Genomic DNA, 113,664 nt, shown 5'->3' on the forward strand with positions numbered 1-113,664 from the left:
AGAAGCGCGGCCGGCTCGCCATGCAGGCCTCGAAACCGCCGCGCCTCGACCCCGAGGAGCTCTACGGCATCGTCGGTACCGACCTGAAGAAGCCCTTCGACGCCCGCGAGGTGATCGCCCGGCTGGTCGACGACTCGGCCTTCGACGAGTTCAAGCGCGACTACGGCGACACCCTGGTCACCGGCTTCGCGCACCTGCACGGCCATCCGGTGGGCATCGTCGCCAACAACGGCGTGCTGTTCTCGGAGAGCGCGCTCAAGGGCGCGCACTTCATCGAGCTCTGCGCCCAGCGCAAGATCCCGCTGATCTTCCTGCAGAACATCACCGGTTTCATGGTCGGCTCGAAGTACGAACACGAGGGCATCGCCAAGCACGGCGCCAAGCTGGTCACCGCCGTGGCCTGCGCCAGGGTGCCCAAGTTCACCGTGCTGATCGGCGGCAGCTTCGGCGCCGGCAACTACGGCATGTGCGGCCGCGCCTACGACCCCAACCTGCTGTTCATGTGGCCCAACGCGCGCATCTCGGTGATGGGCGGCGAGCAGGCCGCCGGGGTGCTGGCCCAGGTCAAGCGCGAGCAGTTCGAGCGCGACGGCAGCGAGTGGAGCGCCGACGACGAGGACGCCTTCAAGCAGCCGATCCGCGACCAGTACGAGCACCAGGGCCACCCCACCTACGCCAGCGCCCGGCTGTGGGACGACGGCGTGATCGACCCGGCCCAGACCCGCGACGTGCTGGGCCTGTCGCTGGCCGCCGCCATGAACGCGGACGTCGAAGACACGCGCTTCGGCGTGTTCCGGATGTGAGGGAGATCGCCATGCACACCGACACCGAATCCCGCCCCCCGATGTGCCACCTCGAGATCGACGACCGCGGCGTGGCCCGGCTGACCCTCGACCGCCCCGAGGTCCACAACGCCTTCGACGACCACCTGATCGGCGAGCTCAACGACCACCTGCGCCGCGCCGGCGAGCTCGCCCACCGCGGCGAGGTGCGCCTGCTGGTGCTGGCCTCGAAAGGCAGGAACTTCTCCGCCGGCGCTGATCTGCACTGGATGAAGCGCATGGCCGACTACGACTTCGAGGACAACCTGGCCGACGCCCGCGAGCTCTCGGCGCTGATGCACGGCCTCGACACCCTGCCCTGCCCGACCGTGTGCCGCGTGCAGGGCGCGGCCTTCGGCGGCGCCGTCGGCCTGGCCGCCTGCTGCGACATCGTCGTCGCCTCCGAGAAGGCCCGCTTCTGCCTCTCCGAGGTCCGGATCGGCCTGTCGCCGGCGGTGATCAGCCCCTACGTGCAGCGTGCCATCGGCGAGCGGCAGCTGCGCCGCTACGCCCTGACCGCCGAGGTCATCGACGCCGCCACCGCCCAGAAGCTGGACCTCGCCCACTGCGTGGTCGAGCCCGACGCCCTGGACGCCACCGTAGACGCCATGATCGACACCCTGCTGGCCACCTCGCCCCAGGCCAGCCGCGCCACCAAGGCGCTGCTGGCCGAGGTCGCCCGCGAGCCCGACAGCAACGCCACCCGCGACCACACCTGCCGCATCATCAGCGAGCTGCGGGTGAGCCACGAGGGCCAGGAAGGCCTGGCCAGCTTCTTCGAAAAACGCCGCCCCGCCTGGGCCCCGGATTCCGACACGGAGCGCCATTCATGAGTCCCACGCCCCCTTCCGCCCCGCGCTTCGACACCCTGCTGGTCGCCAACCGCGGCGAGATCGCCTGCCGCGTGATGCGCACCGCGCGGCGCATGGGCCTGCGCACGGTGGCGGTCTACTCCGACGCCGATGCGGGCGCCCGCCACGTGCGCGAGGCCGACGAGGCCGTGCGCCTGGGCCCGGCCGCCGCCCGCGAGAGCTACCTGAACGTGGAGGCGGTGATCGAGGCCGCGCGGCGCACCGGCGCCGGCGCCATCCACCCCGGCTACGGTTTCCTGTCCGAGAACGGCGCCTTCGTCGAGGCGCTGGAGGCCGCCGGCATCGTCTTCGTCGGCCCGCCCGCCCCGGCCATCGCCGCCATGGGCGACAAGTCCGCCGCCAAGGCGCGCATGCAGGACGCCGGCGTGCCGCTGGTGCCCGGCTACCACGGCGAGAACCAGGACGACGCCCTGCTGTTTGATGAGGCCGGGCGCATCGGCTATCCGGTGCTGCTCAAGGCCAGCGCCGGCGGCGGCGGCAAGGGCATGCGCGTGGTCGAGAACGACGGCGAGTTCCAGGCCGCGCTGGACGGCTGCCGCCGCGAGTCGAAGGCCGCCTTCAATGATGACCGCATGCTGATCGAGAAGTACCTGGTGCAGCCGCGCCACGTGGAGGTCCAGGTGTTCTGCGACCGCCACGGCAACGGGGTCTACCTGTTCGAGCGCGACTGCAGCGTGCAGCGCCGCCACCAGAAGGTGCTCGAGGAGGCGCCCGCGCCGGGCATGACCGAGGCGCTGCGCCGCGAGATGGGCGAGGCCGCGGTGCGCGCCGCCCGCGAGATCGGCTACGTGGGGGCCGGCACCGTCGAATTCCTGCTGGATGCGGATCGCTCGTTCTACTTCATGGAGATGAACACCCGCCTGCAGGTGGAGCACCCGGTCACCGAGATGATCACCGGCCAGGACCTGGTCGAGTGGCAGCTGCGCGTGGCCATGGGCGAGCGGCTGCCGCTGGCCCAGGACGAGCTGACGATCGGCGGCCACAGCTTCGAGGCGCGGCTCTACGCCGAGGATCCGGCGCAGGACTTCCTGCCCGCCACCGGCACCCTGAGCCGCTTCGCCCTGGACCTCGCCGGTGCCGGGCTGGAGGCCGACAAGGTCAGGCTCGACAGCGGCGTGGAGAGCGGCGATGCCGTGTCGATGCACTACGATCCGATGCTCGCCAAGCTGATCGTGCACGGCGACGACCGCGCCCAGGCCCTGGCCACCCTCAACCGCGCCCTGGCGGCGCTGGACGTGCGCGGCGTGGTCACCAACCGCGCCTTCCTCCAGCGACTGGCCGGCCATCCGGCCTTCCGCGCCGCCGAGCTCGACACACGCTTCATCGAGCGCCACGAGGCCACCCTGTTCGCCGCGCGCGAGACCGCGCCGGAGGAATACGCCGCCGCGGCGCTGATCGGCCTGCATCAGCTGGCCCGGGAGTGCGAGAGCGACTCGCCCTGGGACCGCCACGACGGCTTCCGCCTGAACGCGCCCCACACCATCCGCATCGCCCTGTGCGCGCCCGAGCATGCCACGGACGAGGACGACGCCGAGCGCGTGACGGTGGTCGAGGGCCGGCGCGAGCGCGAATCCGCCCCCTGGCAGCTGAGCCTGAACGGCCAGACGTTCGAGGCTACCCTCGAGCCGCTCGAGGGCGACGCCGTGGCGGTGACCATCGACGGCCACCGCCGCCGACTTCAGGCACGGCTCGTGGGCGAAGGTGGGGAGCGCAACGTGGTGGTGATGGTCGACCCGATGCGCGAGACCCGCCTTTATTGGCGGCGCATCGACGCCATCGACCAAGGCCAGCGCGAGGCCGAGTCCACCCTCACCGCGCCCATGCACGGCACCGTGGTGGCATTGCTGGCCGAGGCCGGCAGCCGAGTCGAGAAAGGCATGCCGCTGATGGTGATGGAGGCCATGAAGATGGAGCACACCCTGGCCGCCCCCGCCGACGGCCACGTGGCATGCTTCCACTTCGCCGCCGGCGACACCGTCGGCCAGGGCGACGTGCTGCTGGAATTCGCGCCGGAGGAGTAAGCCATGACATTCCCCACTCACGTTCGCCTGGTCGAGGTCGGCCCCCGCGACGGGCTGCAGAACGAGCCCGAGGCGATCGACACCGGCACCAAGCTGGCCCTGATCGACCGCCTGGGCGCGGCGGGCATCACCCACATCGAGGCGGCGAGTTTCGTCTCCCCCAAATGGGTGCCGCAGATGGCCGACCACCGCGAGGTGATGCACGGCCTGCGCCGCCACCAGGGCGTGACCTACTCCGCCCTCACGCCCAACCTCAAGGGCCTGGAAACCGCACTGGAGTGTGGCGTCGACGAGGTCGCGGTGTTCGGCGCCGCCTCCGAGGCGTTCTCGCGGAAGAACATCAACTGCTCGGTGGCCGAGTCGCTCGAGCGCTTCGCCCCGGTGCTGGAGCGCGCCCGCGAAGCCAACGTCCGCGTGCGCGGCTACGTCTCCTGCGTGCTCGGCTGCCCCTACGAGGGCGAGATCGCCCCCGCCAGGGTGGCCGAGGTATCGAAGGCCCTGTTCGACATGGGCTGCTACGAGGTCTCGCTGGGCGACACCATCGGCACCGGCACCCCGCTCAAGGCCAAGCGCATGCTGGAAGCCGTGGCCCGCGAGGTACCGATCGAGCGGCTCGGCGCCCATTTCCACGACACCTACGGCCAGGCGCTGGCCAACCTCTACGCCGTGCTCGAGGAGGGCATCGCGGTGATCGACAGCTCCGTGGCCGGGCTCGGCGGCTGCCCGTATGCGAAGGGTGCCTCCGGCAACGTGGCAAGCGAGGACGTGGTCTACCTGCTCAACGGCCTCGGCATCGAACACGGCGTCGACCTCGAGAAGCTCGCCGCCACCGGCAGCTGGATCACCCGCGCCATCGACCGGCCCAACCGCTCCAAGGCAGGCGTGGCGCTAGCCGCGAAGTAAGCGCCCCAACCGCCGCGCCCAAAACGACACGCCCCCGAACCGGATAAACGGCTCGGAGCTTTGCTTGTCAGGCGGAAGAGGCCCCGCTGTGCGCAAGCGCCGACGGCGTCCGGCACCCCACGATGGCCGGGGCCTCCTGGATCAGCGCTTCATCTTCGAGCGCCGCCACCATGAAGCGGGCGAAATCCACCCGGCGGGTGAGGTTGCTGGCGAGGATGGGATCGCCGACATGCCGGGACCACACCGGCAGGCCCTGGCTCTCGCCCTCCTCAAGATCGATGCCCCGCACGACGGTCCAGCGGGTATCGTTTTCGAACACGCGCCGGCAGGTCTCGACCTGATCATCCAGGTCCGCGAAGCGGGTCAGGCGCGCGAGCCAGCCGAAGACCGCCACGACGGCCTTGAACCTCCAGGGGTAGACGTCCTGGCCATCGCGGGAGATATGCCAGCCACAGGAAAAGACGAGGCGCGCCCCCGGCCGGGCGTGGTCGAGCACCGCCTGAGCGGTTCCTGTCGCGTACTGCTGAACGCCCCAGGGCACCAGCACCGTCAGCACACCGTCGCAGCCGGCGACCGCCTGCTTGATCACCGCCGGATCGTTCGTCGCGCCGGGCACGATCGTCATGCGTCCCTCGAAGGCGGCGAGCTTCCCCACGCTCTTCTCGCGACACACCCCGACCACCTCGTAGCCCCGGTCAAGCGCCTGCTGCACCATGTACCGCCCCAGCTTGCCCGACGCCCCGACAATGCAGACCTTCATGACCTCATGCCTCCCCTCACCCTGCCTGGCCCATGATGCCGGATGACCTGGACCGGGTGCCCCCACAAGGCGGTCCGCCAGTACGTCACCCGCCGGGACGCCGGTCACCAAGACGGTCGTCCCTCAGGCCTGCAAATAGTCATCACAGACGTCCAAGGTGTGGATCGTCCTTGATTGAACCAGGCACTCGCGCATTTTCTGACGAGACAACAGATACCGCTCGTCTGTTACATCCTTGTCCTTCTCCCACTGCTCACGGCTTGGCCATTGGGCGTAGCCAACCAGAACACTCGGGTTATCGGTTCTATGCAGCCTGGAGCCCAGGCTGCCACAGTGATGGTAAATCGCTTTGGTCACTTCCAGCCACGCTTCGCGAAATTCCGCTTCTTTGCCATCCTTGATCTCGAACTCATACATGGCCACGAACATGATCTTTCCTCCCATCGTGGTCGTTTTTCCATGCTTCCAGGACGGTCAAGGCGGCTTTCTCGCCGTGGACGCCGGTGCCGTCGGCCAGATCGCTGGAGGCCCATCATACCGCGTCCATCACCGCGGCCATGATGCGGCCCGAGGAGGTGCGCCGGGCACCGTGGCGGGTCTCGGGACACGGCGCGCCGCCCACTGCCCGAGCCATACCGAAGCGAGCACGATCACCGCACCGACGGCCTGCAGCGGGCTCAGCCTCTGGTCCAGCAGCATCCACCCGAGTGCCACCGCGGTCAACGGGCTCATCATCCCGAGCATCGAGACCGCCGCCGTCTCGATGCGGGCGACACCGCGAAACCACAGGAAATAGGTCAGGGCGGCACCGATCAACCCGAGGTAGCCAAGGCCCACGAGATGGGTCGTTGTCAGCGGGGGCAGCGCGGGTTCGCCGAGCCAGGCCAGCGGCGCCAGCAGCAGGCCGCCCGCCGTCAGCTGCCAGGCGGTGAAGGTCAGCGGCGAGACCGGTGGCTGCCACTTGCGGCTGAGCACCGTGCCGGCCGCCATCGATAGGGCACCGCCGAGACCTGCCGCCACGCCGAGCGTGTCCAGCTCGGCGGCCGGGCTGAGCACCAGCAGGGCGACCCCGCCGACACCGGCCATCGCCGCCATGACCGACAGCGTCATGATCGGCGTGCCCAGCAGACCGCGCGCCAGGATCAACACGCACAGTGCCTGCAGCGAGCCCAGGGTGGCCGCGACGCCACCCGGTAGCCGATAGGCCGCCAGGAACAGCAGGGTCCAGAAGATCGCGAAGTTGAAGGCGCCGAGCAGCAGCACCCTCCCCCACCACTCCCTCCCTGGCAGCCGGCGGACCAGCAACAGCAGCAGCAGGCCGGCAGGCAGGGCGCGAAGCACGGCCAGGGTGATCGGATAGCCCTGGGGCAAGAGCTCGCTGGTGACGATATAGGTGCTGCCCCAGACGGCGGGCGCCAGGGCAGTGAGCAAAAGGTCGGTCAAGCGGTTCATGGCGATGCCTCGCATCGGCTAGGGCGCCGGGCTCCAGGGGAAGGTCAGCCCGGTGCAGGAGATCAGGAGGTGAGCCCGGAGGAAACGAGCCGCAGGTTGTCGAGTAGCTGCGCGCGCAGGCTCTCCAGCGAGCCATTGACCAGCCGTTGTCCCGTCTCGCGCACGATCACCGTGGGCACCACGCTGACCCGCAGTTGCCGGGCCAGGCGCTGATCGGCCTGGACGGCCTCGAGCGTTGCCGGGTCTTCCATCAGCCGCGTGAAGGCATGGGTACCGAACCCCGCTTCCCGGGCGATGGACCTGAGCACCCTGGGGTCCGCGACGTTTCGGGCCTCGCTGAGGTGGGCGACCTGGATGGCATCGAACATCTGCCAGTGGCCCGCCTGGCCGGCCAGGTACTGCGCGGCCTGGCAGGCCAGCGCCCCGGGCAAGCCATGGGGATAGTCAAAGGGAGCCCGACGCATGCCCTCGATGTTGAAGCGCTCTGGTGCCTCACTGGCTTCCCGGCAGGCCGCCCAGTGGTCGAGGATCGTCGCCTTGGCCTGGCCCATGGAGCCGAACACCTCCACCATGCGCGCCGGGCTGTCCTGCAGGACGAAGGTACGGTGGCGGATATTAAGCTCGAACTCCTCGGCCAGCCGATGCAGCCGCGGCGACAGGTTGAAGCACCAGCCGCAGACGACATCGTGGAAGAAGTCGAGGGTGAGTGAGGGAGTGGGCGAGAGGGTCATCAGGCGTTTACCTCCTCGGTGGACTGAGAGGTGAAGGTCGAGATGTCCCGGCTGGCGACCAGGCGTGCGGCGATCTCGGCCACGTGGCGTCCCTGGAAGCGGGCCCCGGCCAGCTCCGTCTCGCTGGGCTGGCGCGAGCCGTCCCCGCCGGCCACGGTACCGGCGCCATAGGGCGAGCCGCCGACGATCTCGTCGTGCCGCGTCTGGCCCGCGAAGGTGTAGGGCAGCCCGGCGATCAGCATGCCGAAATGCAGCAGGGGCACCTGGGTGGAGAGCACCGCCGCCTCATGGCCGCCGTGCTGCGAGCCGGTGGAGGTGAAGACGGCGCCCACCTTGCCGACCAGGGCATTGCGGGCCCAGAGCCCGCCGGCCTGATCGATGAACTGCTTCATCTGCGCGGCCATGTTGCCGAAGCGCGTCGGCGTGCCAAGGATGATGGCGTCGTAATCGGGCAGGTCTTCGACCCGGGCCTCCGGGGTGTCGTCGACGATCTGGCCTGCCGCCTGGCGCACCGCCGCCGATACCGTCTCGGGGACACGGCGGAGGTCGGCCTGTACCCCGGGAAGGCTGCGCGCGCCTTCGGCTTCTGCCTCGGCGAGGGAGCGGATATGGCCGTAGCTGGAGTAGTAGAGAACGAGAACGCGGGTCATGGTGAGCCTCTCTATTTCGCATGGGTAACGAAACAGAGCATGAGGCAGCATGAGAAGGAGAATAAGCGGCAAAAAGGAACGACATTCTTTACTCAAAATAAAGAATATCAGGGAGTCAGGGGCGGCGTAAGAGATCAGCTCCCTAGCCGTTCCTTGAGATGGTCGAGGAAGGCCAGGGTCTTGGCGTCGGTGCCCAGACGCGAGGCGGTGACGGCATAGACCTGTCGGGTCGGGAGCTCGAAGGCGGGCAGCACGCGCACCAGCTGGCCGGCCGCCTCGGCCGGATCGGAGATGAAGTCCGGCAGGGCGCCGATGCCCTGGCCGGCGATCAGCATATCCCGCAGCATCAGGCTGCTCCCGACCTCCAGGCGCGCGGAGCAAGGCACCCTTACCGCGCCCTCGGGCCCTCGCAGCGGCCAGTGGTGGGCATCGTCCGCCAACAGGTAGCTCACCGCCTCGTGGTCGGCGAGCTCCTCCGGTATCTGCGGAGTCCCGTGGGCCGCCAGGTAGGCCGGGCTGGCGAACAGCCGCTGGTGCACCGGCGCGATGCGGCGTGCGATCAGGCTCGAGTCCGGCAGGATGGCGCGTACCCGGATCGACAGATCGAAGCCGCCCTCGACCATGTCGATCACGCGATCCTCGAGGGCCAGCGACACCTCGACCTCCGGGTAGCGCTCCATGAAGCCGGGCAGCAGCGGCGACAGCACCATCAGGCCGAAGGACTGAGGCGCATTGATGCGCAGCCGTCCCCGCACGCGATCGGTATGCTCTCGCACCCTTTCCTCGACCTGTTCGACCTCCTCCAGCAGGCGACGACTCTCCTCGTAGTAGAGGCGACCCTGCTCGGTCAGGGACATTCGGCGGGTGGTGCGGGTGAGCAGCGTGCAGCCCAGGTGCCGTTCCAGGCGCTTGGTGTCGCGGCTCAAGAGCCCGGGAGAAATGCCGAGATCCTCCGCCGCCCTGGCGAAGCTGCCACGTTCCACGATGCGGCAAAAGGCCCTCATGACCGCCAATCTGTCCAAGGTGTGACTCCGTAAATGCTGCGGGAAAATAGGCACGATCTGCCTCTGCGGACAGAGACGGCCAGCGGGGAGATCCTGTGGTCACCGGATCATGCCTCATGCCCGCCGCTGTTCACAGGGAGCAGGCGGTTACTACTTGAGCTTGAGGGTCGGATGCCGCCGCTGCGCGGCGCCGGGCTACGCGCCATCGACCGGCCCAACCGCTCCAAGGCGGGCGTGGCGCTGGCCTCTCGGTAGGCTCGCGACGAGGCCGCGCCAGAACGCAGAAGCCCCGAGCCGGTTGACCGGCTCGGGGCTTTAGTGGCGCTTCGGCGCGCGAGCCCGCCGGGCTCTGTGCGGAAACCGTCTGCGCTCGCCGACCTTTCGCAACAGCCTAGGGCCGGCGCCACTCCCCCTGTCGGTATGCCAGGATCTCGCCGCTCTCGTCATCGAGGGCGAAGAGGTGCAGCCAGCCGTTGCCCACCAGCGACTGCAGGCTCTCGTGGCGCGCGATGATGGCCTCGATTGCCTCGGTGGGCGCCGCGAGATAGGCGCTCAGGCGCAGGGGCTCGTGACGCCAGCGCTCGCCGTCGTGCACCGACTGCAGCGGCAGGCCGATGCGCAGGTCGCCGCCGTTGCCCTCGAAGACACCGATGTGCCCACCGACCACGTTGTGCAGTACCTTGTTGCCACTGCCGAACTTGCTATTGTCGGTGACGGAGGCGTTGTACTGCATGTTGATCCAGTGGGCGACCACCATGGGCGCGGTCATGATCAGTTCCAACCGCGAGGAGTCGGTGTCCGATCGCCAGTCGTAGTCGTGCAGGAAGCTGCGCCCGTCGAGGTCGAGCGGCGCGATAAGCCGCCGCGGCGCGGCGATGAAGCTGGCGTTGTTGGCCAGGCCCCACTCCGGACGCGTCTGCGACCAGTCGGCGCCGCGGCGATCGAGGGTCTTCTCCAGCTCCGGTGCGTCGGCCGACAGGCCGAGACTGGCGGCACGCTCGCGCCGGGCCTGGGCGCCGGCCCGCTCGAGCCAGGCACGCTCCTCCTCGCTCAGCGCGAAGGCATCCGTCTCCCCCTCCGGCAGCTCGATGCGATCGGTGATGGTGTGGTGCAGCGCCGGCACGAAGCGGGTCGTTTCCGGGATCACGAGGCCGCTCTCGGCCAGCGCCTCGCGCAGCGCGGGATCGTTGAGCAGCCTCGCCAGGGCCCTCACCGAGACCTCCCCGGACTGCCCGCCGCAGGCCCCGCACTCGAGCCCCGCGGCATGCGGATTGTTGCTGCTGTGACTGCCGTGCCCCACCAGCAGCACCCGGGGTGCGAGGTGCTCGGCGAGCCCCATGGCCCCCAGCACGGTCCTTGCGAGCGTCGCCTTGTCGGCCAGGGTCAACGCCTCGCCGCTGTCGCGCCAGTGCCAGCCGAGCTCGTCCATGGCGAGCGGCGCGCGCTTGGCCTTGGCCTCGAGCGAGCGGCGCAGCAGCTTGCCGGCATAGAGCAGGCCGCCCGTTTCCACCGCGGTGAAGCTGGCACTCGCCGTGCGGCTCCACTCCTGCAGGCGCGCCTTCCAGTTGAGCTGCTTCGCCGAACGAGCCTCACCCTCGCAGGAACCGCTCCTGAGGGTCACCCGCGGCGCCAGCAGGCCCGGCAGATGGGGCTGGGCCAGCGCGGTGCCATCCTGCTGGTGTTCCAGGGGCAGGCCGAAGAAGCCGGCGAAGCCCAGGGTCTGGATAGACGGGCTCTGGCTTTCCAGCGCACGGCGCAGCGGCTCGGAGCGCACGTCGATGCAGAACACCGCCTGCAGGCGAGGTTCCTCGGGCGACGAGGCCGAGGCACGCACCGCCTCGCCCAGGGCACGGTGCAGCGGCTGCTGGTAGGCCAGCTCGCCGGCGAGCTGCCACACCCACAGGGGCCGCTGGGCGCGCCGATGGCGTTCGACCCGCTGCGGCATCTCCTCCAGCTCGGCGTGCCACTGGCGAGTCAGATGGTCGCCCTGGTCGGGATACTCCGCCCGGATGTAACGCCACAGCGCCAGCTCCCACGCCAGACGCATCGCCAGCAGGCTGCGCATGTCCGACGCGGGCCCCACGCGCTCGCTCTCTTCCTGCGGCGTGGCCAGCGCCTGCTGCCAGTCCTGGTAGGCCACCCAGGCGGCCCAGCCGTTGATGTCGAGCAGCAGGGCCTGGGCATAGCTCTCGAGACGCTCTGTATCCACCTCCAGCTCGGCGACGGCGGCCTGGAAGAGCCCGTCCTCGGTGTCCGGCAGGGTCTTGAAGTAGCGCAGTAGCGTCGGCTCGCCCATCAGGATGGCGATGCCGCGATCCTTCAGGGTCATCTCCCGCCAGTGCTGATAGAGCCGCATGCCGCGGGGCGCCTGCAGTCGCTCGGCGTTGAGCGGCCCATCCTCCTGGAAGTAGGCGGCGCAGAACTGGCTGATCTGCTGGGTGATCTCGTCGCGCCAGGCCATCTTGTGCTGGCGGTCGCGGCGGGCATCGATCAGGTCGCTGATGTTGTGCCAGTGGGGCAGCCGGCCGAGTTCCTCGACGACATCCAGCAGGTCGCGGTAGCCGCCCTGGTAATCGAGCCGCTCGGCCGCTTCTTCCAGGTGTTCCGACGTGATCTCGCCGCGTTGCCAGGCGTCCAGGTAATGGCTCGGCGGCATCAGGCACTGGACGTTGCCCAGCGCCGAGAGCCGCGCCGACACGGTCGTGGCATCCTCGCCGCGCTGGGTCCAGTAGGGGCTCACCGCAATCAGACGATCCAGCGGCCAGTTCGGGGCGATGCGTGCGCAGGCGCGGTCCAGCGCCGCGTCCTGGTCAGCGGTCAGCGGCGCGACGTCGTTCGCGCCGGCCGGGCGCACGGCACTAGCATGTTCGAGACTCGTCATTGGGAACTCCCGCGAAAGACGGTGTGCAGCTGCTTGGCCCTGATCCGGCCGGGCAGGTCGTGGGGCCAGAGCCTGAGGGTATTCCGGGTGACCCACTCGTCCAGGTAAAAGCCGGCATAGCAGTAGCGGTTGAGGGTCTGAGATGCCGGATAGTGAAGCCCATGGCGCTGCAGCCAGTAGCCCGCGAAGAGCAGCACGAACAACGCACTCACCCACAGGTCGCCCCAGAGCGAGACGCGGTGACCGGTGTCGGGCAGAAAGGCGGCGAACAGCGTCTTGAGTCCGACGTAGGCGAGCACCACCAGCGCGGCCAGGCCGACAAAGCCGACGACGGAGCCCGCGGCGCGCTCGCTGTTGCGCTCGGCCAGCAGCACGGTCAGGGCGAGGGCAAGCAGCACCCAGGGGCTGTTGGCGTCGAAGGCCGCCGCCTCGGTCAGGCTGCGTGCCAGCGCCACCACCGCGGCCACCAGCGACACGCTGACCAGGCCAGCCAAGAGCCACTGGCGCGGCGTGGGACTGCGTCCGGGGGCCCGGCGGCGCAGCAGATCCTGCTCGACCGCCTCGCCCGAACTCAGGAAGGCGTAGGCCTTGTAACAGGAGTGCGCCAGCAGGTGCAGCATCGCCAGCTCCGTCAGCCCCAGGGCGATCTCGACCAGCATCAGGCCCATCTGGGCGCTGGTGGACCAGGCCAGGCGCACCTTGATGCTGACGCGGGTCATCATGACCAGCGCCGCCAGCACGCTGCCGATGCCCGCCACCGCCAGGACCAGCGCCTGGGCCGGAGCCGAGCGCATCAGCAGCGGCGAAAACAGCAGCAGCAGGTAACCGCCGAGGTTGATCACGCCGCCGTGCAGGGTGGCCGACACCGGCGTGGGCGCCTCGACCACCTGGATCAACCAACCGTGCAGCGGGAGCTGGGCGCACTTGATCAGCGCCGCCATCGCGAGCAGACAGGCCGCCGCCTGTTCCGTCAGGGTCAGGACGCCGTCGGCGGAGGCATAGTCGCTCACGATGACGCTGATCCGGGCGCTGTCGTGGTGCAGGTAGAGCAGCAGGAAGGCCACCATGGCACAGAGCTCGGCGGCGCGAGCGAAGAGAAACTTCTTGTGGACCGCCAGCGCCGCACGGGGGCGATCGGGATAGAACATCAGCAGCTGATGCATCGCCAGGCTGATGCCCAGCCAGGCCAACAGGAACGCGAGGAGATGATCGCCGAGCACCGCCACGCTCACCGCGGCAAACACCGCCTGAACGAGGGCGACGAAGCGCCGCTGGCGCGGCTCGCCCTGCAGGTAGGTGGCGCTGTAACGCACCACCACGAAGGCGATGAAGTTGGCCAGCAGCAGCATGACCAGCTGCAGCACGCCGCTATGCCACCAGCCGACCACCGCCGGAAGGCCCGATACCAGCCCCAGCACCAGCGCCGAGGCCGACAGCAGCAGGCCGCTGGTGGTCGTGATCCGGCCGGTGCGCCAGGCACGCTCGCGGGGGGCGCGTGCGCTCGTCACTGCCCCCAGCGCCAGAATGACCGGCACCAGAGTAAGCAGGAAGGTGAAGAACAGCGCATGTCCGTGCATGGAAGGCCTCCGGTGGTCCATGGAGCGTGCAGTATCCGGCGAGCCGCTTTTTAATTAAAATAGATATTTATTGACCTATTGTTCTATAAAAAAGAACCCAATGAGCCGACTCAACTACCATCACCTCTACTACTTCTGGCGCGTGGCCCGCGAGGGCAAGCTCACGCGGGTGGCGGAAACGCTGCACCTGTCGCAGAGCGCCCTCTCGGCACAGATCCGCAAGCTGGAAGACAGAATGGGCAAGCCGCTCTTCGAGCGACGCCATCGCGCCCTGGTGCTGACCGAGGCAGGACGACGGGTGTTCAACTATGCCGAGGTGATCTTCACCAAGGGCGAGGAGCTGGAGTCGCTGATCGGCCGCGGCATCGAGCCCGAGTATCAGCGCCTGCGCATCGGCACGCTCTCCACCATGTCGCGCAACTTCATCGAGAGCTTCATCGCCCCCCTGATCCACCAGAGCGGCCAGCGCGTCCACTTCAGCCTGCACGCCCGCGACATGGCCAACCTGCTCGATGGCCTGGCCCGCCACGAACTCGACGTGGTGCTGACCAATACCCAGATGCCGCCATCCGATTCCCCGCAGGCCTCTTGGCAGAGTCAGCTGCTGGCCCGGCAGCCGCTGTCGATCATCGGCCCGCCCGACTCGCTCCCCGGCCGCCCCTTCCCCGAGGGCTTCGACGACATGCGCTGGGTGCTCCCCGGCGAGCATCACGAGATTCGCCGCGCCTTCGATGGCCACTGCAGCCTGTACCAGTATCGGCCGAAGATCCTCGCCGAGGCCGACGACATGGCCATGTTGCGCCTGCTGGCCCGTGACAGCGGGGCCCTGAGCGTGATGCCCGAGGTAGTGGTCAAGGACGAGCTGCAGCAGGGGCGTCTGACCCGCGTGGAGCAGCTGCCCAACGTCTACGAGAACTTCTATGCCATCACCCTGCCCCGGGAGTTCATGCCGGGCATCGTCTCGGAGCTGCTGGCCCGGCCTCCGAAGGACATGGCCTAGGTCGGCGACCCCTTGCCCCCAACGAAAAGCCCCGAACCGGTCTCCCGGTTCGGGGCTTTGCCTTGTCAGGCGGTTTTACCGGCTAGCGCAACGCGCGGCTCAGGCGCTGGCCTTCTCGGCGGCCAGGGCGGCGCGATGCGCGTGCAGCTTCTTGTAGCTCTCGATCAGGCGCTGGTGACGCTCCAGGCCCTCGAGCTGCATGCCGACCGGCTCCAGGCCCGGGAAGCGGATCGTGCCGTTCACCGCGCCGACCACGGTCTCCATGGTCGCTTCGCCGAACATGCGCTTGAAGTTGTAGAGGAAGTCCTCGAGCTCCAGCTCGTCGTCCAGGGCGATCTCCAGCACCGCGTTCACGGCCTGGTAGAACAGCCCGCGCTCGACGGTGTTGTCGTTGAACTGCAGGAACATCTGCACCCGATCCAGCGCGTCCTCGAACTGGCCCAGCGCCAGGTTGGCCATCAGCTTGAGCTCGAGGATGGTCAGCTGGCCCCAGACGGTGTTCTCGTCGAACTCGATGCCGATCAGGGTGGTGATGGTCTCGTGGTCGTCGATCTGGGTCTCTTCCAGGCGCTCCAGCAGGTCGCTCAGCTGCTCGTCGTCGAGGTCGTGCAGGTGCAGGATGTCCTCGCGGAACAGCAGCGCCTTGTTGGTGTTGTCCCACACCAGGTCCTCGACCGGATAGACCTCGGAGTAGCCCGGCACCAGGATGCGGCACACCGGCGCGCCCAGGTCCTCGTGCACGGCCTGGTAGGCCTCCAGCTCGAGCTCCTCGAGGATGCCGAACAGGCCCGCGGCCTCCTCTTCCGTACTGTTGGAGCCGCTGCCGGAGAAGTCCCACTCGACGAACTCGACGTCGGCCTTGGAGCTGAAGAAGCGCCAGGACACCACGCCCGAGGAATCGATGAAGTGCTCGACGAAGTTGTTGGGCTCGGAGACCGCCAGCGAGTTGAAGGTGGGCGGCATGAAGTCGTTCAGGCCCTCGAAGCTGCGGCCCTGCATCAGCTCGGTCAGGCTGCGCTCCAGCGCCACCTCGAAGCTCGGGTGCGCGCCGAAGGAGGCGAACACGCCGCCGGTCTTGGGGTTCATCAGGGTGACGCACATCACCGGGAACTGGCCGCCGAGGGAGGCGTCCTTGACCAGCACCGGGAAGCCCTGGGCCTCCAGCGCCTCGACGCCCTCGAGGATGTGCGGGTACTTCTGCATCACCTCCAGCGGCACGTCGGGCAGCGTGATCTCCTCCTCGATGATCTGGCGCTTCACCGCCCGCTCGAAGATCTCCGACAGGCACTGCACCTGAGCCTCCGGCAGGGTGTTGCCGGCGCTCATGCCGTTGCTGAGGAACAGGTTCTCGACCAGGTTCGACGGGAAGTAGACCGTCTCGCCGTCCGACTGGCGCACGTAGGGCAGCGAGACGATGCCGCGCTCGGCGTTGCCGGAGTTGGTGTCGATCAGGTTGGAGCCGGCCAGCTCGCCCTCCGGGTCATAGATCGCCCGGCAGTGGTCGTCGAGGATGCCCTCCGGCAGCGAGTCGTTCGGCCCCGGCTGGAACCACTTCTCGTTCGGATAGTGGACGAAGTCGTGATTGGCGAGGTCCAGGCCGAAGAACTGGTCGTTGTAGAAGAAGTTGCAGCTCAAACGCTCGATGAACTCGCCCAGCGCCGAGGCCAGCGCGCTCTCCTTGGTGGAACCCTTGCCGTTGGTGAAGCACATGTTGGAGTGGGCATCGCGGATGTGCAGCGACCACACGTGGGGCACGATGTTGCGCCAGGAGGCGATCTCGACCTTCATGCCGAGACGCTCGAAGATCGCCGTCATGTTGGCGATGGTCTGCTCCAGCGGCAGGTCCTTGCCCTCGATCCAGGTGCTCTCGCCCTCCTCCGGCTTGGCCATCAGCAGCGCCTGGGCGTCCTCGTCGAGGTTCTCGACCGTCTCGATCTGGAACTCGGGCACGTTCTGTACCACCCGCTTGACCGAGCAGCGCTCGATGGAGCGCAGGATGCCCTGGCGGTCCTTATCGGAGAGGTCCTCCGGCAGCTCGACCTGGATCTTGAAGATCTGCTTGTAGCGGTTCTCCGGGTCGACGATGTTGTTCTGCGACAGGCGGATATTCTCGGTGGGAATATCACGCGCGTTGCAGTAGACCTTGACGAAATAGGCCGCGCACATGGCCGACGACGCCAGGAAGTAGTCGAAGGGACCGGGGGCCGAGCCGTCGCCCTTGTAGCGGATCGGCTGGTCGGAGATGACGGTGAAATCGTCGAACTTGGCCTCCAGCCGGAGGTTGTCGAGATAGTTGACCTTGATTTCCATTGACAAAGCACCGGATTCGTGTGTGGGGCGGCCGTAGCGCGTAGCCGGCCATTATCCAGCTTTTGGCGGGCTTCGTCTTGGGCGGGTGGTCAAAAAAGCCCCGGCGAACGGGGCCAGGGCGACTCGGGGCCCTGAGCGTGCGGTGCATCACCGGCCTCAGCAGAATCTGCTTTTCGCATGAAACCCGAGAAGATAGAGTCTTGGGCAAAATATCGGCAGATCATGATCGACCACCCGCCTCAGCACGTGAACGAGTCACTATGAACCAGCCAAACAAGGCCATCCCGACCAACATCATCACCGGGTTTCTGGGTGTCGGGAAGACCACCACCATCAATGCGCTGCTGGCGAACAAGCCCGAGGGCGAATCCTGGGCCGTGCTGGTCAATGAGTTCGGTCAGATCGGCATCGATCAGGAAATGATGCCCGAGCAGGATGGCCTGCATGTGAAGGAGCTCGCCGGTGGCTGCATCTGTTGCTCGCTCGGCGCCTCGCTGAGCCAGACCCTGCAGGAACTGCTCAAGCGCTCGACGCCCGATCGCCTGATCATCGAACCCACCGGCATCGGCCACCCCGAGGGCATCATCGATACCCTCATGGGCCCGGCCTTCGCGCACCAACTCGACGTGCGGGCGACGGTGTGCCTGCTGGACCCTCGCTGGCTCGAGGAAGAAGGCGTGATCGACAATGACATCTTCCACGACCAGCTCAACCTCTCCGACGTGGTGCTGATCAACAAGTGCGACCTGGCCGAGCCCGCGCAGATCGAGGTCGCCGAAGCCAGCCTGGGCAACATGTTCCCGCCCAAGCAGTACATCGGCCGTGTCACGCGTGGCGAGATCGCCCCCGCCCTGCTGGACCTGGTGCGCAATGGCCAGCTCAAGGCGCAGTTCCCGAACGCTCACGATCACGATCACGATCACGATCACGATCACGATCACGATCACGATCACGATCACGATCATCACCATGATCGTGGTCACGACCACGAGCACCACGACACCTTGCCCGAGCCTGGGCATCCGGTGCGCAAGACCGGCCACGGCAGCGGACTCTATAGCTGCGGCTGGATCTTCCACCGCGACGACTGCTTCGATTACTGGGAGCTGGAGAAGATCCTGAACGGCCTGGTCGGCGTCAATCGCATCAAGGGCGTGATTCGCATCGGCAGCGCCTGGGTGTTCTACAACCGCGTTCAGGACGAGCACGACTTCGACAAGGTCGCATACCGACGCGACAGCCGCATCGAAATCATCAGCCCGACGGAGCTCGACTGGGAACAGATCGAAAAGGACATGCTGGCCTGCCAGATCGAAGCCTGATCGCTGGAGGCATCATATTGGCCTCGCCTTGTGGCGGGGCTGTTACTAAAAGCTTGGCGCGTAGAAATCCAAAATCGGGGGCAGCCCCCATTTTCCTTCTAACTCTTTCACGGCATCGAGATCAGATAACGCCCAGCACACGTGCCGGTTTGTAGCCGCGGAAAATTGGGGACAGACCCCATTTCCTCTGCGCGGCTACGGAATGGAGGCGAAGCCGCAATGGAGTAGAGGTCGCGGTGCCCGGCCTTGTTAAGTGAAACCTATGAGCACGGAAACTTATTTTTAAAAGCATGGACCGCGATTAACTCGATGGGTGCGTCATTTCCCCAGCTATCTCGATTTGCTGGACTTCTAACCTCCTGATCTATCACGGATAGAATAATCCCTTGATCCAAGGAGAGCCCGCTTGGCATGCAGAATATTTTGTCGCGCCCTTCCACTTCTAGAACTGTATTTGACCAAAATACCCCTCGGCCAAGGCCAGTCAGATAATCATCAAATTGAGGCGCATTGCCTTTGAACTGATGATAGTCCTCCACGGCGAACTCAGCAGAGACTGATGTCGCTTTGAGAAAAAAAAGAGCGAAAAAAATTACCAGCTTATATTTCGCCACCATTCACATCCTTATTACCACTTAACGCCAGAGCGCACCGGCGCACCCTAGTGCGTCCGAGTGACGCGAATTGTTATACTTCTCTCTGGTCTTCCTCAATCGCTTCATCAATTCTGTCTATTGGCAGATTTCTATACTCACTGAAATCGAAGCCCTCTCCGAGTCGGGCTTTAGCGGCTTGCAGAATTCGCACAGAATCACTGCCCGAACGAGAGCGATTTCGCCAGTAACACTGATTGTTGCGATTCGCGCCGCTCAACAGTTTTTTAAGTTCATCTTTGGTGTAATTTTCCAGGTTTTCCTCGATATATTTATCGAAATAGATATCAGCTCTCTCAAAGTCAGCACTCGAGATAAAGCAAGAAATTCCAAATTGGCGAAATTCAGAATCTAAGCCAAACTCTTCACATACCTGCCTGAATTTTCGGTGATGTTCTTTTTTTAAGAAATTACCATTATCTCCATACTCTTTATAGTATTTGTCTTCGATCCACCTAGAGAAGCTAACAACATGATCTTTAGGGGATTCCGAAACAAAAAAAGCAATCCCAAAGTAAGACAAATTGTCCTTTAATATTGGCTTTATAAGCTCTTTTGCAGAGTCCTCGAGGGAATCGTAAATTTCTTTTTCCAATGATAAAAATTCAATGAGAAATTTTATGGCTTCATCATTGTTTGCTATTTTTGAATAAAAATTCGCCTCCTGAGATATAGCTTCAATGATATTCTGCCTTTCTTTCTCAAAAATTATTTTCAAAGCGCGAAAATTTATCTCTCGATTCGCTTCAGCCCTCTCATCATCTGAGCGAAAAACTATCTTCCAGAGGCCTCGAAACAATTTTATAGTGGTTTCTCTATTCAGTGATCGGAGATATTTAGACTGGAGATACTTCCTTAAAGACGAATCATCCGGCAGGGAGTCCTTTATCTCTTCCAAATCCTCTAATATCGTGTTCAGGATTTTTTGAGTGAGAAATGGGGGTTTACTAAGGACAGCTTCGATACTATTCCGTATATCGCTTCTAACCATTTCTTCCGTAGGCTCAAAGAGCGTATCCTCGTCACTTATGATCGGGTGGGCCGACAAGTGTCGATGATCCTGTATGGTTATGATTTTGTGATTCGACGCTGTATCCAAAAGCTGAGTTCTCTCAAAAATCATCTTCACCAGCTCCCTCTCCCATTTCGGCGAATAGGGATCTGCTTTCTGCAGCTTTTCGACTTCCTCCAAAATTTTCTGCGCCCCAATGTCCGAGTACAAATCTCTTAGCTCTTGCAGCTTAAATATGAGGTCGCAAACTATTACGGACCATAGCATAACTGTGGCCGACCGATAACAGCGGTTTGCGTAGCTCCTATAAACTTCATCGAAGTATTTCTTTGTTCTACGGTCGTAGATACTGCTTTTATGGGTTTCTAAAGAGAAAATCTTAGTATCCATCTTGCATTCCAATTTGTATAACGCTTGGCACAACGGCGAGCAAAGCGAGTCCGGCAGCCATAGGCTGCGTATTGCTGCCACTTGTTACATTTCATGACCATGGATAAAGTAGGCTTAATTCGCTTGAACATGCCGAACTTAGCCTGCTTTCATCCACTCCCAAGCTTAAAAGTTTTTTATAGGATTCTGAAATTCCGTCCCCATAGTTCCAGTTTTCCCATATGGCGCTAGGATAGGAATCAAGCACAAGTTTAAAGTATGGAATATCAATTTCATTTATGGAGTGGCCAATGACAATAATTTTTGAAACATCACCGTAACTTTTCAGCGTCGATCTATTATTATCTAGTATTTCACTTACCGGCTTGTAAAGCTTATCCGTTACCGAAGCCAATGAATGATGAGCATCATCGAACCAAGGTTCATCTTCATCAAATGGCAAAGAATGCTCTTTATTGCCATCTCCTGAACCGTGACCAAAGATAATATGGCCACCTACTTTCCCATGAATATGCAGAACATTTTCATCAGGAATTCGATATACACGTTGAAGTGTGGGCGTATAGTTAAAGCTAATAAACGTACAATCTTCTGGAAACCGCATAAACCTTGAAGCGTTGTTGACATCTATTGACTTAACCCATGCGTAAAATGATGTATGGATACTATCAACTAAGTCACCAACTTTTTGATCAACTTCATCGTTGAACCCGTATGCATACTTGGGTGACTCAACCATTTCATCCATGCTCGGCTCCCACGCAGAGCTTTCTCTGAAATTATCTTCATCAAAAACAGCTAGATTTTCTTCAAAGTAAGACCACTCTTGATCGTTATAGAAATTAGGGAAATACTCCAAACTACTATCTAGCTCGTTGCTGTACAGATCATGAAAATCTCGGTAACTAGTTGGCAATCCATTTTGGATATCAAAGCCATTTCCGATAATTACTAAAGTTGTCACTTCCTATTCCTTGAAAACTCGAATCTATTTGACGTTTATAAAATGTAACGCCGCCAACACGCGCAGCTTTGCAGTGGAGGCGAAGCCGAAACGGAAAAGCTGTCGCCGTGATTGGCATTGTTAAATTTTGACTTGTTCATTTTTTGAGTATCGGTATATAAACTCGTCTCCATAGATAGACTCAATCTTTAGGATGTAGTCCAGTCTGTCTTTTTGGTATTCCATTAGTCGGAGTCGATCTGCTGGACAGGTTCTTGGAGTGAGCGATGTTTCTTCGGAGGCCTCTATTAGGAATTGCTCTTCGCCCACCTGAAAGGAATCGTTCTCTCTCGGCCCTCCGGCAGTAAAGCATAGTACGTTTAATTCTAACACTCGAAGTGCAGAAACAAACTTCCCCCATTCATGATCAGGAACTTCAACCCCATCGACTAACACTGTAAGCTCGGAGACAAAGGCAGTTCCCATGCCATTATTTATGAGGTAAATACCCCATTTATCTTCTTTCCCATTATTGGAAAAGTATGAATTAATTCTCGGCTCGACAGTTATATGATTGTGCTCAATCTGAGTCCGACCCTGCCAAATAGAGAAACCGAGAGCTATTACTGCAACTAAAAGCGCCGAGATATCGATAGCATATTTGTGCACGCTCACTCCCTTGAACTCGTGAATTTAACGCCAGGGCTAAGCCGCCGGTTGGAGCGCCAGCGCAAACCGGTCGGCTTGAGCCCCTTGTTCTGCTTTATTCATAGGTCTCAATGGGCAATTCAATGTCAGCGTCAAGCTCGGCTACTGCTGAGATGAGTTCTGACGTCTTTATGCCCGCATGGAATGGCATACCCGACTGAGTTGTGTTTTCTTCGAGAGACTCAGTCACAATTCCGACTACATGACCAGACTCTGAAATGATCGGCCCACCACTATTGCCGGGCCGTGCCACCGCAGAATAGAGGAAAACCTTATCTCCTGAAAACATTGTGACTTTTGGACTTGTTACCTCTCCCCGCTGCATGACCAAGGACGGCTCTGTGGACAAAGGAATACGAGGATAACCAAGGGTAAACAACCCCTCTGATATTAACGGATCTCTAAACCCAATACCCGGCAACGTTGGCAATTTATTGTCAGACTGAATTATTGCAACATCCTTCGATTCATGGCTAAGGACGTCAGCAACATTGTATGTTGTGTTGCCGACACTCTGACAACGATCTATTTTCATTCCTTTGGCAACATGTGCACAAGTCAGAATGTGGTTTGGCGATATGATTATGCCGGTACCAGCGTGCACATCACCTTCCGGAGTAACCCCTGTAATTTGAACTGTAATATCCGAATAGGCAAACAATACAAGCTCTGGACCAAGTGCGGGCGCAAGCCACAAAAAGCCTTTCTTTTCAATACTGGTAAATTCGTGCATGGAGTAATACGCGGGGCCGCTAATTGGGTTTTTCCCTAAACCTTGGAAAGTTAAAAGTTGTGCTCTCTCAAGGTCTGATAAAAGCCTTCGAATAAGGTAAATGTAACGATCTGCACCCGGTAATTTTTCAGTTATCTCAAGATACCGAATAAAATCGTAACCATCGAAAGGAACAATTCGCCCTTCTTCCGGGTTAATTCCAATAACTTTGCAGTTTTCCCTATAAGAAAGTGGCTGGAAAAATTTGATCGCCGACAGAGCCAACTCCAGACTTTCCTTGAGGTTAAGGGGTGCAAGCTTGGCATATCTTGATTTTCGATCGCTCATTTCCGAATTTTGACCTTATATGCAGAACAGTGATTAGGTGGATTTCTCGATAACAATGTTGAACGTGCCGGCACGTTCAACATTGTTATCAAGCCTGCCATTTCACACCTAGCTCATTGATAACACATAAAGCTAAGAAAAGCTCGGCTTCCTATGCAGGATTCGCGTGCTTGCGCGTTTTGCCGGCACCAATATACTGTATATACATCCATGGAAGAGAGAACTACCATGGATACGCACAGCAAGCCGCCGAAGCTGATGGATCGCGTAAAGGCCACCCTGCGGGTGAAACGTTACAGCCTGCGGACCGAGAAAACCTACTGCTACTGGATCCGTTTCTTCATCCGCTTTCATGGAATACGGCACCCGGCCAGCATGGGAGCCTCCGAGGTGCACGCCTTCCTGGAACATCTGGCCGTGGAGCGCCATGTGGCAGCGGCCACACAGAACCAGGCCCTGAATGCTCTGGTATTTCTTTATCGCCATGTCCTCGAACAACCCTTGGGCGATATCGGCGAATTCTCTCGCGCCAAGCGTCCTCGCCGACTTCCGGTAGTGCTGTCACACGAAGAAGTGATGCGAGTATTGTGTCAGCTGTCGAGCCCAATGCACCTGATGGCCGCGCTGATGTACGGGGCAGGCCTGCGCGTGACGAAAGCCTGTCGGTTGCGCGTGCGAGATATCGACTTCAATCGACAAGTGCTGACGGTGAGATCCGGCAAGGGCGACAAGGATCGAACCACTTTGCTGCCTCCCAGTTGCATCGTGCCGATACAACAGCGAATAACAGAGGCCCAGAACTTGCTGAACCGTCGCCTCGAATATGGTCGGGTTCCTGTCACCCTGCCCCATGCCCTGGATCGTAAGTATCCCAATGCCGGCCTGTCGCTGGCGTGGCAATGGCTATTTCCCTCCAGCAAACCCTGCTTCGACCCTTTCGGGAAAGTGGTACTGCACCATATCCATACCTCCTCGGTGCAGAAATCGGTCAGACAGGCGATGCGTGCCGCGAATCTCCCGCGCCCGGGTTCATGCCATACCCTGCGACACAGCTTCGCTACCCAGTTACTGAGCCGAGGCACGGACATACGCACGGTTCAGGAGCTACTGGGCCACAAAAGCGTCGAAACCACCCAGATCTACACTCATGTGCTGGGAAGCGGCTTCGCGGGTGTAAGGAGCCCTCTGGACTAGCGGTGCCGTCGTGAATGCTCGGCCACGCTACCGCCAGCCAACCTGCATGGTGCGACGGCACTCCAGCCGTCTGATGCGGTAGCCCCTGCGTCCCTTGTGTGACCATCTTCTGCGACCTTAATTAGCTGATCCTATTCGAAGGGGATATCGGCTGCAAAAGGCGTGGCTTGAACTGTGCCGAATGGCGCAGAAATGGGCGGGTTTGCAGGGCTTCGAGGCACGGGTAGGCTGGGAGCCACATCGCATGGTGGGAGCCACGGCATGTCAGGATCGAACGATCATCGGGAATCCGGCCAAGACAGGCCCGCGCGCGACGAGGCGCCAGGCCGGCGGATGCGCCTGGTCTACGACGGCGACTGCCCGATCTGTCGGCGCTATGCGCTCTGGTATCGCATCCGCCGCGACGTCGGCGAACTGGAGCTGATCGACGGGCGCGAGGATAGCGAGGCCCGCCGCGAGCTCAGCGCCCAGGGCATCGACCTGGACCAAGGCTTCGCGCTGCAGGTCGGCGAGCGCTGGTATCACGGCAGCGAGACCCTGCATCGTCTCACCCTGCTCGGCACGCGCAGCGGCGTGTTCAACCGGCTGATGTATCGCCTGTTTTCGAGCCGCGGGCGAGCCGCCCGCCTCTATCCCTGGCTCAAGGCCTGTCGCAACGCCCTGCTGCGGCTGTGCCGCATCCCGCCCATTAACAATCTGCGCCGCTGAGCGGAACCGGGCCCACCCGATGGGCGGAGCCACACTGAGACGATGAACGTCCGTGGTTCAGTCGAAGCGTGACGCCAGGAAGTCGGTGATCACCTCGTTCACCCGCTCCGGCTGCTCCAGCGCCGAGAGATGACCGGCGCCGGGGATGATCGCGAGGCGCGAGTCCGGCAGCCGTTCGTGAAGGCGGCGCGAGAACGGCACCGGCAGCGAGCGGTCCTCCTCCCCCACCGCCACGAGCGCCGGCACGTCGATCTCGGCCAGGCGCTCGAGCAGCGAGTCGCGCTTGATCAGGGCGTCCAGGCCCAGCAGCGCCGAGGGCACGTCCACGGAGGCGAAGCGCGCCTTCCACTCGGCCACCAGGGCCGGCTGCTCGCGGCGCGTGGTGGCCGAGAACATCAGCCGCGCCACCGAGGGCAGCAGCGGCCCCAGCCCGAAGCGCCTGGCGACGGCGCCCATGGCGCGATACTCGAGCATGTGGACCAGGGTCTCCGGGCCGGCGTCGGTATCCATCAGGATCAGGCCGGCCACGCGCTCCGGATGCTCGAGCGTGGCGCGCAGCGCCACCATGCCGCCGATCGAGAGCCCGCACCACACGGCACGCTCGATGCCGAGCTCGTCGAGCACCGCGATCACGTCCGAGACGGCGTCGTAGAGCGTGAACGGCTCGCTGAGGTGGCTCGAGCCGCCGTGGCCGCGGAAGTCGATGTTGATGATCCTGCGCTCGCCCTCCAGCGCGGGCAGCTGCTCGCGCCACATCTCGCCGGAGCAGAGGAAGCTGTGGCCCAGCACGATGGGCAGGCGCGGGGTCGCCTCGCTGCCATGGTCCTCGAAGGCAATACTGACGCCGCGGTTCTCGACCAGGATCATGATGCTATCTCGTCAGCCGTCTCATGGTTGGGTGACGGCAGGATAGCAAAAGCCCCGGACCATGGCGGGCCCGGGGCTTCGATCAGGCAGCGGGTCTACGGCCCGCGTCCGCCGTCACTCGCGGCTGAAGGCCACCGCATCGTGAGCACGCGGTTTTTCGACGCTACCCAGCCGGGTCAGGCCGTTCGGCGCGGCGATGCGGAAGAAGCGCTCCACCACCTCGCTCGGGGCCGGCCGGGTGGCCAGCGACACCGCCACGAACACCGGCAGGTTGAGCATCAGCCCCCAGAAGCCGGCGTGGATGCCCAGCGGGTGCTTCCACACGGTGGTGAAGGCCACGGTCACCAGGAAGCCGCTGACGATGCCCGCCATCACGCCCCACTTCGAGGCGCGCGGCCACAGGAACATGCCAATGAAGGCCGGCAGCACCTGGGTGGCGAAGCCCAGCCCCACCAGCAGGATCATCACCAGGCTGCCGGGCTCGGCGATCGCCAGCGGCGCGATCACCAGCGCCATCAGGGGCACGATCATCCAGCGCGCCAGCTTGCCGGTGAACGCCTCGGAGAGGCCCAGCAGCGGCTGCACCACGTCCTTGCTCCAGGACAGCGCCACCGAGTGGATGAACGGCTCGCTGGAGGACATCGATGCGGCCAGGGTGCCGGCACCGAGCAGCCCCACCAGCCACACCGGCAGGAACTGCATGGCGTATTCGAGCACCACGGTATCGGCACGGGCCAGGTCGGGCAGCGCGAAGATGCCGATGAAGCCCACCACCACCATCGGCAGGATCACCACGTAGTAGGTCGGCAGCCAGGTGGCGCTGCGGCGGATGGTGCGCGCGGAGGACGCGCTCATCCACTGGGTCCACACCGGCGGCATGAAGGAGAACATCGACACGATGATCGAGGTGGTCCAGAAGCTGAAACTCATGTCGCCACCGCCGCCGGGCAGGGTCAGGAAATCGCCGTGCTCGGCCTGCAGCCGCGAGAACAGCGCGCCGACATCGAGCCCGCCGGTGGCACCGTGCAGCGCCCACAGCCCCACCGCCCAGGCCACCACCAGCATCAGCACGCCCTGGAAGGCGTTGGTGCGGCCGATGGCGCGCTGGCCGCTGACGAACAGGTAGACGGCGATGCAGGCCAGCACCAGCGGCACCGCCAGCCACACCGGGATGACCCCGCCGCTCATCACGTTGAGGATGTAAGCCGAGCCGATGGTCTGCAGCACCGCGTAGGCCACCGAGCCGATAGACATCACCAGCGCCGCCAGCGCCCCCAGCAGCGGGCTCTGGTAGCGGTCGGCGATGGCACTGGCTTGGGTGACATGGCCGAAGCGCTCACCGAACTGCCACACCTTGGGGCCGAAGTACCAGGCGATCAGCGCCAGGTAGGCCAGATAGACGGCCACGTAGAACACCGGTACGCCCTTGGCATAGGCCCAGCCCGGCGCGCCCATGAAGGTGTAGGCGCTCACGCTGCCGGCGGCGATCAGCAGATACAGCGTCACCGGGCCCATGCTGCGCCCGGCCACGCCCCACTCCTCGAGGCTGTTCATGCGCCGCCCGCCGCGGGCGCGCAGGCCGATGATCATGGCGATGGCCACATAGGCCAGGGTGATGAGAAACGCCCAGGCACTAGTCATGCTCACGCTCCTTGCGTGCGAGCACGCGGTTGGCGATCAGCATCACGGCGAAGCAGGCGAAGATCACCACATAGCTCCACACCACCAGCAGCGGCAGGCCCAGCACCAGCACGGCACGATTCACCCAGCCGATCACGGGCCAGATGCCGGCCGCCACCACGGCGATGAAGGCGATGAGCAGCCCCCAGCCGGCACGGCTGGTGGGCAGGACGACGAGTCGAGATGACATGACAAGAACTCTCCCACGATGAATATGTGAGGCAATGCCCGAAAGATGGACGCGGACCTTACTGCGCCGCGGGGGGAGAAGGCCAGCTCGGCGCGAGCGCCAGACGGGTCTCCAGCACCTTGGCCAGCTTCAGCACGAAGTGATCCGCCAGCCGCGGACCGATCAGCTGCACGCCTAACGGCATGCCATCGCGGGAAAAACCGGCGTTGAGCGACAGTGCCGGCTGCTCCCCCATGTTCCACGGCACGGTGTAGACGATGTGCTCGAAGGGGCGACGCGGATCGTTGGAGGGCGACGGCCAGTCCGCGGGGAAGGCGACGTTGGGCGTGGTCGGCGAGATCACCGCGTCGAGGTCGTCGAACACCGCCTCGGTGGCGCGGCGCATGGCCAGGGTCTGTTCGAAACCGCGCACCGCTTCCCCGCCACCGATCCGCCCGCCGTCGTCGGCCCAGGCGAGGATCGCCGGCAGCACCCGTTCACGCTGCTCGTTCGACAGCGCCGACAGGGCATTCCACTGGCGCACCCGCCAGAAGCGATCCAGGCCATCGAGCATCTCGCGCGTCATCACCGGCGCCAGCGGCACCAGCGTGGCCCCGGCGGCCTCGAGCCGGGCGGCGGCGGCCTCCACGGCGGCGGCGATGGCGTCGTCCAGCGGCAGGCCGCAGCCGGCCTCCATCATCACGCCGATGCGCAGCCCCGACACGTCCAGATCGAGGTCGCGCCAGTCGATGTCCTCCGGCGGCAGGCGGGTCGCATCGCGACGATCGGTACGTGACAGGGCCGTCATCATCAGCGCGGCGTCGTCGACGCTGCGCGTCATCGGGCCGGCACAGCGCCCCACGTAGTAGGGATCGATGGGAATCCGTCCCAGCGTCGGCTTGAAGCCGACGGTGCCACACCAGGCGGCGGGCAGGCGCACCGAGCCGCCGATGTCGGTGCCCACGTGAAGCGGGCCGTAGCCCGCGGCGGCGGCCGCTCCGGCGCCGGAGCTTGAACCGCCGGTATTGCACTCGAGCCGCCAGGGATTGCGGGTCAATCCATGGAACGAGGACAGCCCCGAGGAGAGCATGCCGAAGTCGGGACACGTCGTCTTGCCCAGCAGCGTCGCACCGTCCTCGACGAGGCGTGCCGCCGGCGGCGCATCGTCGGCGGCCGGAGACTGGTCGCCGAGGCCGGTGCCGCTCGGCACCGGCTGGCCGCGGGTGGCAATCAGCTCCTTGAGCGTGACGGGCACGCCGTCCAGCGCCCCGCGCGGCTCGCCTCGCGCCCAGCGCTCGCTGGAGGCCCTGGCTGACGCCAGAAACGCCTGCGGACGGAAATCATAGAGCGCATTGAGGTGCGGCTCCCAGCGCTCGACGTGCCGGACCAGGGCCTCGGCGGCATCCAGCGGCGACAGGCGCCTGTCACGATAGGCCGCCAGCAGCTGGGTGGCGGTCATCTGGTGGGGATCGATCATGAGGGCCTTCCGTGATTGTTGTTGGTGTGGCGGGTGTCCTCAGCCTGGCGCGTTCCCGTGTCACCAGCCATCACAATGATGACGCCAGGGTGTCCACGTTTTGTGTACACCCCGTCCGCCCCTATGCCGGCCGCTGCCCTCTTCCGCCTGCGATACCGATCAGTCCTGATCCCCCAGGCCCTGAAGCGCCGAGGCCAGCAGCCCCAGGCAGGCGTCGGTGGCAAAACTGCGCTGACGATGTCGATGCAGGCAAAGATCGAGGCGGGTGCGCGGCAGCTCGCCCGGCGCCAGCGGCACGCTCGCCAGCTGACCGCCGCCGCACTCTCGGGCGACCGCCATGGGCGGAAGAATCAGCAGCGCGGCACCGGCCAGCGCCAGCGCCTTCTGGGTCTCCAGGGAGGCGGTATGGAAGGTGGGCGTCAAGGTGAGCCCCTGATCGCGAGCCGCCTCGTCCAGGGCCTGACGCACGCCATAGTGTTCGTCGGGCAACGCCAGCGGGTGCTCGGCAAGCTCGGCCAGGCGCAGCTCCCCCTTGACGGCGAGCGGATGGCTCGGCGCCATCACCACGTGGTGCTCCAGGTGACTGCTGGCAAACGGCTGGATATCGTCATGATGGGGCAGGAAGAAGGCCAGCCCGATATCGGCATCACCGCTGCGCAGCGCTTCGACGATCTCGCCGGCGCTGGCGATCTGTATGTCGAAGCGCAACCGCGGGTAGTGCCGCCCCAGATCGGCCAGCGTCGGCGCCAGCAGACCCGCCACCACCCCCTCGGCCACCCGCAGACTGACCCGCCCGGTGCGCAGTCCCTTGAGATCGCCGATCTGCTCCTGGACCCGCTCCAGGTCTCGCAGGGTCCGCCTGGCCTGCACCGCCAGCAGCTCGCCGGCCGACGTCAGGCGGATACCGCCGGGGCCACGCTCCAGCAGCGGCGCCCCGAGCCGGTGCTCGAGCAGATCGATCTGACGGCTGATGGCGGTAGGCGCGATGTGCAGCCGCGCCGACGCCTCACGCAGCGAGCGACAGCGGGCGACCGTGTCGAAGTAGTGAAGGGCTCTCCAGTGCATGGTTCAGACCGGCCGCGCGGTAACAGACGGCCCGAGGCCGCGCGGCGAGAGATCCCGCCGCATGATGGTCACGGTCTCGCCGTGGTACTCGCGCTCCTCCACGTCTTCCCAGCCCAGCCGCCGATAAAGCGACTGCTGGTCCGGCGTGTAGAGATAGAACAGCTCGTGGCCGCCGTCCTCTGCCTCTTGCTCCACCCGGCGCACCAGCGCGGAGGCGATGCCGCGGCCACGCCACTCCGGCAGCACGAAGACCGATGCCAGCCAGGGCGTCAGCTCGCAACGGTCGCTCATGTCGTCGGCGACCAGGCTGGCCATGCCCACCGGCCGCTCGCCGTCCATGGCGGCGAACACCGAGGGCACGCCTGACGATCCGCAGTCGGCACGGAAGGTGGCGATGGTGGCGGCGCGACTGCGCCCGGGATGCAGATGCCCCCACTGGTCATGGGCCCAGCCCGCCAGTGTCGGCACGAGGGGCGAGAGGGCGTCGATGCGGACGAGAGGCAGGCCGGATTCCATGGCGAGAGTCTTCCTGTCGAGTGGCGTGATGTGGCCAGGCCGCGCACGGCCCGGCAAAAAACGCCACAGTATCCCCGCTCCGACCGCCACTGGCCAGGGCCCCTCCCCGACCCGGGCGGCTCGGCCAGGCGCGAGGGCTCGGCCACCCGGGAAGATGCCGATGTCCATCACCCTCGAACAGGCCCTGGCACCGGTGGTGACACGGCGGGTCGCCCGCGGGGTCGGCCGGCGCTTCCGGCACGGCGACTGGCACCTGGAGCCACTGGCGGCCGCGGTCCGACTCAGGAAGCCGCCCCGCCATCGCCGCGGGCGATATCCTGGCGGCCGAGCACCACCACCTCCCGCGGCCACCACTCCGGGTGCTCGTCGCGAATGAAGGCCATCAGCCCCTCGCGCACATTGTTTTCGGCGATCCAGCCGCCGACCGGCTCGCGGGTCATCAGGTAGCAGGAGGCCTCCAGGGTCGCCTCGCGCTGCGCCGTCACGTGGCACTCCAGCCTGTCGGGGTCGACGACGTACTCCTCCCGCCGCGCGAGCTCGACGAAGCGCTCGCGCAGCACGGCGATGTCGGCGCTGAGGTGCAGGGTCAGCGCGATCTTCCGGTAGAGCCGGGGGTTCTTGGTCGAGAGGTTGTCGAAGGGCTGGGAGACGAAATAGCGGATCGGCACGATCAGTCGCCGCTCGTCCCAGGAGCGCAGCCGCACGAAGGTGTAGTAGATCCCCTCCACGTAGCACCACTGGCCCTCGAACACGATCAGGTCGCCCATGCGGATGGGCTTGGCCAGCGAGACCTGGACGGAGGACAGGATATTGCCCAACACCGCCTGCCCGGCGATACCCACCAGCACGGTGAGCACGCTGGCCGAGGCCACCAGGGTCATGCCCAGGGTGCCGAAGAGGTTGATCTGGCTCAGCACGTAGGCGATCACGGCGACCACCGTGACCAGGATGATGCTGCGGCGCAGGGCATACAGGGAGGTCAGCAGCTTGCGCTCATCGCGATGCCTGGTGTCATCGATCTCGCCGACCAGGCTCTGGGTCATCTTCATCAGGAAGGCGTCCAACAGCCGCACTGCCACCAAGCCGACGCCCCAGGCCGCGATGATGATCAGCAGCACGCGCAACGAGGTGGTGACGGCCCCGGAGAACGACACCACATAGTCGAGCAGCATCCGCGCGACCAGGGCCATGGCGATGAACGCGATGGGCGTCTGGACTCGCCCGGTGAAGGCGCCACTGATCCGCCGGAAGATGCGCCGCACCAGCCAGTCCACCAGGCGATGCACGCCCCAGCCCACCAGGCCGATGATCAGCAGGAAGATCGGCAGGGCGATCCATTCCCATAGCCGCAGCTCGCCGAGCGGTGCCTGCAGGCGCGAGGGAATGTGATCCTCCAGCCAGGAAGGGCCGTACTCGGCGTACAGGGCAGGCACGTAGGCCAGGCTGTCCGGCGTGATCAGCCATACCGGGGGCCGCTCGCCGACCCGGTAGCGGGCCAGGCGGATGTCATGGGGCGCGCCGGCGGCCTCCAGCGAGGTGAGCAGCAGGTTGCGGCGCGGCATGCCGGCCATGGGATGCTGGCCCGAGGGCGCCACGATCATGGCATCGCGGCGGCTCGGCAGGTCGGCGGGCTCCAACCAGTCGCCCCGCTGCAGCACCGAGGCCAGCTGGCGGGCCAGCTCGGCGCCGCGGGCCGCCTGCTCGCCGGGAGAGAGATCGGCGAGATTGAGCAGGTGCGCGGCCGAGTCGAAGTCGCCTCGTCGGGTCAGGGTCAGGAAACTGCGCAGCGCCTCCCGGGGCGTCTGGCGGCGCACCTCCTCGGGGGGCTCGCCGAGCCCGGCGTTGAGTGACTCGAGGTCGAACCAGCGCGGCGCTTCGCCGTCCGGTGATTGGGCGAGGCTCGGGCCGACGGCGAACAGCGCGACGACCAGCAGTATCCAGCTGAGGCAACGTTGCATGAGGAGCGGTCCAGTCCAGGGAGATCCGGGAAGCGGCCATCCAGGCCGGCGGTCGCCAGCAGTACACCCCATGGCCCTGCCGGTCGTCCAGCCCCGCCGCCACGGCGCATCGCCCCTCGCCCCCTGGTGGGCCCTGCCGTTTCAGGCGCCGTCTGCGGCGTGCCCCGGGTCGGCGATGACGAACGTCTCCGTCTGCCTCATCGTTTCCATGGCCCGCCCGGGATCGGCCATCGGCTCGTGCCGCTGCACGGGCAACACCCACCAGCGACGCCCCCGGCCATCCTGGAGCCAGCCGCACGGGACGGGACGACCGCCCTCAGCCGAGAATGAACACCACGCAGCCGGCGGTCAGCGCCCCCATCGTGCCGTTGAACGCGCGCCAGGCACGCGGCCCCTTGAGCCAGCGGCCGATGGCCATGCCGAAGCCGGCCCACAGCGAGATGCAGGGGAAGGCGATCAGTTCGGAGACCCCGGCCAGCAGCAGCGCGTTGATCACGGTGTTGCCCTCCTCGGGCAGGAAACTCGCCATCAGCGTCAGGCCCATCACCCAGGCCTTGGGATTGGCGAACTGGAAGGCCGCGGCCTGCCAGAAGCTCAGCGGGCGGCCTTCACCCTCATCGAAGCTGGGCGGCGGTGCGGTGGCGATGCCCCAGGCCAGGTACAGCAGGTAGAGGCTGCCGACCACGCGCAGCGTCGTCTGCACCATCGGGAAGCGTTCGAACACCAGCCCCAGGCCCAGCGCCACCGCCGTGAACAGCACGAAGCAGCCGCCCATGATGCCCAGCAGGTGCGGCAGGGTGCGCCGGTAGCCATAGTTGGCCCCGGAGGCGGTCAGCATCATGTTGTTGGGCCCCGGCGTGATGGTCATGGAGATCATGAACAGGGCGGCGGGGCCGAGGGCGGCGAGCGTGTCCATCTTGAATTGTACCCCTACATTTTCTGGTGGGACGGCTTCTTCTTGCCGACCTTTTCGAGAATAATGGGCACAAATATGGCGTCAAAGGTTTTATTGTCACCATGACAATCTGGACACCCGCGCTGCCCGAAGGCGGCCCACGCTACCGTCGCATCGCCGAGGCCATGGCCGCGGCGATCGGCAACGGCGAGCTCGCCCCGGGCGAGAAGCTGCCGCCCCAGCGTCGGCTGGCCGATCGCCTCGGCGTGACCGTCGGCACCATCACCCGCGCCTATGCCGAGGCCCAGCGCCAGGGCTGGGTGGAGTCCAGGGTCGGCAGCGGCACCTACGTGCGCCAGCCGGCCGAGGAGGACCACCTGCCCTTCTTCCGCGCCGGCCAGCCGGCGGACGACGGCGTGATCGACATCAGCATGAGCCTGCCGCCGCCTCACCCGCTGCGCGCCAGGGGCCTCAAGCGTGCGCTGGCGGGCCTCATCGACTCGCCCGAGGCCGTGCAGGCGGCCACCGAGTACCAGCCCGAGGCCGGCAGTGAAGTCCAGCGGGCGCGCATCGCCGCCTGGCAGGGCCGGCTCGGTCTGCCCGACGACCCCGAGCGCCTGCTGATCACCCAGGGCGGCCAGCATGGCATTCACCTGCTGGTGCATCACCTCGCCCAGCCCGGCGACCTGGTGGCCGCCGACGCCCTCACCTACCCGGGCTTCGTGTGCGCGGCCCAGCAGGCCCACCTGCGTCCGATGGCGGTGCCGATGGACGCCGACGGCATGGACATGGACGCCCTGGCCCGGCTGTGCGCCCGCCAGCCACCGCGCCTGATCTACACCACGCCGGATCTCAACAACCCCACCGGGGCACGGCTCGGCGAGGCAAGGCGCGAGCGCCTGGTGGCGCTGGCCCGTGAGCACGACATCTGGCTGATCGAGGACGCGGTGCAGTACCTGCCCGAGGCCCAGCGCGGCACGCCGCTGGTCAGCCTGGCGCCGGAGCGCACGCTGCACGTGTTCAGCACCTCCAAGGTGATGGCCGGCGGCCTGCGCATCGGCAGCCTCACGGTGCCGGAACGGCTGCAGGAGCGGCTGTGCTCGGCGCTGCGCTCCCAGAGCTGGATGGTGCCGCCGCTGATGGTGGAGGCGGCCTGCCGCTGGATGGAGGACCCGGACAGCCACGAACTGCTGCGCTGGCAGGTCGAGGAGCTGGCCGCTCGCCGCGCGCTGGCCCTCGAGCGCCTGGCCGACTACGGGCCGCAGAGCCGCGAGGGCTCGTCGCTGGTCTGGCTGCCGCTGCCGGCGGGCCGACGCAGCAGCGAGGTACAGGCGCTGCTCGCGCGACGCGGGGTCAAGGTCTCCACGCCCGAACCGTTCTGCATGGGCAGCGAGCCGGCGCCCCAGGCCATCCGCCTGTGCCTGGGGCCGGCCGAGACCCGCGAGGCGCTCGAGCGGGCGCTGACCACCGTCGACGAACTCTTGGGCGAGCCGCCCGCCTCGCCCTGGCAGACGCTATAGCCCATCGAGTGCCGGCCACACCGGCCGGCAACGCCCCGGCGCCAGGGCGCCAATACCTGTTCCTGCTGATCGGCACCACCTCGATGGATGGAACCGGACCCAACGCCTGTCCGATCACGACGCCCTCATCATTCCCCTCACAGAACGCGTCCGCGAGTGGACCATCCACGCCCCAGCGCCTACACCTTGAACATGACCCTTCCGAATACAGGGAATGTCGCGGGCCGCGGCGCCCGGGGCGTGCTGCGCTTCCTGGGGCTGGTGGCGCTGGGCGGCCTGACCGGCGGCCTGGCGGCGCTGGCCGCCGTGGGCTTCGTCGGCGCCGTGGTATGGCTCAATGACCTGCTGCTGGTGTCGCCGCGCGGGCGCATGATGTTCGCCCACCCCGAGTGGCTGGCCATGGCCACGGTGCTGGTGCCGACGCTGGGCGGGCTGATCGTCGGCCAGCTGCATCGCGCCATTCCCGAGGGCCGCCCGCATACGCCCGCCGACGCCATCGCCGCCGTGCAGACCCGCCGCGGCCGCCTGCCGCCGCGCGCCGGGGCACTGTCCGCGCTGTCGGGGCTGGTGTCGCTGGGCGCCGGGGCCTCGGTGGGCCAGTACGGGCCGCTGGTGCACATGGGCGCGAGCCTCGGCTCCGCGGGGGCCCGCCTGCTGAGACTGGGCCGCTCCGAGGACAACATCACCATCGCCTGTGGCGTGGCCGCGGCCATCGCCACCGCCTTCAACGCCCCGCTGGCCGGCATCGTCTTCGCCCACGAGGTGGTGCTGCGCCACTATGCCCTGCGCGCCTTCGCCCCGGTGGCGGCCGCCGCCCTGGTCGGCCACGTGATCGCCGCCGAGGTGCTCGACCGCGGCGCACTCTTCCACGTCGAACAGCTCGCCATCCCCCGCCCCTGGGAGTTCGGCGTGTTCCTCGTCATCGGCGGGCTCGGCGCACTGGTGGCCGGCGGCTACATGCAGGCCATCCTCGGCGTCGGCCGGCTGGCCCGGCGCCTGCCGCTGCCCGCCCCGCTGCACCCCGCGCTGGCCGGGGCGCTGCTCGGCGTGACCGCGCTGTGGGTGCCCGACATCCTCGGCATGGGCCAGGAGACGCTGCGCTTCGCCACCATCGCCGGCGCCTTCGGCAGCGTGGAGCTCGCGGTGGTGATGGGGCTCAAGCTGGCCGCCACGGCGCTGTGCCTGGGAATGGGCTTCGGCGGCGGCGTGTTCAGCCCGGCGCTGGTGATCGGCACCCTGTTCGGGGCGCTGTGCGGCACCCTGGTGGGCCTGGCCGGGGGCGCCCAGGACACCTTCGTCTTCTACGCCATCTGCGGCATGGTAGCGGTCACCGCGCCGGTGATCGGCGCGCCGCTGACCAGCCTGCTGATCGTCTTCGAACTCACCGGCAGCTACGCGCTGACCACGGCGGCGCTGGCCAGCGTGACCCTGGCCAGCCCCATCGCCGCCCAGCTCTTCGGCCGTTCGCTGTTCGACATCCAGCTGTTGGCCCGAGGGCTCGACCTGTCCTCGGGCCGCGGCCGGGCGGTGATGGAGGACGCCCGGCTGGGCGATCTGCTCAGCCAGGAGGGCGTGACGCTGCGCCCGGAGACCTCGGTCGCGGCGGCCATCCACGCGCTGAGCCAGGCGGGCCACGGCGAGGCCTATCGGGTCGACGCCGACGGCCGCTACCGCGGCAGCCTGACCCTGGCCGACCTGGAGGTGATGCGCGAGCAGGACCGGGGGGACGCCCCGATCGCCGACTGCCCGGCCACGCCGCGCCCGGTGCTGGGCCCCGAGGCCTCGGTCTGGGTCGCCATGCGCCAGCTGCAGGAGATGACCGGCGAGGCCATCGCCGTGGTCGACGAGGACGATACCTTCCATGGCGTGGTCTATGAGTCGAGCATCGCCCGCGCCTTCCTGCGCTACGGCGACGAACTCAGAAAGGAGGAGCACGGTGCGGGCTAGGCGACTATGGGCCGTGATGGCGCTGCTGTCGGGCCTCGCCGCCGGGGGCATGGCGTCGGGCCAGACGGGCCAGGCGAGCCCTGCGAGCGGCACCGGGCCGCTGACGGTGCTGAGCTGGGGCGGCGCCTACGAGCGCGCCCAGCGGCGCGCGCTGTTCACCCCCTTCACCGAGGCCACCGGCATCCCGGTCGCGGTGGCGCGCTACGACGGCGGGCTGGCGGCGCTGCGCCGCGCGGTGGCCGAGCGGGACGTGCCCTGGGACCTCATCGACATGACCCGCAGCGAGGCCATGGCGGCCTGCGAGGCGGGGCTGCTCGAGCCGCTGCCGGCCGAGCTCGCCGCCCCGGCGCCTGACGGCACGCCCGCCGAGCGCGACTTCATCGACGGCGCCTTCGGCGACTGCGGCCTGACCCATTCGGTGTTCGCCACCGTGGTCGCCTATCGCACCGACGCCTTCCCCGGCCGGCGCCCCACCGAGATCGCCGACCTGTTCGACCAGCGGCGCTTCCCCGGCCCTCGCGCGCTGCAGCGCACGCCCTCGGTCAACCTCGAATGGGCGCTGCTGTCCTACGGCGTGCCCCGGGAGGCGCTGTACCGGCTGCTCAGCACCCGCCGCGGCCTGTCGCTGGCCTTCGCCCGGCTGGCGGGGCTCGAGGACCTGCGCTGGTGGGAGACCGGCAGCACGCCGGTCGAACTGCTGCTCGACGGCGAGGTGACCATGGCGTCGGGCTACAACGGGCGCTTCTTCGACGCCATGGCCCACCGCGACGCGCCGATCGCCATCCTCTGGGACGGCCAGGTCCAGGAGCATGAGGTGTGGGCGATCCCCCGCCACGCCCCACACCCCGAGGCGGCACGGCGCTTCATCCGCTTCGCCACCGCCAGCGAGCGCCAGGCGGCGCTGACGCGCTACATTCCCTACGGGCCGTCACGTCGCAGCGCCATGCAGGGGGTCACCACCCATGCCGACAACGGGATCGACATGCGCTTGCACCTGCCCACCCATCCGCTCAACGCCGGCGGCGCGGTGATCAAGGATGACGCCTGGTACGCCAGGAGCCGGACGCGCATCGGCGAGCTCTTCCGCGCGGCGCTGCCGGCGCCCTCCGCCGCGCCCTCAGCCAACGTCGACCGATAGCCACCACCTCCCCTTCGTCCTTCCATGACATGAGCCCCCTGTCGTGTCCGATGAATCGATCGCCCGACTCGCCTTCGCCCGACCCGAATTTGCCCGGTACAAAAAAGGGCCGCCGGGTTTCCCCGCCGGCCCTCTCGATACGCCGCGCCCGAATGCTTACTCGGCGATCTCGATGCGCGCCGCCAGCGGCCCCTTGGCGTCGAGCGCCGCGGTGCTTCCCTCGATCCGGCCCAGGCGCACCAGGCCGGGGGCATAGCCGAAGTCGCGGTAGAAGATCGCCAGGTTGCCCCAGGGCGCGTAGAGGGTAATGTCCCCCACCTCGGGATCGACGCCCTCCGGCTCGCCGTCGGTCGGCAGCGTGCCGGGCAGATCGGCGATCTTCTCGATGGCGTGATAGTCCTGGAGGCTGAGCTCCAGCGGCAGCATGTCCGCGAAGGCTCGGCCGGCCGGCGTGTCGTTCAGGGTGGCGGCCAGGGTCTGGCCTTCCACCACGAGTCGTATCTTCATGCGAGTCTCCGTTGGCGAGGCGCCGTCGGCGAAGGCCGCCGCCACACCCGACAGGGTGACGACGGCCATCGCGGCCTTGAGGGCACGGCGCCGCATGGCGTCAGCGAACCGTGTAGCCGCCATCGACGGCCAGGGCATGGCCCATGACGAAGGTGGAACCCGGGCCGCACAGCCACAGCACCGGATCGGCGATTTCCTCGGTGGTGCCCAGTCGGCGGGCCGGCACCTGCTCCATCAGCAGGTCCATGGCCGCGGTCTCCTGTTCCTTCATGCCGGCCACCATCGGGGTGTCGATGATGCCGGGGCAGACCGCGTTGATGCGGATGCCCCGGTCGGCATACTCGAGCGCCGCGGTCCTGGTCAGGCCGTGCACGCCGTGCTTGGCGGCGTGATAGGCGCCGCGGCCCGGCACGCCGACGAAGCCGCCGAGCGAGGAGCAGTTGACGATGGCGCCGCTGCCCTGCTCGCGCATCTGGCGCAGCTCGTACTTCATGCACAGCCACACGCCGCGCAGGTTGATGCCGTTGACGCGGTCGAACTCGTCGCTCTCCAGGTCCGCGGTCTCGGTGGCGATCGACTGCACGCCGGCGTTGTTGAAGGCGGCATCCAGCGCGCCGAAGGTCGCGACCGTGCGCTCGACCATGGCCTTCACCGAGGCCTCGTCGGTCACGTCACAGGTGATGGCCAGGGGCCGGGCGCCGCTGGCCGCGAGCTCATCGGCGGCGGCCTGGACGGCATCGCCGTCGATATCGGCCATCGCGACCGCCGCGCCGGCCTCGGCGAAGGCCTTCGCCGTCGCCAGCCCCATGCCGGAGGCGGCGCCGGTGACGAGGGCGACCTTGCCCGTGAAATCATGACGCATGTGCGTTCTCCCGAGGTGAGCGTGGATGAATGGCGTCATGCTACGCCGGGCCGGCGACGACGATTAGCCCGCCCAATCCGAAAGCACTCATGATTGCTGCTCATCAGTCTCGCGCAATGGCCACCACCAGGGCGCCCAGCAGCGAGAAGCCCGCCGACAGCACCACGGCCTGATCCCAGCCGGTCACCAGCCCGACCATGCCGTCGAGCTCCTCGCCGTGGGCGATCAGCACCGCGCCCAGGGTGATGCCGATGGCCGAACCGAGATAGCGGGCGGTGTTGTTGGCGCCGCTGCCCATGGCCGTGCGGCTGGCCGGCACGCTGGCCACGGCCTGGCGGCCCAGGGCGGCGTTGAGGATGCCGTTGGCCGCCCCCGCCAGCAGCAGGCCCGGCAGGAAGCGCAGCACCGAACTGTCGGGCTCGGGGCCGAACAGCATCAGCTGGGCCGCGGCGCAGGCGACGAGACCGCCGATCATCATCGCCCGCGGCGACAGGCCCGCCGGCAGCCAGCGCGCCGACAGCGCCGTGACCACGCTGGTCAGCGACCAGCCCAGCAGCACCAAGGCCGCCGCCAGCGCGCCGGTGCCCATGAACCGCTGCAGCAGCGTCGGCACCAGGGTCATCAGGGCGAGGATGCCCGCCCCGGAGGCGAAGGCCGCCACGGTGGCACCCACGAAGTCGGCGCGGCGGAACAGCGACAGGTCGAGAATGGGATTGCGGTGCCGTTTCTCGACGACGATGAAGCCCGCCAGCAGAACCACACCCGCCACGGCCAGCAGCAGGGGCTCGGGACGCGCCCAGCCGATGCGCAGCTCGGTGAGCGCGGACATCAGCGACGCCAGGCCGCCGACCAGCAGCAGGCTGCCGAGCCAGTCCACCCGACCGCTCGGGCTGGCCTCGGTGTCCGGCAGCCGGCGGCGCCCCAGCGCCAGCAGCGCCACGGCGAGCAGCCCGGTGCCGACATAGGCGGCCCGCCAGCCGCCGGCCATGGTCAGCGCCGAGGCGAAGATCGGCCCGCTGGCCACGCCGGCGCCGAGCCCGGCGGCCCAGATGGCCGTGGCGCGAATACGCTCGTGCGTCTCGACGAACACCTGGCCCAGCAGCCCCAGGCCACAGGCGAGGACCGCCGCGCTGCCGAGCCCCTGGATCACCCGCGCCAGGATCAGCGTCAGGCCCTCGGGCGCCAACGCGCCCGCCAGCGAGGCGGCGACCATGATCGCCAGGCCCCACAGAAACACCAGGCGTCGGCCGTGATTGTCCCCCAGGGCGCCGGCGCCCAGCAGGCCGGCCGCCGCCCCGAGCGGCATGCCACTGAGGATCCAGGCCTGGGCACCCGGTCCGGCGGCCAGCGCCTCGGCGGTGGGCGCCAGCGTCGTCAGCGGCACGGTGAAGATCATCAGGGCGAGCATCGTCGCCCCGGACACGATGCTCAGGACGAGCGCCTTGTCGGCGCCCGCCTGTCGCTCGGCCAGCTCCATTACGGCGTCTCGCCGCCGAACTGCTCATCGGTGACCGCTTCCATCCAGGTGACGTTCTCGCCGTTCTCGACCTGCTGAATGGCGATGTGCGTGACCGCGGTGGTGTCGGTGGCGCCGTGCCAGTGCTTGACGCCCGGCGGGCACCAGACCACGTCGCCCGGCTCCATGAGCTGCTTTTCCTGGCCCTCTTCCTGGACCCAGCCGGCACCGTCGGTCACCACCAGCACCTGCCCCGCCGGATGGGTGTGCCAGTGGGAACGTGCCCCCGGCAGGAAGGTCACCTTGCCGCCGTTGACGACGAAGGGATCCTCGTTGGCGAACACCGGCTCGATGTAGGCGCTGCCGGTGAACTTGTCGTCCGGGCCCATGAAGCCGTCGTGCGTGCCGTTCTTGATGACTTCCATGCTCTGGGCGAAGACGCTGGTCGATGCCAGCGCCGCCGTCAGGGCGATAGCGCTAAATCGGATCATGTTGTGTCTCCTTGCTTGGCATTGTGGTGGTCAGGCAGCCGAATGGCCGCGGTGCTGCGCCCGGCCGTTCCTGGCCGGAGTGCCCCCGCCATGGCGGGACGCTCGGTCGTGCCGAGGCGACGACGGGATGTCGCCTCGGCGCTGGATGATGGGTGATCAGGACGCTGACTCGGCGCGCTCGACGTCATGCCGCAGCCAGACGACGCCGCCCGACAGGGCCTCGCAGGCGGCCAGCTGCAGGCGCTGCCCCGCGGCGGGCCGGCTGCCGGCGGGGCCGGCATGCTCGACGATGGCGGATTCCCCGGCCAGGCCGTCGAGCGCCGGGCAGATCAGCGTGCTGAAGGCGTCGATGAGCCCCGCCACGAGGAAGGCGCCGTTGGTGGTGCCGCCGCCCTCGAGCAGCAGATGCGAGACGCCGAAGGCCTCGCCGAGGGCGTCCAGCGCCGAGCTCAGGCGGTCGCCGTCCGGGCCGGCGAACAGGTAGGACACGCCGGCGGCGCGCAGGCGCGCGAGGGCGGCGTCCGTGACCCGCTCGGACAGGATCACCACCGCGTGGTCGCCCTCGATATGATCGGCGTCGAAGCGCAGCCGGCCGGCCGGGTCGATCGCCACGCAGAGGTCGCGCCCGCCGCGCTCGGCCAGATGGTTCGGGCGCGAGACCGGGGCTTCGAGGCGCTCGGGATCGGCGTCCTGAGCGACGAATGCCGCCATGGTCCGGCGGCCGACGATCCAGCCCTCGGCGCCGAGCCGGCCGGCCGCCGCCTCGTAGTGAGTGCCCACGAGATCGTCGATGCGATCGTCGCCCGGATCGCTCCAGCGCGCCGGGTGCAATCGCCCGTCGAGGGAGGTGATCATGTGGCAGGTGATCCTGGGACGCATGGCGGCGGTGACCTCACTGGTCGTAAAGAAAGACATCGACGCGATAGCCCGATCCTAGAGGGGGCCCGGGGATCGATAAATCGCTATCGGCCGTTAGCAGTTATGAGCCTGCATCATCAATGCCCGGCGGACCTCAGCGCCCCAGACGCTCGAAGCGATAGACGAGCTCCGGGCCGCCGGGCTGGCCGTAGGCGAGCTCCGCGGTGACCATGGCGAAGGGCTCGACGAAACGGGCCGTGCGCAGCGCGCCGGCGTCGAGGGGCTCGTAGCCGACGTCCTCGATCAGCTCACGGGCCACCGCCTTGGCGCCGGCATCGTCGCCATAGTAGAGCAGCTGCGGCCGCGGCGCGGCGGCGACGCGGGCCTCGAAGACGCCGAACAGCGCCTCGCTGGGCGAGGTGTTGAAGGCCGCGACCAGCCGCGCCCGGGGCAGGCGCTCGGCGAGCTGCTCCGCCCCCGACGTCGTGGTGCCGACCATCAGGTCACGATCCTGCGCGTCGAGGGGCACGCAGCAGTTCACCACCACCCTGCCGGCGATATCGCCGGCCCGGGCCAGCACGTCCTCGACCCGGGACCAGTGCACCGCCAGCAGCACGGCATCGGCGCCGTCGACGGCCTCGGCCGGCGTGCCCGCGCGTGCGCCCGCCTCCCGCGCCAGGCGCTCGAGCCGCTCCGGCCGGCGCGAATAGCTGAACGTCACGTCATGGCCGGCCCGGGCCCAGATCGTGCCGAGCGTGGCCCCCATCGGGCCGGCGCCGAGTATGCCGATCTTCATCGCGACCTCTCTCACTCATGATGGCCTCTACGATCGGCGACCGTAGCACCCTGTCGGTCGATGAGTAAGCTGTTACCATCGAAAAAGAATTATGAAAGGTGCTCATCAATGCTGAGAGAGAACGTCACCGACCTGATGTCCTTCGTGGTCGTCGCCCGGGTCGGCAGCTTCACCCGCGCCGCCGCCCAGATCGGCGTGTCCCAGTCGGCGCTGAGCCATGCCGTGCGGGGGCTCGAGGGCCGCCTGGGCGTGCGCCTGCTGACGCGCACCACGCGCAAGGTGACGCCGACCTCGGAGGGCGAGCGCGTGCTCGAGCGCATCGCCCCGCACTTCACGCAGATCGAGGAAGAACTCGAGGCGCTGGTCGAGATGCGCGACCGCCCCGCCGGCACCATCCGCATCACCACCACCGACCATGCCGCCAACAGCGTGATCTGGCCCAAGCTGTCACCGGTGCTGAAGGACTACCCCGATCTCAAGGTCGAGGTCGTCACCGACTACAGCCTGACCGATATCGTCGCCGAGAAATTCGACGCCGGCGTGCGGCTGGGCGAACAGGTCTCGGAGGGCATGATCGCGGTGCGCATCGGGCCCGACTTCCGCATGCTGGTGGTCGGCTCGCCGGACTACTTCGAGGGACGCACCATCCCGCGGGACCCGCAGGAGCTGACCGACCACGACTGCATCAACCTGCGCCTGCCCACTCACGGCGGCCTGTACGCCTGGGAGTTCAAGAAGGGCGAGCGTGAGCTCAAGGTGCGCGTCGACGGCCAGTGCACCTTCAACACCATCTATCCCGTGGCCCGAGCCGCGCTGGCCGGCTACGGCCTCGGCTACGTGCCGGAGAACCTGGTGCGCGAGGACATCGACGCCGGCCGCCTGGTGCCGGTGCTGGAGGACTGGAGCCCGCCCTTCCCCGGCTACTTCCTCTACTATCCCCATCGCCGCCAGTCCTCGCTGGCCTTCCGGGTCATCGTGGAGGCGCTCCAGCATCAGGAATGAGACGGCCATTGATGAGCCAGTTTCATAACAGCTGCCTGGCATCAGGATTGCGACTCAAGGCGGGGCTTGCCATCTTGGAGGCAGCCCGACCGACCTTGCCTCCACGGCCGCGCCTGACCATGACCAGGAGATCCCCATGAAACTCGTACCCGCTTCGCTGCTGTCGCTCGCCGTCGCGGCGGCCGTCGCCCTGCCCGCCCAGGCGAACGAACACGCTGCCGACCCGTCATCGGAAGTCCCCACCGCCGAGGGCGTCGCCTCCGTGTCTCCGGCGCTGGCGGACTATACCGAGAACCTGCTGCTGGGCGAGGTGTGGGAGCGTGAGGGCCTCTCGACCCGGGATCGCAGCGTCGCCACCCTGGCCGCCGTGATCGCCCGCGACCATCGCGTCGAGATCCGCGCCCAGCTGGAGCACGCGCTGGACCACGGCGTCACGCCGGCGGAGATCTCCGAGATCATCACCCACCTGGCCTTCTACACCGGCTGGGGCAACGCCATGTCGGCGCTCAACGTGGCCAAGGACGTCTTCGCCGAGCATGACATCGGCGCCGACCAGCTGCCCCCGGCCGACCCCGAGCTGCTGCCGCTCGATGAAGAGGCCGAGCAGGCGCGCCAGGAGATCGTCCAGGAGACCTACGGCGGCTCCTCCGAGGGCGTGCTCCACTACACCACCGAGGCGCTGTTCAAGGACCTGTGGCTGCGACCGGGGCTGACCCCGCGGGACCGCAGCATGGTGACCGTCAGCGCGCTGATCGCCTCCGGCAAGACCGAGCAGGTCGGCTTCCACCTCAACCGCGCCATGGACAACGGCCTGACCCGCGGCGAGGCCTCGGAGCTGCTGACCCAGTTGGCCTTCTACGCCGGCTGGCCCAACATCTTCTCGACCCTGCCGGTGGCCAAGGAGGTCTTCGAGTCGCGCGCCGAGTGATGACGGGCGCCCCGCTCGACTCGCGGCAGGCCGCGAGACAAGGGCCCCGCACGGCGAGCTGCCGTGCGGGGCCTTTGGCGTTCCAGGGCACCCGACCGGGCTCGGCCCTGCGCCAGCGCCCTGGGGTAAATCGGAACCCGGCGGCGGAGCCGCGATCCATTAACAAGCCACGACGACTGCCGATATCGATCGCCCGTCACGGGCCCTCTCCACTCCGACCGCGACAGGGAAGCGCCTGATGATCACCCGCCGCACCTTCCACCGGCTGGCCCTCGCGGGCCTCGCCGCGCCGCTGACGGCACGCTTCGCCACGACGGCGTTCGGCCGGCAGGACGACCGCCTCGAACGGGCCCTGGACGGCCTCGACCAGCTGCACTCGCTCCAGGTCCAGCGCGGCGATCGGCTGCTGGTCGCCGAGGCGCCGCGGGGCCCCGGCCTCGATGCCCTGGCCCCCATCAAGTCGTGCTCGAAGAGCCTGGTGGCGCTGCTGCTGGGCACCGGCATCGCCGAAGGCGAGATCCCCTCGGTCGACAGCCGCCTGGTCGACGTCGCGCCGGGGATCGTGCCCGCGAACGCCACCGAGGGCGTCGAGGACATCACGCTCGAGGACCTGGTGACGCTGCGCGCCGGCCTCGAGAGCACGTCCGGGCAGAACTACGGCGCCTGGGTGGCCTCTGCCGACTGGCTGGACGATGCCCTGACCCGGCCCATGGTGGCGGCGCCCGGGGGCCGGATGATCTATTCGACCGGCACCACCCACGTGCTGGGCGCCGCCCTCGCCGAGGCCTCGGGCCAGAGCCTGCTCGAGCTGGCGCGACGGCGACTGGGCGAACCGATGGGGGTCGAGATCCCGCCCTGGGTGCGCGATCCGCGGGGCTACTATCTCGGCGGCAACGGCATGGCGCTGACGCCGCGGGCCATGCTGTCGCTGGCCCGGATGATCCGCGATGACGGTCGCTTCGACGGCCGCCAGGTGATCCCCGCCGACTGGCTTCGTCGCTCCCTCGAGCCCCGTGCGCGCTCGCCCTATTCGGGCATGGGCTACGGCTATGGCTGGTTCCTCACCGACAGCGGTTTCGTGCTCGCCCGAGGCTATGGCGGCCAGGTCATCGCCGCGCATCGCCAGCGCGACCTGGCCGTCGCCATCACCTCCGCCCCGAACCGCCCGGCACGCTCGGCCGGCTATTTCGGCGAACTGATGCGGCTGCTGGAGGGCCCCGTCCTGCGCCTGGCCGACGAGGACCTCGCCTGAGCGCTCGGTCGCTCAGCCGGCCTCGAGCAGCCGGCGGCCGCCGCCGATCAGCATCAGCGACACGACGGAGAGCGCGACGCTGCCGAGGAAGGTGGCCTGGATGTCGAGGTGGTCCAGCAGCGAGCCGCCGAAGGCGGCACCGAGCAGGATCGCGGCCTGGATGGCGGCGACGATCAGGCTGCCGGCGGCCTCGGGGGCGTCGTCCACGTTCTGCGACAGCCAGGTCATCCAGGCGATCGACATCACCGTGTTCATGGCGCCCCAGATGGCGAGCAGCACCGCCACCGCGGCCGGCCGCTCGCCGACGCCGAGCAGGCCGAGCGTCGAGAGCCCCATCAGCAGCGGCACCGCCTGCAGCAGCCGCACGACATGCCGATGGGCGAGCCTGCCCCCCGCCCAGGTGCCGAGGAAGCCGGCGCAGCCGAGCACCAGGAACATCGCCGTGAGCATCGTCACGCCGACGCCGGTCACGCCCTCCAGGAAGGGCCGCAGGTAGGTGAACATCGAGAAGGCGCCGGAGAAGCAGAACACCACGGCGGCGATGCCCCAGGCGAAATGGGGGCGCTTGAGCACGTCCATCAGCGAACGCAGGGTCTGGCGCCGGTTGGCGGGCAGCGACGGCAGGGTCGCCCACTGCCAGACCAGATTCACCGCCACGATCGGTACCAGCACCCAGAACACCCCGCGCCAGCCGATGATGCCGCCCAGATAGCTGCCGATCGGCGCGGCGAAGGCGGCGGCGATGGCCTGGCCGGTATACATGATCGCCAGCGCCCGAGAAACGTGCTCGGCCTCCACCAGGCGCATGATCACCGCCGTCGCCAGCGACCAGAAACCGCCGATGCAGATCCCCAGCAGCGCGCGGGACAGCATCAGCACCCCGAAGCTCGGCGCGGACGCCATCAGCGCCAGCGAGATCAGCATCAGGGTGGTGATGCCGAGCAGCGCCCACTTGCGGTTCAGGCGCCCGGCCAGGGTGGTCATCAGCAGGCTCGCCGCCACCGCGAAGAAGCCGCTGATCGACACCGCCTGGCCGGTCTGGCCCTCGGTGGCGTTCAGGCCGTCGGCGATGGGCGTCAGCAGGCTGACCGGCATGAACTCGGCGGCGATCAGCATGGCGACACACAGCGACATGGAGCACACGGCGCCCCAGGCAGCGGTCTGCTGGGCGGGCGACAGGGTCGAGGACCGGGCGGTCATGGACGATTCCTTGGGTGATAAAACGATGGGGCGCGCGAGGCACTCGAGCCGTCACCCGCGCGAAGCCGGCCACGCTACCGCTCGCCCGCCCCCTCGACAATCGTCGCCGACGCATCGCCACCATGAATCTGATGCATGGATCGGCGGATGAATGCCGCCCAGAGAGCGGCTAGACTCGCCGTTCATGCCACGGGAGTCATCGATGAAGCGTGAAACACTGGGCGATCTCACCGTCTTCATGCACGTCGCGGAGGAGCGCAGCTTCACCCGTGCCGCGGTGCGGCTGGGCCTCTCGCAGTCCGCCGTCAGCCATGCGGTGCGACGGCTGGAGGCCTCGGTGGGGCTCAAGCTGCTGCACCGTTCGTCGCGCCACGTCTCGACCACGGACCCCGGCGAGAAGCTGCTGGCCTCGCTGCGTCCCGGCTTCGGCCAGATCGAATCGCGCCTCGAGGAGCTGCGCCACCTCGGCGACTCGCCCAGCGGCCGGGTGCGCCTCACCGCCAGCAAGGCCGCCGCCGAGACGCTGCTGATGCCGGTGCTGTCGCAGGTCGTGCGCGACTACCCGGAGATCGAGATCGAGCTGAACCTCGACCCGCATCTCTCCGACCTGGCCGGCGACCGCTTCGACGCCGGCGTGCGGCTGGGCGAGTACGTCGGTCCCGACATGATCGCCGTGCGCGTCGGCCCGCCCCTGCGCATGGCGGCGGTCGCCACGCCCGGCTACTTCGCGGCGCGCGGCCTGCCCCACCACCCCGACGACCTCGACGCCCACGACTGCCTCAGGCTTCGCTTCAGCCCCCACGCGCCTACCTACGAGTGGGAGTTCGAACGCGGCGGGCAAGAGCTCGTGAAGAAGGTCTCGGGCCCCTTCATCTTCAGCGAGAGCGATGTCTGCATCGACGCCGCCAGATCGGGCCACGGCATCGCCTTCGTGACCGAACCCGAGGTGGTCCGGGACATCGAAGCCGGCACCCTGCAACGGGTGCTGGCGGACTGGTGCCCGCCCTTCGATGGCTACCATCTGTTCTACTCGGGCCGGCGCCAGGTCAGCTCCGCCCTGCGGCTGGTGATCGACCGCCTGCGCTACCGGGAGTAAGGCCACGTCGGGAGTGAAGACAGCTTCGGGTGTCGTCGCAGCTCGTCCTCGCCTATCCTGAGCGCCCGCCACGCCAAGGGAGATCATCATGTCCTGGGACCAGCAGGAAATTCGCCTCGCCCCGCGCGAACGGGGCTTCCACCTGATCACCGACGAGATCACGCGCGCCCTGCCCGGCCTGGGGGAGCTCGAGGTCGGCCTGCTGCATCTTCAGCTGCTGCACACCTCGGCCTCGCTGACCCTCAACGAGAACGCCGACCCGGACGTGCGCCACGACCTGGACGCCTTCCTGCGCGACCTGGTACCGGGCGACCTGCCCTATTTCAGGCACACCATCGAGGGGCCGGACGACATGCCCGCTCACGTGGCGGCCAGCCTGCTCGGCACCCAGCTGACCCTGGCGGTGCGCAACGGTCGACTGGCGCTGGGCACCTGGCAGGGGCTCTATCTCGGCGAACATCGCGACCACGGTGGCAGCCGGCGCATCATGGCCACCCTCAATGGTCGCCCCCGCCAGCCGCCCTCCGCGGGATGATCCGGACGCGACGGACTATGCTTGAAGTCAGGAAGACACGCCTGCCAGGCAGGGAGGCGCGGCAATCGATGGCTCGGCCTGCGAGGCCGAAGGAGTGCACGTCATGGCCATGCCGATGACGATCAGGGAGTACCTCCGCGCCTGCGACATCGAGTACGAGGAGGTCACCCACCCACACGCGGTTTCCACCAGCCGCATCGCCGAGATGTCCCACGTCGGCGGCAACCAGATAGCCAAGGCCGTCATGCTGCACGGCGATCAGGGATATCGCGTCGCCGTGGTGCCCAGCACCCGGGATGCGGACCTGGACAAACTCTCACGGCTGTTCCACGAGCACCTCGAACTCGCCTCCGAGGAGGAGATCCAGCGCGAGTTCGACGACTGCGACCCCGGCGCGGCCATCGCCGTGGGTCAGGCCTACGGCCTGAAGGTCTATCTCGATGACCAGCTTCGTCACCAGCCCGACATCTACTTCGATGCCGGCGACCACGAGACGCTGGTGCACATGAGCGGCAACGCGTTCGACCGCCTGATGGCCGACAGCCCACACGGCGCCTTCAGTCGCCCCCACTGAGTCGGCTCGCACGACACGACAATCGGCCACGCCCCCAAGGGGCGTGGCCGATTCACGTTGGCTCGGGCAGCGCGCTCGCTCAGGCGCTGCGGACGTACTTGATGAAGGGCGTCAGCGCCCCGACCCGGTCATAGAGACGGCGTGCCGGCTCGTTGAATTCCTGGGTCATCCAGTAGATGTCCGTGACGCCGTCCTCGCCGGCCTGGTGACAGGTGCGCTCGATCAGCTGGCGGCCCACTCCCCGGCCGCGATGGCAAGGGTCGACGAACAGGTCCTGGAGATAGCAGACGGGCCCCAGCTTCCAGCAGTGCGCGTGATAGAGATAATGCACGAGCCCCGCGAGCACGGGCGTCTCGCTGCCCGTGGCATCCATCACTTCCGCCACGAAACCGCAGGGCTCGCTCTCCCCCAGCGCCAGCAGCCGCTCGAAGGTGTGATCGTAGACGGCCTCGGGAAGTTCGGTGTCGTAGAAGGCGAGATAGTCCTGCCACAGGCGTGCCCATTCCGGCTTGTCGCTCATCTGAAGCGGGCGGATCAGAAAGGAGTGATCGGACATGAGAACTTCCTCGTCGGTCTTGGCTTTCTTGTCGGTCTCGATGTTATTCACGGCGGGTCGATGGGTTCTCGTGGTTCACGGCCCGAGGCTCGGCGACTCAGCACGTCTCGAGCAGCAGGTTGCGCGGCGTCAGCTCGCGTTCGCAGAAGGTCCCGAGGCGCACCCGCTGCCCGGCTTCGACCAGTCGCCAGGCACGGTCGAGCACCAGCCAGACCTCGAGCGGCCGACGAAACAGGTGCCGCACCAGCTCCAGGCGTTCGACCTCGGTCTGGCGTTGCCAGCCGGCGGCCTCGAAGGACGCCCAGTCCACCACGTCGGGCAGTGTGACACCCTTGCTGTCGGCCGCCCAGCGGCAGAAGCCGGCGAAGTCGTCGGGAAGCCTGCCGTAGGCGCAACTGGGTACGGGAAGGTATTCATCGCGGCCGCGGACCTCGCGCTGCAGGCGGTCGAAGCCCAGCCGCCAGGCGTTGGCGCGCCGACGATGACGCCGCACGCCCTGCGGTGCCGTGACCGTCTCCTGGACCGCCATGGCCAGATCCTCCCGCGACAGGGTCAGGCCGTGTTCGGCCATCAGCGCTCGCCCCCGGGCCGACAGCGCGCGGTAGTCGACGGCCTCGGTGCGGTGATAGCAGCAGGGCGACAGCGTCACCGCCGCGCCGCGCTCGGCGGCCAGCTCGAGCAGCCGGGCGTGCAGGTCGCCGCAGGCGTGCAGCGCCGCCACGCGCCGTCCGGGGGCCAGCCAGTCGCCGGCGTCCTCGGCCATCACGTCCTGACGATGCAGCCGCACCGGCTGCCCCTGCCGCTCGGCCAGCGCCTGCCCCGCCTCGCACAGCGACGCCTGCCACTCCAGGCCGGTGACCGGCCGGCCGTCCCGCCGGGCCAGTGTCCGTGACAGATGGCCCTTGCCGGCACACCACTCCAGCAGCGACGCCGCGTCGTCCGGTGCCACGCAGCCGGCGAAGGCCTGGATCTGACGCCACTTGCGCGCGCCGATGCCCTCGCCCCAGGCGTCCGGCAACGCCGTGTCGTCCGAGGCCAGTCGCGGCAGTTCGACCGCCTCGGCCAAGGCGTCGACCGGCAGCCAGGCCGCCAGCGGCGAGGCGTCGAAGGGGCTTGCCTGGAGGCGGTCGGTCTCGTCGTCGGACAGCGCCATCAGTGCCTCGGCGAGCCCGGGGGCGCGCTCGCCCCAGGGCACCTCGCGATGCTGAAACGGCAGCGGCCGCCACAGCGACTGCGCCTCGGCGAGCAGGCGCGTCAGCGCCGTGAAGCGTGCTTCCAGGGCCGGCTCAGATGGCATTGCGCAGGCCGAGCTCGTAGGGATGCGGGTGGAGATAGGACTGGGCGCGAATGTAGTCGGACCCGTGGCGCTGGATATAGTGGTTGAGCAGCCGCATCGGCACCGCCAACGGCACCTGCTCCAGACGATACTCCTCCACCGCGGCCAGCAGGTCCTGGCGGGTATCGCCATCCAGCGCACGCTTGAGATAGCCCATCACGTGCATCAGCGCATTGGCGTGGGACTTGCGGGTGGCCGGCCGCGACAGCGCCGCCATGAAGCGCTGGAGATAGTGGATCATGGCGTCTTCCAGCGGCACGTCGTGGGCCTCGCCCAGATAGCGCCCCAGCTCGCGGTAGGTCTCGACCCGGTGGGCCATCAGCAGGAACTTCTGGCGGCTGTGAAACTGGATCAGGGCGTGACGGCTGGGAGCCGGCTCGACGTTGCGCTTCCAGTCGTCCAGGGCGTAGACGCGGGTGATGAAGTTCTCGCGCAGCACCGGGTCGTTGAGCCGCGCCTCCTCCTCCAGCGGCAGCTCGGGATAGTCACGACGCATGGCGCGCACGAAGGCGCCGGAATCGGCATGACTGGGCATGCCGTTGGGATGGTAGACCTTGACCCGTTCGAGGCCGCAGCTGGGCGAGCCCTTCATCAGCACGAAGCCGCGCAGGTGCCGGTGCGCCTCGATGAAGGACGCGCTGACCTCCTCCAGGCGCTCGGTGACGTCCAGCGACTCATCGACGCTGCCCTTGACCCGCGGCGTCTCGCCGGTCTTGCCGACCAGGCGAATCGGCTCCCGGGGCACGCCCAGGCCGGCGGCCAGCTCCGGACAGAAGGGCTCGAACGCGAAGCGCTCCGCCAGCACCTGCAGGCAGTAGCGGGATCGCTTGTGACCGCCGTTGTAGCGCACTTCCTGGCCGGTCAGGCAGGCACTGATACCGACCGGAATGCCCTCTTGCGGATGCGACGTCATGGCGAGGCTCCTTGCCCTGGAATGGATGCGACACGTGAGTCCGCACAGGATAACGCCGCCCCCCTCGCATCGCGAGCGCGAGCGCGAGCGGGCAGAGCGACTCGGCCGACGTTTCTTAATAATCCCTTAAGCCTGGACCGACAGGCTATGGCCCACGCCAAGGGACCGTCTCACCCTCATTCCGCGCTCGGCATTCACCGAACGTCGATGCCATGAGCACGCTCTACGGGCCGTCGTCACATAGTGATACGACGGCCCTTGTAGTAGAATTACGCGCGATTTTTTCCCTCCTCCCTCCAATCCCAGGATGCATTCGCCATGCTGACAAGATGTCGACCGCAACACTGGCCCCGGCAACACGACCGGTGGCCAGGTTTTCTCGTGCTCGCGGCACTGCTGCTGTTCAGCCCCCAGGTGCTGGCCGCCGGCGCCGGTGAGCTCGATCTGACCTATACGCTGAGCGGCTTCATTGCCGTCACGCTGTTCATCCTCGCCTATGCGCTGGTCATGGCCGAGGAGAAGCTGCACATGCGCAAGTCGAAGCCCGTGCTGGTCGCGGCTGGCCTTATCTGGACGTTGATCGGTTGGGTCTACGTCCAGGAAGGCCTGCCGGATGCCGCCGAACACGCCTTCAAGGAAACCCTGCTGGAATACACCGAGCTGCTGCTGTTCCTGCTGGTGGCGATGACCTATGTCAACGCCATGGAAGAGCGCCGCGTGTTCGACAAGCTGCGCGCCTGGATGGTCGAGAAGGGCTTCAGCTATCGCGCCCTGTACTGGATCACCGGCATTCTCGCCTTCTGGATCTCCACCGTGGCCAACAACCTGACCACCGCCATGCTGATGTGCGCGGTGGTGCTCAAGGTGGCCGAAGGTGACAAGCGCTTCATCGGCCTGTGCTGCATCAACATCGTGGTGGCCTCCAACGCCGGCGGCGCCTTCAGCCCCTTCGGCGATATCACCACGCTGATGGTCTGGCAGGCCAAGCTGGTCGAGTTCCAGGAGTTCTTCGAACTGCTGGGGCCGTCGCTGGTCAACTACCTGGTGCCGGCGATCATCATGAGCCTGTTCATCAAGAACAAGAAGCCGAGCCCGCTGGAGGAGCACATCTGGCTCAAGCGCGGCGCGCGGCGCATCGTCTGCCTGTTCCTGCTGACCGTGGTGATCTCGGTGCTGTGCCACACGGTGCTGCACCTGCCGCCGGCGCTGGGCATGATGACCGGGCTCGGCTTCCTGCAGTTCTTCGGCTACTACCTGCGTCGCAGCCTGCCGCGTTCGCTGGAACGCAAGCGCACCCGCTACAGCCAGCGCGGCGACTGGCGCAAGCTCGAGTCGCTGGGCAGCGTGGTGCCGTTCGACGTCTTCACCCGGATCGCCCGCTCGGAGTGGGATACCCTGCTGTTCTTCTACGGCGTGGTGATGAGCGTCGGCGGCCTGGGCTTCATGGGCTATCTGGGCCTGCTCTCCCAGACCCTCTACGCCGGCTGGGACCCGACCTGGGCCAACGTGGTGCTGGGCGTGATCTCGGCGGTGGTCGACAACATCCCGGTGATGTTCGCGGTGATCTCCATGGACCCCGACATGTCGATGGGCAACTGGCTGCTGATCACCCTGACCGCCGGCGTGGGCGGCAGCCTGCTCTCGGTGGGCTCCGCCGCCGGGGTGGCGCTGATGGGCCAGGCCCGCGGCATCTACACCTTCGCCGCCCACATGCGCTGGGCACCGGTCATCGCCCTGGGCTACGTGGCCAGCGTGCTCACGCACCTGTGGCTCAACGCCGACAGCTTCAGCGTCTTCCACTGACGGAGGCCCGCCCCTCGGGGCGGCATCGGCACGATAGACCACGTGCGGCGGGCCTCGGCCCGCCGCACGTGGTGTTGTCGCAGGCGTCAGCGGCGTTGCCGCGCGCCGCTCTCCTCACCGTGGCGCGGCATTCAGCGCTCCAGCCCCAGTCGCCGATGCCAGTCGGCGAGGCTCTCGTCCGGATAGCCGTCGAAGCAGCGATCATCGGGCCCCGCCTCGATCTCCACCCAGCTCGCCCTGCTGCCAAGCATCAGGTGCACGCGTTCGGGCGGCAGTGGCAGGTCGCCGTCGATCGCCGAGGCGAAGGGATGGACGAGCTCGGGCCAGCGCGGATCGAACACCCACAGCGCGCTGCCGCAGCGTGAGCAGAAGTGCCGCTCGCCCGGGCTTTGCTCGCCGTCGATCACGGCATGATAGACCGTCTCGTGCTCGGCTCCCTCGATCTCAAGCGTCTCGGCCAGCGCGCCGAGATTGATGGCGTAGCCGCCCCCGCCCGCGGTCTTGCGGCAGATCGAGCAGTAGCAGCGATTGAACGGATAGGGATGCGGCGCTTGCACGCGGAAGCGGATCGCGCCGCAGTGACAGGACCCCTCGAGTTGCATGGTGTCGCTCCTTGGACATTCAGCTCTGGCATTCAGCTCTGGTATTCAACCCTGCCCTCCAGACTAGTCGACACTTGATCGAAGATGACGCCCGGAACGGCCATCGGCCGGGCATGCCCGGCCGATGGGAGCCCGCCTGGCTCAATGCCAACCCGGGCCGGTGTCGCCTACGTCGCGTCACCTACGTCGCGTCGCCTACGTCGCGTCACCTACGTCGCGTCACCGCATCGAGCGGGGCGTTTGGCAGCGAGCGGCCGACGGGCCGACAGCTGCCCCCGAACGCCAGGCTACGCGGGTCAGGGCGCCGCACACCGCGACAGACCATCGGCCAGGTCCTCGATGACGCCGGCATAGAGGCCCGGGCCCGGCTCGTGGCCGATGCCCAGCGGATCGATGCTCTCCGAGGTATCGACGGGCAGATCCCCGAACACGCTGCGCACCAGGTCCGGATTGAACTGCGGTTCGGTAAACACGCACTGCACATCGAGCGCCGAGACCTGCTCCTGCACGCGGCGAATCCGGGCCGGGCTCGGGTCCGAGGCATCTCCCAGCGAGATCGCCCCGGCCGCCGGCACGCCGAAGCGGCGTTCGAAGTACTGATAGGCATCGTGGAAGACGATGAAGCGTGGCTCGCCGGCCGCCTCGAGGCGCCGCTCCACGTCCGCGATCAGGTCATCCAGCGCCGCCCGTGCCTCCTGCGCATTGTCGCGATAGGTCTCGGCATGTTCGGGATCCGCCTCGGCCAGCGTATCGGCCATGAGCGTCAACCACGCCTGGGCATTGCGCGGATCCAGCCAGGCGTGCGGATCCAGACCGTCATGGTGGTGCTGATGGGCGGCCTCATGCGTGTCCGCGTGGTCGTGGTCGTGGTCGTGGTCGTGGTCGTGGTCGTGGTCGTGGTCGTGGTCGTGAGCATGATCCTCGCCATGATCATGGTCATGGGCGGCGAAGGTCGCGCCCTCGCGGACGTCATGGCGCACCAGCCCGGGGGCATCCAGCAGCTCGACCGTGGTCGCGTCGGCGGCCAGGCTGCTCAACGAGTTCGCCAGCCAGGGCGTCAACGCATCGCCGACCCAGAACACCACGTCGGCCCGGTCGAGCGTCGCGGCTTCCGAGGGCCGCAGGGAATAGCCATGAGGGGACGCGCCGGGCTGGATGACCAGCGCCGGCGTTCCGAGGTCGCCCATGACCTGGGCGGCAAGCGACTGAACGGGGGGAATGTCCACCGCGACACGCGGGACATCGGCCGCCGCAAGGCCCGGAACGGCCAGCAACGAGAGCAATAATGAACGGGGCTTCAGGGGCATGGGAGGGTCTCCTGGTGAGGGGCTCTTTCGGACCCCGAATAAAATGTTATATCATAACATTTTTAGCAAGCCCCGAATCGATTCGGCCTGTGCCAGAGCGACGACGCCCTGCTGGAGCCCCCCATGCCGCTACTGACCCTGAGCGACGTCGGCGTCACCCGACGTGGCAATACCATCCTGGAAGGCATCGACCTGTCCCTGGAACAGAACGAGCTGGTCACCATCGTCGGGCCGAACGGCTCAGGGAAGACCACCCTGCTGCGCGTGATCATCGGCGCCCTGGCCCCCAGCCAGGGACGGGTGTCTCACGATGCCTCGCTGTCGATCGGCTATGTGCCACAGCGGCTGCACATCGATCCCACCCTGCCCATGACCGTGGCTCGCTTCATGGCCCTGCCCCAGCGCCACTCCAGCGACGCCGTGCGGCGCGCACTGGAGCAGGCCGATGCGGCCGGGCTTGCCGACAGGCAGATGGCCGGCCTCTCGGGCGGTCAGTTCCAGCGCGTGCTGCTGGCCCGTGCCCTGCTGACCTCCCCGGACCTGCTGATTCTGGACGAGGCCAATCAGGGGCTCGATCACCGCGGCACCGCGGAATTCTACCGCCAGCTCGCCCGGGTGAAACGGGAGCTAGGCTGCGGGGTGCTGATGGTCAGCCATGAGCTGCATGTGGTCATGCGTGCATCGGACCGCGTGGTGTGCCTGAACGGCCGGATCTGCTGTCAGGGACCGCCCGACACGGTGGCCGGCTCATCGGCCTATCGCGACCTGCTCGGCGTCGACGAGCGCGATGCCGTCGCCTTCTATCGCCACGATCACGCGCCCGAGGAGGCGCTTTCCTGATGATGCTCGATGACTTCCTCGTTCGCGCCGCCCTCGGCGGCACCGGCGTCGCCCTGGCGGCCGCACCGCTCGGCTGCTTCGTGGTGTGGCGGCGCATGGCCTATTTCGGCGATGCCACCGCCCACGCGGCCATCCTCGGCGTCGCCCTTTCCCTGGTCCTGTCCACCTCCCTGTTCGCCGGGGTGCTGGCGGTCTCGCTGCTGATGGCGCTGGCCGTGTCGCTGCTGAGCGGACGGGGCTATGCCATGGATACGCTGCTCGGCGTCACCGCTCACGCGGCACTGGCCTTCGGGCTGGTGGCGGTGTCCTTCGTCTCCGGCGTGCGCATCGACCTGATGGGCTACCTGGTCGGCGACATCCTCGCCGTGAGCCGTCAGGATCTCGCCATCATCTGGGGCGGTGCGCTGATGGTGCTGGGCCTGCTGAGCTGGCGCTGGCCGGCGCTTTTGACCTCGACCCTGAACCCGGACCTGGCCCATGCCGCCGGGATCAACCCGAAGCGCGAGCAGCTGGTGCTGACGCTGTCGCTGGCGCTGGTGGTGGCCGTCGCCATCAAGGTGGTGGGCGTGCTGCTGATCGCGGCGCTGCTGATCATTCCCGCGGCCACCGCCCGACCGTTCAGCCGCACGCCGGAGCGCATGGCGATGGCCGCGGCGGCGATCGGCATCCTCTCGGCCAACGGCGGCCTCGTGGCCGCCTATCGGTTCGATACCCCTACCGGCCCCACCATCGTCTGCATCGCCACGCTGCTGTTTCTGTGCACGAGCCTGGCCGGTGCGTGTCGCGTCCGCTCCCGGCCGGCTCGCTCCGAGCGCTAGGCCCGCCCCGCGGGAAGGGCCTCAGCTGTCGGCCTCGGGCCAGTTCCACTGGCTGCGCGCCACGGCGTCGTGGGCGTGCAGGCTCTCGGCGTGCACCACCCTCAGGCGAAAGCCGGCCACACCGGGCTGCTCGCGCAGGGCCCGGTCCAGCCGCCGGGCGGCGTCCTCGCAGAACATCAGGTTCTGGCCGTTGGCCAGGGCGAAGGCCTGCTCGTCGACGCGCTTGACCGCCGTCTGCAGCGCGGTGCCGAGGCTGGCTTCCGCCCGCTCGACGACCTCGACCAGCGGCAGGGTCTCGCCCCCGTCATCCAGCCTCAGCTCGAGATGCGCGCGGCTGCGCTGACTGTGCGGCGTGGCGACGATGCCCTGCTCGCTGCCGAGCCAGCGGCGCACCGCCTCGCGGTCGAGTGCCGCCTCGTCCTCGAAGTCGCGGTCGAACCGCTCCTGGATCAGCTGTCGCGCCAGCCCCGCCGAGCAGGGGCAGGTCGAGGAGTAGCCGATCTCGAGCGACAGCCTCAGCGCGAAGCCGTCCGGCCCGAGCCGGCCGCGCAGCGCGAAGGGATAGGCCTTCCATCCCGCCAGCGGGCTGACCAGCGCCGGCCGGCGCAGCATGGCCTCGCCTTCCAGATCGAGGAAGGCCTCGCGCGAGAGCCCATGATGGCTGTCGAGGAAGTTGGCCAGCACCTCCTGGAGCCGCCCGGGGGTGATCTCCCGGTCGACCAGATGCTCGAGGGCCAGGTAGAGCCGCGACATGTGAATGCCACGCGCCTCGGCGGCGTCCAGGCTGACGCCGGCATGAGCGCGTGCCTGGACCGGTCGGCCCGCCAGCGTCAGCGGCAGATCGATGCCTTCCATGCCGACCCAGGACAGGCGTCCCGGCTGATCGGCGGTACCATCGGCGATATCCATCAGTGGCGTTGTCATCAGGCCTCCTCGGCGTCGAGCTCGGCGGGCGCGAAGTCGGCGAAGGGATCGGGCAACGCGCGCCAGACGTCGTGACCGGCCAGCAGGGTCTCATCATCGAGCAGGCAGCCGTCCAGGGCCTCGCGCATGCGCGCCTCGTCCATGCCCTGGCCGATGAACACCAGCTCCTGGCGCATGTCGCCGAAGGGCTCCTCCCAGACCTGATCGATCGCCTCGAGGTAGCCGGGATCCGTCGGCCAGTCGACCTCGGGCACGGCCTTCCAGAACAGGCCGGCGAAGCCGTAGTGGGCGATGCCGCCGGCCTGGCTCCACTGGCCGGCGAGGCGCGGGCGCGAGGCCAGCCAGAAGAAGCCCTTGGAGCGCAGCAGCCGCTCGCCGAACCAGTCGGCATTCAGCAGCTCATGGAACTTCTGCGGATGGAAGGGCCGCCGCGCCCGATAGGTGAAGCTGGCGATGCCGTATTCCTCGGTTTCCGGCACGTGCTCGCCCCGCATCTCCCGGAGCCAGCCCGGTGCCCGCTGGGCCCGCTCGAAGCTGAAACGGCCGGTATCCAGCACCTCTTCCAGCGGGACCGCCCCCTGGGACATGGCCAGGATCCGCGCCTCGGGATTGAGGCTTCGCAGCACCGCCTCGAGCTCGGCGCGCTGCCGCTCGTCGATCAGGTCGGCCTTGCTGATCAGCAGCACGTCGCAGAACTCGATCTGGTCGACCAGCAGGTCGGCGACGTTGCGCTCGTCGTCCTCGCCCAGGCTCTCACCGGCCTCGGCCAGCGTCTGGGCCTCGCGGTACTGGGCAAGGAAGTTGGCGCCGTCGACCACGGTGACCAGGGTATCCAGGCGCGCCAGTCGCGACAGGCTCTCGCCGTTCTCGTCCTCGAAGGTGAAGGTCTCGGCCACCGGCAGCGGCTCGGAGATGCCCGTGGACTCGATGACCAGCTGGTCGAAGCGTCCCTCGCGGGCCAGGCGTGCCACCTCGATCAGCAGGTCCTCGCGCAGCGTGCAGCAGATGCAGCCGTTGCTCATCTCGACCAGGCGCTGCTCGGCGCGGTTGACCGCGATGTCGGGGACCGGCCCGCCGCTGCTCTCGTCCTGCCGCAGCAGGGCCGCGTCGATGTTGACCTCGCTCATGTCGTTGACGATGACCGCCACCCGACGCCCCTCGCAATTGGCCAGGATATGGTTGAGCAGCGTCGTCTTGCCGGCGCCCAGAAACCCGGACAGCACGGTCACGGGCAGGGGATGAGGCTCGCTCATCGATGTCTCCTTGTTGCCTGATGGCCACGGTCGTCGCCCGCTCCTGGGGGAGCGTGGCTTTCCAGGCCACACAAGATACGTTATAACATAACAAACTGGCAAGAAGACCCGAGCCCCGAGCCGCTTCACGACGGAGATGCCCATGCCGCCATCCTCGCTATTCCCCGCGCCCCTGCCCTGCCCCGACGCCACCGCCCTGGCGCCACGCCCGCTCTCGACGCCTCACTGGGCGGAGGGCGGCGGCATCGAGGTGCTGCCGCGCATCTTCGAGGACGCCATCACGCTGGCCGTGATGCGTCGCCCGGTCGGCAGCGACCTGCTGGCCGGCGCCCTGGCCCAGGCGGAAGCCGGGCGTCCGCTGTCGTTCAACTGGCGCGGTGCGCCCGGCGTCGAGCTGCGCACCGCGCTGTTCGAGACCCTGGCCGCGCCCGCGGCGTCCGTCGCCCTGGTGGAGGACGTCGTGATCCTGGCCGAGGCCATGGCCTTCCTGTTCGATACCGACACGGTGGGCCTGCGATTGCGGCTGCTGGACGCGCCCATGTGCCCGCGCTTCCACTGTGACAATCTGCCGGTGAGGATGGTCACGACCTATCTGGGCCCGGGCAGCGAATGGCTGCCGGAAGCGGCGGTGAATCGCGCCGGGCTCGGGGCGCCGAACGCCGCCAAGCCGGAGATCGTGCGCGACGACGGCGCCATCCGCCGGCTGGAATCCGGCGATGTGGCGCTGCTCAAGGGCAGCGGCTGGATCGGCAACGAGTCGCACGGCCTGGTGCACCGCAGCCCGGCCCTGGCGGAGGGCCAGCCGCGGCTGCTGCTGACCATCGATCCCGGCTGAGGTTGAGCGTCACACCTTCCAGGGCAGCGGCGGCGGCATCAGGCGGTCGCCGTCGTCGTCGGGAATGCGACCGAAGCGCTCGGCGCCCGCCTCCCAGTCGCGCTGGGCCTCGGCGATCTCGGCCTTGCCGTGGCCGACGAAGTTCCACCAGATCAGGATCTCCTCGCCCAGCGGCTCGCCGCCGACCAGGAGGGCACGGCCGCCGGCGGGCAGTGACAGGCTGACGGCGTCGCGTCCACGCCCCAGATAGGCCAGCTCGTTGGGCGCGAACGCCTCCCCGTCGACGCCGATCTCCCCTTCCAGCGACAGCACGCCGTACTCGAAGTCCCGGCGGAGAGGGAGCTCGACGTCGCTCGCCTTCCGGCAGGCCAGGTCCAGCCCGACCAGCTCGGAAAAGGCCAGCGTCGGCGCGCGGCGGCCGGCGAACTCGCCGATCAGCAGGGTGACGTCGGCGCCCTGCGCCTCCCAGGCCGGCAGGGTCGGATAGTGATCGAAGCGCGGGTCGGTGCGTCGGTCGGCCTCGGGCAGGGCGATCCACAGCTGGGCGGCATGCAGGCGGGTCTCGCCGGGCACCGACGCCTCGGTGTGGCTGATGCCGCGCCCGGCGGTCATCAGGTTGACCTGGCCGGGGCGGATCACCTGATGGTTGCCGAGGCTGTCGCGGTGCAGCACCTCGCCCTCGATCATCCAGGTGAAGGTCTGCAGGCCGATGTGCGGATGGGGACCGACCCGCAGGCCGTCGGCGTCGCCCTTGAAGACGCTGGGGCCGGCATGATCGAGGAAGCACCAGGCGCCGATCAGGCGGCGATGCCGGGACGGCAGCACCCGATTGACCGGAATGCCGCCCACATCGGCGGTGCGCGGCGACACGTGCTGGATCCGGCGCTTGCCGTCGACGACCGGGCAGTCCAGCGACGATGCCGGCTCGGTATCCTGAATCTGGGTGCTCATGGACGCGGCCTCCTGAAGAGATGACGATGCCTCGTGCTGAGCATATGGTGCAGAACGTGGCCCCGCCAGCCAGGCGGCGTGCTATTCTCCCCGCTCGTTCAGAGCCCATCCCATCCGCGAAGGAGATTCCCATGACTCAGGCCACCGCTCGCCATATCCTCGTCCCCAGCGAAGAACAGTGCCTGGCCCTCAAGGCCGAGATCGAAGGCGGCCGCGACTTCGCCGAGGTCGCCCGTGAACACTCCCAGTGCCCGTCCGGCCGCCAGGGCGGCGAGCTCGGCAGCTTCGGCCCCGGCCAGATGGTGCCGGAGTTCGACAAGGTGGTGTTCTCCGCCGACCTGAACCAGGTCCAGGGCCCGGTGAAGACCCAGTTCGGCTATCACCTGCTGGAAGTCACCAGCCGCGGCTGAGTGGCTGCTGTGGTACACGAGGGCCGCGTCGGTGTTCCGGCGCGGCCTTTTTCATGAGGCGCCGCCCTGCCCCATCGGCCTAACGCCCCGCGCCTCGAACACCACCCGCACGCGGTGGCCCGTCGCATCGGCCAGGTTCTCGTAGGGCCAGCCCAGCCGCTCCGTCAGCTGAGCGGTCAGCTGCAGCCCCAGGCCGAACCCGCTTTCCCCGGCCGTCTCGCCGGCCTCGGCCGCAGTCGACGGCAGCCGATGATTGTCGATCTGCACCTCAGCGCCGCGCTGGCGAATCACCACCCGCCCCTCCCAGGTGTGCACGAAGGCGTTGCGGATCAGGTTGCCCAGCACGATCCGGGCCGGGGCCTCCGGCAGGCTCACGCGGCAGAATTCGGTGTCGAGCTCGACCGCGACCGCCTTGTCGCGCAGCAGATACTCCAGCTCGGCGACCTGCCCCTCGAGCAGTGCCGCGAGGTCGACGTTGACATCGGGCGGCGCCGCGCCCTCCTCGCGGCTCAGCCACAGCAGGGTCTCGGTGAGGTGCTTCATGGTGGTGCCGGCCCGCTCCATGCGCGCGAACACCTGACGATGGCGCGGGCTCCAGGTCTCGTCATGGGTCTGCTGGAAGCGCCGCAGCAGCTCCAGGTTGTGGCGCAGCACGGTGATCGGCGTGCGCAGCTCGTGGCTGGCGTGTGCCAGGAAGCGCTGCTCCCGCGCCAGGCCGTCGTGGGCCGATTGCAGGCCACCGCGCAGCAGCGCGGCCAGCTCGTTGAGCTCGGGATAGCCGAAGTCCGGGGTCGGTTCCTGCAGGCGCCGGGCATCCAGGCCACGCGCCCAGTGGCCCAGCGCCTGTACCGGGCGCGACACATGGCGCAGCCACCACAGCAGCGCCACCAGCAGCCCCACGGCGATGGCCACGCCCAGCCCCAGCAGCGTCATCAGGCTGTTCAGGGCATCGCGCGGCGGCGGTATGCCCGCGTCGGCCATGCCCGGCTCGGGGGGCGGGACCACCGCGTCCACCACATAGAGCGAGCCGGAGGCCGTCGGATGATGCATGGCGAAATAGAAGGTCGGCCGCTCCGACGGCCCGTCATCGCGGCCCTTGTAGAGGCGCCCGGGCTCGCTCGGCACCCCATCGAAGGCCTGGCGCACCGCCTCGGGCATGGCCTGCCAGCGACCGCTCAGCTGGTAGCCGGCGACCTCCTCGAGGCCGCGGGACCGTTCGCCCTCGAGCCGCCGGGCATAGCCGTCGGCCACCCGCGCCATGTGGGCCAGGGTGATGTTGTCCATGCCGCGCAGGAAGTAGTTGGCACTGAGCAGCGAGTAGCCGACCACCAGCAGCAGCCCCAGCGACAGTCCGCCCAGCAACAGCTGCCCCCTGAGGCTGCCGAGCCGCCTCATGACGACGCCCTGAGCGCCACCCCATGACCGGGCAGCGTCTGGATGAGGCGAGTCGTGAAGGGGGCATCCACCGCCTGGCGCAGATGATAGAGATGGACCTTGAGGCTGTTGCTGTCGGGCACGTCGTCGCCCCACAGCGTGCTCTCCAGCGCCGCGCGCGTTACCACGTGCGGCGAGGCACGCAGCAGCGCCTCGAGCAGCCGCCAGCCGGTGGGCGAGAGATGGATCGACCGCCCCGCGCGAACCACGCGCCGCTCGCCGAGATGCATCTCCAGGTCGGCGCAGCGCAGGCACTGCATCTGGCCACTGCGGCGCTTGGCCAGCGCATGGAGGCGCACCACCAGTTCCTGCAGCTCGAAGGGCTTGACCAGATAGTCGTCGGTGCCGGCCGCGAAGCCGGCGAGCTTGTCGTCGAGGCCGTCGCGGGCGGTGAGCATCAGCACCGGGATATCGCGCCCGGCCTCGCGCAGCCGCTCGCAGACGCGCAGGCCGTCGAGCCTGGGCAGGTGCAGGTCGAGCAGCACCACATCGAACGCCTGTCGCTCGACCAGCGCGAGCCCCGCCGCGCCGTTGGCGGCGTGGTCACAGCAAATGCCCTCCAGCGCCAGATAGTCGATCAGCGTCTCGGCCAGGTCGAGGTCGTCCTCGACCAGCAGCGCGTTCAGCATGACGCCTCCTCGTCGGACGACGGCCAGCAGCGGCGCTTCAGCCACGCCAGCCGGTCGGCGATGTCATGCTGCACGACCAGCAGGCTGGGGATCAGCACCAGGGTGATCACGGTGGCGAACATGATGCCATAGGCGAGCGACACCGCGGCGGGGATCAGGAACTGCGCCTGGCGCGAGGTCTCGCCGAGCAGCGGCATCAGCCCGGCGAAGGTGGTGACGGAGGTCAGCAGCACGGCCCGCAGGCGGTCGCGACCGGCCTGGCCGATCGCCTCGCGCACCTCGACGCCCTCGCGGCGCAGGGCGTTGAAGCGAGTGACCAGCAGCAGGCTGTCGTTCACCACCACCCCGCTCAGGGCGATGATCCCGTTCAGCGACAGGATCCCCAGCGCCAGGCCGTTGACCCAATGGCCCAGCAGCGCGCCGACGACGCCGAAGGGGATCGCGGTCATGATCAGCAGCGGCTGCACGTAGGAACGCAGCGGAATCGCCAGCAGCATGAAGATGGCCAGCATCGCCACCAGGAACACGTGCTGCATGGAGGTCTGCGTCTCGGCCTGCTGCTCGGCCTCGCCGGCGAAGTGGATGTCGAGCCCCGGATACCGGGCCTCCAGCATGGGCACCGCATCGCGGCGCAGCTGCGCCACCAGCTCGGAGGAAGACAGCAGCGCCTTGTCGACGTCGGCGCTGAGGTAGACGGCGCGCTGGCCATCGATACGGGTGATGGTGTCGCGGGTCATGTCCTGGGTCAGGGTCGCCACGCTGGCCAGCGGCACCACGTCGCCGTCGGGGGTGCGCACCTGCGATTCGATGACGTCGGCCACGCTGTGCCGCGCATCGTCGGGGTAGCGGACCTTGACCTCGATCTCGTCGTCGCCGCGCTGGTAGCGCTGCACCACCCGGCCGCTGAAGGCCTGGCGCACCTGGGAGGCCAGGTCGTCGGTGGTCATGCCCAGCGCCAGTCCCTGGGCATTCAACGCCAGCCGCAGCTGGGGCTGGGAGGGATCGAGGTTGTCCTCGATGCCGCTGACCGCCGCGATGCCGGTCAGCGTTTGCTTGAGCGACTCGCCGGCCCGCTCCAGGGTCTCGTCGTCGGAGGCGCGCAGCTCGATACGCAGCGCCTCGGCCATCTCGCGCACGTGCTGGATACTCAGCGAACGCGCCCCTTCGGGCACGCCGGCAAGCTCGCGCCAGCGGCGCGTGAAGGTCGCGATGTCATAGGACGCATCGCTCCTCAGCTCGACGGTGAGCGAGCCCTGCTGCACGGAGGTCGAGAGTACCTGCAGATGGGCGATGCCGCTGTCGCCCTCCCCGGTGAGCGAGCGGTCGGCCTCGCGGGCCTCGTCGGCCAGATCGTTCAGCGCCTGGTGGGTGAGACCCACGCTGGCATCGCCATGCATCGTCAGAGACGCGTTGACGGTGTCGCCCGGCACCTCGGGGAAGAAGCTCATCCGCAGCAGGCCGGTGAACGGCATGCTCAGCACCATCACCAGCAGGGCGACGAACAGCGTGACCACGGCGTAGCGATGCACCAGGGCGATATCGATCAGCGGGCGGTAGCAGCGCTCGGCGAACCAGTCGAGCCCGCCATCGGCGGCGGACTGCACCCGCCGCCAGGCCCGCGTCAGCGCCCGGCGCGCCGGCCGCTGACGCGTGTTCACATGCGCCAGATGCGCGGGCAGGATCAACTTCGACTCGATCACCGAGAGCACCAGACAGATCGCCACCACGGTGGCGAACTGGGCGTAGAGCTGGCCCAGGTGACCGCTGATGCGCGACAGCGCGAAGAACGCCACCACCGTGGTGGCCACGCCGAACAGGGTCGGCACCGCCACCACCCGGGTGCCGAGGATGGTATTGTCCAGGCTGTCGCCTCGCCGCTGGCGCGTGGCATAGACGCTCTCCCCCACCACCACGGCATCGTCGACCACGATGCCCAGCGCCATGATGAAACCGAAGGTGGTGAACATGTTGAGCGTCAGCCCGGCCAGGCCGTCGCCCATGAAGAACAGGGTGCCGAAGAAGATGAACGGCAGCCCCATGGCCACCCAGAAGGCCACGCTCAGGTTGAGGAACACCGCCAGCAGCAGGAACACCAGCACGATGCCGGTGATGGCGTTGTTCACCAGCAGCGATAGCCGCTCGAGGATCGACTGGCTGCGATCGAACCAGGTGTCGAGCTCGACGTCGTGAGGCAGGCTGGGGTCGGCCCGCCAGTCCTCGATCACCCGCCGCGCCGCCGCCACCGAATCGGCGATGTCGCTCTGCCCGGTGGTCACCACCTGCAGGGCGATACTGGTGCGCCCCTCGAAGCGTGACAGTACCGGGTCCTCGTCGTCGAAGGTGTCGCGGACATCGGCGACCTCGCCGAGGCGCAGGATACGCCCGCTGTCGGTGGTCAGCAGCGGCAGCCGGGCGAAGTCGCGCGCCTGATAGGCCTGCTCCGAGGCCTTCAGCTGCAGGTAGAGGTCGTCGTTGCGCAGCGTCGCCGTCATGGCGTTCGAGGAGCCATCGTTGATCGCGTCCTCGACGTCGGAGAGCGATAGCCCGTAGGCCTGCAGCACCCCTTCGCGGATCTCCACCACCATCATCGGATCCTGCCAGCCGGAGAGGCTGACCTCGCCGATCTCCGGCTCGCGCAGCAGCCGCTTCTTGAGCCGCATCGACAGCGTCTGCAGGGTCTCGCGGTCGGCATCGCCGTGGAGCTGGAGCCACAGCGCATGATCCTCGCGGCGATCCTTCTCGATCACCGGGTTGTCGGCATCGGTCGGGAAGGTCGAGATGGCATCGACGCGGTTCTTGACGTCGCGCATCAGGGTGTCGAGGTCATAGCCCGAGACCATGTCGACCGTCACCGTCACGCCGCTGCCGGTCGAGCTGCTGGTGACGGTGTCGATGCCCTCCACGTCCTCCAGCTCCTGCTCGATCTTGATCGCCAGCCCTTCCTCGGACTGCTTCGCCGAGCCGCTGTCGTACTCGACGCTGATGGTCAGGCCGTCGGGCGCTAGGCTAGGAAAGGCCTCGCGGCGCAGCTCGCCCATGCTCATCACCCCCAGCGCCAGGACCAGCACCATCAGCAGATTCGCGGCAATGGGGTTGGCGGCGAACCAGGCGATCGGGCCTCGGGAATGGCCGCTGTCACGCATTGTCATCGGCCTCCACCGGGGTCACCGCCATGCCCGGCAGGTAGCTGTTCAGGGGATGCGACACCACGCGATGCGTGCCCTCGGCCAGCTCGGCGGGCGGACGCACGTAGAGGTAGTCGCGGTCGGAGAACAGCGGGGCCACGGCGACGCTGGCCAGATGATCGTCCTCGGTCAGATACCAGATCTCGCCGGCCTGGCTCAGCGCCGAGGGCGGCAACCGCCACAGGCCATCGACCCGGCGGCCCTCGAGGCTGACCTCGAGGAAGGTACCCGGCATGAGCGCCGGCGTCTGCGCCAGCGGCGCATCGACCGCCACGATCAACGAGCGCTGGCGATCCTCGTCGAGGTGTCGCTCGCTGCGCAGCACCCGCCCCTGCCACTGCTGGCCGGTATCCACGGCACTCAGGGTCACGACCTCGGACGCGACCTCGCCGCTCTCGGGATCCTCCAGGCGCGCCCACTCGCTGGCCGAGAGCGCGACCGCGATCTCGACCCGATCGGTGCTGTACAGGGTCGCCACGCTGCCGCCCGCCTGAAGATAGCTGCCCGGCGCCACGTCGCGGCTCACCACCAGGGCGTCGAAGGGCGCCTCGATGCGGGTATCGGCGAGATCCTCCCGAGCGCTGGCCAGGGCCCGCTCGGCCTGCTTGACGTCGGCACGGGCCGCCGCGAGCTGAGGCGCGCGCAGCACCAGCGGCGAATCCGGCTCGCCATTCAGCCCGGAGCGCTGCCAGTCACGACGGGCCTGCTCGCCCTCGCGCTGTTCCTCGAGCAGCGAGACACGATGGGTCGCCAGCGTCGCCTCGGCCTCGGCCACGGCCTCCTGATAGGCCTGATCGTCGAGGGTCGCCAGGGTCTCGCCGGCGGGCACCACGCGGCCGCTGGCGAAACGGTCGCTCAGGCGTTCCACCCGGCCCGAGACCTGGGCGGTCAGCTCGAGTTCATGGTGGGGCGACGCCTCGCCGTAGCCCTCGACGCGAGGCTGATAGCGACCCGCGGCCACCTCGACGACGGAGACATCGGGGCGCACGGCGGTGTCCTGCTCCGCCGCCTGTCCCGCCCCCTGCCCGGGTGCCCCGCCGGGCGGGCCGCCGGGCGGGCCGCCGGCGGCCGAACCCATCCTCGCGGCGATGAAGGCCACCACACCGGCCAGCACGACCAGGGCCAGCAGCAAGGGAATCCATCGGGAAGGTCGTACGTTCATTCGTTCACTCCGAGCCCCAGGGCCAGTCCCAGGTCAATGCGGTTGGTCAGTCGGCTCTCGATCAGGTCGTTGCGGCTGGCTTCGAGATCGTAGGTCTGCTGCTGCACGTCGAGCAGGTCCACCAGGTCGACGAGGCCGGCGCGGTAGCGCTCGGTATATTGCCCAAGGCTGCGGCGGGCGCTCGCCAGCGCCTCGGCGGTATCCGCCTGACGCCGGGCCAGCGAGGTCTCGAGGCCGATGGCATCCTGCACCTCGCCCACCGCCTCGAGCAGCGTTTCGCGATAGGCCTGATAGGCCTGAGCGGCCTCCAGCTCGGCGATGTCCGCCGCCGCCTTGAGCCGCCCGCCCTGGAACAGCGGTGCGGTGAGCTGGCCCAGCAGCGACCACAGGGGATCGCCGAGCAGGGCCTCGTGGGGCGTCTCGGCGACGTCCTCCAGCGCCGCCGTCACGTCCAGCGAGGGCAGCAGATCCTTGTAGGCCACGTCGGTGCGGCGCTCGGCGGCTTCGATCGCCGCATAGGCGGCCTGGAGGTCCGGACGCCGCGCCAGGGTCTGCTCCGGCAGCTCGGGGCGCACCAGCAGGGTCTCGGGGAAGTCGTCCGGCACCGCGATCCGCTCGGCCGAGGAACGCCCGAGCATTTCCGCCAGCGAGCGACGCCGCTGGGCCAGCGTCTCTCGCTGCTCCTCGAGCGTGGCCCGGGCGCTGGCGACGTTGCTGCGCGCCGTGTCGAGCTCCTCGAGGCTACCGAGGCCCGCGCGATACTGATCGATGATCAGCGCCTGGTTGGTCTTGAGGGTCTCCAGGCGGCGCGACTGGATCGCCACGGCGCGTCGCTGTGCAATCAGGCCCACCCAGGCGCTCATCACCTCCCCGGCCAGGGTGTCTCGCGCGGACTGGTAGAGCCCCCGTTCCTCGGCGACGTCCGCCATGGCGGCGGCCTGTTCGTCGGCGAGCTTCCCCCACAGGTCAACCTCCCAGTCGATGCTGACGCTGCCCGTGTAGCCGGCCGCGGCGTTTTCGTCACGGGAGCCTGACAGCCCCGCTTCCAGGCCCGGCCAGCGGTCGCCCGTGGTCTGACGCAGCTCGGCCTGGCGGGTGCGCAGCGTCAGCCAGGTCTGGCGCAGCCCGGGATTGGCGACCAGGGCCTCATGCACCAGCGCCACGAGATTGTCCGACGGGGTCAAGGCGTCGAGCGAACCGGCGTTCTCCGCCTCCGACAGCGCGGGCCAGGCGGTCACCTCCGAGCGATCCGCCTCGGCCCGATCGGCGAGGCCGCCATCGGCGTGATCGAACGTGCTGCAGGCCGACAGCAGTAGCGTCAGGGGCAATACCCAGACGGGCAGCCAGGAACGGTGGGGCATCTCGGCAGGCTCCGAAGGCACAGGGCAGCCGGCATGCGCCGGCCAGAAAATGTCGAGGAATGATGCACAATAATGAGGCAAGAGAATGTTAACGAATTCAGCAAATACGCCGCCGTTCGAGGGGCGAGGGGCAAAAAAGAGCCGCCCGGGACAGGCGGCCAAGGGAACAGGGAATCACGCCTCTCTCGAGGCAACGCCAGCATGTACCGTCGGAGGTTAGGAAAGCGTTAAGGTGTCGGACGAGGACGCCCCGGACGCGAGGCGTTGCCGACGGGCCAGCCCCTCGCCAGGGCCCACAGCCAGGGAGGTATCGAGCATTGAGCAAGCAAAGCGTGATCCGCGTCGAGGCGCTGTCGAAGACCTACGACAGCGGCTTCGAGGCCCTCAAGGGAGTGGATCTCGAGATCCGGCGCGGCGAGATCTTCGCCCTCCTCGGCCCCAACGGCGCCGGCAAGACCACCCTGATCAGCGTGATCTGCGGGCTGGTCAACGCCTCCGCCGGCCGCGTGCTGGTGGACGGGCACGACAACGTCGCCGACTATCGCCAGGCGCGCCGCCTGATCGGGCTGGTGCCCCAGGAGCTGACCAGCGAGGCCTTCTCCACGGTGTGGGACACGGTGAGCTTCAGCCGCGGGCTGTTCGGCAAGCCGAAGGACCCGGCCCACATCGAGCGGGTACTGAAATCGCTGTCGCTGTGGGACAAGCGCCGCAACCGCCTGATCACGCTCTCCGGCGGCATGAAGCGCCGGGTGCTGATCGCCAAGGCGCTGGCCCACGAGCCGCAGATCCTGTTCCTCGACGAGCCCACCGCCGGCGTCGACGTGGCGCTGCGCCGCGACATGTGGGAGGTCGTGCGCCAGCTGCGCGACAGCGGCGTGACCATCATTCTTACCACTCACTACATCGAGGAGGCCGAGGAGATGGCCGACCGCATCGGCGTGATCCGCTCGGGCGAGCTGGTGCTGGTCGAGGAGAAGCGCGAGCTGATGCGAAAGCTCGGCCGCAAGGAGCTGACCCTGCAGCTCCACGAGCCCCTCGAGCGCCTGCCCGGGGCACTGGCGGCCCACGGCCTGGAGATCGCCGAGGACGGCCAGGCGCTGATCTACACCTACGACGGCCGCCACGACGGCGACGACGCGAGCGGCATCGCCGAGCTGCTCGCCGACCTGGACGCCGCCGGCATCCACTTCAAGGACCTCCACACCCGGCAGAGCTCGCTGGAGGACATCTTCGTCAGCCTGGTCAGGGAGGCCCCATGAACCTCGAATCCGTGAAGACCCTCTACGTCGCCGAGATGTCGCGCAGCCTGCGCACCGTGCTGCAGAGCATCGTCTCGCCGGTGATCTCCACCTCGCTCTACTTCGTGGTCTTCGGCGCCGCCATCGGCACCCGCATCAGCGAGGTGGAGGGCGTCAGCTACGGCGCCTTCATCGTGCCCGGGCTGATCATGCTGATGCTGCTGACCCAGAGCGTCTCCAACGCCTCCTTCGGCATCTTCTTCCCGCGCTTCTCGGGCTCGATCTACGAGATCCTCTCGGCGCCGGTCTCCTACTTCGAGGTGGTGCTGGGCTTCGTCGGCGCGGCGGCCACCAAGTCGGTGATCCTGGGGCTGATCGTGCTCGGCACCGCGAGCCTGTTCGTGCCCTTCACCATCGCCCACCCGCTGGTGATGCTGCTGTTCCTGGTGCTCACCGCCCTGACCTTCAGCCTGCTCGGCTTCATCATCGGCATCTGGGCCGACGGCTTCGAGAAGCTGCAGCTGGTGCCGCTGCTGGTGATCACCCCGCTGACCTTCCTCGGCGGCACCTTCTATTCCATCGACATGCTGCCGCCGCTGTGGCAGGCGGTAACGCTGGCCAACCCGGTGGTCTACCTGGTCAGCGGCTTCCGCTGGAGCTTCTATGGCATGGGCGACGTCAGCATCTGGGCCAGCCTGGCGGTGATCGGGCTGTTCCTGGCGGTGGCCCTCGCCGTGGTCAACAGGATCTTCCGCAGCGGCTATCGACTCAAGCCCTGACCGTCCCGCCTGGATACCCGCCGCGCTATCGCCGCCGCGCCGCGGCGGGTATCATCCCTGCCCCCGTTCACCGAGCCCGAGGGAGGTTCCCATGCCGATCCTGCACAGCATCATCCACCGCATCGACAAGGGAGACGGCGAGACGCCGGCCCGCCTCGTGCCCGCCGAGGCGCCGCTGGCGGCGTCCACGGCCCTGGACGACCTGGTCTCGGGGCTCAACGACGCCTATCACGGCAAGGCCAAGAACTGGGGCCGCTTCGCCGACGACGAACCGGCCGCCTTTCCCGCGGCCCTGTCGAGCTTCCTCGACGGCGAGCGCGACTTCCCCGGCCTGACCCGGGCGCTGGCCGAGCAGATCGTGCCGCTGATCGACGACCACCTGCCCGTGGGCGGCCACCTGCTGGTCGTCGACCATCGCCAGGGCGAGGCCCGCTACCTGATGCTCGCGCTGCTGCATCACCGCGACGGCTTCGGCATCGACGATGCCCTCGGCGTGGTGCCCGCCCGCCAGCTCAACCTGGCCCAGATGACGCTGGCCGCGCGCCTCGACGTCAACCAGTGGCAGAACGGCTCGGCCTCGCATCCGTATCTCTCCTGGACCCGCGACCGCGGCGGCAAGAAGCTGTCCGAGGCCTTCGCCGAGGCGCTGGGCGCCCGCGAGCAGCGCGACGCCGGCGAGGAGACCCGCACCCTGCTCAAGGCCTTCAGCGACTTCGTCGAGCACGAGGACCTGCCGGAAGAAGCCAGCCGCGAGAAGACCGACGCCCTGGTCGACTACGCCAGCGACCAGGCCAAGCTCGGCGAGCCGATCACCCTCGAGGACCTCTCCGAGCTGGTCGACGAAGAGCGCCCCAAGGCGTTCTATGAGCACATCCGCAACAGCGACTACGGGCTGAACCCCGAGATCCCGCCCGACAAGCGCACCCTCAACCAGTTCCGGCGCTTCACCGGCCGCGCCGCCGGCGTCTCGATCAGCTTCGACTCCCATCTGCTGGGCGCCGCCGTGGAGTACGACGAGGACGGCGACCGGCTGATCATCAAGAAGGTGCCCAACGGGCTGCGCGACCAGCTCAAGCAGCGCCAGGGCGACTGACGCCGGCCGCCCCGATCGTCCGCGCCTCAGCCGAGGTGCGGCGCCAGCCACTGGCGCAGCTGCGGTCCCTGCAGCAGCCCCGGCTGGCGGGCCGCCTCCTGGCCGTGCTTGAACAGGATCAGCGTCGGGATGCTGCGGATGCCGAAGCGGCTGGCCAGGGCCTGCTCGGCCTCGGTGTCCAGCTTGGCGAAGCGCAGGCGCGGCTCCAGCTCGCGGGCCGCCTCGGCGAAGATCGGCGCCATCGCCTTGCACGGGCCACACCAGCTGGCCCAGAAGTCGACCACCACCGGCAGCGAACTGCGCGCCACCAGCGATTCGAAGTTGGCAGCGGTCAGCGTCAGCGGCTCGCCGGTGAACATCGGCTGTTGGCACTTGCCGCAGCGCGGGCCGGCCGATAGACGCTCGGGGCGAACCCGGTTCATGGCATGACAGTGGGCACAGCCCAGCAGCAGGGCATCGGACATGATGGGACTCCAGAGGGGGAAGATCCGAGGAACTATGTCGCCAGATGCCGGCGCCATCAAGCGCGCCACGAGGATCGGCCATGGCGAACAGGGTCGGGCTCAGAACAGCCCGAGCTGACGGTCGATCAGGGTCGCGAAGTCGTCTCCCACGAACGGCAGGATGGCATCCGCCACCGGCTGCAGCTGGCGGGTCAGGTAGTGATCGGTGTCGATGGCCGAAGACTGCTGTTCCAGAGGCTCCGGCCCCGCCACCGTCATCACGTAGCGAATCCATCCGCCGTGCTGATACCGGCGCGGCCGACCGAGCCGGTCGCTGGCCTCGTCGGCGAGCCGCGCCGCCCGCACATGGGGCGGCACATTGCGCTGATAGTCGGCCAGGGAACGACGCAGCCGCTTGCGATAGACCAGTCGATCATCGAAGTCGCCGGCCAGGGTGCGACGCACATAGTCGCGGACGAAATCCCGATAGGACTCGCCGTTGAAGATGCGCCGATAGAGCTCCTGCTGGAAGTCCTTGGCCAGGTCCGTCCAGTCGCTGCGCACGCTCTCCAACCCCTTGAAGACCATCCGCTCGTCCCCGGACGCGTCGCGCACCAGCCCGGCATAGCGTTTCTTGCTGCCCGCTTCGGCACCGCGAATGGTCGGCATCAGAAAGCGTCGGTAATGGGTCTCGAACTGCAGCTCCAGCGCGCTCGCGAGGCCATATTCCCGGGCCAGGTGATCACGCCACCAGGCATTGACGTGTTCCACCAGGCGCCGGCCGATCGCCTCCGCCTGCCGTTCGGGATGCTCGCGGCCGAGCCACACGAAGGTGGAGTCGGTGTCGCCATAGATGACGGTATAGCCTTCGGCCTCGATCAGCTCGCGCGTGCGTCGCATGATCTCGTGCCCACGCATGGTGATCGACGAGGCCAGGCGTGCATCGAAAAAGCGGCAGCCCTTCGATCCCAGCACGCCATAGAAGCTGTTCATGATGATCTTCAACGCCTGGGAAAGCGGCGCGTTGCCCGCGCGCTTGGCGGCCTCGCGCCCCTCCCAGACCCGCGCCACGATGGCCGGCAGCGCGTGCTGCGAACGCGAGAAGCGGGCCCCGCGAAACCCCGGCACCGAGGCCGCGTCCGAGGGATCGGCGAGCCCCTCCACCAGGCCCGCCGGGTCGATCAGGAAGCTGCGGATGATCGAGGGATACAGGCTCTTGAAGTCCAGCACCAGCACCGAGTCGTAGAGCCCGGGGCGTGAATCCATGACGAAGCCGCCGGGGCTCTCGGCGGCCTCTGCCTCGCCGAGATTCGGCGCCACGAACCCCAGGCGGTGCAGGCGCGGCAGGTAGAGATGGGTGAAGGCCGCCACCGACCCGCCGCTGCGGTCGGCGGACAGCCCGGTGACCGTGGCCCGCTCCAGCAGGAAGTCGAGCAGTTCGGTCTCGGCGAAGATCCGCGTCACCAGCTCGCAGTCCTTGAGGTTGTAGCGCGCCAGCGCCGGCTTGTCCTCGGCGAACATGCGCAGGATGTCATCCAGCCGCTGGTAGGGGTTGTCGATGGCCTTGCCCTCGCCGAGCAGGGCCTGGGCCACGTGTTCCAGGGAAAAGGAAGAGAAGTGCCAGGTGGCCGAGCGCAGCGCCTCGATGCCGTCGATGATCAGCCGCCCCGCCGCCGAGGCGACGAAGCGATGGGCCTGATGGCCCTGGGCACGCCACTCCATCACGGCGCCGCCGCGCCCCAGGCGCAGGGCAACGCCGAGCCGCCGCGCATGTTCGTGGAGGATACGCAGGTCGAACTGCACGAGATTCCAGCCGATGATGGCATCCGGGTCGTGCTCGGCGAACCATCGGTTGAGCCGCGCCAGCAGGGCCGAGCGGCTATCGCAGTACTCGAGGTCGAAATCGAGCCCCTCGGCCGCCCCGTTGGGCGGCCCCAGCATCAGTACCCGGCGTTCCTGCCCGCTTTCCAGGGCAATGGAATACAGCTCGCCGCTCCCGCTGGTCTCGATGTCCAGCGACACCACCTTGAGTCGCGGACGATAGTCCCGCGCCGGCCTGAGCCGCGTCGCCATCAGGCCGCCCGCGCCGTCGGGCTCCCCCTCGACGCTCACCGGTGCGGTGATGAAGCGCTCCATGAGATAGCGCTCCGGCGGCCGGATATCGGCCTCGTAGACCTCCACGCCGGCGTGCTTCAGGCGTCGTTCCAGGGCCGTCAGCCGCTGATGCTGCCGACAGTAGAGCCCCAGCACGGGGCGCCGATGAAAGTCGCGCAGCGCGAGGGAGCGCAGTTCGACCCCGGGCTCGCCGTGCAGCACTCGATCCGCGCGCCCTCGCTGCTCCGCCGGCAGGAAGGCGACCGACGGCCGCGGCGGCACGCGTACTCGCAGAGGCCCCTCATCGGTGGCCAGCCAGAACTCGCCCTGGGGGCCTTCGGACGTCTCCTGCCAATGTCGGGTCAGGATGAATCCCTGCCGTATCGCCACCACTGCTCCAGGTCTGCCCGCGTGTCGACATGATCTTACCGTGCCATCCGTGGCTTCACACCTCGCTCATCAGATCGGAAATGACAGCGTCCGACATCGATGGGGTTTCGGCGAGCAGGGCTCGGCTCTTATCCACGCCAGCCCTTCCACTCGGCGCGCCCCGGAGACCGAACAAGCACAAAAAAAGCCTCCCCGAAGGGAGGCCAGTTGGAGCACGCCAGCTCACTCGTCGGGCCGGTCGTCATGCTGCGACGCAGGGACGACCGCCGACACCCAACCATTAGCAACGCCTAGACCATAAAGCTGGCAAATCTTAAAAATCAAATAGTTATCAAAATACAGGGGCATGCTGCGACGATACCGTGCCGAACGCTCACGCTGCGGCGCACCATCATGGATCGCCTGATGGATGCGATGCGTCATTGAAGAGCGCCGGACGCCGGGCGCGACGCCGGCGCGCCCCCGGGCGTGATCATGCCCCACGGCGTGTTCGCGCCAGGTATGCTGGGCCCCACCTGCCCCTACGTGGATCGGGGGTTTACAACCCGGGCATCGAGCCACTCGAGGGCACGCTCGGCACGAGCGGAGAGTGGCCACTCGGCACGATGCAGCAGCCACAGGTCATCCACCACCTCCGGCGATCCCTCCACGACACGAATCGCCTCGGGGGCCGCAAAGGCCTCACGCGCGAAGCGAGGCAGCACGCTGAACCCGAGCCCCTGTGCCACCGGCGCAAGAATCAGGCCTATCTGGTTCGTAAAGCCGCGACAAGGCAGATGACGCACGCCGGGATTCCCCGGGAAACGGCGGCTCAGCAGGCGGGTGGCCATGTGGTGGCCGTCCGGGTGGTCGATGAAACCGATTCGTGCCAGGTCCTCCCAGCCCTCGACGTCGGCCTCCGCCGGCACCACCAGCTCCAGGGCCTCCCGGGCGAACAGCGACACGGCCAGACGCGGGTCCTCCGGCCGCTGGGAAGCCAGCCCCAGCTCCGCGCGGTTTTCCAGCACGGCATCGATCACCTCCGCCGTCGGCGCGAAACGGTGGCGGATGGATAGCCCCGGCGCCTGGCGCTGCAGCGCCAGCAGGTGGGGGTAGATGGCCAGCCCGATACTGCCCGGGGTGATCAGCGACAGCTCACCCCGGCTGGCATCATCGCCGGCCAGGCGCTGCTCGAGGCGCTGCTCGGCGGCCTGCATCTCCCGGCGATAATCGAGTAGCGCATGCCCCGCGGGGGTCAGCTCCAGCTTGCGCGACTGACGCAGCAGCAGCGGCCCGAGCCGGCTCTCCAGGTGCTTGATGTGCTGGCTGACGGCCGCCTGGGTCAGGTCCAGGCGTTCGGCGGCCCGGGTGAAGTTGCCGAGCTCCACCAGGGCCTCGAAGGTGCGCAGCCACTGCGGCTGTAGCATAAGCATCTCTTATCGTGATGATAACGTCATGGTGGTTTTGATTATGGCCGACGGGGCCTAGCATGCAAGGCGTTCACTGACATTCGCCCAACAGCAGGAGACGTCATCATGAGTCAGGCCTATCCCCGCACCTTTTCCCACATCGGCATTTCGGTCCCCGATGTCGAAGCCGCCCTCAAGTTCTATACCGAGGTCCTCGGCTGGTACGTCATCATGGAACCCACCACCATCGTCGAGGACGACTCGGCCATCGGCGTCATGTGCTCCGACGTCTTCGGTCCGGGCTGGGGATCCTTCCGCATCGCCCACATGTCCACGGGCGACCGGGTGGGCGTCGAACTGTTCGAATTCCAGGGCCAGGAAGACCCGGAGAACAATTTCGAGTACTGGAAGACCGGCGTCTTCCATTTCTGTGTCCAGGACCCGGACGTGGAAGGCCTCGCCGAGCGTATCGTCGCCGCCGGCGGCAAGCAGCGCATGCCGGTTCGCGAGTACTTCCCCGGCGAGAAGCCGTACCGCATGGTCTACATGGAAGACCCGTTCGGCAACATCCTCGAGATCTACAGCCATAGCTACGAGCTGACCTACTCCGCCGGTGCCTATGCCTCCTGAGTGAGGCCGAGCGGCACAAACGAAACGAGCCGGATGATGCTTATCATCCGGCTCGTTACGAGAGAATGAGATCGTGACGACGATCGCCTAGGACGACGCGCTGGCGAACCACTCGTCAATCAGAGCACGATGATCTTCGATCCACCCCTTTGCCCCTTCCACCGGATCGCCTACCTCTTCGATCCGGGCCATCAAGGAGCCAAGGCTATCATCATCCATCTTCCACGCATTTAGCACAGAGGTCAGCCAGGGATCCTCTTCATCCAATCCGGGACGCGCCATCCAGTAAATGTCCTCCTCATCGCCATAGACGCCCTCGGGATCCTCCAGGTACTTGAGATCATACTCGGCGAATGCCCAGTGCGGGCTCCACAGCGTCACAACGATCGGCTCATCACGGCGATAGGCGCTGTCCAGCGCTGCCATCATCGCCGGCCCGGAACTGTTCACCTGATTCATGGGCAGCTCGTACGCCTCGATGGCATCCTCCGTCAGGCCTGCGATCGAGGATCCCGAGTCGATGCCAAGAATGGCCGGGCGCCCCTGGTACTGAAAGTCCTCTGCCTGCTGCTGTAGCTCGGGGATACTGTCGATGTCGGCGAAGGCGGGCACGACCAAGCCGAGGCCGGTGCCCTCATACCAGACATCATGCACATCGATCCTGTCACGATACGGCTCCAGGAACGGCGCATCCGTGGTCGGCAGCCAGATCTCAAGAGAAAGATCGAAGTCTCCGCTGGCGAGGCCACTATAGAGCACACTCTTGCCGACATCCGACAACTCGACGTCGTAGCCATGCTCTTCCTCGAGGAGGATCTTCCACATGTTGGCGACGGCGATATTTTCGGCCCAGTTATTGGTACCAATCGTCAGTGACTTGTCGCTGGCAGCGGACACCGTGCCGGCTGACATGACACCGAGCGCCAAGAGAGTCGCGGAAAGCTTCTTCATGCCTTCTCCTTCATCTGATTGTTGGAATCGCCATGGGCCAAGACTAGCATGAGACTGGGCCCACCAATTGACGCATTTCTCATACCCTGCATGAGTCAAGAGAATGCACCATGGCGATGGCTCACGCCTTGCGCCATTATCCCAGCAGACGAGCATCAAAGGGATAATCCGATAACAGCTCCACCTGGCCGTCATCCCGAATATAGAGCTGCTCCTCGAGCTTCACCCCTTCGCCGCCCGCCTCATGGCCGATGAAACTCTCGACGCAAAGCGTCATGCCCGGCGCGATGATGCCGTCGTATCCCTTATCGTCGATATCCTCGCGATGCACGATATAGGGGTATTCCCCGTTCATGCCGACGCCATGCGCCAGGGCGAAGTAGCGACGTGACTTGTAGGCGGAAGGAATCTGCCAGGCACGCTCGGCGTACTCCTTGAAGCTGACCCCCGGCTTGAGGTTGGCCATGTTGGTCCGAATCTGATCATACGCCATGCGATACAGATCCTTCTGCGCCTGAGTCGGTTGATCTCGACCGCAGAGGAAGGTGCGCGAGAAATCGGCATAGTAGCCATAGCGCCCGACCACGTCGGTATCCAGCGCCACCAGCTCCCCCGCCTGAATGCGGCGATCGGAGCACTCCTGGAACCAGGGATTGGTCCTGGGCCCCGAGTTCATCAGGCGAGTCTCGACGAAGTCCGCATCGGTGGCGATGATGTGCTGGTGCAGCTTCGACCAGGCTTCATTCTCGGTCACGCCGGGGCGGATGGACGCCTCCAGTTGCCGCACCCCCTCCTCGACCGCGCGCAATGAGGAGCGGATCATCTTGATCTCGTTGGGCACCTTGTAGGCGCGCGCCTGTTCGAGCGGTTCCTGGGCATCCAGCACCCGGTAGCCGCGCTCCTTGAGGGCGAAGGCCGCCTGGGAGGTGGCACTCTCCAGCGCCACCTTGCCGCCGCCACCGCACTGACGCTGGATCAAGTCATCGATTTCGTCGGCCCAGGCCTCCGTCACCGCATGGGTGTTTCGTTCATTGAAGTAGTACGAGATGGCCTTGGCCGGCCGGATCTCGTCGATGGTGGGAAGATGTGAGGCCAGGTGTTCACACCCGGAAAACTCGAACAGCACCACCGGCCCCTCGGCCGGCACGAAGGCATAACGCGCCGGGTTGCGGGAACTGTAGACCTGCATGTTGCGCGAGCCGGTGGCATAGCGCACATGCGCCGGGTCGAACAGCACGGCCGCCGAGATGTCGCGCGCCTTGAGCTGTTCCCTCACGCGCCCCAGCCGGTCGCGGAGAATCTGCGGGATCTCCTCTCGCGTGGGCTCGCAGTCTTCGGGGCGATGGGTAGGGGCCAGGATGCCCAGTGCGTCCAGATCCATGTTCATCAGCGGTGCTCCTAAGCGATTCGTAGGGGGAAGGATCAGTCGAGCAGGCCGTCGACACGTTCGGCGCGGTCCTGCTCGGCCTGGATGTGCAGCTCCGACACCCGGCCATACAGCTGACGCGTGCGCTCGAGCCGGCCGACCACACCCGGTGACTGGGAGTAGGCGAAGATCGCCGTCAACCTCGGGGTGGCCCCCTCGACGCGAGTCACGCGATGCAGGCTGAAGCGCCCCTTGAACAGCTGGAGATCCCCGGGCTGCAGGTCCAGCCGACGCACGTTCTCGCGGTCCTCCTCGCGAATCACCGCCCCGACGCCGGCATAGTTTTCATCCTGCGGCGTCCGGATGTCCGGGCAGTACTCGAAGCTGCCCCCGGCTTCCGGCGCCTGGGTCATCATGGTGACGATGAATTCGTTCGTGTCGTAATGCCACGGCTGTTCGGTGCCTTCCGGCAGGACATTGAGCACCAGCCCGGCATAGGGGTCGGCATATTCGTAGACCTGCTCCTCGCCGAGGCAGCGAGCCACCAGGGACTTCATGCCCGGTGACACGTAGAGTCGCTGCATGATGCGGTCGGCGGTGATCATGTCGCGGGTCACGAAGCCACTGGTCCGGGTCATGAACAGGCGGCGGGGATCCCGTTCGGGAAGCGTCGGATCATCCGCGGTGAAGTAGGCGTTGACCTCACGGGTGTTGTAGAAACTCTTCTCGGCCAGTTCCTGACACTCCTCGCGCATCTGCGCCAGACGATCCTGGCGCATGAAGCCGCGCAGCACCGCACAGCCCTCGCGATCCAGGTCGGCACGCGCCTGGGCGATGACGGATAACAGGGCGGGATCATCGGGACGCTCGAGGGGATAACGTTCGCTATCGACCAGATCGGTCAGGTCGTGTCGTTCGGCATCGGCCAATTGCTGTGCGGTGAGCATCGGGGTCCTCCGGGGTCACGGGGTAAGGGGTCGACCAGTCGAGGCTGGCCTCGCCTTGGATTCAGCGGCATAGTGAGGAATATCAAACCATCGAGGAAACGATTCGTTCCGATGAATTCCATCGACAAAGCCGATGGCCAGGCCCTGCCGATCCTCGACACCGAGCTGCTCAGCGCCTTCGTGGCGGTGATCGAGAACGAAGGATTCACGGCCGCGGCCCGCCAGCTGCACAAGACGCAATCGACCATCAGCCAGCGCATCCGGACCCTGGAGGCGCGTGTGGGCACGCCATTGCTGCAACGCACCAGCCGGCAGCTGTGCCTGACCCCCGACGGCGAGATCTTCCTGGTCTATGCGCGTCGTCTGCTGCAGCTTCAGCGCGAGGCCATCAGCGCACTCGGCCATGGCGACCGGGAGGGAGTGATTCGTTTCGGCCTGCCCGAGAATTACGCCGAGGCCTGGCTACCACGCCTGTTGGATCGCTTCGCCCAGCGACACCCGCGCATCCGGCCCCATATCCACTGTCGAATGTCCAGCGAGCTGATCGAGGCGCTGGAAAGCGGAGAACTCGACCTGGCGCTGACGGTGCGTCATGCCAACCATGGCAACGGAGACGTCCTGGGCACCGAGTCCCTGGTCTGGGCCGCGCATCGAGACTTCCACCATGACGCAGGGTCACCGCTCCCCCTGGCGCTGTTTCCGGATCACTGCCCCTACCGCCAACGCGCCCTCGACAGCCTGACTCGCCAGGGTCGCCAGTGGTCGCTGCAATACACCAGCCAAAGCCCGACCGGACTGCGCATGGCCATCAACCAGCGCAACGCCGTGACCGTCGCCGATCGCCGCACCCTGCCGGCCGACTGGCAGGTGCTCGACGAGGCCGACGGCCTCCCCGCCTTGCCGCCGGCACAGCTGGAACTGCATCGCTCGCCGAGCTTCCAGCATCCTGCCGGCGACGATCTGATTGAGCTGATCAAGGAGCTACTCACCGTTGAGGATTCGGTTGCCGATCTCGGCCGCGGCGCCCCCTGATGGCCCGCTTGCGGCGCCATGATTCAGGCTCAGTTCATGTACGACGACGAGGGGCGCCTCCCATTCGATGAGCCTTCAGGTCGCAACGTTCGCGGCTGGGGCCCTACTACCATTGCTATCGCGCGTCGCGAGAGCCGGCTTCTCGAAGGAGAAAATTGAGATATTGATTTCTCTGAACTTACAGGGCTATTCAGGGAACATGTCCGCAGCCAAATTCGTCATAGTGCAAGCTCGTCGGGAATGGAAAGATACGACTTTCCTTCAATCAAGTGCCCCGTTCGGCTTTTGCTGCTGCGAGAACCATCAGGTCCATAGGTTCCCCATTGTTTCCAATACAGATGGACGTTCTGGGCAAGGCATTGATCTCGGAGAGAACTTACCCATTCGGGCATCGCGCGCCGAGCCTCTGGTCCACTTTCTCCGCCGCCTACCACAAGCCGTATGCCAGACAGGTCCAGCTCACCAAGATCACCCAGGAGAGGCTCACAACAGATATGCTTGTTCCTCACCCTTGTTTTCTTGAGATCTTCAAGGCGCGGGAGGCCATACTTCCGGTCTTCAACAGTCACTCCCGCCCACAGATTTTCGGGAGCCTCTCGCCTGTCGAAATACGCTCGCATGTTTTGGCTTCGCTTGGTCAGAATGTAGAACACATGCCAGTGTGCTTTTCTGACAACATCCATCACCTGATCGATGCTCGCATCATCCGCATCTTCGTGAAAGATGTCGCTCATGGAGTTGATGAAGTAGAACGTCGGCTTCTTGCGCTTCAGGGGCGCTGCTTTTTCTATGCGGTCCGGGTGAATCGTAAACTCGAAGCCGTTTTCGTAGCCCGACGTGCCCCATTTATGTAGTTTCTGGGCGATGGTTTCTGCGTAGCAGTGCTTACAACCCGGAGAAACTTTCGTACACCCGGTAAACGGGTTCCAGGTCTTGGCGTCGATCTTCATCTCCTCATCGTAGGAGATCTTTCCGTCATCCATCGTTGTCATGGTTACTCAGGCCCTTTTTCACCAGCTTTCTCATAGTCCCAATAAGCCGCCTCAATATTGTGACCGTCCGGGTCGATAACGAAAGCCGCGTAATAGCCTGCCCAGTAGTCCTCGCGATAACCGGGACCACCGTTGTCCGTCGCCCCCTCGGCCAAGGCGGTTTCATAAAAGGCACGAACCTCTTCCTTGGACTTAGCCTCGAAGGCCAGATGCGTCGGAACGACGTCCTCCTTCAGAACCCAGAGATCAGTATTTTTTCCGTCGAAAAAACCTGCAGCCTGACCAAACTCCATGTTGTTCGTGTAGCCAAGAGTGGCGAGCACCTTTGTGTAAAAAGCTTTGGACGCCTCGTAGTCACTGACGTGCAGATGGGCATGGGCGATCATGACGGCTTCCCTTTACAGGCCTATTATATCGTGAAAGCTCTTAACAGGTGTTAAGCTACTCGGCATTCTATCATTCGCTCCAGGGTACGAGCATACGCTTCCACTCCCTGGACACCGCTGATCAAATGCTCATGCTCGAAAAGCATGGTCGGAACACCGGAAATACCAAGAGATTTTCCAAACGCTTCATGCTCTTTGACAATCTCGGCATGGCTTCCTGATTGCAGTACGCCCGAAGCAGACTCAGGATTGAGACCTGCCCGTTCAACGGCAGCAACCAGGACATCTCTTTCGTCGAGGTTTTCACCGAAGGTGAAATACGACTTGAAGATTTCCAACGTCATTTCGAGGCCAAAACCCTGTTCTGAGGCCCACTCGATCATTTGATGCGCCTGAAATGTGTTCATCAAACGCATTTCGTCAGTAAAATTGAAGGAGAAGCCGAGATCATGCCCCATGTCCGCCAGGTTCTTTCGCAAGTGACGCGTCTCGTCGGCAGAGACCCCGTAATTTTCTACCATATGCTGGATCAGGTTCTCCCCACCAGACTTCATTTGAGGGTTCAGCTCAAACGGATGCCAATAAACCTCGATGGGAATGTCAGCTTGGGTCGACGCACATGCCAACTGATGATATCCAATAACACAGAAGGGGCAGACGACGTCAGACACAATATCCACACGGACGGGCCTGGTCATATGGGATCCTTTTGGGTGAGTTAAACGACTGCGTTTTGGCTTACTCATTTGCATTTCTTGCTTGCAGAACGACCTGCCACTTGCCGTGCTTCTTCCTCCAGATAGTGACATATTTTTCTGTCTGCTGGCTTCCGTCCGGAAGTTTCACCGTAGGCGAAGGCCATGTCACCGGATGAGCTAATCTCGGCACCCGTCGGTTCGAATGACATGTCCAAGCCTTCGGTGTCCCTGGCCTCCTCCAGGCCTTCTTTTTCGTGGTGATTACCAACAAGAAGTGCCGCTCCCGGGTTAATGAGCTTCACGTCTTCAGCCATGTATTCCATCATCTTGTCCACATCCCCCGTCGCAAATAGCCTCGAGGTCATGCGTTCCAATTCCAGAATGTGGTCTGCAGTATCAATTCAACCGGCCCCATTTGAACTTCTCAGCGGTCGCTAAACCCGTAAATGCCTCCGCCAGGATAAGCGTCGTCGAAATTATTGGCGTCAACGACAAAGCGCCGAAAAATGCGTGAGGGTTTATGGCACGCTCCGACTCAACGGTGTGACGTTAGCAGCGGTTCTATGGCGTTTTCCAATGAGAGCTTTTTCATCCAATCGAAAGTGCCCTTTTCCTTCATCTCAAGCGCCCCCTCGATCAGTGCAGCATAGGCAGCCATCGCCATAGCGCCCCCGATACTTACCCTTCTTGCGCCCGCCTCGGCCAGCTTGGCAACCGAGAGATCGGGCGACATTGCCACAACGCTCAACGGAGTCTTGATCTCATTCACCACCGCTTTGACTTCCTCTGCCGTGCGCAAACCGGGAGCAAACAAGACATCAGCGCCTGCAGCTTCATAGGCTTTCAAGCGGCGAATGGTGTCGTCCATGTCATTCTTCCCGCGAAGCAAATTCTCACAGCGGCCAATGACGGCAAACGGAATATCGAGCGTCCTCGCAGCCTCGACCGCTGCCTCGATCCGTTCGACAGCATGGTTGAAGTCGTAGATGCCCTCACCACTCCAGTCCTCTATAGACCCACCAACGACGCCCGTTTCTGCAATCCGGCGAATCGTTTCCGCAACACCGTCCGGGTGGTGAGAGTAGCCATTCTCCAAATCGGCCGTGATCGGGATCTGGGTGGCCTCTGAAAGAGCGCGGCAATGGGCCAGCTTCTCATCGAGAGTGACTTCCCCATCAAGCTTGCCCAGGGCGTACGCCAGCCCACCACTCGTCGTGGCCAGCGCCTGAAACCCGAGTGCCTCGAATACGCGCGCCGAGGCAACATCCCACGGCCCTGGTATCAGGAAGGTCTCAGAACCTTCGTGAAGGGCCTTCATTGTCTGAGCTTTCTCCAGCTGTGTCGGCATTTCTCGCCCTCTCAGTAACTGCGTTTTTCAATCCTAGATGGTGTAACTGTCAAAGCCGTGTCACAATGACAGATATCCCGACGATCGTGCCATCTTGCTCCCCCCTTTGGATTGCCCATGCCTCACTACCAAGTTCCCACGCTACAAACCACGTTGAATAGAGAGGGCTTCCCACGACGGGTCGTCATTGTCACCAACCATGCCTCTTCTTCTTTGGAATACATTGATTTTATAAGAACTTTTTCAGAAACGACGTTCTTTTTGGAACAGGCCGGTCAACCTCCCGCCTATCAGGTGGAAGTCGTATCACGTGGAAAGGGAACGATTTACAACGTCCAAGGGCTCAGCATCGTGGCATCCAACGCCTATGATGAGCTCGAGGGCGCAGTGGACACACTGATCGTCCAGGCTGCCGATGATGACGATGAATGCCTAAATGACACCGACTTCATTGACTGGATCAGGATGATGGCACCGCGCGTTCGCCGCACCGTCAGTGCCTGTACCGGCGCGTTCATCCTGGCTGAGGCGGGGCTTCTCGATGGAAATTCAGCCACCACGCACTGGGCCGCGGCTAACGACTTCCGGAACCGGTACCCCAAGGTCAAACTTCATCCGGAATGTATGTATATCAGGGATGACGGTGTTTATACGGCGGCTGGCGTCACGGCTGCTATAGATCTCGCTATCGCATTGATTGAAGAAGATCTCGGCTCCGAATTGGCACGAAGGGTTGCTCAGGCGATGGTGATGTTCATGAAGCGTCCCGGCAACCAGGCTCAATTCCATGCCCAAACGGCTCCCCACGATTTTGATCCCCCCGCGGATCCCTTCGTGCAATATATCGTGGATCATCTTGAAGGTGACTTGCGCCTTGAAAAACTCGCTGATCACTTCAATCTTAGCCTGAGGAGCTTCAACCGAAAATTTCGAGAAAGAGTGGGTATTCCTCCGGGTCGCTTCATTGAGCAACGTCGAGTAGATCGAGCACGGCATTACCTTGAAAGCACTCACGAACCGATTTCAAGAATCGCCAACTGGTGCGGATACGACACATCAGATGGCCTTTTACTTGCTTTCGAACGCCACCTGGAGGTCTCTCCCCGTGAATATAGAAAGCGCTTTACAAGCTCGTTGCAAGTCGAGCGTTAAAGACACCAGGAATTTCCAACAATAAGTGTCCATTCAAAATTAATCGCATGATCACCGAGTAGACAATAGGTCTAGCTACAGAGGCGATCAAACGGTAGGTAGGCAATCATGCGTACTTCATCTGCCGCTACAGAATTTCAATCAGATTCAGCTCCGGCGAGTAAGCCGATAGGTAGACCAAGAGCATAAGATGCATCGCTTGTCTTGCCTGGCACCACCTACGAGACACAACTGGAACTGCACCTTATGGCCCGCTTGCGCCATCACTCGTGGTCGGAGAATCCGGACGGCGGGTCGTGTATCTCCTGCCGCAGCCAGCGACGAAACAGCGCCATGTTGGTGGATTCCTGCTGCTCATGGCGCGTCACCAGCCAGTAGGACTGATGGCCGGTGACCTCCACATCCAGTAGCTGCACCAAATCCCCACGCCTCAGCTCGCGACCGATCATGTGCCGATCGGCCACCGTGACCCCGACCCCGTTGATGGCCGCCTGAATGGCCAGCTCCAGCACGTCGAAGGCCATGCCTCCGCTCGTCTCCACACCGTCGATGCCCGCCGCCTGTAGCCAGTGCTCCCAGGTATGGAAGCGGTTATCGTCACGCAGCACATGCAGCAGGGTGTGTCGGGTCAGATCCACTTCGCTGCCGCGCCGCCCCTCGAGCAGGTGGGGCGCGCAGACCGCCACATGCGTTTCCTGGAGCAGCAGCTCGGCATCGATATCCGACCACTCGCCGGCGCCGAAGCGAATCGCCCCGTCCAGTTCATTGCGCTCCAGGAGCTCATCCTCGAAGCGAGTCGTGATCGACAGTTCGAGCGAGGGATGCAGCGCCTTGAGGCGGCCCAGTCTCGGCACCAGCCAGCGACTGGCGAAGGTCGGGGGCACGTTGAGGCTCAGTCGCGACAGCGTCTGCTGATCGGCCAGCCCTCCCACGGTCCAGGCGATGCGGTCGAAGGATTGGCGCAGCACCGGCAATAATTGATGCCCGGCGGCGGTCAGCTTCAGCTGGCCTCCGCGACGATCGAACAGGACGACCCCCAGCTGCTCCTCCAGCAACTTCACCTGACGGCTCACGGCACTCTGCGTCACGCACAGGCGCGCCGCCGCCTGGGTGAAGCTCAGGCACTGGGCGGCGGCCTCGAAGGCCTTGAGCGCATTGAGAGGTGGCAAGGCTCGCTGCATGGCTCCCCCTATAAAAAGTCGTGAAGTGGCAATTTTTATCGAGTAGGAGGGTAGAATAACGCACCACCCATGACTTTTATGAATGGTGTCGCTGCATAAAGGTCGTTTGTTTCGCCGTCGGGCACGCCCCTAGGATGCCTCATCCGTCAATATCCTAGGGAGAACGACACGATGAGCGAGCGCTCCTTGACCGATTGGCAACACCTCGCCAACACCCTGACCCTGCCCCACCAGGCCTATCTGGGCGGCGGGTTCTGCGATGCCGCCGGTGGTGCCACCTTCACGGCCGACAACCCGGCCACCGGCGAGACCCTCACCCGTGTCGCCGCCTGCCAGGCCGAGGACGTCGACCGCGCCGTCGCCCACGCCCGCGCGACGTTCAATGCCGGCACCTGGCGCGACCTGCCGCCGGCCGAGCGCAAGGCCAGGATGCTGGCCTGGGCGCAGTTGATCGAGCACCACGCGGACGAGATCGCCCTGCTCGAGACCCTGGAAACGGGCAAGCCAATCTCCCAGACCACCAGCGTCGATGTGCCGGGGCTGGTCGGTGGCCTGCGCTACTACGCCGAAGCCCTCGACAAGCTCTACGGCGAGACCGCCCCCAACGGGCCATCCAGCGTCTGCATGATCGACCGTGAGCCGGTCGGCGTGGTCGCCGCCGTGGTGCCCTGGAACTATCCCCTGATCATCGCCGGCTGGAAGATCGGTCCCGCCCTGGGCGCCGGCAACTCGCTGATCCTCAAGCCCGCCGAACAATCCAGCCTCGCCACCCTGCGGGTTGCCGCGCTGGCCAGTGAGGCAGGCATTCCCGACGGCGCCTTCCAGGTGATCACCGGCCTGGGCCACGAGGCCGGCGAAGCCCTCGGCCGGCACATGGACATCGATGCGGTGGGCTTCACCGGTTCCACCGAGATCGGCAAGCGCTTCCTGGCCTATTCGGCGGAATCCAACATGAAGCGGATCGGCCTCGAGTGTGGCGGCAAGAGCCCCCACATCGTCACTCGAGACGTCGAGGACCTGGACAAGATCGCCATGTATGTGGCCTATGGCGTCTGGTACAACCAGGGCCAGACCTGCCATGCCGGGACCCGGCTGATCGTCGATCGCCAGATCAAGGAGGCCCTGCTGGAGCGCCTGGAAGCCTGGGCGCAGAAGCTCGCCCCCGGCGATCCCCTCGACCCCGACAACCAGATCGGCGCCATGATCGAGGAGCCCCAGCTGGAAAAGGTCCAGCACTACCTGGCCGAAGGCCAGCGCGAGGGCGCCAGGCTGCGCTTCGGCGGCGAGCGGGTGCACCGCGAGAGCGGTGGCTACTACCTCACGCCGGCGGTGCTGGACGAGGTCAGCAACGACATGCGCGTCGCCCGCGAGGAGATCTTCGGCCCGGTGCTGGTGGTACTCACCGTCGATGAGCTGGACGAGGCCATCGCCCTCGCCAATGACACCGACTATGGCCTCGGCGCGGCCATCTGGACCGACCACCTGAGCGACGGTCATCGTGCCGCCCGGTCGCTGAGGGCCGGCACCGTCTGGGTCAACTGCTACGACCACACCTCCATCAATGCGCCCTTCGGCGGCTTCAAGCAGTCGGGACAGGGTCGCGACAAGTCGCTGCATGCCTTCGACAAGTACACCGAGCTCAAGACCACCTGGATCGAGATCTGAGGAGCGCCGCATGCAACAAGACTACGAGAACGGTCGCCAGGCCCCCGTCATCGCAGGCCCGGGTTGCATGGCCCGCCTGCCGGAACTGCGTCGGCAACAGGGTGCCGCGCGCTATCTGCTGATCACCGATGCCGGACTCGAGGCCAGCGGCATGCTGGCCCCCTATGTGGCCGAGCTGGAAAAGGATGCCGAGGTCATCCGCTTCATCGCCCCCGCCGGGGAGCCCAGCGTGGCCACCGTCGACCAGGCGGCGCAGGTGGTGCGCGAGCTCGACGCCCCCCTGGTGCTCGGCATCGGCGGCGGCACCGCGCTGGACATCGCCAAGCTGGTGGCCGCGCTGGCCGCCAGCCCCGGGAAAATGGAGACCTATCTGCTGGGCCGCAGCCCCTGGGTCGGCAAGGCGCCGGCGGTGATGGTCCCGACCACCTCGGGCACCGGCAGCGAGGTCACCCGGACCTCGATCCTGGCCGACGACGCCGGTCGCAAGCTGTGGGCCTGGGGCGACGAGCTGCTGCCCGAGGCCGTGCTGCTCGATCCCGAACTCACGCGCTCGCTCCCGGCTCCCCTGACCGCAGCCACGGGGCTGGATGCCTTCGTGCATGCCCTGGAAGCCACCACCGGCCGCAATCGCAACCGGCTGATCGAGAGCCAGGCGCTGGCCGCGATTCGCCTGATCGGGGCGGCGCTGCCGGAGGCGGTGCATGCCCCGGCGAATCTCGAGGCTCGCCAGCAGATGCAGGAGGCCGCCTGCCTGGCCGGCATGGCCATCGACAATGGCGGCACCGGTATCGCGCACAACATCGGCCATGCCCTCGGCAGCCTCTATCACCTGCCCCATGGCGTGGCCGTGGCGCTCGCCGTCGAGGCCACGCTCGCCTGGTCCATCGAGGGCCATGAAGCCGTCTTCGCCGCCGGTGCCCATGCCCTGATGCCGGGCAGTGAGGCGCAGGAACTCCCTGAACTGTTCACCGCGCTGGCCGATGCCAGCGGCTTCGATCAGGCACTGACGCCCTTCGTGGATCTGGAAATGAACGCCACGGCGCTGGCCGAGGTGATGCAGGCCGAGGAAAACGCCCCGATGGCCAGCAATGCCGCCCGCATCCCGGAGCCGGGCGACTGGCAGCCGCTGGCCGAGTTGACCGTGGCCACCTTCGAGCGCCGTCGGCAACGCCTGCAGGACATCTCAACCACGACAGAAGCGGAGACGATGGTATGACAGACGCATTGAACGACGAGCGTGCCCCCCTCTTCACGGCGCCGGGGCAGACGAGTCGCATCGCCCGTATCGAGATCAGCCACCACCAGTGTGAGCTCGACCCGCCCTTCCCCGCCGCCTGGGACAGCCAGCCGCGCCGCCGCTTCCCGGCCACCCTGGTGCGGGTGATCGACAGCGAGGGACGCGAAGGGATCGGATCCGGCGATGTCATGTACGGCTTCGACGACTTTCGTCATCTGTTCATCGGCGAAGACCCGCTGGACCTGGAGCGTCATGCCGGCGTGATCGACAACATCGGCTTTCATGCCGGGCGGTGCTGGCCGCTCGAGGTCGCCCTCTGGGACCTCGCCGGCAAGATCCTCGAGACCCCGGTCTGGCGCCTGATGGGCGGCGTGTCCAACCGCCTGCGGGCCTATGCGTCCAGCGGCACCCACCGCCCGCTCGAGGAAGTGGTGGCCCTGGCCGAGCAGGTCCGTGCGTCCGGCATCCCGGCCTTGAAGCTGCGCTTCGGTCGCCCCCGCCTGGAGGATGACCTGGCCGTGCTCGGCGCCGTGCGCTGCGCCGTCGGCGACGACCTGGAACTGATGGTCGACTGCAACCAGGGCTGGCGGATGCCCTGGGACGTCAAGACGCCCTGGCAGTTCGACCAGGCGCTGGAGGTGGCGCGGGAACTCGAGCGCCAGCGGGTCTACTGGATGGAGGAGCCGCTGTATCGGGGCGACTATGCCGGCATGGCAAGGCTGGCCGAGGCAACGTCGCTGCGCATCGCCGGCGGCGAGATGACCCGTGAGCCCTACGAGTTCCGGGAAATGCTGCGCCAGGGCTGTCTCGACGTCTACCAGCCCGACGCCGTCTGTTCGGTGGGCATGCTGAGCCTGGCACGGCTGGCCCGCGAGGTCGTCGACGCCGGCAAGCTGTTCACGCCGCATACCTGGGGTAACGGCATCGGCGTGATCGCCAACCTGCACCTGACCGCCGGCGCCATCGGCCCGGACGGCGCCCCCTATCTGGAATATCCCTTCGACCCGCCCGAATGGACGCCCGAGAAGCGCGACTTCCCGCTCACCACTCCCTTGCTGGCAGATGGCGAGGGCTGGTTGACCCTGTCGGAGTCGCCTGGCCTCGGCCTTGAGTTGGACGAGGAGCGCCTGGCCGCCACCCGTGCCAGCCAGGCCACCTACCAATAGTGCCCGAGCGTCGTCGAAGCGGCTCATCCCCATGATCTGCCATCGACGGCTGACGTGCCTGTCCTCCGGCGTCACCCGATGGTGCCGGAGGACAACCGGCCAGGGGCCTCCCTGCCCCTCGCCCTGCATTCACCTACAACAAAAGGAGTCGCTATGTTCCATCGGATGCGACCGCTGGTCTTCTGGCCACCCTTTATTCTTCTGATGCTGGCGGTCGCTGCCAGCATCATCGACCTGCAAGGCTTCCTCGCCGTGACGGGAAGGCTCAACACCGCCATTCTCGAGAATGTCGGCTGGCTCTTTTCCCTGACCTCGCTGGCCATGGTGATTACCTGCCTGATCGTCTTCCTGTCCCCGCTGGGGCGCACCCGCATCGGCGGTGAACACGCCCGGCCCATGCTCTCGGCCTGGCGCTGGTTCTCGATCACCCTGTGCACCACCGTGGCGGTGGGCATCATGTTCTGGTCCACCGCCGAGCCGCTCTATCATCTGCATTCCCCTCCGGCATCGCTCGATATCACGGCCAACAGCCTGGATGCGGCCCGCTTCTCCCTGTCGACCATGTTCCTGCACTGGTCCTTCACCCCCTACGCCATCTACACCGTGCCGGCGGTCATGTTCGCCATCGCCCACTACAACATGGGCAAGCCGTTCTCGCTGGGCTCCTTGTTCACACCGATCCTGGGTGACCGCCTCATCGGACGCCCGGGACGCCTGCTGGACGCCCTGGCCCTGTTTGCGCTGGTCTGCGGGATGGCCTCATCGCTGGGCACCGGCGTCATGACGCTGGCCGGCGGCGTCGACCGCTTCCTGGGCACCGGCACGGGACCACTTGCCCTGGGCGTCGTGACGCTGGCGATCGTCACGCTGTTCACGGCCTCGGCCGCCAGCGGGCTCCAACGCGGCATCGCCACGCTCTCCGCCCTCAACGCGCGGGCCTTCTTCGTCTTCATGGCCTTCATCTTCCTGTTTGGACCGACCCGTGACATCCTCGGCTATGGCGTGGAGTCCAGTGGCGCCTATGTCGGACAATTTCTGGAAAAGAGCCTGTTCACCGGCGCCCTGGCCGATGATCCCTGGCCAAAGAGCTGGAGCATCTTCTATTGGGCCAACTGGATGGCGTGGGCCCCGATCACGGCGCTCTTCCTCGGCCGTATTTCACGGGGCTATACCGTGCGTCAGTTCATGCTGATCAACCTGGTCGCGCCCGCCCTGTTTGCCATTGCCTATGTCTCGGTCACCAGCGGCAGCATGCTGCACCTGGATCTGACGGGCGACGGCGGCATGTATGCCCTGCTGCAGGAAAATGGCCCGGGCGCCATGGTCTACGCACTCCTCGACGAACTTCCCCTGGGCGGTCTCAGCGCCGCGGCTTTCCTGGCGATCGCCTTCCTGTCCTACGTGACCGCCGCCGACTCCAACACCGAAGCGATCAGTCAGCTGTGCAGCAACGACAGTCAAACGGCCTTGGCGGGCGACGGTGATGATGACAATGCCGCGGGTCGACTGCCGCTCAAGGTGCTGTGGGGTACCACCATCGGCGCCGTGGCCTGGATCATGACCAGCTTCGTGGGTGTGGATGGCATCAAGATGCTATCGAACCTGGGGGGCTTTCCGGCGCTGCTGATCGTCATCCTGGCGACGGCCTCTCTGCTGCGCCTGGTGAGCCTGGGCACGGCGGGGGCCGGCATGGAGCGAACGCCGTCGCGCACCTACTCCGAAGAGGCCCATGCCCGCTGGCAGCAGCGGCGGCGCTTGGCAGAGTCGGAACAGACATGATGGCTTACCTATCCGCCCTTATGGGCGGATAGTTCATTGTGCTGGCCTATACCACCTACCACTGATGTGCCCCAAAGAGCATTTCTTCTCACACCTCATCCTGAGCACTCGGCTGCCAAGAAAGCAAAAGGCCCGCATTAAGCGGGCCCGATGCGCAAATCCAGCCTCCTCACTCCGGACAGAACTGCGCCACCCCATCCTGGAACGACCAATCGATATCCCGGTTCTCGGTGATAGTAATCATCACGTTGCCGGGGTCGATACCGGGGTTACGAGCCAGCGATTCGACCACTCTTGCATAGAACTCCTTCTTGGCATGAGCCGGCTGGCCACCTCGCATCACCAGATGCATCATCACACGATCTGTATCGCGCTTCTGAAGCTGAAGGCATTCAGGATCACACTCATTAACCACTTGATATCGATCATCCTCGGGAAACCCCATGGTATCGATCACCGCCGCATTGACCTCATCGGAAATCGCCTTGATGTAATCTCTGGATTTCCCCTTAAGCACATTGATAGTGACAAATGGCATCATGCCCTCCAGTTGCAGCCAGGAGTCTGGCTGCCATGTATGAAAATGAAAAATAAGGATCCCGCATTCCGAGCGATGTTTGGGCCTCGACGCCAGAAATAATGGACCGATACCGCACCCTAAAAGCTTCATATACGGCACCGGTCATCCAGCCTAAGGGCCTAGCTATCTTCAGGTCGGCAGGTACTCACGGCTCCAGCTCTCAGACACGACACCCTCCTCGATCAAGCGATCGATCTCTTCGGTCGAGTGTCCTAGCTCCTCGAGCACGCTCCGGGTAGAGGCTCCATACTTTTCGGATGGCGCCAGCGGATAGATCCTGCCCCGCTTGGGTCGGATCGCATAGGGGTCGAGCTGGGTGATCACATGCCCGCTGGGGTGATCCTCATAGACAGAGAAGGAATAGCTTCCCCGGTCAATCCCCGTGCTGTCGTCTGCCGGATGCGCATTGTAGGAGCGGAGCGTCTCGAGGTTTTCACAGACGGCGGCAGCGATGTCGGCCGCCTGCAAGCGCTCTACCCAGTCGAGGGCGCGCATGGTCAGGAAGCGTGGCGCCAGAAAGGCGGCGCGTTCGCCATGAGGCACCTCCTCAAGGCCTTCCAGGCCCTCGACCTGCGAGAATTTGGGCAGGTCATACTCATAGGCACTGATCAGCAGGATGCCGTCAGAAGCAGAGTAGAAACGCGACAGGTCATCGTAACCATTGACCTCACGACCCGCCGGTTCATCGAACAACCCGCGGCGCTCATAATCGTAGCAGAACGGCAGCTGTGCCAGACCGCTCAGGGCAGACAGCGAGGTCTTTACGCGATCGACCTTGCCTGTCTTGAGCTTTTGATACAGTGCCGTTGCAATACCGAGCGAGGCCCCGAAGCCACACATGACATCGATGGTGCCGACGTGGGCATGTTCTTCCGGCGTGTCCATGCTGCCGCCGAAGCGCAGCATGATGCCGGTTGTTGCCTGCACCAGATCGTCGTAACCGAGGTAATTGGTCCGTGGCCCCGGCAGTACACCGCTGAAACAGTCCAGCTGACAGAAGATGGCCTGAGGATTGAGGCGCTTCATGCCCTCTTCGGTCAGCCCCATGCGTGCCACCTGCTTGTCGGTGGCGTTCCATACCACCACATCACTCTGACGGATGAGTTCCTCAAGAATCTCCCGCCCTCGCGGCTGGGTGATATCGGTCAGCACGGATCGCTTGGAACGCATGTGCGACATACCGAAGATGACGGTATTCCAGCAGTCATAGAAGGGTTTGGCCGGATCGATCTTGATGACTTCTGCCCCGAATCGTGCCAGGTAAGCCACGGAGTGCGGCCCAGCAATCACGTTGCACAGGTCGAGAACACGCACCCCTTCCAGCCAGCCATCACGGGCATTCTTGGCCCGCACCCTCGGCAGCTTGGTCTCGATGCTGAGCAGTGCGTTCAGCGCATCCTGAAAGCCGACCCAACGACGAGGCGTAGGCGACAGCATCTCCGTGCCGCTACTCTGCAGCCATACCATCGGGCCGGGTTGTGTCATGACGCCAAACTCCGGGTCGTCCACTTCGACCATCAACCCGGCCGTCTCGGCATGGTCATCGTGAATCCATTCCTGCAGCCAGCGCTGGGGGGCACCGGGAAACTTGCCGCGACCGAAGATCTTCTCCCACTCCTTGGAGGTACGGGTCATGAAGACCTCTTTCATGCGGGCGGCGATGTGATCGGCCCAGTGCTTGGGCAGGGGATAGACGCCCAGCGACATGTCGGAGGCCCATTCGCTGGTCGGCCGGTAGGTATCCGGTTCCTCGTTCATGCCCTCGGCGACCAGTTCATCGTAGATGCCCAGCACCTTCAGGCAACGCTTGGCGTGCTGATTGTGGCTCGGACAGACCACATAGAACATGCGGCCATCCTTGCACTTGTAGCTACGATAAAAGGGATCCAGCAGTTCCTGGAGTTCATCGTAGCTGAGGTTCATGGGCAGGCCTTCGATACGCCGCCGCTCGATCTCCTTCTCACGCTGGGTCTTGTAGCGCTCCGGCAGGTTATCGATCTTGATCGAGTTATACGTCAGCCCTTCCATCAACGCACAGACCAGGGGGACTTCGATTTCATCACCCAGCCCCGTGCGCTCACGCCCCTGCAACGCCAGCACGACCGAAGATGCTGCCAACATGGTGCCGTAGGCAGAACCCAGTGGCAGTGGCGAGAATGACGGATTGACCCCCATCAATACCCGGTTGAGCCCCATATCCGTGAAGACACCGGAATTAGCCGCAATGACGCTTTCGAAGGCGTGCCAGTCACGCCTCAGCTGGTCGTTGGAGGCGAAGCCAGGAATCGACAGCGTGATCAATTCGGGACGCTCCTGCCGCAAGGCCGTGAAGTCGATACCGAGGCGCGCCATCACACCGGGACGGAAACTCTCGATGACGATATCGGCTTCTTCGATCAACGCCAGTGCCTGCTCCAGCCCCTCCTCCTGTTTGAGGTCGATCGATACGCTCAGTTTATTACGATTGAGGGTCGCATTGGCGGGAGATTTCCAGATAGGCCCGCCTGGAGGATCGACATGGACGACGGTGGCGCCCAGATCCGCCAAGATCATGGCCACCGCCGGACCGGCAATAAACTGTCCAAAGTCGATGACCTTGACGTCTTTCAAAGGCAGATTGGAATTGGGATTTAACGCCATCTTGGGGTTCCTTATCACGCCGATATTGCTTTATTGGATCTAAAGGAGGCTTTTCAGCCTCCTGACATGATCAATTAATTTCGATGGTCTTCGATGACGAGATGCGGCTCCAGCACCTTCTTGGCGAAGTCCTGCCGCAGCCAGCGGATCAACGACCAGACCAGAATGCCTAGCACCGGGATCATGGGGAGGGCCACCACGATGGTCGACGTCTGGACGGCCTTGAGCCCGCCGAGCTGAATCAGGGCAACCCCCACCCCCGCGATCAGAAAGGCCCAGGTCAAGCGGATGGAGCGCTTAGGCTCTTGATAACCGGAGAGTTTTCTGGATGTCACCGAGGCCAGGACATAGGCAGAACTGTCCAGGGTAGTGGCCAGGAAGATGAAGCAGAGCAGGATGAACACGCCCGTGACCACCTCTGACAGAGGCAGCGTGTTGAGAATGGCCTCTACGGCTGCCGGAATGCCGCCCTCATCGAGGATACCTGCCACATCCAATGCACCACTGATCTGAAGATCGAGCGCATAGCCGCCCCAGATGGCAAAGAACACCCAGCACCCCAGTGCACCAAACACCATCTCCGCGATGATGAGTTCACGAATGGTTCGACCACGAGAGATGCGCGCCACGAACAACCCCATCATGGGCGCGTAGGCGATCCACCATGCCCAATAGAAGACTGTCCAGTCCTGCCAGAAGCTCGAATCGCCGACCGGATCGGTCCAGAGGCTCATTTCCACGAAATGAGACGTCATGTTGCCAAGACTGTTCACCCACCCCTCGACCATGAACAGCGAGTCCCCCACCAGGAAGGTGAACGCGAGCAGGAAGATGGCCAGCCAGACATTGATATCGGAAAGGATACGGATCCCCTTGGCCAGACCGAACCATACGCTGGCAGAGAAGATCGCGGTCCAGATCAGCAAGACGCCGACGTCGAGCATGAAAGATGGTTCGATGCCGAGCAGCCCACTGGCAAGCTGTGAGACCAGCGGAACCGCCAGACCCAGCGAGGTACCCACGCCACCCACGATGCCAAAGACGACGACCGCATCGAGGATGGATCCTATCCACCCATCGGCATGATGACCCAGCACACCACGCGAGGCGACAGAGAGCCTGACACCGGGGCGGTTGTGGACATACATCGAATAGGCGATGGGAATCGCGGGCAGGCAATAGAACGCCCAGGGCGTGAAGCCCCAATGGAACTGACCGTAGGTAAGCGCCCACTCTGCCGCGGCATCACTCGCGGGCTCGACACCGAAGGGAGGACTCGTGAAATAGTAAATGGGCTCTACCCATGCCCAGTTGACGATAGCGATACCGATCCCGCCGGCGAAGATCATCGCCACCCAGCTGAAATACGAAAACTCTGGCTTGTCGTCAGGCCCACCCAAACGCACATTTCCATACCGACTCAGCGCCAGCCCTATCAGAAACAGGACGACACTCAGCCCGGCGATCATATATAGCCATCCAAACTTCCCTGTCGCAAAAGCGAAAGCGGCGTTGACCAGGGCAGCCCCAGACTCCGGGAAGATGATCAGCGGGACCACCAGCCCAATGATAACGAAGACTGAGGGCAAAAAGACCCTGAAGTCCAGGCTATCGCCTGACTTGCTTGGCGTGCTCATGTGATTTACCTCTTGATTGTTGAAATTGTTCTTCAAGGTGCTTTTAAAGGCATCTTTAGCCCCTACCGATGACGAAAGACCGGGGCGCGTTTCTTGACGAAGGCGTTCATGCCCTCCTTCTGTCCTTCGGTCGCGAAGGCCGCCTGGAAGAGCAGGCGCTCCTGGCGCAGGCCCTCGGCGAGCGGGGTCTCGAAGGCGGCATTGACGGCGGACTTGGCCATCTTGACGGCTGGCGCGTTGTAGCCGGCGATGGTATGGGCCGCCTCGAGCGCGTTCTGCATCAGCTCGTCTTTGGGCACCACCCGAGCCACCAGACCGATCTCCTTGGCTTCCTGGGCCCCGATGTTGCGACCGGTCAGCACCAGGTCCATGGCCATCGCCTTGCCGACCGAGCGGGCCAGGCGTTGGGACCCTCCGATACCGGGCAGGATGCCCAACTTGATCTCCGGCTGGCCGAACTGGGCGTCGTCCGAGGCGATGATAAAGTCGCACAGCAAGGCCAGTTCACAGCCACCGCCGAGTGCAAAGCCACCGACCGCGGCGATGATCGGTTTGGAGATCTGTCGCACCTGGTCCCAGGGAGACAGGAAGTCATCCATGTAGAAGTCGGTGAAGGACTTCTCGGCCATCTCCTCGATATCGGCGCCGGCGGCGAAGGCCCTGGGGTTGCCGGTGATGACGATCGCCCCGATGCCCGGATCGGCGTCCAGTTCGCGAAGTACCGAGAGTGTCTCTTCGGCCAATTGCCGATTGAGCGCATTCAGGCTCTTTGGCCGGTTCAGGATGATGAGCCCGACCCGCTCACGCCGCTCCACGACGATCATCTCGGGAGTGTTGTTATTCGACTCATCAGAAGAGGAGGACTCAACATGTTGCGTTTGCGCTTCCACTTTTTTATCCATCTTCCAACTCCTATTTGTTCTTGGCGGTCTACTTGGCTTTTTAGCCCGTGGGTAGAACAGACTTTTACTTGTATACGAACTCGAAGGAGGCCCACTCTATGTGCCGTTGACGAGCGGACATGACGCCCTCTGTCAACCGGCAGGGGTGCGTTCTGAGCAGACCTTGCCCCCTTCGTCAGGCATCACGTTACTTGGTCAGGTTGGGTTGTCGCCTTCCACGAGACGACTGGTTGCGATCCTTTCTTGCGGGGTCTTGCGCGCTCTTCGGCTTGTGCTCGCCACTCGAATGGGTCGGCGCTGGTGCCTTGGATGTGACAGGACGAATGTCTTGTAGGGGAATCTCCGTACCAGAGACATCGGACTGCGCGCCGTGCATGTCCGGCTGCGTGGGCAGATGGTAGGAACCGTGTCGTGCCATCAGTTCGTCCAGGATGGCTTCTCGATGTTGCCCGAGCCCCGGTGCCTTGGATGGGACATCACTATCGAAGTCCTCGCGCCCGGTCAGCTTGATCGGGTTTCCCGCCGTCCGGAAAGGCTTGCCGGCCTTGCCCTGGACCTGGACGATCATGTTGCGGGCCTTCAACTGCGGGTGATCGAACAGCTTGTCGATGGTGTTGATCGGCGAACAGGGCACTCCCTCCTCGTTGAGCAGATCCACCCAGTGCTGGACGGGCTGCTGTGTCAGGATCTTTTCCATCTCGGCGACCAGCTCGGGGCGGTTCTGGCAGCGCAGGTCGTTACTGATGAAGCGGGGATCGAAGGCGAGCCTTGCCGCACCGATGGCATCGGCCATCAGGAGGAAGAGCGTATCGTTGCCGGCGGCGATGACGAGCTTGCCGTCCTTGGCATTGAAGCTTTCGAAGGGCGCCAGTGAGGGATGGCAATCGCCGGTTCGGTTGGGCACCTTGCCCTCGATGTCGTAACGCGCCAGGGCGGTTTCCATCAGCGCCGCCTGGCAATCGAGCATGCCGATATCGACGCGGGTGCCCTGGGCGTCCTTGGTCCGGCTATAGAGCGAGGCGATGATGCCCACCGCCGCGAAAAGCGCCGCGCTCAGGTCGCCGAAGCTGGTCCCCACCCGCGACGGTTCGCCATCGGGCCATCCCGTCAGGCTCATGATCCCGCCCATGGCCTGTACCACCATGTCGTAGCCGGGCAGCTCGCTGAAGGGGCCGGTATGGCCGAAGCCCGAGATCGAGGAATAGATCAGGTGAGGATGCGTCCTGGCCAGGCGCTCGGGGCCGTAACCCAGGCGATCCATCACGCCGGGGCGGAAGTTTTCGACCAGCACATCGGACTCGTCCAGCAACCGTTCCAGCAGCTCGCGGTCGCGGGGTGACTTGATATCCAGGACGATGCTTTCCTTGTTGCGGTTGAAGCAGCTGAAGTACGCGCTCTCGCCCTCGACGAACGGACCGAACTCGCGGGTATCGTCGCCGGTGCCGATCTTCTCGACCTTGATGACGCGGGCCCCCAGATCGGCCAGCACCATGGTGCAATAGGGCCCGGCGAGCACCCGAGAAAAATCGAGCACGGTCACCCCATCGAGAGGGCCCTTCTTGAGCTCCGGTTGCGTAAAGGTGGCCATCGGTGTTCTCCCAAGTTCCTGCAGAATTTATTGTGATGTCAGGATCCAGCCCGCGGCCTTCTCGGCGATCATCAGGGTCGGCGAGTTGGTGTTGCCGCTGGTGATGGTGGGCATGATGCTGGCGTCCACCACGCGCAGGCCCGTCACCCCCCTGACGCGAAGATGGGAATCCACCACCGCCATGGGGTCGTCGTCGCGGCCCATCTTGGCGGTGCCCACCGGATGGAAGATGGTGGTGCCGATATCGCCGGCCAGCCGCGCCAGGTCGTCGTCGGTCTGGTACTGCGCCCCCGGCTTGACCTCCTCAGGCTCATACTTGGCGAAGGCCGGCTGGGCGGCGATGTGACGCGTGACCCGCAGCGAGTCGGCGGCGACCTGGCGATCCTCAGGCGTGCTCAGGTAGTTGGGGGAGATCGCCGGCGCCTGGCGAGGGTCGCGGCTCTTGATGCGCACCGTGCCCCGGCTGGTGGGGTTGAGGTTGCAGACACTCGCGGTGATGGCCGGGAAGTCATGCAGCGGCTGGCCGAAGGCCTCGAGGCTCAGCGGCTGGACGTGATACTCGAGGTTGGGGTGCGTGTACGCCTCGGAGCTGCGAGTGAAGACACACAGCTGGGACGGCGCCATGCTCATCGGCCCGGAGCGCTTCAGGGCGTATTCCAGGCCGATCTTCGCCTTGCCGAACAGCGTGTTGGCCATGGTATTGAGCGTCTTGGCGCCCTTGACCTTGTAGACCGAGCGGATCTGCAGGTGGTCCTGCAGGTTCTCGCCCACGCCGGGCAGGTCGGCCACCACGGGGATCTCGTGCTCGGCAAGCAGCGCCTGCGGACCAACGCCCGAGATTTGCAGCAGCTGCGGCGAGCCGATGGCACCGGCGGATAGCACCACCTCGCGACTCGCCGTCGCCACGACCTTCTCCCCCGCACGCTCGGCCGTGACCCCACAACAGCGGGGCTTGCCGCCCTCGTCTGATGCAAAGTCGAGCCCCATCACCTGGGTGGAGTGCCAGACGGTCAGGTTGCCGCGCTGCTCGACGCCCCGCAGGAAGGCCTTGGAGGTGTTCCAGCGCCAGCCCGAGCGCTGGTTGACCTCGAAATAGTCCACGCCCTCGTTGTCGCCGCGATTGAAGTCACGGGTGCGCGGGATGCCGGCCTCCACGGCCGCGGTGGCGAAATCATCCAGGACCTGCCATTTCAGGCGCTGCTTCTCGATGCGCCACTCGCCGCCATGGCCATGGAAGTCACGGTGGGCGGCGTCGGCATCGCCCCCTTCATCCAGGCGGTGATGATCCTCATGCTTCATGAAGTCGGGCAGGCAGTTCTCCCAGCGCCAGGCGTCATCACCGGTCAGCTCGGCCCAGCCGTCATAGTCACGGGCCTGGCCGCGCAGATAGAGCATGCCGTTGATGCTGGAACAGCCGCCGAGGGTCTTGCCCCGCGGATAGATCAGCGAGCGACCGTTCAAGCCGGGGTCGGGCTCGGTGCGGAAACGCCAGTCGGTCCGGGGGTTGTTGATGCAGTAGAGGTAGCCCACCGGGATGTGGATCCAGTGGTAGTTGTCACGACCACCGGCCTCGATCAGCAGCACCCGGTTAGTTGGGTCAGCACTGAGACGGTTGGCAAGCAGGCAACCGGCAGTGCCGGCGCCCACCACGATGTAGTCGAAGGCATGGGTGTTGTTGGAATGATCAGCCATGGCGTGCTCTCGCTGAGTATGCCGGCCCGCCCGCCAGGAAGGTGGCGGGCGTCGATCTAGGGAGTCCCCCGATCGGCCGGCATACGGGTCGGTCAGTGTAGGAAGGCGTTATTTGGCCGTCGGCATGGCGAACTCGGCGCCCGCGTCGATGGAATCCGACCAGCGCTGCATGATCGACTTCTGCTTGGTGTAGAAGCGCACCCCCTCCTCGCCGTATGCATGGGTGTCGCCGAACATCGAGCGCTTCCAGCCACCGAAGCCGTGCCAGGCCATGGGCACCGGGATCGGCACGTTGATGCCGACCATGCCGACCTGGATGCGCCGACCGAACTCGCGGGCCACGCTGCCGCTCTCGGTGAAGCAGCTGACGCCGTTGCCGAACTCGTGATCGTTGATCAGCTGGATGGCGGTGGCGACATCCGGCACGCGCACGCAGGCCAGCACCGGCCCGAAGATTTCTTCCTTGTAGATGGTCATCTCCGGGGTGACATGGTCGAACAGGGTGCCGCCCATCCAGAAGCCGTCGGCGCAGCCCTCGCCGGTGGTGCCCGGATCGAAGTCGCGGCCATCGACGACCATCTCGGCGCCCTCGGCCACGCCCTTCTCGATGTAGCCATTGATGCGCTGATGCGCCTGGGCGGTAACGATGGGCCCCATCTCGGCATCTAGCTCCAGGCCATTCTTGACCTTCAGGTCGCGGGCGCGCTCGGCCAGCCGCGGCACGATCTTGTCGGCCACGTCGCCGACCAGCACCGCCACGCTGATCGCCATGCAGCGCTCACCGGCGCTGCCGTAGGCCGCACCGATCAGGGCATCGACGGCCTTGTCGAGGTTGGCATCGGGCATCACCACCATGTGGTTCTTGGCGCCCCCCAGCGCCTGGATGCGCTTGCCCTGGCGGGCGCCCCGCTCATAGATCAGGTTGGCGATCGGGGTGGAGCCGACGAAGGAGAGCGCCTTGACGTCGGGATGGTCGATCAGCGCCTCCACCGAGTCCTTGTCGCCCTGCACCACGTTGAAGACACCATCCGGCAGCCCGGCCTGCTTGAGCAGGTCGGCGATCATCAGCGAAGCGCTGGGATCCAGCGGGCTCGGCTTGAGCACGAAGCTGTTGCCGGCGGCGATCGCCAGCGGGAACATCCACATCGGCACCATCACCGGGAAGTTGAACGGGGTGATGCCGGCGACCACGCCCAGCGGCTGGCGGGTCGTCCAGTTGTCGATCCCGGTGCTGACCTGCTCGGTGTAGTCGCCCTTGAGCAGTTGCGGAATGCCGCAGGCGAACTCGACGATATCGATACCGCGCGCCACCTCGCCCTGGGCATCGGTGAACACCTTGCCGTGCTCCCGGGTGATCGCCTCGGCCAGCTCGTCCTTGTGGGCGTTCAACAGCTGCAGGAACTTGAACATCACCCGCGCCCGGCGAATCGCCGGGGTGTCGGCCCAGGCGGGGAAGGCAGCCTGGGCGGCGGCCACGGCGCTGTCCACGTCCGCCTGGGACGCCAGCGCGACCCGGCCGGTCACCTGGCCGGTGGCCGGGTTGGTGACGTCCTGATAGCGGTCGGCTTCGCCATTAGTCTTATGGCCATTGATATAATGCTCGATGCGCTCGCTGGTCATGTCTGCCTCTCTTCTTATGTTGCACTGCACACTGGATTGCCCATTCTGCTGGGCCTGGTAGCCCCCCAAACTAGCGCACGGCGGCAGGGAATCAATTGAGAAAGCCAAAAGCGGGGTATAAGCTTCGCAAATATCTTGCCGCTCATCACCGCGACTGTTTCCAGGGAGAGAGTCAATGCATGACCTGAAGGCCCTGCGCGCCTTCGTGGCCGTGGCCCACGAGGGCAGCGTGTCCCGCGCCGCCGAGGCGCTGCACCTGACCCAGCCCGCCGTCAGCCTCAAGCTCAAGCAGCTGCAGGAGACCCTTGGCCTCAGGCTCTTCCAGCGCCACGCCCAGGGCCTCTCGTTGACCGCCGATGGTCACGCGCTGCTGCCCTCCGCGGAGACAGCCCTCGCGGCATTGCAGGCCTTCGACATCAGTGCAGCGTCGATGCATGACACCCTGCGCGGACGCCTGCGCATCGGCACCATCGTCGACCCGGAGTTCATTCGCCTGGGCGCCTTGTTGCACCAGCTCGTGCAGCGGATGTCTCAGGTCGAGACCGAGCTGCATCACGGCACCAGCGGCTATGTGCTCGAGTCGCTGCTGCGCCGCGAGCTGGATGTCGGGTTCTATCTCGAATCCCCCGGCCAGATGCCGGAGACCGGGGAAGGGGCACCGGCGGTGGAGATGATGGAACTGACGCGGTTCGCCTACCACGTCATCGCCCCGGCCGGCTGGTCCTCGCGCCTGTCGCGAACCGACTGGCCCCACCTCGCTACCCTGCCCTGGGTCGTCACCCCGCCGCGCTCGGTCCATCACCGCCTGCTGAGCGAGCAGCTCGCGCCCCACGGCCTGTCGCCGTATCGCGTGGCCCAGGTCGATCAGGAACCGTGCATGATCGACCTGGTGCGGGCCGGCGTCGGCCTGGCCCTGGCCCGTGATGCCACGGCCTTGCAGGAGCGCCAGGAGCGTGGCCTGGTGATCGCCGAGGGCATCCGCCTGCCCTGTGCCCTGAGCTTCGTCTGGCTCGAGGAGCGGCGCGACGAACCGGTCATCGCCGCCGTGCGACACGTGATGGCCGATATCTGGTCGCCCTAGACCGGCAGACGAGGGCCCGGTCAACGCCCACGCACGCCATGATCGGCATACATCGCGTCCATGTGGATCTCACGCCAGGGCGACCGTCCCCGCCACTGTCGCTGCCGCCATCCCTCTTTCTCCAGCTCTTTCCCCATCGGCGGTTGTCATGAATAGACGGTCGGTCTATATTTTATTCATGACAGCCAACAAAGCCCCCAGCACGCGACGCCGAGGCCGCCCTCCCAAGGTACCGAGGGAAGACCCGGACACCCGCGCCGTCCTCATCCGCAGCGGCCTCGAAGTGCTGACCGAGCATGGATTCATCGCTTCCGGCATCGATGGCATTCTCAAGCGAGTCGGTGTGCCGAAAGGCTCCTTCTATTACTACTTCGACAGCAAGGAGGCCTTCGGCCGTGCCGTGATGGACCACTACGCCGCCTATTTCGCTGCCAAGCTGGATCGTCACCTGGGCGACACGTCACGCCCTCCACTGGCACGGCTGGAAGCCTTCGTCGAGGATGCCGCTGCCGGCATGGCGAGGCATGACTATCGACGGGGTTGCCTGGTCGGAAACCTCGGACAGGAGGCCGATGGACTGCCCGAGAGCTATCGCGGGTGGTTGCTCGAGACCCTGGCCGACTGGGAGCGGCGCCTGGCGCGTTGCCTGCACGAGGCTTGCGAGGCGGGAGAGCTCACCGAGGCTACCGACTGCGAGAGCCTCGCCACGGCCTTCTGGATCGGCTGGGAAGGCGCCGTGATGCGAGCCAGGCTGGAACGCAGCGATCGCCCCCTGAGGGTCTTCATCGCCACTTACCTGAGAGGCTTGCCCCGCTAGCAGGGGCTTTCCTGGACCTTTTTATAGACGAGCAGTCTATAAAAGAATCCACCACGACACCGAGGTGCATCATGTTCAAGGCCATCCTGATCGACAAGCAGGACAACCAGCAGCGCACGGCGCTGGAGACCATCGACGAGTCGCGGCTGCCCGAGGGCAATGTCACGGTGCGCGTCGACTGCAGCACGCTCAACTACAAGGATGCCCTGGCCATCACCGGCAAGGGGCCCGTCGTGCGTCAGTTTCCCATGGTGCCGGGGATCGATCTGGCCGGCACCGTCGAGCACAGCAGCAGTGACGACTTTGCCCCGGGAGATGCGGTGTTGCTCAATGGCTGGGGCGTCGGAGAAGGTCACTGGGGAGGCCTTGCCGAGAAGGCTCGCCTGGACAGCCGCTGGCTGATTCCGCTGCCGACCGCCTTTACGCCGCGCCAGGCCATGGCGATCGGCACGGCCGGATATACGGCCATGCTCTCGGTGATGGCCCTCGAGAAGCAGGGGATCACGCCGGAACAAGGCGACGTGCTGGTCACTGGCGCCAATGGCGGAGTGGGCAGCTATGCGATTGCGCTGCTCGCGCGCCTGGGCTATCGAGTCGTGGCCTCGACCGGCCGCCCCGAGGAAGCCGACTACCTCCATGAACTCGGCGCCGCCGAGGTGATCGATCGCGGCACACTCTCGGCGCCGGGGCGCCCCCTGGGCAAGGAGCGCTGGGCGGGGGCCATCGATTCCGTGGGCAGCCATACACTGGCCAACGTCCTGGCCTCCACCCGCTACGGCGGCAGCGTGGCCGCCTGTGGCCTGGCCCAGGGCATGGACCTGCCTGCCAGCGTCGCCCCGTTCATTCTGCGCGGGGTGACCCTGGTGGGGATCGACAGCGTGATGCGTCCCGGCGCGGATCGCCTCGAGGCATGGCGGCGGCTTGGAGAGCTGCTGGCGCCTGCCCAGCTCGATGCCATCACTCGCACGATCACGCTTGACGAGGCCATAGACGCGGCGGAAGAGCTGCTGACGGGACGCATTCGCGGGCGTGTGGTGGTGACGATGACGGAGCAATAGGAGCCTGCCGGGATCGCCGAACGCACATCAGTGACCGGCCGCCGGGCGACGCCGAGTGCCGCCACCGCAAGGTGGCGGCTTAGGCCAGGGCCATCAACATGCCTCGACGGCCGACGACGCCTCCCCTTTTTTCCCCTGCCTGGGCGAGCGCCGGTGCCGCCTACAAGTGACAGACCCGATCGCGGCCGTCGCGCTTGGCACGATACAAGGCGGTGTCGGCTCGCTTGAACAAGCGTGCGAAGGGCTCTCCCCTGGCATGCTCACTGAGGCCGCCGCTGATGGTGATCCCCAGTTCAGTGCCGCCAGGCAGCGAGACGGTGCCGGCATTGACATGCTCACGCACCCGCTCCATTGCCTTGATCGCCTCTGGCACATGTGAACCGCGCAGCACCACGACAAATTCTTCACCGCCCGTCCTGGCCACGATGTCGCCCTCTCGGAGGCAACCCGAAATCCTCGCACCGAGCCACTGGAGCACGGCGTCCCCGGCATCGTGGCCATGTGTGTCGTTGACGCGCTTGAAATGATCGATATCGATGACGGCGAGCGAGAAGGGAGTCCCCTGGGCATCATGCTCGCGGATCAGCCTCGCCACATGCTGGTCCAGGTAGAGGCGGTTGGGCAGTCGGGTGAGATAGTCCCGCGAGGCCTTGTCCGCCAGGCGATCGCGCTCTTGACGCACCTGCTCGATTTCCGCCGCATCGGCGATGACCCGCTCGACGGCATTGGCCATCAGCCGGACGAGCTCGATCTCCACTTGGCTAAAGCCGTGAGGGCGAGACTGAGCACTGGAGAAATTGAGCGTGCCCCATACCTCGCCGTTGAGATGCAGCGGCACGCCGATGTACGTTTCCAGACCAAACTGCTGGTAGCAGGGATGGCCGCTGACCCGTGCGTCCTGCCCCGCCTGGGTGGTGTGGAAGACATCCTCGACATCAAGCATCAAGCGACAGTAGGTGTCTCCCAGGACGAAGGTATCGCCCGGCGCGATCTCGGCGACCTCTGACGCCGCCCACTGGACGATATACTGATCGTCGATGATACGACTGACCAGCCCGATATCCAGCGCGAGATAGGCCAACGCATCACGGAGCAGCGTGTCGATAATTTCATGGGTGCCGATATCGGTACGATTCACACCGCTATGGATATCGCGAAGAAGCTGGATCATGGCGCGATATTCCGTAATGTCCTGGATAATGGCGTAGAAGCCCACCACCTCGCCGTCCAGGAAGTCGGGCACATACTGCACTTTGAAGTAATACGTGCGGCCGTCCGCCAGCGAGATCCGGTCTTCGTAACTCACCTCCTGTCCAGAAAAGGCCTGTTGAAAGCGCGGCCAGATCTTGTCGTAGGAGGCGGCATCGAGCACGGCGGAGACCGGTTTTCCATAAAGCGCTTCTCGGCTGATCCCGATGAAGTCTACGTAGGCCTGATTATTGAAGCGAAAACGGCCCATCCGGTCGACATAGGCCACCATGACCGGGAGCTGGTCGGCGAGCCGACCGACGATGCCCTGATCGATCTGCAATGAGGCCGTGAGCTTGATGACGACGCTGCCATCGGCAAGGCCGTAGTAGCATCCCGCACCGTCTTCGAATCCCCAGGTCTCCCCCGGGCGAATCTCGCGCCTGCTCAAGCATTCCGCCACGGCCACGCCGAGCCGGGCGCGAATGTCTTTCAGCTCATCGGGGGCCATGCCGACCACATCCTCCGGCTTGCGCCCCAAAAGGGTCTGGGTGTCACCCACGGCCTCGATGATCCGCCGGTCGCGGGAGATATGGAGATAGGCTGAGTGCGACAGGGCCAGGACTTCGCCCCACCAGGCTGGTTGAGTCACGATTCTAGCCCTCGCGGTATCGTTTCCGTTTCGAGGCTTCTACTGTGCCCCCATCTCGGGCACGGGTCTATAAGCAATCCACGGGCATACCCGTCGAGATGCCGCGCGCTCAGCGGCCGGCTCAGGTCCCTCGAGGATCGGTTCGCGCTTCGCCGACGCGCCGGGCAGGGAGCCCGGATCGATGGCGAGGATGACCCGGCCCCATCTCGAGCACCGCACACTGGGCCCTCGACGCTCAACGCAGGGCGTAGACGTAGGCCTCGACCGTGCCTCCCTCGGCGAGGCGGACGGTGACCGGGGTGCGCTGGTACTCGGCGCCCTCGAAGTCGTCCAGCGCCGCCCAGTGATCGGGCAGAGCGTCGGAGACGAAGACGTGGCCCGGGATGTCGTCGCCGGCCTCATCCAGCACCAGGCCGGGGAAGCCCATCTCGGCGCCCCACCCTGCCTGCCGCAGGCGACCCTTGATGCGACCCGGCTGCCAGTGCCCGCCGATGGCCTGCATTACGTGTTCATTGGGCCCGCCCGGTCCCAGTGTGCCGTAGATAAACAGGCGTTCCATGACGCGCCTCCTGAGCGATTAGTTAAACGGCTAATTGTGTACGCCAGGCCGTCGTCGGGGCAAGTTCGGGTTGCCCTGCCCCCCGCCGAGCGCGTCACCGATGCCGGCCTCGGCCTCTGTTCCCGATATCCGACTCCCAGCGTTGACGAATGTAGAAAGATCATTCTACCCTGGAGGTAGAAAGATCTTTCTACCGATGAGGCAAGACATGGACAAGGATCAGATCGCGGCACGGCTGGAGGCGCTCTTCAGCCAGCAGGGCTTCGCCACGCCCAGCGTGCCCGAGATCAAAGAGGCTGCCGGGGTGAGCATGCGGACCCTGTATCGCCACTTTCCCTCCAAGGAGGCCATGGTGATCGGCGCCCTGGACCATCGCCATGCCCGCTATCTCGCCTTCCTGACGAGGGATATCTCGTGCCCGGGGGCCGAGGCCATCACCAAGCTGTTCCAGCGCCTGGCCCAGTGGATGGAGCACGAAGCGCCCCATGGCTGCCTGTCGATGAGCGCCTTCGCGGCCTTTCCCCACAACGCGCGGGTCAATGATTCGGTGAAACGGCACAAGCACGAGATACGCCGGCTGCTGGCGACCCTGAGCGGACGCGAGGCACTGGCGGGCGAACTCTTCCTGCTTCACGAAGGGGCCTCGGCCGCCTGGCCCACCCTGGGCGAGGAGGCCATCCGATCGGCCCAGACGGCTGCCTACCAACTGATGAGGAGAACCGACAATGACGCTGCCTGACACGATGTTCGGCATCCAGCTCACCGGCCATGGCGGCCCCGAGGTGCTGCACGCCCGTCACGATATTCCCGTGCCCAAGCCCGGGCCGGGCGAGGTGTTGATTCGCGTCGCCGCCGCCGGCGTCAACAACACCGACATCAACACCCGGCTCGCCTGGTACTCGAAAGGCGACGCCGACGGCGAGGATGCCAGCTGGTCGGGCAAGCCCCTCCAGTTCCCGCGCATTCAAGGGGCCGACGTCTGCGGCCGGATCGCCGCGGTCGGGGATGGCGTCAGCCCGGAGCGGATCGGCGAGCGGGTACTGATCGAGCCCTGCCTCCGGGAGCATCGCGGCGAACCGCTGGACCCGCCCTGGTACTTCGGCTCCGAGTGCGACGGCGGGTTCGCGGAGTACACCACCGTGGCCGCACGGCACGCCTGCCGCATCGACAGTGGGCTGAGCGACGTCGAGCTCGCCTCCTTCCCCTGCTCCTACTCCACCGCCGAGAACCTGCTGACTCGCGCCGAGGTGGCCGCGGGGGAACGCGTGCTGGTCACGGGCGCCTCCGGCGGGGTCGGCTCGGCCGCCGTCCAGCTGGCCAAGGCCCGCGGGGCGCATGTCATCGCCATCACCGGCGCCGACAAGGCCGAGATGCTGCGTGAACGGGGCGCCGACGAGATCGTGCGCCGCGAGGACGTCCTCAACGAGGTCATCGACGCCAACAGCATCGATGTGGTGGTGGACCTGGTCGCCGGCGAGCAGTGGCCGCAGTACCTGGAGGTGCTACGCCGCCACGGCCGCTACGCCGTCTCGGGCGCCATCGCCGGCCCGATCGTCGAGCTGGATGTCCGCACGCTCTACCTCAAGGACCTGCGCCTGCTGGGCTGCACGGTGCTGGAGCCCGAGGTCTTCACCAACCTGATCGCCCATATCGAGCAGGACCGCATTGCGCCCCTGGTGGCGGCGTCCCTGCCCCTCGAGAAGATCGGCGAGGCGCAGACGCTGTTCCAGGAAAAGCGTCATGTCGGCAAGATCGTGCTCGAGGTCAACCTCGCCGACGCATAGTGCCTCCGTGGCTTGCCGAGATCACCAGGCTGGACGGGCGACGCGACGTCGCGATGCGGCGCGCTGAACCCGGTGTGGGCAAGCGTCATGCCCCCTTCGGTCAAGGCTGATACTGCCCCACCGGGATCGACGAAGGGAAGCGGCGAGCCCCGATCCGCCCCGACAGATTCAGCGCCGTCGGGGCAAAGCCTCCCGCATGGCAAAGGTGTCGATCAGATGATCGGCCAGCGCCTTGACCCGGTGCGGCTGGGTGCGCGCCGGGGGGAACAGCAGCTGCACCGGGACGGGAGCCGCCGCGTAGTCGGGCAGCAACTCGATCAGCCGGCCGCGGCGAATGTCGTCCGCCGCGTCCAGCTCCGACTTGAGCACGATCCCCCGGCCCTCCAGCCCCCATTGCCGAACCATCGCCCCGTCATTGGCGACGCGATCGCCCTGCACCGTCACAATCTGAGGCCCCGCCGGGGTCTCGAAGCGCCACTGGTTGTCGAGGTTCTGTCCGAAGCGCATCACCAGGCAGTTGCGTGATCGGAGATCGGCGGGCTCGCGAGGCGCCCCGTGGGTCGCGACATAGGCCGGTGACGCACAGACCAGCCGCCGGGCATCGCCCAGGGCGCGCACCCTCAGGGTACTGTCCATGATGGCCCCGAGACGCAGGGCCAGATCGACGCCCTCCCCCACGATGTCGACATAGCCGTCCGACAGCAGCAGCTCGATCCGGATGCCCGGATGCCGATCCTGGAAGGTGCTCAAGGCATGAGAGAGCAGATGACGCCCCGTGTCGCTCGGCGCACTCAAGCGGATCGGCCCCGTCAGGGTCTCGGCACCGTGGCGGATGCGGGTATCCAGGTCGGCCACGCCGTTCAACAGCTCCCGGGCACCGTCGACCAGGGTGCGCCCCTCCTCGGTGAGGCTGAGGGCGCGGGTGGTCCGGTTGAGCAACACCACCCCGTAGTGCGCCTCCAGCGCGGCCAGACGCTCCGAGACGGAGGTCGGCGACAGGCCGACCTCGCGCCCCGCCGCCGTCAGGCTGCCCTTCTCCACGATGGTCAGGAACAGCGCAATGTTGTCGAGCAGCATTCTACGGGCTCACCGGAAGTTGTTTGCAATGACAGGCCGTTTTCCGCCTGTGCGAGACAACGAGGATACCGCAAGTGGCAGGACGTCGCGGCACGGGCGGGCCTTGTCCGCTTCCCGGGCACGACGCCATGTCAACGAAGCGTACGGCGGACAGCCTGGCATCCTGACGCTGTCGCCCTGATTCCGAAGTCCTGATACCGAAGCCCCGGAGAGGCGGTGGAGTGCCGCCTCGTGATTATCCGTCCCAGCCGGATTATGTCTTCGCTTTCGGCCGGTTTTTACGGCCTCTCGGCGACACTATGATGCCCCCACTCAAGGCGACGGGCCACGCGAGGAGTCGTGGAGGCCTTCTCCCGTCACCCCCATCCCACCACCACTGATCCACCGATCACGGAGCGTGACACCATGAAAGCCATTGGCTACTACGAGACCGGTTCCATCGACCGCGATGACGCCCTGGTCGATCTCGAACTCGCCACCCCGACCGCCGTCGGCCACGACCTGCTGGTCAAGGTCGAGGCCGTCTCGGTCAATCCGGTGGACTTCAAGATTCGCCAGAACCGAGCCCCGGCCGAGGGCCAGGCCGCCGTGCTGGGCTGGGACGCGGTCGGGGAAGTCGTCGCCGTGGGCGACAGCGCCTCACGCTTCTCACCGGGCGACAAGGTCTGGTACGCCGGCGACATCAGCCGGGCCGGCACCAACAGCGAATACCACCTGGTCGATGAGCGCATCGTCGGTCACGCGCCGAAGTCCG

The 113,664-nt window shown here is 65.9% G+C and carries 103 protein-coding genes and 1 pseudogene (2 of these 104 running past the window's edge); 38 read left to right on the forward strand and 66 right to left on the reverse strand.

Annotated features, from left to right (window positions below; genetic code table 11):
* The 4 genes in view from FIU88_RS10595 to FIU88_RS10610 are tightly spaced (at most 41 nt apart) and all read left to right on the forward strand, a layout consistent with a single transcriptional unit that may run on beyond the window.
* Positions 1–803, forward strand: partial view of a carboxyl transferase domain-containing protein gene (locus FIU88_RS10595; protein WP_152479202.1) — the end only. 805 nt of this gene lie to the left of the window's left edge; 803 of the gene's 1,608 nt are visible here — the last part of the coding sequence; its start codon lies off the left edge, out of view; the stop codon is at positions 801–803.
* A gap of 41 nt (positions 804–844) precedes the next feature.
* Positions 845–1,654 (forward strand): enoyl-CoA hydratase-related protein, encoded by an 810-nt coding sequence (locus tag FIU88_RS10600; RefSeq protein WP_152480208.1) that lies wholly within the window; start codon positions 845–847, stop codon positions 1,652–1,654.
* The gene (locus FIU88_RS10605; RefSeq protein ID WP_152479203.1) at positions 1,651–3,714 is read left to right on the forward strand and encodes an acetyl/propionyl/methylcrotonyl-CoA carboxylase subunit alpha; all 2,064 of its coding nucleotides are present in this window, start codon (positions 1,651–1,653) and stop codon (positions 3,712–3,714) included. The genes FIU88_RS10600 and FIU88_RS10605 overlap by 4 nt, the downstream gene beginning before the upstream one ends.
* Before the next feature lie 3 nt (positions 3,715–3,717).
* Positions 3,718–4,617, forward strand: a complete 900-nt coding sequence (locus tag FIU88_RS10610) for a hydroxymethylglutaryl-CoA lyase (protein ID WP_152479204.1) — start codon at positions 3,718–3,720, stop codon at positions 4,615–4,617.
* Positions 4,618–4,684: 67 nt separating this feature from the next.
* Here the strand turns inward: FIU88_RS10610 and FIU88_RS10615 are convergent, their stop codons facing one another.
* From FIU88_RS10615 to FIU88_RS10650, 8 genes are all read right to left on the reverse strand, one after another.
* On the reverse strand, positions 4,685–5,377 hold the full coding sequence (locus FIU88_RS10615; protein ID WP_152479205.1) for an NAD(P)-dependent oxidoreductase: 693 nt from the start codon (positions 5,375–5,377) through the stop codon (positions 4,685–4,687).
* 123 nt (positions 5,378–5,500) lie between these two features.
* Positions 5,501–5,806, reverse strand: a complete 306-nt coding sequence (locus tag FIU88_RS10620; protein ID WP_172977708.1) for an antibiotic biosynthesis monooxygenase — start codon at positions 5,804–5,806, stop codon at positions 5,501–5,503.
* Positions 5,807–5,923: 117 nt separating this feature from the next.
* Positions 5,924–6,829 (reverse strand): EamA family transporter, encoded by a 906-nt coding sequence (locus FIU88_RS10625; RefSeq protein WP_152479207.1) that lies wholly within the window; start codon positions 6,827–6,829, stop codon positions 5,924–5,926.
* Between the two features lie 62 nt (positions 6,830–6,891).
* Positions 6,892–7,560, reverse strand: coding sequence for a DsbA family protein (locus tag FIU88_RS10630; protein WP_152479208.1), 669 nt, complete (start codon positions 7,558–7,560; stop codon positions 6,892–6,894).
* A complete protein-coding gene (wrbA, locus tag FIU88_RS10635) occupies positions 7,560–8,210 on the reverse strand; it encodes an NAD(P)H:quinone oxidoreductase (RefSeq protein ID WP_152479209.1) in 651 nt (216 codons plus the stop codon). The genes FIU88_RS10630 and wrbA overlap by 1 nt, the downstream gene beginning before the upstream one ends.
* Before the next feature lie 134 nt (positions 8,211–8,344).
* The gene (locus FIU88_RS10640; protein ID WP_152479210.1) at positions 8,345–9,214 is read right to left on the reverse strand and encodes a LysR family transcriptional regulator; all 870 of its coding nucleotides are present in this window, start codon (positions 9,212–9,214) and stop codon (positions 8,345–8,347) included.
* Between the two features lie 391 nt (positions 9,215–9,605).
* Entirely contained in the window at positions 9,606–12,095 is a 2,490-nt protein-coding gene (locus FIU88_RS10645) for a YbcC family protein (RefSeq protein ID WP_152479211.1), read from the reverse strand.
* The gene (locus tag FIU88_RS10650; protein WP_152479212.1) at positions 12,092–13,672 is read right to left on the reverse strand and encodes an NADH-quinone oxidoreductase subunit L; all 1,581 of its coding nucleotides are present in this window, start codon (positions 13,670–13,672) and stop codon (positions 12,092–12,094) included. Before FIU88_RS10650 ends, FIU88_RS10645 begins: the two co-directional genes overlap by 4 nt.
* A gap of 100 nt (positions 13,673–13,772) precedes the next feature.
* Here FIU88_RS10650 and FIU88_RS10655 point away from each other — a divergent pair, with 100 nt between their 5' ends.
* The gene (locus FIU88_RS10655) at positions 13,773–14,672 is read left to right on the forward strand and encodes a LysR family transcriptional regulator (RefSeq protein WP_016855353.1); all 900 of its coding nucleotides are present in this window, start codon (positions 13,773–13,775) and stop codon (positions 14,670–14,672) included.
* 99 nt (positions 14,673–14,771) lie between these two features.
* On the opposite strand, the gene FIU88_RS10660 is transcribed toward FIU88_RS10655, so the two are convergent.
* The gene (locus FIU88_RS10660; RefSeq protein ID WP_152479213.1) at positions 14,772–16,982 is read right to left on the reverse strand and encodes an OsmC domain/YcaO domain-containing protein; all 2,211 of its coding nucleotides are present in this window, start codon (positions 16,980–16,982) and stop codon (positions 14,772–14,774) included.
* A 260-nt stretch (positions 16,983–17,242) separates the two neighbouring features.
* Here FIU88_RS10660 and FIU88_RS10665 point away from each other — a divergent pair, with 260 nt between their 5' ends.
* The gene (locus tag FIU88_RS10665) at positions 17,243–18,304 is read left to right on the forward strand and encodes a GTP-binding protein (RefSeq protein ID WP_152479214.1); all 1,062 of its coding nucleotides are present in this window, start codon (positions 17,243–17,245) and stop codon (positions 18,302–18,304) included.
* A 260-nt stretch (positions 18,305–18,564) separates the two neighbouring features.
* Here the strand turns inward: FIU88_RS10665 and FIU88_RS10670 are convergent, their stop codons facing one another.
* The 5 genes from FIU88_RS10670 to FIU88_RS10690 form a co-directional block, all read right to left on the reverse strand.
* Positions 18,565–18,921 (reverse strand): hypothetical protein, encoded by a 357-nt coding sequence (locus tag FIU88_RS10670; RefSeq protein WP_152479215.1) that lies wholly within the window; start codon positions 18,919–18,921, stop codon positions 18,565–18,567.
* Between the two features lie 70 nt (positions 18,922–18,991).
* Positions 18,992–20,359, reverse strand: coding sequence for a hypothetical protein (locus tag FIU88_RS10675; protein ID WP_152479216.1), 1,368 nt, complete (start codon positions 20,357–20,359; stop codon positions 18,992–18,994).
* Between the two features lie 91 nt (positions 20,360–20,450).
* On the reverse strand, positions 20,451–21,323 hold the full coding sequence (locus tag FIU88_RS10680; protein ID WP_152479217.1) for a bacteriophage abortive infection AbiH family protein: 873 nt from the start codon (positions 21,321–21,323) through the stop codon (positions 20,451–20,453).
* 120 nt (positions 21,324–21,443) lie between these two features.
* Positions 21,444–21,977, reverse strand: coding sequence for a hypothetical protein (locus FIU88_RS10685; RefSeq protein ID WP_152479218.1), 534 nt, complete (start codon positions 21,975–21,977; stop codon positions 21,444–21,446).
* A gap of 88 nt (positions 21,978–22,065) precedes the next feature.
* Positions 22,066–23,070: a serine protease gene (locus FIU88_RS10690; RefSeq protein ID WP_152479219.1), complete on the reverse strand. Its 1,005-nt coding sequence runs from the start codon at positions 23,068–23,070 to the stop codon at positions 22,066–22,068.
* A gap of 228 nt (positions 23,071–23,298) precedes the next feature.
* Here FIU88_RS10690 and FIU88_RS10695 point away from each other — a divergent pair, with 228 nt between their 5' ends.
* The gene (locus FIU88_RS10695) at positions 23,299–24,264 is read left to right on the forward strand and encodes an integron integrase (protein WP_152479220.1); all 966 of its coding nucleotides are present in this window, start codon (positions 23,299–23,301) and stop codon (positions 24,262–24,264) included.
* A gap of 261 nt (positions 24,265–24,525) precedes the next feature.
* Positions 24,526–24,972 (forward strand): DCC1-like thiol-disulfide oxidoreductase family protein, encoded by a 447-nt coding sequence (locus FIU88_RS10700; RefSeq protein WP_152479221.1) that lies wholly within the window; start codon positions 24,526–24,528, stop codon positions 24,970–24,972.
* A 57-nt stretch (positions 24,973–25,029) separates the two neighbouring features.
* Here the strand turns inward: FIU88_RS10700 and FIU88_RS10705 are convergent, their stop codons facing one another.
* From FIU88_RS10705 to FIU88_RS10740, 8 genes are all read right to left on the reverse strand, one after another.
* On the reverse strand, positions 25,030–25,839 hold the full coding sequence (locus tag FIU88_RS10705; protein ID WP_152479222.1) for an alpha/beta fold hydrolase: 810 nt from the start codon (positions 25,837–25,839) through the stop codon (positions 25,030–25,032).
* A gap of 114 nt (positions 25,840–25,953) precedes the next feature.
* Positions 25,954–27,480 (reverse strand): sodium:solute symporter, encoded by a 1,527-nt coding sequence (locus FIU88_RS10710; RefSeq protein WP_152479223.1) that lies wholly within the window; start codon positions 27,478–27,480, stop codon positions 25,954–25,956.
* The gene (locus FIU88_RS10715; protein WP_016855361.1) at positions 27,473–27,709 is read right to left on the reverse strand and encodes a hypothetical protein; all 237 of its coding nucleotides are present in this window, start codon (positions 27,707–27,709) and stop codon (positions 27,473–27,475) included. Before FIU88_RS10715 ends, FIU88_RS10710 begins: the two co-directional genes overlap by 8 nt.
* 58 nt (positions 27,710–27,767) lie before the next feature.
* The gene (locus tag FIU88_RS10720; RefSeq protein ID WP_152479224.1) at positions 27,768–29,165 is read right to left on the reverse strand and encodes an amidase; all 1,398 of its coding nucleotides are present in this window, start codon (positions 29,163–29,165) and stop codon (positions 27,768–27,770) included.
* A 159-nt stretch (positions 29,166–29,324) separates the two neighbouring features.
* Complete coding sequence (locus FIU88_RS10725; protein WP_152479225.1) at positions 29,325–30,230, reverse strand: LysR family transcriptional regulator; 906 nt, start codon at positions 30,228–30,230, stop codon at positions 29,325–29,327.
* A 3-nt stretch (positions 30,231–30,233) separates the two neighbouring features.
* Complete coding sequence (locus tag FIU88_RS10730) at positions 30,234–30,746, reverse strand: GNAT family N-acetyltransferase (protein ID WP_152479226.1); 513 nt, start codon at positions 30,744–30,746, stop codon at positions 30,234–30,236.
* Between the two features lie 281 nt (positions 30,747–31,027).
* Positions 31,028–32,704 (reverse strand): mechanosensitive ion channel family protein, encoded by a 1,677-nt coding sequence (locus tag FIU88_RS10735; protein ID WP_152479227.1) that lies wholly within the window; start codon positions 32,702–32,704, stop codon positions 31,028–31,030.
* A gap of 316 nt (positions 32,705–33,020) precedes the next feature.
* On the reverse strand, positions 33,021–33,620 hold the full coding sequence (locus FIU88_RS10740) for a LysE family translocator (protein ID WP_152479228.1): 600 nt from the start codon (positions 33,618–33,620) through the stop codon (positions 33,021–33,023).
* A gap of 101 nt (positions 33,621–33,721) precedes the next feature.
* On the opposite strand from FIU88_RS10740, the gene FIU88_RS10745 reads away from it, so the two are divergent.
* The 3 genes from FIU88_RS10745 (at position 33,722) to FIU88_RS10755 (ending at position 38,204) form a co-directional block, all read left to right on the forward strand.
* Positions 33,722–35,119: a PLP-dependent aminotransferase family protein gene (locus FIU88_RS10745; protein ID WP_152479229.1), complete on the forward strand. Its 1,398-nt coding sequence runs from the start codon at positions 33,722–33,724 to the stop codon at positions 35,117–35,119.
* 192 nt (positions 35,120–35,311) lie between these two features.
* Positions 35,312–37,066 carry a chloride channel protein gene (locus FIU88_RS10750; RefSeq protein ID WP_253742813.1) on the forward strand — a complete coding sequence of 585 codons (1,755 nt, stop codon included), beginning with the start codon at positions 35,312–35,314 and terminating at the stop codon, positions 37,064–37,066.
* On the forward strand, positions 37,056–38,204 hold the full coding sequence (locus FIU88_RS10755; protein WP_253742506.1) for an ABC transporter substrate-binding protein: 1,149 nt from the start codon (positions 37,056–37,058) through the stop codon (positions 38,202–38,204). Before FIU88_RS10750 ends, FIU88_RS10755 begins: the two co-directional genes overlap by 11 nt.
* Before the next feature lie 156 nt (positions 38,205–38,360).
* Here the strand turns inward: FIU88_RS10755 and FIU88_RS10760 are convergent, their stop codons facing one another.
* The 6 genes from FIU88_RS10760 to FIU88_RS10785 all read right to left on the reverse strand — a co-directional run bounded on the left by FIU88_RS10760 (position 38,361) and on the right by FIU88_RS10785 (position 43,174).
* A complete protein-coding gene (locus FIU88_RS10760; protein WP_152479230.1) occupies positions 38,361–38,711 on the reverse strand; it encodes a cyclophilin-like fold protein in 351 nt (116 codons plus the stop codon).
* 100 nt (positions 38,712–38,811) lie between these two features.
* Positions 38,812–39,573, reverse strand: a complete 762-nt coding sequence (locus tag FIU88_RS10765) for an SDR family oxidoreductase (protein ID WP_152479231.1) — start codon at positions 39,571–39,573, stop codon at positions 38,812–38,814.
* Between the two features lie 103 nt (positions 39,574–39,676).
* Complete coding sequence (locus FIU88_RS10770) at positions 39,677–41,050, reverse strand: MFS transporter (RefSeq protein ID WP_152479232.1); 1,374 nt, start codon at positions 41,048–41,050, stop codon at positions 39,677–39,679.
* Entirely contained in the window at positions 41,050–41,520 is a 471-nt protein-coding gene (locus FIU88_RS10775) for a cupin domain-containing protein (RefSeq protein WP_172977709.1), read from the reverse strand. The genes FIU88_RS10770 and FIU88_RS10775 overlap by 1 nt, the downstream gene beginning before the upstream one ends.
* A gap of 156 nt (positions 41,521–41,676) precedes the next feature.
* Entirely contained in the window at positions 41,677–42,435 is a 759-nt protein-coding gene (locus FIU88_RS10780; protein ID WP_216647271.1) for a dihydrofolate reductase family protein, read from the reverse strand.
* Positions 42,436–42,532: 97 nt separating this feature from the next.
* Positions 42,533–43,174: an NADPH-dependent F420 reductase gene (locus FIU88_RS10785; RefSeq protein WP_152479233.1), complete on the reverse strand. Its 642-nt coding sequence runs from the start codon at positions 43,172–43,174 to the stop codon at positions 42,533–42,535.
* Between the two features lie 108 nt (positions 43,175–43,282).
* Between FIU88_RS10785 and FIU88_RS10790 the strand changes: the two genes are divergently transcribed.
* From FIU88_RS10790 to FIU88_RS10800, 3 genes are all read left to right on the forward strand, one after another.
* Positions 43,283–44,176, forward strand: a complete 894-nt coding sequence (locus tag FIU88_RS10790) for a LysR family transcriptional regulator (RefSeq protein WP_152479234.1) — start codon at positions 43,283–43,285, stop codon at positions 44,174–44,176.
* Positions 44,177–44,312: 136 nt separating this feature from the next.
* A complete protein-coding gene (locus FIU88_RS10795) occupies positions 44,313–45,104 on the forward strand; it encodes a carboxymuconolactone decarboxylase family protein (RefSeq protein ID WP_152479235.1) in 792 nt (263 codons plus the stop codon).
* Between the two features lie 238 nt (positions 45,105–45,342).
* On the forward strand, positions 45,343–46,356 hold the full coding sequence (locus FIU88_RS10800) for a serine hydrolase (RefSeq protein WP_152479236.1): 1,014 nt from the start codon (positions 45,343–45,345) through the stop codon (positions 46,354–46,356).
* Positions 46,357–46,368: 12 nt separating this feature from the next.
* On the opposite strand, the gene FIU88_RS10805 is transcribed toward FIU88_RS10800, so the two are convergent.
* Complete coding sequence (locus FIU88_RS10805) at positions 46,369–47,556, reverse strand: MFS transporter (RefSeq protein WP_152479237.1); 1,188 nt, start codon at positions 47,554–47,556, stop codon at positions 46,369–46,371.
* Between the two features lie 202 nt (positions 47,557–47,758).
* On the opposite strand from FIU88_RS10805, the gene FIU88_RS10810 reads away from it, so the two are divergent.
* The 3 genes from FIU88_RS10810 to FIU88_RS10820 all read left to right on the forward strand — a co-directional run bounded on the left by FIU88_RS10810 (position 47,759) and on the right by FIU88_RS10820 (position 49,761).
* On the forward strand, positions 47,759–48,652 hold the full coding sequence (locus FIU88_RS10810) for a LysR family transcriptional regulator (RefSeq protein WP_152479238.1): 894 nt from the start codon (positions 47,759–47,761) through the stop codon (positions 48,650–48,652).
* A gap of 88 nt (positions 48,653–48,740) precedes the next feature.
* Positions 48,741–49,187: a secondary thiamine-phosphate synthase enzyme YjbQ gene (locus FIU88_RS10815; protein WP_152479239.1), complete on the forward strand. Its 447-nt coding sequence runs from the start codon at positions 48,741–48,743 to the stop codon at positions 49,185–49,187.
* Positions 49,188–49,290: 103 nt separating this feature from the next.
* On the forward strand, positions 49,291–49,761 hold the full coding sequence (locus FIU88_RS10820) for an aminoacyl-tRNA deacylase (RefSeq protein WP_152479240.1): 471 nt from the start codon (positions 49,291–49,293) through the stop codon (positions 49,759–49,761).
* Between the two features lie 79 nt (positions 49,762–49,840).
* Here FIU88_RS10820 and FIU88_RS10825 read toward each other — a convergent pair whose 3' ends face one another.
* The 3 genes from FIU88_RS10825 to FIU88_RS10835 all read right to left on the reverse strand — a co-directional run bounded on the left by FIU88_RS10825 (position 49,841) and on the right by FIU88_RS10835 (position 52,566).
* Entirely contained in the window at positions 49,841–50,317 is a 477-nt protein-coding gene (locus FIU88_RS10825) for a GNAT family N-acetyltransferase (RefSeq protein ID WP_172977710.1), read from the reverse strand.
* Positions 50,318–50,414: 97 nt separating this feature from the next.
* The gene (locus FIU88_RS10830) at positions 50,415–51,614 is read right to left on the reverse strand and encodes a methyltransferase (RefSeq protein ID WP_152479242.1); all 1,200 of its coding nucleotides are present in this window, start codon (positions 51,612–51,614) and stop codon (positions 50,415–50,417) included.
* Positions 51,604–52,566, reverse strand: coding sequence for a DUF1722 domain-containing protein (locus tag FIU88_RS10835; RefSeq protein WP_152479243.1), 963 nt, complete (start codon positions 52,564–52,566; stop codon positions 51,604–51,606). The genes FIU88_RS10830 and FIU88_RS10835 overlap by 11 nt, the downstream gene beginning before the upstream one ends.
* 318 nt (positions 52,567–52,884) lie before the next feature.
* On the opposite strand from FIU88_RS10835, the gene nhaD reads away from it, so the two are divergent.
* The gene (gene nhaD, locus FIU88_RS10840; protein WP_152479244.1) at positions 52,885–54,369 is read left to right on the forward strand and encodes a sodium:proton antiporter NhaD; all 1,485 of its coding nucleotides are present in this window, start codon (positions 52,885–52,887) and stop codon (positions 54,367–54,369) included.
* A 131-nt stretch (positions 54,370–54,500) separates the two neighbouring features.
* Here the strand turns inward: nhaD and FIU88_RS10845 are convergent, their stop codons facing one another.
* Positions 54,501–54,971: a GFA family protein gene (locus tag FIU88_RS10845; RefSeq protein WP_152479245.1), complete on the reverse strand. Its 471-nt coding sequence runs from the start codon at positions 54,969–54,971 to the stop codon at positions 54,501–54,503.
* A 296-nt stretch (positions 54,972–55,267) separates the two neighbouring features.
* A complete protein-coding gene (locus FIU88_RS10850; protein WP_152479246.1) occupies positions 55,268–56,278 on the reverse strand; it encodes a zinc ABC transporter substrate-binding protein in 1,011 nt (336 codons plus the stop codon).
* A gap of 123 nt (positions 56,279–56,401) precedes the next feature.
* On the opposite strand from FIU88_RS10850, the gene FIU88_RS10855 reads away from it, so the two are divergent.
* Together FIU88_RS10855 and FIU88_RS10860 are read left to right on the forward strand one after the other, a co-directional pair.
* Positions 56,402–57,118, forward strand: coding sequence for a metal ABC transporter ATP-binding protein (locus FIU88_RS10855; protein ID WP_152479247.1), 717 nt, complete (start codon positions 56,402–56,404; stop codon positions 57,116–57,118).
* On the forward strand, positions 57,118–57,936 hold the full coding sequence (locus FIU88_RS10860) for a metal ABC transporter permease (RefSeq protein WP_216647272.1): 819 nt from the start codon (positions 57,118–57,120) through the stop codon (positions 57,934–57,936). Before FIU88_RS10855 ends, FIU88_RS10860 begins: the two co-directional genes overlap by 1 nt.
* Positions 57,937–57,957: 21 nt before the next feature.
* Here FIU88_RS10860 and folE2 read toward each other — a convergent pair whose 3' ends face one another.
* On the reverse strand, positions 57,958–58,860 hold the full coding sequence (gene folE2 / locus FIU88_RS10865; protein WP_152479248.1) for a GTP cyclohydrolase FolE2: 903 nt from the start codon (positions 58,858–58,860) through the stop codon (positions 57,958–57,960).
* The gene (gene zigA, locus FIU88_RS10870; protein ID WP_152479249.1) at positions 58,860–60,113 is read right to left on the reverse strand and encodes a zinc metallochaperone GTPase ZigA; all 1,254 of its coding nucleotides are present in this window, start codon (positions 60,111–60,113) and stop codon (positions 58,860–58,862) included. Before zigA ends, folE2 begins: the two co-directional genes overlap by 1 nt.
* Positions 60,114–60,255: 142 nt before the next feature.
* Here zigA and FIU88_RS10875 point away from each other — a divergent pair, with 142 nt between their 5' ends.
* On the forward strand, positions 60,256–60,948 hold the full coding sequence (locus FIU88_RS10875; RefSeq protein ID WP_152479250.1) for a DUF1826 domain-containing protein: 693 nt from the start codon (positions 60,256–60,258) through the stop codon (positions 60,946–60,948).
* Positions 60,949–60,957: 9 nt separating this feature from the next.
* Here FIU88_RS10875 and FIU88_RS10880 read toward each other — a convergent pair whose 3' ends face one another.
* On the reverse strand, positions 60,958–61,899 hold the full coding sequence (locus tag FIU88_RS10880) for a pirin family protein (protein WP_152479251.1): 942 nt from the start codon (positions 61,897–61,899) through the stop codon (positions 60,958–60,960).
* Positions 61,900–62,030: 131 nt separating this feature from the next.
* Between FIU88_RS10880 and FIU88_RS10885 the strand changes: the two genes are divergently transcribed.
* Positions 62,031–62,309: a peptidylprolyl isomerase gene (locus FIU88_RS10885; RefSeq protein ID WP_016855385.1), complete on the forward strand. Its 279-nt coding sequence runs from the start codon at positions 62,031–62,033 to the stop codon at positions 62,307–62,309.
* A gap of 51 nt (positions 62,310–62,360) precedes the next feature.
* Here the strand turns inward: FIU88_RS10885 and FIU88_RS10890 are convergent, their stop codons facing one another.
* From FIU88_RS10890 to FIU88_RS10910, 5 genes are read right to left on the reverse strand one after another with little or no spacing between them, the layout of a single operon-like run.
* Positions 62,361–63,704 (reverse strand): HAMP domain-containing sensor histidine kinase, encoded by a 1,344-nt coding sequence (locus FIU88_RS10890; protein WP_152479252.1) that lies wholly within the window; start codon positions 63,702–63,704, stop codon positions 62,361–62,363.
* The gene (locus FIU88_RS10895) at positions 63,701–64,372 is read right to left on the reverse strand and encodes a response regulator transcription factor (RefSeq protein ID WP_016855387.1); all 672 of its coding nucleotides are present in this window, start codon (positions 64,370–64,372) and stop codon (positions 63,701–63,703) included. Before FIU88_RS10895 ends, FIU88_RS10890 begins: the two co-directional genes overlap by 4 nt.
* Positions 64,366–67,521: an efflux RND transporter permease subunit gene (locus FIU88_RS10900; RefSeq protein ID WP_253742508.1), complete on the reverse strand. Its 3,156-nt coding sequence runs from the start codon at positions 67,519–67,521 to the stop codon at positions 64,366–64,368. Before FIU88_RS10900 ends, FIU88_RS10895 begins: the two co-directional genes overlap by 7 nt.
* Entirely contained in the window at positions 67,508–68,719 is a 1,212-nt protein-coding gene (locus FIU88_RS10905) for an efflux RND transporter periplasmic adaptor subunit (RefSeq protein ID WP_253742510.1), read from the reverse strand. Before FIU88_RS10905 ends, FIU88_RS10900 begins: the two co-directional genes overlap by 14 nt.
* A complete protein-coding gene (locus tag FIU88_RS10910) occupies positions 68,716–70,080 on the reverse strand; it encodes a TolC family protein (protein WP_152479253.1) in 1,365 nt (454 codons plus the stop codon). Before FIU88_RS10910 ends, FIU88_RS10905 begins: the two co-directional genes overlap by 4 nt.
* Positions 70,081–70,397: 317 nt before the next feature.
* On the opposite strand from FIU88_RS10910, the gene FIU88_RS10915 reads away from it, so the two are divergent.
* The 3 genes from FIU88_RS10915 to FIU88_RS10925 all read left to right on the forward strand — a co-directional run bounded on the left by FIU88_RS10915 (position 70,398) and on the right by FIU88_RS10925 (position 73,190).
* Complete coding sequence (locus tag FIU88_RS10915; RefSeq protein WP_152479254.1) at positions 70,398–71,339, forward strand: ABC transporter ATP-binding protein; 942 nt, start codon at positions 70,398–70,400, stop codon at positions 71,337–71,339.
* On the forward strand, positions 71,336–72,097 hold the full coding sequence (locus FIU88_RS10920) for an ABC transporter permease (protein WP_152479255.1): 762 nt from the start codon (positions 71,336–71,338) through the stop codon (positions 72,095–72,097). Before FIU88_RS10915 ends, FIU88_RS10920 begins: the two co-directional genes overlap by 4 nt.
* A gap of 91 nt (positions 72,098–72,188) precedes the next feature.
* On the forward strand, positions 72,189–73,190 hold the full coding sequence (locus FIU88_RS10925; RefSeq protein WP_152479256.1) for a nucleoid-associated protein: 1,002 nt from the start codon (positions 72,189–72,191) through the stop codon (positions 73,188–73,190).
* A 26-nt stretch (positions 73,191–73,216) separates the two neighbouring features.
* On the opposite strand, the gene trxC is transcribed toward FIU88_RS10925, so the two are convergent.
* From trxC to FIU88_RS10945, 4 genes are all read right to left on the reverse strand, one after another.
* A complete protein-coding gene (gene trxC / locus FIU88_RS10930; protein ID WP_016855394.1) occupies positions 73,217–73,654 on the reverse strand; it encodes a thioredoxin TrxC in 438 nt (145 codons plus the stop codon).
* A gap of 99 nt (positions 73,655–73,753) precedes the next feature.
* A complete protein-coding gene (locus FIU88_RS10935; protein WP_152479257.1) occupies positions 73,754–76,117 on the reverse strand; it encodes a DNA polymerase II in 2,364 nt (787 codons plus the stop codon).
* Positions 76,118–76,339: 222 nt separating this feature from the next.
* Positions 76,340–76,540, reverse strand: coding sequence for a hypothetical protein (locus FIU88_RS10940; RefSeq protein ID WP_152479258.1), 201 nt, complete (start codon positions 76,538–76,540; stop codon positions 76,340–76,342).
* 98 nt (positions 76,541–76,638) lie between these two features.
* Positions 76,639–77,529 carry a LysR family transcriptional regulator gene (locus FIU88_RS10945; protein WP_272943084.1) on the reverse strand — a complete coding sequence of 297 codons (891 nt, stop codon included), beginning with the start codon at positions 77,527–77,529 and terminating at the stop codon, positions 76,639–76,641.
* A 102-nt stretch (positions 77,530–77,631) separates the two neighbouring features.
* On the opposite strand from FIU88_RS10945, the gene FIU88_RS10950 reads away from it, so the two are divergent.
* Positions 77,632–78,135: a lactoylglutathione lyase family protein gene (locus FIU88_RS10950; protein ID WP_016855397.1), complete on the forward strand. Its 504-nt coding sequence runs from the start codon at positions 77,632–77,634 to the stop codon at positions 78,133–78,135.
* Between the two features lie 87 nt (positions 78,136–78,222).
* On the opposite strand, the gene FIU88_RS10955 is transcribed toward FIU88_RS10950, so the two are convergent.
* From FIU88_RS10955 to FIU88_RS10965, 3 genes are all read right to left on the reverse strand, one after another.
* Entirely contained in the window at positions 78,223–79,086 is an 864-nt protein-coding gene (locus FIU88_RS10955; protein WP_152479259.1) for a glycine betaine ABC transporter substrate-binding protein, read from the reverse strand.
* A 136-nt stretch (positions 79,087–79,222) separates the two neighbouring features.
* Positions 79,223–80,473 (reverse strand): Xaa-Pro peptidase family protein, encoded by a 1,251-nt coding sequence (locus FIU88_RS10960; RefSeq protein ID WP_152479260.1) that lies wholly within the window; start codon positions 80,471–80,473, stop codon positions 79,223–79,225.
* A gap of 35 nt (positions 80,474–80,508) precedes the next feature.
* Positions 80,509–81,399 carry a phytanoyl-CoA dioxygenase family protein gene (locus tag FIU88_RS10965; RefSeq protein WP_152479261.1) on the reverse strand — a complete coding sequence of 297 codons (891 nt, stop codon included), beginning with the start codon at positions 81,397–81,399 and terminating at the stop codon, positions 80,509–80,511.
* A 111-nt stretch (positions 81,400–81,510) separates the two neighbouring features.
* On the opposite strand from FIU88_RS10965, the gene FIU88_RS10970 reads away from it, so the two are divergent.
* A complete protein-coding gene (locus FIU88_RS10970) occupies positions 81,511–82,431 on the forward strand; it encodes a LysR substrate-binding domain-containing protein (protein WP_152479262.1) in 921 nt (306 codons plus the stop codon).
* Between the two features lie 218 nt (positions 82,432–82,649).
* Here the strand turns inward: FIU88_RS10970 and FIU88_RS10975 are convergent, their stop codons facing one another.
* From FIU88_RS10975 to FIU88_RS10995, 5 genes are all read right to left on the reverse strand, one after another.
* A complete protein-coding gene (locus FIU88_RS10975) occupies positions 82,650–83,423 on the reverse strand; it encodes a DUF5131 family protein (RefSeq protein ID WP_152479263.1) in 774 nt (257 codons plus the stop codon).
* Between the two features lie 2 nt (positions 83,424–83,425).
* Positions 83,426–83,809: a VOC family protein gene (locus FIU88_RS10980; RefSeq protein WP_152479264.1), complete on the reverse strand. Its 384-nt coding sequence runs from the start codon at positions 83,807–83,809 to the stop codon at positions 83,426–83,428.
* Between the two features lie 50 nt (positions 83,810–83,859).
* Entirely contained in the window at positions 83,860–84,507 is a 648-nt protein-coding gene (locus tag FIU88_RS10985; RefSeq protein WP_152479265.1) for a DsbA family protein, read from the reverse strand.
* Between the two features lie 44 nt (positions 84,508–84,551).
* Positions 84,552–84,881, reverse strand: coding sequence for a nuclear transport factor 2 family protein (locus FIU88_RS10990; protein ID WP_301339536.1), 330 nt, complete (start codon positions 84,879–84,881; stop codon positions 84,552–84,554).
* Between the two features lie 161 nt (positions 84,882–85,042).
* A complete protein-coding gene (locus FIU88_RS10995) occupies positions 85,043–85,855 on the reverse strand; it encodes an isocitrate lyase/phosphoenolpyruvate mutase family protein (protein WP_152479267.1) in 813 nt (270 codons plus the stop codon).
* Positions 85,856–85,972: 117 nt separating this feature from the next.
* On the opposite strand from FIU88_RS10995, the gene FIU88_RS11000 reads away from it, so the two are divergent.
* Positions 85,973–87,007 carry a GlxA family transcriptional regulator gene (locus FIU88_RS11000; RefSeq protein ID WP_152479268.1) on the forward strand — a complete coding sequence of 345 codons (1,035 nt, stop codon included), beginning with the start codon at positions 85,973–85,975 and terminating at the stop codon, positions 87,005–87,007.
* 71 nt (positions 87,008–87,078) lie between these two features.
* On the opposite strand, the pseudogene FIU88_RS11005 reads toward FIU88_RS11000, so the two are convergent.
* Positions 87,079–87,200, reverse strand: a pseudogene (locus tag FIU88_RS11005) (IS630 family transposase); the annotation flags it as partial.
* A 70-nt stretch (positions 87,201–87,270) separates the two neighbouring features.
* Entirely contained in the window at positions 87,271–88,188 is a 918-nt protein-coding gene (locus FIU88_RS11010; protein ID WP_152479269.1) for a LysR substrate-binding domain-containing protein, read from the reverse strand.
* A gap of 171 nt (positions 88,189–88,359) precedes the next feature.
* On the opposite strand from FIU88_RS11010, the gene FIU88_RS11015 reads away from it, so the two are divergent.
* The 4 genes from FIU88_RS11015 (at position 88,360) to FIU88_RS11030 (ending at position 94,035) form a co-directional block, all read left to right on the forward strand.
* On the forward strand, positions 88,360–89,853 hold the full coding sequence (locus tag FIU88_RS11015) for an aldehyde dehydrogenase (protein ID WP_152479270.1): 1,494 nt from the start codon (positions 88,360–88,362) through the stop codon (positions 89,851–89,853).
* 10 nt (positions 89,854–89,863) lie between these two features.
* Positions 89,864–91,069: an iron-containing alcohol dehydrogenase gene (locus FIU88_RS11020; RefSeq protein WP_152479271.1), complete on the forward strand. Its 1,206-nt coding sequence runs from the start codon at positions 89,864–89,866 to the stop codon at positions 91,067–91,069.
* The gene (locus tag FIU88_RS11025; protein WP_152479272.1) at positions 91,066–92,256 is read left to right on the forward strand and encodes a mandelate racemase/muconate lactonizing enzyme family protein; all 1,191 of its coding nucleotides are present in this window, start codon (positions 91,066–91,068) and stop codon (positions 92,254–92,256) included. The genes FIU88_RS11020 and FIU88_RS11025 overlap by 4 nt, the downstream gene beginning before the upstream one ends.
* Before the next feature lie 153 nt (positions 92,257–92,409).
* Positions 92,410–94,035 carry a BCCT family transporter gene (locus FIU88_RS11030; RefSeq protein WP_152479273.1) on the forward strand — a complete coding sequence of 542 codons (1,626 nt, stop codon included), beginning with the start codon at positions 92,410–92,412 and terminating at the stop codon, positions 94,033–94,035.
* Between the two features lie 169 nt (positions 94,036–94,204).
* On the opposite strand, the gene FIU88_RS11035 is transcribed toward FIU88_RS11030, so the two are convergent.
* From FIU88_RS11035 to FIU88_RS11065, 7 genes are all read right to left on the reverse strand, one after another.
* On the reverse strand, positions 94,205–94,705 hold the full coding sequence (locus FIU88_RS11035; RefSeq protein WP_253742814.1) for a tautomerase family protein: 501 nt from the start codon (positions 94,703–94,705) through the stop codon (positions 94,205–94,207).
* Positions 94,706–94,744: 39 nt separating this feature from the next.
* Positions 94,745–97,255, reverse strand: a complete 2,511-nt coding sequence (locus tag FIU88_RS11040) for a CoA transferase (protein WP_152479274.1) — start codon at positions 97,253–97,255, stop codon at positions 94,745–94,747.
* A gap of 74 nt (positions 97,256–97,329) precedes the next feature.
* Positions 97,330–98,892: a BCCT family transporter gene (locus FIU88_RS11045; protein WP_152479275.1), complete on the reverse strand. Its 1,563-nt coding sequence runs from the start codon at positions 98,890–98,892 to the stop codon at positions 97,330–97,332.
* Positions 98,893–98,954: 62 nt separating this feature from the next.
* Positions 98,955–99,716: an enoyl-CoA hydratase-related protein gene (locus FIU88_RS11050; protein ID WP_152480217.1), complete on the reverse strand. Its 762-nt coding sequence runs from the start codon at positions 99,714–99,716 to the stop codon at positions 98,955–98,957.
* Between the two features lie 265 nt (positions 99,717–99,981).
* Positions 99,982–101,382 carry a CaiB/BaiF CoA-transferase family protein gene (locus tag FIU88_RS11055; protein ID WP_253742515.1) on the reverse strand — a complete coding sequence of 467 codons (1,401 nt, stop codon included), beginning with the start codon at positions 101,380–101,382 and terminating at the stop codon, positions 99,982–99,984.
* Between the two features lie 27 nt (positions 101,383–101,409).
* A complete protein-coding gene (locus FIU88_RS11060) occupies positions 101,410–103,074 on the reverse strand; it encodes a GMC family oxidoreductase (RefSeq protein WP_152479276.1) in 1,665 nt (554 codons plus the stop codon).
* Between the two features lie 108 nt (positions 103,075–103,182).
* Positions 103,183–104,694 carry a CoA-acylating methylmalonate-semialdehyde dehydrogenase gene (locus FIU88_RS11065; RefSeq protein ID WP_152479277.1) on the reverse strand — a complete coding sequence of 504 codons (1,512 nt, stop codon included), beginning with the start codon at positions 104,692–104,694 and terminating at the stop codon, positions 103,183–103,185.
* 175 nt (positions 104,695–104,869) lie between these two features.
* Between FIU88_RS11065 and FIU88_RS11070 the strand changes: the two genes are divergently transcribed.
* The 3 genes from FIU88_RS11070 (at position 104,870) to FIU88_RS11080 (ending at position 107,650) form a co-directional block, all read left to right on the forward strand.
* Positions 104,870–105,775 carry a LysR family transcriptional regulator gene (locus FIU88_RS11070; protein ID WP_152479278.1) on the forward strand — a complete coding sequence of 302 codons (906 nt, stop codon included), beginning with the start codon at positions 104,870–104,872 and terminating at the stop codon, positions 105,773–105,775.
* A 178-nt stretch (positions 105,776–105,953) separates the two neighbouring features.
* Positions 105,954–106,592, forward strand: coding sequence for a TetR/AcrR family transcriptional regulator (locus tag FIU88_RS11075; protein WP_152479279.1), 639 nt, complete (start codon positions 105,954–105,956; stop codon positions 106,590–106,592).
* A gap of 71 nt (positions 106,593–106,663) precedes the next feature.
* Positions 106,664–107,650 carry an MDR family oxidoreductase gene (locus FIU88_RS11080; RefSeq protein ID WP_152479280.1) on the forward strand — a complete coding sequence of 329 codons (987 nt, stop codon included), beginning with the start codon at positions 106,664–106,666 and terminating at the stop codon, positions 107,648–107,650.
* Between the two features lie 160 nt (positions 107,651–107,810).
* On the opposite strand, the gene FIU88_RS11085 is transcribed toward FIU88_RS11080, so the two are convergent.
* Together FIU88_RS11085 and FIU88_RS11090 are read right to left on the reverse strand one after the other, a co-directional pair.
* Positions 107,811–109,490 carry a diguanylate cyclase gene (locus FIU88_RS11085; RefSeq protein WP_152479281.1) on the reverse strand — a complete coding sequence of 560 codons (1,680 nt, stop codon included), beginning with the start codon at positions 109,488–109,490 and terminating at the stop codon, positions 107,811–107,813.
* Positions 109,491–109,725: 235 nt separating this feature from the next.
* A complete protein-coding gene (locus tag FIU88_RS11090) occupies positions 109,726–110,049 on the reverse strand; it encodes a gamma-glutamylcyclotransferase (RefSeq protein WP_016855416.1) in 324 nt (107 codons plus the stop codon).
* Between the two features lie 208 nt (positions 110,050–110,257).
* Here FIU88_RS11090 and FIU88_RS11095 point away from each other — a divergent pair, with 208 nt between their 5' ends.
* The gene (locus tag FIU88_RS11095; RefSeq protein WP_152479282.1) at positions 110,258–110,788 is read left to right on the forward strand and encodes a TetR/AcrR family transcriptional regulator; all 531 of its coding nucleotides are present in this window, start codon (positions 110,258–110,260) and stop codon (positions 110,786–110,788) included.
* Complete coding sequence (locus FIU88_RS11100) at positions 110,775–111,833, forward strand: alcohol dehydrogenase family protein (RefSeq protein ID WP_152479283.1); 1,059 nt, start codon at positions 110,775–110,777, stop codon at positions 111,831–111,833. Before FIU88_RS11095 ends, FIU88_RS11100 begins: the two co-directional genes overlap by 14 nt.
* 168 nt (positions 111,834–112,001) lie before the next feature.
* On the opposite strand, the gene FIU88_RS11105 is transcribed toward FIU88_RS11100, so the two are convergent.
* Positions 112,002–112,910, reverse strand: coding sequence for a LysR family transcriptional regulator (locus FIU88_RS11105; protein WP_152479284.1), 909 nt, complete (start codon positions 112,908–112,910; stop codon positions 112,002–112,004).
* 405 nt (positions 112,911–113,315) lie between these two features.
* Here FIU88_RS11105 and FIU88_RS11110 point away from each other — a divergent pair, with 405 nt between their 5' ends.
* Positions 113,316–113,664: the start of a zinc-binding alcohol dehydrogenase family protein gene (locus tag FIU88_RS11110; RefSeq protein WP_152479285.1), read on the forward strand. The gene runs 668 nt beyond the window's last position; the window shows 349 of its 1,017 coding nt (coding positions 1–349); it begins with the start codon at positions 113,316–113,318; the stop codon falls past the right edge of the window.

Source organism: Halomonas sp. THAF12 (assembly GCF_009363675.1).
GTDB lineage: Bacteria > Pseudomonadota > Gammaproteobacteria > Pseudomonadales > Halomonadaceae > Halomonas > Halomonas smyrnensis.

Bases quoted from the DNA above. Each gene is read 5' to 3' on its own strand.
- FIU88_RS10790 (WP_152479234.1), top strand. From the start codon at position 43,283: ATGCTGAGAGAGAACGTCACCGACCTGATGTCCTTCGTGGTCGTCGCC.
- FIU88_RS10735 (WP_152479227.1), bottom strand. From the start codon at position 32,704: ATGCAACGTTGCCTCAGCTGGATACTGCTGGTCGTCGCGCTGTTCGCC.
- FIU88_RS10905 (WP_253742510.1), bottom strand. From the start codon at position 68,719: ATGAACGTACGACCTTCCCGATGGATTCCCTTGCTGCTGGCCCTGGTC.
- FIU88_RS10720 (WP_152479224.1), bottom strand. From the start codon at position 29,165: ATGATCGATCCCCACCAGATGACCGCCACCCAGCTGCTGGCGGCCTAT.
- FIU88_RS11020 (WP_152479271.1), top strand. From the start codon at position 89,864: ATGCAACAAGACTACGAGAACGGTCGCCAGGCCCCCGTCATCGCAGGC.
- FIU88_RS10770 (WP_152479232.1), bottom strand. From the start codon at position 41,050: ATGGAGCTGGCCGAGCGACAGGCGGGCGCCGACAAGGCGCTCGTCCTG.
- FIU88_RS10920 (WP_152479255.1), top strand. From the start codon at position 71,336: ATGAACCTCGAATCCGTGAAGACCCTCTACGTCGCCGAGATGTCGCGC.
- FIU88_RS10950 (WP_016855397.1), top strand. From the start codon at position 77,632: ATGAGTCAGGCCTATCCCCGCACCTTTTCCCACATCGGCATTTCGGTC.
- FIU88_RS10815 (WP_152479239.1), top strand. From the start codon at position 48,741: ATGTCCTGGGACCAGCAGGAAATTCGCCTCGCCCCGCGCGAACGGGGC.
- FIU88_RS10875 (WP_152479250.1), top strand. From the start codon at position 60,256: ATGCCGCCATCCTCGCTATTCCCCGCGCCCCTGCCCTGCCCCGACGCC.
- FIU88_RS10980 (WP_152479264.1), bottom strand. From the start codon at position 83,809: ATGATCGCCCATGCCCATCTGCACGTCAGTGACTACGAGGCGTCCAAA.
- FIU88_RS10665 (WP_152479214.1), top strand. From the start codon at position 17,243: ATGAACCAGCCAAACAAGGCCATCCCGACCAACATCATCACCGGGTTT.
- FIU88_RS10800 (WP_152479236.1), top strand. From the start codon at position 45,343: ATGATCACCCGCCGCACCTTCCACCGGCTGGCCCTCGCGGGCCTCGCC.
- FIU88_RS10630 (WP_152479208.1), bottom strand. From the start codon at position 7,560: ATGACCCTCTCGCCCACTCCCTCACTCACCCTCGACTTCTTCCACGAT.
- FIU88_RS10750 (WP_253742813.1), top strand. From the start codon at position 35,312: ATGACCCTTCCGAATACAGGGAATGTCGCGGGCCGCGGCGCCCGGGGC.
- FIU88_RS10600 (WP_152480208.1), top strand. From the start codon at position 845: ATGTGCCACCTCGAGATCGACGACCGCGGCGTGGCCCGGCTGACCCTC.
- FIU88_RS10655 (WP_016855353.1), top strand. From the start codon at position 13,773: ATGAGCCGACTCAACTACCATCACCTCTACTACTTCTGGCGCGTGGCC.
- FIU88_RS10675 (WP_152479216.1), bottom strand. From the start codon at position 20,359: ATGGATACTAAGATTTTCTCTTTAGAAACCCATAAAAGCAGTATCTAC.
- FIU88_RS10745 (WP_152479229.1), top strand. From the start codon at position 33,722: ATGACAATCTGGACACCCGCGCTGCCCGAAGGCGGCCCACGCTACCGT.
- FIU88_RS10890 (WP_152479252.1), bottom strand. From the start codon at position 63,704: ATGAGGCGGCTCGGCAGCCTCAGGGGGCAGCTGTTGCTGGGCGGACTG.
- FIU88_RS10695 (WP_152479220.1), top strand. From the start codon at position 23,299: ATGGATACGCACAGCAAGCCGCCGAAGCTGATGGATCGCGTAAAGGCC.
- FIU88_RS11060 (WP_152479276.1), bottom strand. From the start codon at position 103,074: ATGGCTGATCATTCCAACAACACCCATGCCTTCGACTACATCGTGGTG.
- FIU88_RS10830 (WP_152479242.1), bottom strand. From the start codon at position 51,614: ATGCCATCTGAGCCGGCCCTGGAAGCACGCTTCACGGCGCTGACGCGC.
- FIU88_RS11055 (WP_253742515.1), bottom strand. From the start codon at position 101,382: ATGGCCACCTTTACGCAACCGGAGCTCAAGAAGGGCCCTCTCGATGGG.
- FIU88_RS10820 (WP_152479240.1), top strand. From the start codon at position 49,291: ATGGCCATGCCGATGACGATCAGGGAGTACCTCCGCGCCTGCGACATC.
- FIU88_RS11065 (WP_152479277.1), bottom strand. From the start codon at position 104,694: ATGACCAGCGAGCGCATCGAGCATTATATCAATGGCCATAAGACTAAT.
- FIU88_RS10960 (WP_152479260.1), bottom strand. From the start codon at position 80,473: ATGAACATGGATCTGGACGCACTGGGCATCCTGGCCCCTACCCATCGC.
- FIU88_RS10660 (WP_152479213.1), bottom strand. From the start codon at position 16,982: ATGGAAATCAAGGTCAACTATCTCGACAACCTCCGGCTGGAGGCCAAG.
- FIU88_RS10965 (WP_152479261.1), bottom strand. From the start codon at position 81,399: ATGCTCACCGCACAGCAATTGGCCGATGCCGAACGACACGACCTGACC.
- FIU88_RS10710 (WP_152479223.1), bottom strand. From the start codon at position 27,480: ATGACTAGTGCCTGGGCGTTTCTCATCACCCTGGCCTATGTGGCCATC.
- FIU88_RS11000 (WP_152479268.1), top strand. From the start codon at position 85,973: ATGCCTCACTACCAAGTTCCCACGCTACAAACCACGTTGAATAGAGAG.
- FIU88_RS10645 (WP_152479211.1), bottom strand. From the start codon at position 12,095: ATGACGAGTCTCGAACATGCTAGTGCCGTGCGCCCGGCCGGCGCGAAC.
- FIU88_RS10780 (WP_216647271.1), bottom strand. From the start codon at position 42,435: ATGTCTTTCTTTACGACCAGTGAGGTCACCGCCGCCATGCGTCCCAGG.
- FIU88_RS10705 (WP_152479222.1), bottom strand. From the start codon at position 25,839: ATGATCCTGGTCGAGAACCGCGGCGTCAGTATTGCCTTCGAGGACCAT.
- FIU88_RS11080 (WP_152479280.1), top strand. From the start codon at position 106,664: ATGTTCAAGGCCATCCTGATCGACAAGCAGGACAACCAGCAGCGCACG.
- FIU88_RS10725 (WP_152479225.1), bottom strand. From the start codon at position 30,230: ATGCACTGGAGAGCCCTTCACTACTTCGACACGGTCGCCCGCTGTCGC.
- FIU88_RS10785 (WP_152479233.1), bottom strand. From the start codon at position 43,174: ATGAAGATCGGCATACTCGGCGCCGGCCCGATGGGGGCCACGCTCGGC.
- FIU88_RS10885 (WP_016855385.1), top strand. From the start codon at position 62,031: ATGACTCAGGCCACCGCTCGCCATATCCTCGTCCCCAGCGAAGAACAG.
- FIU88_RS10805 (WP_152479237.1), bottom strand. From the start codon at position 47,556: ATGACCGCCCGGTCCTCGACCCTGTCGCCCGCCCAGCAGACCGCTGCC.
- FIU88_RS10895 (WP_016855387.1), bottom strand. From the start codon at position 64,372: ATGCTGAACGCGCTGCTGGTCGAGGACGACCTCGACCTGGCCGAGACG.
- FIU88_RS11105 (WP_152479284.1), bottom strand. From the start codon at position 112,910: ATGCTGCTCGACAACATTGCGCTGTTCCTGACCATCGTGGAGAAGGGC.
- FIU88_RS11090 (WP_016855416.1), bottom strand. From the start codon at position 110,049: ATGGAACGCCTGTTTATCTACGGCACACTGGGACCGGGCGGGCCCAAT.
- FIU88_RS10995 (WP_152479267.1), bottom strand. From the start codon at position 85,855: ATGCCGACACAGCTGGAGAAAGCTCAGACAATGAAGGCCCTTCACGAA.
- FIU88_RS10730 (WP_152479226.1), bottom strand. From the start codon at position 30,746: ATGGAATCCGGCCTGCCTCTCGTCCGCATCGACGCCCTCTCGCCCCTC.
- FIU88_RS10835 (WP_152479243.1), bottom strand. From the start codon at position 52,566: ATGACGTCGCATCCGCAAGAGGGCATTCCGGTCGGTATCAGTGCCTGC.
- FIU88_RS11075 (WP_152479279.1), top strand. From the start codon at position 105,954: ATGACAGCCAACAAAGCCCCCAGCACGCGACGCCGAGGCCGCCCTCCC.
- FIU88_RS10945 (WP_272943084.1), bottom strand. From the start codon at position 77,529: ATGCTTATGCTACAGCCGCAGTGGCTGCGCACCTTCGAGGCCCTGGTG.
- FIU88_RS11100 (WP_152479283.1), top strand. From the start codon at position 110,775: ATGACGCTGCCTGACACGATGTTCGGCATCCAGCTCACCGGCCATGGC.
- FIU88_RS11050 (WP_152480217.1), bottom strand. From the start codon at position 99,716: ATGATCGTCGTGGAGCGGCGTGAGCGGGTCGGGCTCATCATCCTGAAC.
- trxC (WP_016855394.1), bottom strand. From the start codon at position 73,654: ATGTCCGATGCCCTGCTGCTGGGCTGTGCCCACTGTCATGCCATGAAC.
- FIU88_RS10955 (WP_152479259.1), bottom strand. From the start codon at position 79,086: ATGAAGAAGCTTTCCGCGACTCTCTTGGCGCTCGGTGTCATGTCAGCC.
- FIU88_RS10775 (WP_172977709.1), bottom strand. From the start codon at position 41,520: ATGATCCGATTTAGCGCTATCGCCCTGACGGCGGCGCTGGCATCGACC.
- FIU88_RS10910 (WP_152479253.1), bottom strand. From the start codon at position 70,080: ATGCCCCACCGTTCCTGGCTGCCCGTCTGGGTATTGCCCCTGACGCTA.
- FIU88_RS11040 (WP_152479274.1), bottom strand. From the start codon at position 97,255: ATGGCGTTAAATCCCAATTCCAATCTGCCTTTGAAAGACGTCAAGGTC.
- FIU88_RS10715 (WP_016855361.1), bottom strand. From the start codon at position 27,709: ATGTCATCTCGACTCGTCGTCCTGCCCACCAGCCGTGCCGGCTGGGGG.
- FIU88_RS10650 (WP_152479212.1), bottom strand. From the start codon at position 13,672: ATGCACGGACATGCGCTGTTCTTCACCTTCCTGCTTACTCTGGTGCCG.
- FIU88_RS10640 (WP_152479210.1), bottom strand. From the start codon at position 9,214: ATGAGGGCCTTTTGCCGCATCGTGGAACGTGGCAGCTTCGCCAGGGCG.
- FIU88_RS10860 (WP_216647272.1), top strand. From the start codon at position 57,118: ATGATGCTCGATGACTTCCTCGTTCGCGCCGCCCTCGGCGGCACCGGC.
- FIU88_RS10615 (WP_152479205.1), bottom strand. From the start codon at position 5,377: ATGAAGGTCTGCATTGTCGGGGCGTCGGGCAAGCTGGGGCGGTACATG.
- FIU88_RS10610 (WP_152479204.1), top strand. From the start codon at position 3,718: ATGACATTCCCCACTCACGTTCGCCTGGTCGAGGTCGGCCCCCGCGAC.
- FIU88_RS11025 (WP_152479272.1), top strand. From the start codon at position 91,066: ATGACAGACGCATTGAACGACGAGCGTGCCCCCCTCTTCACGGCGCCG.
- FIU88_RS10975 (WP_152479263.1), bottom strand. From the start codon at position 83,423: ATGACAACGATGGATGACGGAAAGATCTCCTACGATGAGGAGATGAAG.
- folE2 (WP_152479248.1), bottom strand. From the start codon at position 58,860: ATGACAACGCCACTGATGGATATCGCCGATGGTACCGCCGATCAGCCG.
- FIU88_RS10850 (WP_152479246.1), bottom strand. From the start codon at position 56,278: ATGCCCCTGAAGCCCCGTTCATTATTGCTCTCGTTGCTGGCCGTTCCG.
- FIU88_RS10795 (WP_152479235.1), top strand. From the start codon at position 44,313: ATGAAACTCGTACCCGCTTCGCTGCTGTCGCTCGCCGTCGCGGCGGCC.
- FIU88_RS10765 (WP_152479231.1), bottom strand. From the start codon at position 39,573: ATGCGTCATGATTTCACGGGCAAGGTCGCCCTCGTCACCGGCGCCGCC.
- FIU88_RS10900 (WP_253742508.1), bottom strand. From the start codon at position 67,521: ATGACAATGCGTGACAGCGGCCATTCCCGAGGCCCGATCGCCTGGTTC.
- FIU88_RS10825 (WP_172977710.1), bottom strand. From the start codon at position 50,317: ATGTCCGATCACTCCTTTCTGATCCGCCCGCTTCAGATGAGCGACAAG.
- FIU88_RS11045 (WP_152479275.1), bottom strand. From the start codon at position 98,892: ATGAGCACGCCAAGCAAGTCAGGCGATAGCCTGGACTTCAGGGTCTTT.
- FIU88_RS10970 (WP_152479262.1), top strand. From the start codon at position 81,511: ATGAATTCCATCGACAAAGCCGATGGCCAGGCCCTGCCGATCCTCGAC.
- FIU88_RS10620 (WP_172977708.1), bottom strand. From the start codon at position 5,806: ATGTTCGTGGCCATGTATGAGTTCGAGATCAAGGATGGCAAAGAAGCG.
- FIU88_RS10880 (WP_152479251.1), bottom strand. From the start codon at position 61,899: ATGAGCACCCAGATTCAGGATACCGAGCCGGCATCGTCGCTGGACTGC.
- nhaD (WP_152479244.1), top strand. From the start codon at position 52,885: ATGCTGACAAGATGTCGACCGCAACACTGGCCCCGGCAACACGACCGG.
- FIU88_RS10855 (WP_152479247.1), top strand. From the start codon at position 56,402: ATGCCGCTACTGACCCTGAGCGACGTCGGCGTCACCCGACGTGGCAAT.
- FIU88_RS10810 (WP_152479238.1), top strand. From the start codon at position 47,759: ATGAAGCGTGAAACACTGGGCGATCTCACCGTCTTCATGCACGTCGCG.
- FIU88_RS11015 (WP_152479270.1), top strand. From the start codon at position 88,360: ATGAGCGAGCGCTCCTTGACCGATTGGCAACACCTCGCCAACACCCTG.
- FIU88_RS10845 (WP_152479245.1), bottom strand. From the start codon at position 54,971: ATGCAACTCGAGGGGTCCTGTCACTGCGGCGCGATCCGCTTCCGCGTG.
- FIU88_RS10925 (WP_152479256.1), top strand. From the start codon at position 72,189: ATGCCGATCCTGCACAGCATCATCCACCGCATCGACAAGGGAGACGGC.
- FIU88_RS11095 (WP_152479282.1), top strand. From the start codon at position 110,258: ATGGACAAGGATCAGATCGCGGCACGGCTGGAGGCGCTCTTCAGCCAG.
- FIU88_RS10605 (WP_152479203.1), top strand. From the start codon at position 1,651: ATGAGTCCCACGCCCCCTTCCGCCCCGCGCTTCGACACCCTGCTGGTC.
- FIU88_RS10625 (WP_152479207.1), bottom strand. From the start codon at position 6,829: ATGAACCGCTTGACCGACCTTTTGCTCACTGCCCTGGCGCCCGCCGTC.
- FIU88_RS10940 (WP_152479258.1), bottom strand. From the start codon at position 76,540: ATGACGCATCGCATCCATCAGGCGATCCATGATGGTGCGCCGCAGCGT.
- FIU88_RS11035 (WP_253742814.1), bottom strand. From the start codon at position 94,705: ATGAAGCTTTTAGGGTGCGGTATCGGTCCATTATTTCTGGCGTCGAGG.
- wrbA (WP_152479209.1), bottom strand. From the start codon at position 8,210: ATGACCCGCGTTCTCGTTCTCTACTACTCCAGCTACGGCCATATCCGC.
- FIU88_RS10740 (WP_152479228.1), bottom strand. From the start codon at position 33,620: ATGGACACGCTCGCCGCCCTCGGCCCCGCCGCCCTGTTCATGATCTCC.
- FIU88_RS10690 (WP_152479219.1), bottom strand. From the start codon at position 23,070: ATGAGCGATCGAAAATCAAGATATGCCAAGCTTGCACCCCTTAACCTC.
- FIU88_RS11010 (WP_152479269.1), bottom strand. From the start codon at position 88,188: ATGCAGCGAGCCTTGCCACCTCTCAATGCGCTCAAGGCCTTCGAGGCC.
- FIU88_RS11030 (WP_152479273.1), top strand. From the start codon at position 92,410: ATGTTCCATCGGATGCGACCGCTGGTCTTCTGGCCACCCTTTATTCTT.
- FIU88_RS10985 (WP_152479265.1), bottom strand. From the start codon at position 84,507: ATGACCAGGCCCGTCCGTGTGGATATTGTGTCTGACGTCGTCTGCCCC.
- FIU88_RS10700 (WP_152479221.1), top strand. From the start codon at position 24,526: ATGTCAGGATCGAACGATCATCGGGAATCCGGCCAAGACAGGCCCGCG.
- FIU88_RS11070 (WP_152479278.1), top strand. From the start codon at position 104,870: ATGCATGACCTGAAGGCCCTGCGCGCCTTCGTGGCCGTGGCCCACGAG.
- zigA (WP_152479249.1), bottom strand. From the start codon at position 60,113: ATGAGCGAGCCTCATCCCCTGCCCGTGACCGTGCTGTCCGGGTTTCTG.
- FIU88_RS10670 (WP_152479215.1), bottom strand. From the start codon at position 18,921: ATGGTGGCGAAATATAAGCTGGTAATTTTTTTCGCTCTTTTTTTTCTC.
- FIU88_RS10760 (WP_152479230.1), bottom strand. From the start codon at position 38,711: ATGAAGATACGACTCGTGGTGGAAGGCCAGACCCTGGCCGCCACCCTG.